The organism is Cupriavidus pampae, from assembly GCF_914271485.1.
GTDB classification, from domain to species: Bacteria; Pseudomonadota; Gammaproteobacteria; order Burkholderiales; family Burkholderiaceae; genus Cupriavidus; species Cupriavidus pampae.
Genome location: NZ_CAJZAG010000001.1, coordinates 857,940 through 973,282, shown reverse-complemented (window position 1 = coordinate 973,282; position 115,343 = coordinate 857,940). Strand labels below are relative to the sequence as shown.

Below are 115,343 nucleotides of genomic sequence, written 5' to 3'. Positions count from 1 at the left end.
CAACACGATCCTCGTGTACTCGTACTCGAAGTATTTCGGCGCGACCGGCTGGCGGCTCGGCGTGATTGCGACGCACAAATCCAATCTGCTCGACGATGCGATCGCGAAGCTGCCGAAGGCGGAAGCAGCCAGCCTGAACAAGCGCTATTCCTCTATCACCACCGCGCCCGAGAAGCTGCTGTTTATCGACCGCGTCGTCGCCGATAGCCGCACCGTGGCGCTCAATCACACCGCTGGTCTGTCCACCCCGCAGCAGGTCCAGATGGTGCTGTTCTCGTTGTTCTCGCTGATGGACACGGCCGAGACCTACAAGAAGACCATGAAGCAGCTGATCCGCAGCCGCAAGGCGGCGCTCTACCGCGGTATGGGCGCGGCGGCAGAGGCAGCGGACGCAAACGCCGTGGACTACTACACGCTGCTCGACGTGGAGCAACTCAGCCGCGAAGTGGGACCCGAGTTCGTGAAGTGGCTGCTCGATACGATCCAGCCGCACGAGCTGCTGTTCCGACTGGCCGAGGAAGCGGGCGTGGTGCTGCTGCCCGGCGGCGGCTTTGGGACGCGTCATCCGTCGGGGCGCGTGTCGCTGGCCAATCTCAACGAGGAGGATTACGTCAAGATCGGCCGCTCGGTCCGCAAGCTGCGCGACGAATACCTGGAACGCTATCACGCATCGCATGGCAAGGGCTCCAAGTCGAAGAAATGAAGACCGCCTGAGCCACGCCTGAAGCGATCAGATATAACAACACCGAGGTGAGATCATGACCTGGTTCGTCAACACGCTGCGCGCCTACCCCGAGATTTCGATTTTTCTTGCCTTGGGCATTGGCTATTGGGTGGGCGGCAAGAGCTTCAAGGGTTTCAGCCTGGGCGCGGTGACGGCGACGTTGCTCGTGGCCATCGTCATCGGTATTCTCGGCGTGAAGATCTCCGCGAACGTGAAATCGGTCTTCTTCCTGATGTTCCTGTTCGCGGTGGGCTATGGCGTGGGGCCACAGTTCGTGCGCGGCATTGCGAAGGATGGCGTGCCGCAGGCCATCTTCGCGGTGGTCATGGCGCTGCTGTCGCTGGGGGCCGCCGTTGCAGCCGCAATGCTCGCCGGTTATGACCTTGGATCGGCAGCCGGTCTGTTTGCCGGCTCGCAGACCATCTCCGCGTCGATGGGGCTTGCCACGGACGCCATCAACCGGCTGGGTCTGCCGCCAGACGAAGCCAAGGTACTGCTGGACGGGATGCCGATCGCCTATGCAGTGACCTATATCTTCGGCACGGTCGGTTCGGCCATCATCCTCGCGCAGATCGGGCCCAAGCTGCTGGGCATCGATCTGCCGGCAGCATGCAGGGATTACGAGAAGATGCTTGGCGCCGGCGGCGGTGCTGACGGCGCGACCGAGTGGCACGATTTCGAAGTACGGGCCTATTCGGTGGCGCCCAACAGCCCATTCATCGGCAGGCCGATCGGCGAGATCGAGGCGGGTACGCACGACGGCGTGCGGGCGTTCGTCGAGCGCATTCGCCGCAACGGCAAGATCATGGAGGTGGAACTGGATACACGCATCGAGGCGAACGACATCGTGGCAATCGGGGGCAAGCGTGACCAGATGATCCTGCGGCTGGGACCCAGCGGCCGCGAGGTACAGGATGCGGAACTGCTCGACATTCCCACGGAAGGCGTCGACATCTACATCACCAACAAGGAGGTCGACGACAAGCCGCTCGACGAGCTCGCGCGCTGGCCTGGCGCACGCGGTGTCTTTCTCAGGAAGATCAAGCGGGGACCGACCGAGACCGTGATCCCGGTGCTACCGAAGACCAAGCTGTATCGCGGTGATGTGATCACGGTGGTGGGTCGCACGCAGGACATCAATGCCGCGGCACGGCACATCGGATATGTCGATCGCCCCACGACGGTGACCGACGTCGCCTTCGTATCGTTGGCCATCTTTGTTGGCGCGATGATCGGCGCCGTGGTGATCAACGTGTCAGGTATCCCGTTGACGATCTCGACTGCCGGGGGCGCGCTGATCGCCGGCATCGTGTTCGGCTGGTTTCGCGCGATCCACCCGACCTTTGGGCGCATTCCGGAACCGACCTTGTGGTTCATGAACTCGGTTGGGCTCAATATGTTTATCGCGGTGGTCGGTATTTCCGCGGGGCCAGGCTTTGTGGCCGGTTTGCAGAAGCTCGGTATCAGCCTGTTCCTGTGGGGCATCTTCGCCACCGCCGTGCCGCTACTTATCGGCATGTTGCTTGCGAAATTCGTGTTCCGTTTTCATCCGGCGCTGATCCTCGGCATCTGCGCGGGTGCGCGCACGACGACGGCTGCGCTCGGGATGGTGTGCGAAGCGGCGAAGAGTCAGGTACCGGGTCTTGGCTACACCGTGACCTATGCGGTGGGCAACACGCTGCTGACGATCTGGGGCATGGTGATCATCATGATTCTCTCGTAGTCCGCCGCCAGCGCGCCGCGACGACGAGCGCGGCGCCAGCCAGCGCGATCACGATGCAGCCCAGCAGCCATTCGCTCGCCGGCACGGTCACCAGATAGCGCGTGGGCGAGTCCGACACCTTGAACATCTGCACTTCCAGACCGAGCGCCACTCTGATCAGATTGATCTTCTCGGGCATCTTGCCGCTGGGGTCGCTGAAGAACAGGCCCAACGCGGCCAGCGCGAGCGCCCCACCCATCAACCACACGCCGATTCTGTACATGGTGTGTCTGCCCCCCTCGTTACCGGTGCGGTCGGGTCAGTCCTTGAGCATGGTTTTTTTCCAACTGAGATCCGGCTGCTGGCAATACCAGCCCTTCCAGCGTTCCGATTTCCGCCCCTCCTGCCGAAACTCCGTCTGCACCTGCCGGCAGCGCTGCCCCGCCTCGGTGCGGGTCTTGAGCGGCGTGATCGTGCCCTCCGTTACCTTGCCGGCGTTGTTGGGCGGCAGCTTGATCGGCACGGTGGTCCCGTCCTCCGATTCGCTCATGACACGCCCAAACGTACTGACCAGTTCGTCGGTGCCGGCCTTGCCCAGCGTGCCGACGATGGTTTGGTTAAGAAAATGATCGAAGTAGGCATGCGCCGGCCATGAGATCGTCATTGCCGCGACGGCGGTCACGGCCCACCCTTTCACAAACTGCTTCACGTTGCGCTCCCCCTCAAACTCCCGCTACTTGGCGGTGCCCGGCTCCACCGAGATGGCGACAGCCTCCGTGTAGACGGCCTGTACGCGGTCGCCACGCTTCACGTCCTGCATCTGTGCAGGGTCCTCGACGTGCAGATCCAAGACCTGTCCGCGCGGGCCCTTCACCGTCACGATTTGCGCATCCTTGTTGACGGAGACCACCTCCGCTACCACCGTCACTTCGCGGCCCATCGTGCCGCCGGGCTTGGCGCCCGGCTGCGCCCGATCCGCAATCTCACGCTCCTTCATGCTCAGTTCGCCCTTGCCCTTCTTCAGGCTGACCGTCAATGCTTCCTGGTAGGTCACGGTCACCTTGTCGCCCACGCGAAGTTGTTCGAAGTTGCGGGCTTCCGGGCCGACGGTCATGTCCGTCACGCGCCCCTGCGGTGTTTTGAGTGTGATCCTGCGATTCGGGGCGTCGATCGCGGTAATGGTGGCCGTGCCTGTCGCGGTCGCTTTGGCGGTGGTCTGCCCTGGCGTCCGCGTCACGTCGGCTTTGACATCGGGCTGCGCCGTCGCCACGCCGGGCACCGCGAACCAGATGGCCACGGCCAGTGCTGGCCCGATATAGCGGCGTACATAACCGCGTACATAGCGCGATGTGGGTTGTGAACATTGTTCGCTCGGCATACGACCTCCTTGACGTGATTTATTCCTTGACCGCGGTTGGCGCTGCAGGATCGCCGCCGGTGGGCCTGGCCGCCTGCTGCGCCATCTTCTTGCTGGAGGCGCGTTCGAGGCCCCAGAAAAACATCGGGATAAAGAACACGGCAATGACGGTGGCACCGAGCATCCCGCCAATCACGCCAGTGCCCAGCGACTGGCGGCTGGCCGCCGAAGCGCCGCTGGCGATGGCAAGCGGAATACATCCGAGGATGAACGCCAGCGACGTCATGATGATCGGGCGTAGCCGGAGCTTGGCGGACTTGACCGCCGCATCGTACGGACTCAGTCCCTCCTTCACGCGCATCTCCACCGCGAACTCGAAGATCAGAATCGCGTTCTTGGCCGCGAGCGCGATCAGCACCGTCAAGCCAATCTGGAAGTAGACGTCGTTCTCCATGCCGCGCATCAGAATGCCCAGCAGCGCGCCGAACAGTGCAAACGGCACGGCCATCAGCACCCCGAACGGCAGTGACCATTTCTCATACTGCGCGGCCAGAATCAGGAACACCATGAGCAATGCAAACGCGAACACCAGCGCCGCGGTGGAACCGGCCTTTTTCTCTTCGTAGGCCTGCCCGCTCCACGCGTAGGCGTAGCCCGGGCCGAGCACCTGCGTGGCCACCTCCTCCATGGCCTGCAACGCCTGACCGGAGCTGTAGCCGGGTGCCGCGTCGCCGGTGATCTTGGCCGCCGGGAAATTGTTGAAGCGCGTCACGAGGTCCGCACCCGCCACGTAGCGCGCATTGGTCACGGCCTTGATCGGCACCATCTCGCCACGCGCATTGCGCACGTAGACCCGATCGAGATCTTCCGGACGCGACCGATACTCGGGCTCGGCCTGCAGGATGACCTGGAACAGCCGGCTATTCTTCGGAAACTGACTGACGTAGAGCGAGCCGAACATCGTCTGCAACGCCGAGTAAACCTGCTCCACGGGCACACCCTGTGTTTCCGCGCGCTCCCGGTCGAGGTCCACCAGCAGTTGCCGCGATCTCGTGTTGATGGTCGTGCTGATCCCGCGCAGCTCCGGCCGTTGCCGCGCCGCCGCGATAAACGCACGCGCGCGCTCCTCCAGTTGCTGATAGCTGCCATCGCCGGTGCTCTGCAACCAGAACTCGAAGCCGCCGGTGGTACCTAGGCCGGGAATGGACGGTGGATTGACGGGGATGACCAGCCCGTCGCGATACGTGGAGAATTCGCGGGTAGCGTTGGCGATCAAATTTGCGGCGCTTTCGTCCGGGCCGCGCTCATGGAACCCTTTCAGCGTGACGAACAGCGTGCCGGCATTGGCCTTGTTCTGCGAGTCGATCAGGCTATAGCCATCGGGTGCGGCAACGGACTTGACGCCGGGCTGCTTGGCGAACCATTCCTCCGCGCGCTTCGAGAGCGCGCCGGTGCGGTCCAGACTGGCCGCGTCGGGCAGGATCACCGCGCCAAGCAGATAGCCCTGATCTTCCACCGGCAGGAACGACGATGGGATGCGCGCAAACATCAATACGCTGGCCGCAACCAGCGCAACCACCAGCGCCAGCGAGATCACCGCGCGCCGGATCAGTGTTTCCACCGCGCTACCGTAGCCCTCTACGAGGCGATCGAAGCTGCGATTGAACCAGCGGAAGAAGCGGTTCTTCTCGTGGCTACCCGGCTTGAGCAGGATGGCCGCGAGCGCCGGCGACAGTGTCAGCGCGACCACGCCCGACAGCAGCACCGAGACCGCGAGCGTAATCGCGAACTGCTTGTAGAGCTGCCCGGTAATGCCCGACAAGAATGCCACCGGAATAAACACGGCCAGCAGCACCAGCACGATGGCGATCACCGGCCCGCCCACCTCGTCCATGGCGGCCTTGGCCGCCTCTCGCGGCGGCATGTGAAACTCCATCATATTGCGCTCGACGTTCTCGATCACGACGATCGCATCGTCCACCACGATACCGATGGCCAGCACCATGCCGAACAGCGTGAGCATATTGACCGAGAAGCCAAACGCCGACATGGCCATAAACGTGCCGATGATCGACACCGGCACGGCGAGAATCGGCACCAGCGTGGCGCGGAAACTCTGCAGAAAGATGTATACGACGAGGATGACGAGAATCACCGCGTCGCGCAGCGTGTGCACCACCTCGTTGATCGATTCGTGCACAAACTCGGTGGTATCGAGCGCGATCTCGTATTCCATCCCGGGCGGAAAGTTCTTGCGCGCTTCCGCCAGGCTGGCCCGCACCTGCTCGGCCACCGCCAGCGCGTTGGCGCCCGGCTGCTGGTACACGGCCAGTAACGTGGCGGTCTTGCCTTTGAAGCGGCTGCGCAGCGAATAGTCTTTCGAGCCGAGTTCGGCGCGGCCAATGTCCTTGAGCCTGACCAGCGCCGCATCCCCGGACGCCGCGCGAAGGATGATGTTCTCGAACTCCTTCGGCTCCGTCATCCGGCCCTTGGTCGTAATCGGAAAGGTCTGCTTGACGGGCTCGGAGGTAGGCGACTGTCCGATGCGCCCGGCGGAGAACTGCTCGTTCTGATTGGACACGGCACTCTTGACGTCTTCCGCCGTGATCCCGAGCTGGGCCATGCGATCGGGCCGCAGCCAGATGCGCATCGCATAGTCCGGCGTGCCAAAGATGGCCGACTGATTGGCACCCGGAATGCGCTTGAGCGCATCGAGGATATAGATACTGGTGTAGTTATCGACGAACGTCTGCGGATAGCTGTTGTCGGGAGAGTAGACCGCGATGACCATCATAAAGGCCTGAGACCGCTTCTCCACGGTCACGCCTTGCCGCGTCACGGCATCGGGCAGCGTCGGCAGTGCGAGATTGACGCGATTCTGCACATCCACCTGCGCGAGCGAGGGGTCCGTGCCGATCTCGAAGTAGACCGTCAGGGTCATGTTCCCCGTGGACGAGCTCGTCGAGGACATATACAGCATGTTGTCCGCGCCGTTGACCTGCTGCTCGATCGGTGCCGCCACGTTCTGCGCCACCACTTCGGAGCTGGCGCCCGGATAGGTGGTGGACACCGTGATGCTCGGTGGCGTGATATCCGGGAACTGTGCGATCGGAAGATTGAACACGGCCACCAGGCCGCCCACCACGATGATGATGGACAGCACCGATGCGAAGATCGGCCGGTCGATAAAGAAGTGGGACAACTTCATGATGCTGGCGCTTTCTCAGCCACCGCGGCTGGGGACGATGCCGGCGCCCCACCGGCCTTGGTGGCGCCGGCGGGCACGTCCACCGGCTTGACCGTCGCCCCAGGCGCCAGGCGCACCGAGCCGTCAACCACCACGATGTCCCCTTCGCGCAGACCGGCGCGCACGACCCAGTTACCTTGCGTCCATTCGCCAACATCGATCACGCGCGATTCGACCTTGTTGTCCTTGCCAACCGTCCACACCGACTGCCCACGTGCGCCCTGTACCACGGCCTCCTGCGGCACCGTGATGGCCCGCGTGCGCGTGGCGCCAAACACGAACACACGCACGAATTGTCCCGGACGCAGGGCCCCTTCCGGGTTCGGCAACTCGGCTCGAATCAGATAGGTGCCGGTCTCCGAACTGAACGATGCATCGGAGAATGCAATGCGGCCGCGACGTTTGTACTTCGTGCCGTCCGCCAGCATGACCTCCACTTCCATATTGCCCCGCTCCGGCATTTTCAGCTCGCCGGACGCCTGCTGCGCCTGATTCTTCAGGACCTCGTTCTCGGACAGACTGAAGTTGACCCAGATCGGGTCGAGCTTGGCCACATAGGTCAGCAGGCTGTTGCTGGCGTCGATATAGGAGCCGACCTGCTTCTTTGCGTAACTCGACAGGCCGGCCACCGGCGAAGCGATGGTGGTATAGCCGAGGTTCAGCTTCGCATTCGTGACATTCGCCTTGGCCTGCTCCACCGCGGCGGCGGCGGCCTGTTCGTTGCCGGTGGCGTCGTCGAGGTCCTTCTGACTTAATGCGTTGCGCGCCGCCAGCGGCCGCACCCGCGCGAGATTGGAGCGCGCGGTGGTCAGGCGTGCCTGCTGCTGTGCGAGTTCGGCCTGCGCGGCGTCGAGCGCGGCCTTGAACGGCTTCTGGTCCATGCGAAACAGCAGCTGCCCGGCCTTGACCAACGCCCCTTCGGTGTACAGCCGCTCCTCCAGGAAACCATTGACGCGCGCCCGAATCTCCACCTGTTGCGAGCTTTGCGTCTCTCCCACGAACTCGTAGGTCAACGGCACGTCCTTCAGCGCGACACGGACCACACCCACCTCGGCGATCGGTGCCGATGGGGGCGCCTTGGCCTCCTGCTTGTGACAGGCCACCAGCAGCACTGCGGCAAATACCACGACGATGCGCGAGCTGCCCGCCAGTCCGGAACCCCGTCCAATGTTCATCGTCAGTCCTTCGCTCGCAATCGCTGCTATGAGTGTGCCCTCTGCTATCCATTTGGCAATTGGACCAAGGACCATACCGTTGCGCCGTGCTACATGAGCGTGCCGCGGACCAGTTCGATCAGCTGCCGGCCATTGAACGGTTTGCGGAGGTATCCGATGGCACCGGATGCGAGCGCCTTGTCCCGTGTTTCCGGCAGATCATGGGCGGTAATGAAAATAACGGCGCCTGCGCGGCCCGCGAGGCGCCGTTGCACCTCCAGCCCATCCATCTCGGGCATGGAGATATCGAGGATCACACACGCCGGCAGATAGGAAGGCTGCGCTTCCATTCGCGCCAGCAGCGCGGTGCCGGTGGTGAAAGTGTCGACGGTGATGTTGGCGGAGCGAAGCAGCCGCGCGATGGCCCGCGCCACCGACGCGTCATCGTCCACCACTACCGCGAAACGACCGATTGGACCCATACGTCCACAGGAAACCCGTTGCCAGAGTCAGATAACCTCAAGGCTAAGTAACGTGGTTGCACTGCGATATTGGCCCATGGTCCATCGATCAGCCGGCGCGCTGCCGGGCATCGTCGTCGCGGCGCGATACGCATAGCCCCATCCGGTCCGCAATGCGCACCAGTGCTGGCAACGAATCCACCTCGAGCTTCTGCATGACGTGCGCACGATGAACCTTGATGGTTTTCTCCACCGTGCCAAGCTCGCTTGCCACCTGCTTGTTCCGAATGCCGGTGACCACCCAGGTCAACACCTCGCGTTCGCGCGGCGTCAGCCGTTGCAGCTTCTGCCGGAGTGTCTGCAGTTCGCGCTCCAGTGCGAAGTGCTCCGCGGCACAGGCGCAGCCCTTCTCCACCGCCGCAAGCAACTGCGTATCCGACACCGGCTTCTCGAGGAACTCGATCGCTCCCGCCTGCATGGCCTGAACGACCCTCGCCACGTCGCCATGTCCGCTCAGGAAGATAACGGGCATCCGGCGCGGCAGGCCGTGCTGCAGCGCCAGGCCATCCATGGCGGGCATCAGCAAGTCCAGTATTACGCAGGCTGGTCCGGCCTCGAAGTCGGCTTCATCGAGGAATGCCTGCGCCGAGTCGAAGGTCGTCACCGGGTAGCCGTGGGCCATCAGCAATCGGCTCAATGCACGCCGCACGCTGTCATCGTCATCCACGATATAAACGGTAGCTCTTGCCTGCATAAGCTCACCTCCAGCCAATCGTTGCGGACCGGGAGGTGTCGGCGCTGTCGGCCGCCTCCTCCCGTAGCGTTTCCGCTTCTCGGGGCAGGACGCATTCGAACGTCATGCCTTGACCGCTGTTGCTTATGGCCTCGATATGGCCGCCATTGCGCTCCATCAGGGCACGGCAAAGCGACAGGCCGAGTCCCATACCCTTTGGCTTCGAGGAATAGAAGGGGCGGAATATCTTGTCGAGATCCTCGGGGGCGACGCCCGCGCCGTTGTCCTGCACCGCCATGCGGACGGTGGTGCCGTCGGTCCGCACGCGCACCCAGATCAGGCGGTCGCCGCTCGGCCGTCCCGCCGCTACCGCGTCAAGCGCGTTGACGAGCAGGTTCAACAGCACGAGCCGGATTTCCACGGGGTCGCCTACCGTGCGCGGTAGCGTGTCCGCCAGTTCTCGACGGATGATGACGCCGCGGGCTCTGGCATTCGGCCGCGCCAGATCCAGCGCCTGGTCCACCACGTCCGCGATGCTGAATGCCACCATCCGCGGGGCTTCACCGAGCACCAGCGCGCGCACGCCTCGCACGATATCGCTGGCGCGAGAGGCGTCGTTGATCATGTCGTCGAGGATTTCGCTCAGCAGTTCCTGATTGAACGTATTCGAGGCGAGGAATTCGCGCGCGGCATGCGCGTTGCTGGTAATTGCCGTCAGTGGTTGATTGAGTTCATGCGCGAGGGAGCCTGCAAGCTCGGCAATGCCGGACTGCGGCGGGATGTCCGCCAGCGGGCCTCTCAACGTCATGCGGATTGGCCTGCGCGCATCGCGCCGTGCCAATTGCGGCTGGCGTGTCGCGACCACGTAGCCGAAGCCGATGACTGCGCTCAGACACAGCAGCCATGCCGACGATCGTCGCATCATCGATTTCCGCCGTCAGACACTCAGCGTCCCGACCCTGGCACCTTCCAACGAAAACAAGAGCAGCTTTCGATCCATGATGCCTCCCGTGAGCACAGAAACGCGACGACAAACAAGGGCAGGCAATCTCGTACGGGGGCGTCGAGCCTGCCTTCTGTTCTTTTTGTTTTAATTTGGTGTTTGTGTCATACAACCTAGGTCGACGTCAGAAGCAATGCAAACTTTGCCTGTGCCGATGATTGGCAGCATGATTATTGCTGCGGGGCCAAAGCCTGTGCCGAAACTTCGGTCCATTGCCGATCGGGATCGAATGATTCGATCGATGCGGCGCGCGCCGCGGTGTCTGGCCCCATATCGCGCTCGTAGACTTTTCCTTCGTGGTTGATCATGAAACTCTTGATACCGGTCTCGCCATAACGAACCGGCCATGCGAGTACCGCGAACCCGCCAAAGAGCTGTCCATTGACGACATAGGTATAAGTGTTGCCGTTGACTGAGGATCTCTGAGAAGTCAGAAGCTTGTATCGATATCCGTGATAGCCCTCGCCACCTTTGAGTTTTGTGGCAGCTTCGATAAATGCCGGCCCTAGTGGACTTTCTGGCTCACCGGGTGGCGTTGGCCAGTACAGGCCATCTTTCTTGCCCTGCGAGCTCACGAGCTTGCGCGCATACACCGACATGCCGTTCGGGCCATGATTGCCGTCCGCGTACTCGCGCTGGGCGTCATAGATCGCCAGCATGGTCTGGATCGTGTTCAATTCGTTGCGGCCGATCCGTCTGAAGCGAATCTCGTCCAGGCCCGCTCGCATATCGAAATACCACTTCCCGTTGGACTGCACCAGAGGGATGGGTAGGGTCCACCCGTCCTGTCCCACCGATACGCGGGCGAGACGCTCGCCATCCATCTTGATGCCGTGGGCCTGACTCCATGCTGCAAGGAAGCGATATCGCAAGTCCGCGCCCAGTGGCGGTATGACGTTACGCGAAGTGGGACCGAGCATGGCCTGCACGGCGGTGTCATTGCTGGTGGCAATGGCGTCGCCGAACGCATTCATCGCCGCCTCGGGCGTATCGAATGCGCGCTGCGCATAGCCGGGGGCGGAGCCAGCGGCGAGCATCGCGAACAGGAACAATGCGCGGGCGATGCGCTGCCGCGCGAGACACGTTAGCGCGTACATAGGTATCACCTAAAGACCAAACCGCCGATCACAGCATCAGGTTGCATGTCGGTCGCATGTCGGTTGCACATTGGCTGCGCTCAGCGCCGGCCCCCTCTGCCGCCGCCACCGCCGCCACGACCTCCGCCAAAGCCGCCTCCGCCTCCGCCCTGGAAGCCACCCCCGCCGTGGAAGCCTCCTCCACCACCTCCGCCACCGCGTTGAGCGGCATGCCCGCCTCCGGAGCTTGCGCGACCACGGTCGAAGTCACGCTGGGCCGCATTGCCGCCGCCGACGCCCTGGAACGCGTTATCGCGCCCGCCAGCGCTACGATTGCCACGGTCGGCGCCCCCCGCGCCACGGTCGGCGGTGCTGACGCGATTGCCGCGGTCCGCGTCGCCGCGTTGCCCCCCTCCAGCTCTGTCCGCCACCCCGGCTTCACGGTTGCCGGCACGATCACCACCGCGGTTGCCGTCGCGCTGACCACCACGATCGCCGCCTTGGTCACGCCCCCGTTCCCCTTGTCGATTGGCGGCGCGGTCCGTGCCGCCCCCAGCGCCGTCGCGCCCGCGAAAATCATTTCGCCGGTCGGCGCCGCCCACGTTGTTGCCGTAGCGCTCGCGCGTGGCACCGTCCCGATAGGCCACGCCCTTGCGGTGACTGGAGTCATGCTTCCACTTGCCGCCCTCCACGTTCGCCCGATTGAAGCTGCGATCGATATTGGTGGCGCGGTTGACGTCGATGTTCACATCGCCACCGCCCCAGTTGCAGTTCGAGAACAAGGCACCGGCCGCGGCAAGGCCCACCCCCCACGCAAAGCCGGTCATCAATGCGCCACCGGGGTAGTACGCGGGATATGGCGGCCAGTAATACGGCGGATAGGCCGGTGAAGTCCATCCGCCATAGACGACGGTGGGGTTGTACGCCGGTACATAAATGACCTGCGGATTGGTAGGCTCGACCTTGATGATGGTCTGTGGCGCGTCGGCCTGTGTCCCGCCTGATGCGGCACTGGCCGGCGGCGCGGTCTCGACGATCACCTTCTGCTGCTCATTCGACTGGAGGCTGCCGGCCTGTTTGGCTTTCGCGCGCAGGCGCTGCACTGCGGCAAGCACGTCCTTTTCCTGAGCCAGGAACGCATCGCCAAGCTTCTGCGTCCAGTCCAGCTTGTCGTTCATCGGCTCCAGCACTTGCGGAAACGCGACCAGCGATTTGACGCTGACATCCCAGGTCTGGTTCTCCACCGCCTTCACGGCGGCGTCGCCCTTCACGTTCGGATTGGCTTTCAGCCAGCGTGCCGCCTGCACGATCTCGAGCGGATAGGTCGACGCCATCAGCGCCTGGGACAGCACGGCGTCCGGATACAGGGCGATCGGCGCAACCAGCGCTTCCAGCTCCTCTGGCTTGAAGGGCTGTGCAGGGGCATCCGCGCTCTGGGCACACACGGTGCCGATCGTGGCAAGAATGCAGCCGAGCACCCACCTTCGCACCCACCCCATCGCGCACGACCCCTTCAGATATGTCCATGTCTGGCATGTGCGTGGACATCACCTGATTACGTTAGGTTTTCGGTTCGACATGGGCAATGGAACCTTGGTCCAATAGCGTTCTTCTCCGCGCCAACCGGGGCAATTGGAAATCCCGCCAATTCGACGGCGGTTACCGTGTGCGCATCGTCGTCCCCAATCCAAATCCAACGTTATGAGCAACGTTATGAACGGCAGCCGCCAGGATCTTACCTGCCACCTCGTACAACCCGGCGCCGAATTCGTCGGCAAGCAAGGTCTTCACTATGCCGTCGGTATCTCGGCGGAAACCGTTGGCGCCCGCCACATCCACATGCAGCTCGCAACCATCCCCCCCGGCGCACGTGCCAAGGCACATATGCACGCCGAGCATGAAACGGCGATCTATGGCATGAGCGGGGTTTCAGGATGCTGGTATGGTGAACGCCTGGAACATCACGCCGTGGTTCGCGCGGGCGACTTCTTTTACATTCCGGCCGGGGTGCCGCACCTTCCGTACAACCCGAGCCCCGATGTACCCTGTGTGGCGCTGATTTCCCGCACCGATCCTAACGAACAGGAGAGCGTCACGCTTCGGCCCGATCTGGACGAACTTCCCGATTGGGCGAGCGTACAGACGTAAAACATGACCACGCTATCGAACCACCGCATTGCTGCATGGATGCTCATGACAGCAGTCGCACTTGGGACAATGACCGCCATGTCTGCACAAGCTCAGGAAAAGCCCTACCCCGCTCGCACGATCTCGCTGACGAGTCAACATGGTTTTGCGACCACGGTCGATCGGCTCAAGAGTACGTTGGCTTCCCGCGGGCTGACGCTGTTTGCCGATATCGATCAGAGCGCGGCGGCGACTCAGGCTGGCACGTCGCTGCGGCCGACGCGGTTGTTTCTCTTTGGTAACCCCAAGGGGGGCACGCCAGCCATGCAGATGAATCCGCATGCCGCGGTGGAGTTGCCGCTAAGGGCGGTGGTCTGGCAGGACGAGCGCGGGACAACCCATATCGACTACCAGGACCTCAGCGGCGTGCTGGCTGCCGATTATGGTCTGTCGGCGGACATGGTCGCGCCGTTGGCTGCCGTGCGACCGCTGTTGGAAAGCGTCGCCTCTTCGAAGTAAGGCAGAACAAGCGGAACGGCGGGCACCCTCGCCCGCCGTTCCGCGCGTACCTTACGATCCCACCGTCACAAAAATCGGGTTCGAGTAGAACCACAGATCGTTGTAGTTACGCGCGTTGATCGCGTTGAAGCGCGCGGTGTCTTCCGTCACGGTCGTCTGCGGATCGGCCAGCGGGTCGCCGTTCAGTGTTTCACCCGCCACGTTCATGCCGAGGTTGGTGCCCCGCAGGCGGAAGTACTGGCTCTTGGCCGCCTTGTACGTGAACGTCATCGTGTTGTAGCCGTCCGCGTCCAGCTTCCAGTCGGTCGACGTGAACGTTGCGATCACCTTCGTCGAGTCGTTGGTTTCCTTGCTGTACTCTGGCGTGCCGGCCGCAGCGCGCGGCGTCACGTCGCCAGCGATCAGGTCGACGTGGTTGACCGTGGGACGTGCGTTGACGTTGACACCGCTGTCCAGCGGGTACTCGTAGTTATTGCGATCGGGGCTCTTGAAGCGGATCGTCACCGTGACGGTCTCGCCGGCCTTGACCTTGAGTTCGCCGCCCATCTCGCTCTTGGTCGTGCCATTCGCGATATTGAAGTCGAGCGCGTTGATCAGGTCACCGAACACCGAGAACATCTTGCCCGAACGCATGCCTTCGATAATCGCCTTCACGCCGGTGTACTTGTTCTCCAGCCACACGTACGTCTTGGCGTATTCGCCCGGGAAATAGCCGCTGCTGTTGGCGCCGATCACCTTGAAGTGGTGGTCCGAGTCGGCCACGTTCCAGAAGCGACGGCCGTCGCCGAGCATGGCATCCCAGATACCGCCGACCTGTGCGACCACATAGTCCACGCCACCGTAGACGCGCGACTTGACGTTCGCTGCGGTGTACGCGCTGGTGTAGCCACCGCGGTTCGGTTCCATCTGGTTGCCGACCATGCCTTCCACGCCAAACGCAATGTTCGGTGCGGTGTCATTGAACTCGCGATAGTTGGCCGCCGTGTACAGGCCCGGGTTACGCGACGGATGGTTGATCAGCGCGTAGCTGGTGTCGGGGAAGTTGTCGCGCAGCCAGGCGAACGCCTTGACCGAATCGGCATGCGTCGTGAACGCGCGCGGACCCTTGGCGCTCCAGGCGGTGACGTCCACCGGATCGAACTGCGCCACGTTGCGATTGGTAAAGAAGTACTCGAACTCGTTCGCAGCCTTGGTGGCCGTGGCAAGCGGCGCGCCGGTGAAGATGCCGACGTTGACGTGATCGTGCGTCGGCATGTCCCATTCGAACCCCGAGAAGATCAGCTTCTTGGCGTAGCGGCCGCTGTCCTGCAGTTGCTTGACCGCGGGAATCTCGTACGTGGCCATGGCCTGCGAGTACGGGATGGAACCACCGGGAATCGCGGTGCCATTCTGGTCGCGTGTGGAGGCGCGCAGGTGATTGGTAATCGCGGTCCAGTCTAGGCCGAACTTGTCGAAGGACTGGTCGAGCACCGTCGTCAGCGTATTCTGCGCGTCGTCGGACTCGGTCGTATGCGTATGCAGATCGCCCGTGGTCCAGCGTCCGGTGACTTCCGCCGGCTTGGTCGGCGTGACTGGATCGGTCGGATTGGTCGGATTGGTCGGCGTCGTGGGAGTGTTCGGCTGTGCCGGTGCCGACGGTGTGGTAGTCGTGGCATCGTCGCCGCCGCAACCGTAGAAGCCAAATGCCACGACCAGACCGGCCGCGAGTGCGGTAATGGTTTTGCTGTAACGCATGATTCCCTGTTGAACCTGATTTCTCGATGACCCAATGGTGCCGATGCATCATCGATCGGTGCGAGGCGCGCACCGGCTCCCGACGCTCTGGCTATTTGTATGGGCGCCGATGATGCCGGGGGTTCATGACAAGGGAGTGATGCGAGCGATATTTGGGGGCTACAACGCGAATGACATCAGCACCAACGCCGCGGTGGAGGGACGCACGCGCTTGCGAGGCTCGCGGCTTTCCTGACGCGCCGCACGCATCGCGCGCAGGCGTCGCAATACGCGCCCGTCGAGGTCGAGGCGCGTCAGTAGGCGTGTGACAAATCGGAGTCCGAATGGCACCTCACGTCGCAGGAAGGCCACCTTGCGCACGTAGTGATCGACCTCCCATAACCACCTGGTGTGCGCGGGAAAATAGCCGATCGATCCCGCGTTCAGCGTGTGGGTCTGTCCGAGCGCGTCAGTCACGCGCACGCTGCCTTCGACGATATAGATGGTTTCATCCGAATCGAAGTGCCAGTCGAACGTGCTGCGCGTGCAATCCCACACCACCGTGTAGGCAAAGGTGTCGAGGGCATCCGAATGATCGGCACACCGCGTCACCGGGCGACCGCTACGTATCCACGCTGGATCGATAGGACTCGGCCGCATGGGCATGGCATCGAGCCGGTTGAACACCCCCGCGTCACGCATGTTCTGCTGTCGGTCAAAGGCGGGGCCGGCCAACACGTGGTCGTCGCTCATCGACGTTGCTCCTGTCTAGAGTGCTGAACCGGGAGGATAGTGACAACTAACGTTCGGCTCCGTGCGGAAGCAAACCAACGCCACTGTTGCAGACACGCCGCAGCGTGCTTGCAAATAAGAATCACTATCATTTATACTCCGCGCGGTTCTCTCCTCTTGCTGTCTCTCGCCCCCTCGCCGTGCTGCGCGACTCTTCTCACCCTCCGCTGTTTGCCGCGCTACTGCGTCATTACGACGAGCTGGTCGACCACGTGCGGCGGCGTTTTGGAGATCGGCATTTCGCGCGCGACGTGCTGCAAGACGTCTGCGTGCAGCTGCTCGAGCGCCCGCCAGCGGGCGAGGTCGTGCAGCCGCTCGCGTTTCTCCGGCATGTCTCCACGCATCGCGCGATTGATCGGTTTCGTGCCGAGTCGACACGGCAATCCCATGCCGATGCGTGGCACGCCGACACCAGCGCCATGGCGGGTGCTACGCCGGACGTCGCCGATGCCATTGCCCATCGGCAGGCCGTCGATCGCCTCGAGCAATGCATTGCCGCGCTGCCACCGCGTTGTCAGGAGGTCTTTATCCTGCATCGGCTTCATGAGCTGCCGCAGCAGGAAGTTGCATTAAGATTGGGCATCTCGCGGGGAATGGTGACGCGGCATATGGCGCGTGCCATGGCGTTGCTGGCACCGGAACTGGATGCACTGGGCACGCCGCAGGCGTCTGTCGCCACCCCGCAGGAACTGTCGTTGTGAGACCCCCTGCCCTGTCGATGTCCGATTCCCCCACGCCCTCGCGCGATCCGCTCTCGCCTTATCAGGAGGCTTTGCGCGAACGCTTTCCCTCGGTGGAAGCCATTACGGCCGCCGCGGGGGCGCGTCGCCGCAAGCAGCGTCGTACGCAAGCGACCGCGGCTATTGCCATGGTGACGTTGATTGCCGGCACGTGGCTCGCCGATCCTGCGTATCGCACCGAGCAGTTCTCGGCCGAGTCCGCCCCGCGCACCGTGCAGCTTGCCGATGGCAGCAGTACCATGCTCGACCAGAACACCCGACTGACGGTCCAATGGGGGTTGCGCACGCGCACGCTCGTGCTGGAACAGGGCGAAGCGGTGTTCACGGTCGCCCATGGTCCGCGCGCGTTTATTGTCACGGCGGGATCGACTCGCGTGCGTGACATTGGCACGGTGTTCGATGTCCAGCGGCTGCCCCAGCGCACGCGCGTCGTCGTGTTGGAGGGCGCGGTGGAAGTCGAGGCCGGCGGTCAGATCCGTCAACTACGCGCCAGCGAACGCGTCGATGTGCCGGCCGATGGCCAGCCGGGTCGCACCGTGATCGTGGACACCGAACGCGCCCTTGCCTGGCAGCGCGACAAGTTCTCGTTCGATGGCGCCACGCTTGCCGATGCCATCGCCGAGATGCAGCCGCACGCGCGCGTCCCCATCGTCATCGACGATCCGCGCGTGGCGCAGTTGCGGCTCTCCGGGGAGTTCGATCGCGATCAGGTACCCGCCATTCTGAAGCTGCTGCCCGGCATCCTGCCGGTGACGGTACGCGGCGAGGCTGACGGCAGCATTCATCTGGCTGCACGGCCACGATAAATTTTTTCATAGCAGGTGTACAACCGGGCAACGACGCACGGCAACTCCGTGAACAGGCCGAATGGTTCGGCCCCGCCATCAGGAGTTTTCGTGAAGTCCACCGTTTGCCGCCGGCGCGCTGCCCGCGCTTCCCGCCTTGCAGTCCGCCCGCTTGCCGCGCTGGTACCCGTGATAGCGGCCATGCTTGCCGCCGGTGCGATTGCCCAGGGCGTGGCCCGCGCCATCGACATTCCCGCCCAGCCGCTCGCCCAGTCATTGGCGACACTGGCGCGCCAGTCCGATACGCAGATCCTGTTTGCCACGGCACTGGCCGACGGCCTGCGCGCGCCCGCGATTCGCGGCACGCTGACGGTGGAAGATGCCCTCGCCCGCATGCTGGCAGGGTCGGGACTGCGCGTGGTGAGCAACGGGCCCCGTACCTACACGGTGGTGCAGGCGCCGGTGGACACCAGTGCCGCCACGCTGCCGCTGGTGACCGTGCGCGCGGATGCGGCGGACCTGTCCGGCAATGCAAACGGCGTGGTGCCGCTGCGGGCCGGCGGCTCCAAGACCAGCACGCCGCTGATCGATGTGCCGCAGACCATCAATATCGTCACGCGCGATCAGATGGACGAGCAGAACGTCCAGAGCGTCATGCAGGCGCTGCAATACACGCCTGGCGTGGTCAGCCAGTACGGCGAGACCGATCTGCGCTACGACTGGCTGGCCGTGCGCGGCTTTGTACCGCTGCGCTACCTCGATGGCCTGCGCCTGCCCTACGGCGCGCGTGGCTACTCGCAGCCGCGTATCGATCCGTACGCGCTGGAAAGCATCGAGGTGCTCAAGGGCCCCGCATCGGTGCTCTACGGGCAAAGCTCGCCGGGCGGACTGCTGAACATGGTCAGCAAGCTGCCGCAGGCGCAGACCTCGCGCGAGGTCGTGCTGCAGACCGGTAGCCACGATCGCGCGCAAGGCGCCTTCGACCTGACCGGCCCCATCGACGAAGAAGGCAAGCTGCTGTACCGCGTGGTGGCGCTGGCCCGCGACACCAATACCGAGATCGACTACCTCAACGAGCGCCGCGTGATGGTGGCGCCGAGCCTGACCTGGCGGCCGACGACCGATACCTCGTTGACGCTGATGGCGCAGTACCAGAAGATTCGCTCGGACGGCGGCGGCGCGCCGCCCGCCCTGCCCGCCGCCGGCACGCTGCTGCCGAACCCGAATGGCAGCATTCCGACCAGCCGGTTTATTGGCGAGCCCGCATACGACAAGTTCGAAAGCGAGCAGATGATGTTCGGCTACAAGTTCGCGCATCGCGCCAACGATACGTGGCAGTTCCGGCAGAACGCGCGCTACAGCTATATCGATACCGATTCGCAGCGCGTGCAGGGCCTGTCGATGAATCCGAATCTGCTGACGGAGAACCGTTACGGCTGGGCGTTCCCCGAGCGCAGCGGCGTGTTCTCGATCGACAACCAGGCGGAAGCCAGCTTCCGCACCGGCCCGGTTCAACACACGCTGCTGCTCGGCGTGGATTATCAGTACGAGGATGCTCGCTACGAGGAATCGCAACTGGTAGCGGTGCGTGCGCTGGACGTGTTCAATCCGGTGTACGGCGCGCCGGTTTCGCGCCCACCGCTGGGTACGCGCGTGGATCAGTCCCGCCATCAGGTGGGCGGCTATGTGCAGGACAGTCTCGCGATCGATCGGTGGACGTTTCTGCTGAGCGGCCGCTATGACTGGGCCGGCAGCAATACCGACACGCTCACGGCGCTGACCAACAACACCGTGAACACACGGCAGAGCGACAACGCCTTTACGGGGCGCACTGGTGTGACATATCAGTTCGATAGCGGCATTGCGCCGTACGCGAGCTTTGCCACGTCGTTCCAGCCGCAGGCCGGCACGGGCCGCACAGGTACGCCATTCGAACCGACGCGCGGCCGCCAGACCGAGGTGGGGGTGAAGTACCAGCCCAAGGGCGTCAACGCGTTTATCACGGCATCGGCCTTCGATCTGCGGCAGACCAATGTACTGACGCCCGATCCGCTCAACACCAACTACAACACGCAGAGCGGTGAGGCGCGCGTACGCGGCTTCGAGCTCGAGGGCAAGGCGAGCCTGACGCGCGGACTGGACGTGGTGGCCTCGTACTCGTACTCCAATACCGAGGTGCTCAAGGCCAACGCCAATGCGCGCGGCGCCACCACGCTCGGCAATGCGCTGCCGTTCGTGCCGCAGCACCAGGCTTCGCTGTGGACGTACTACACCTTCCACACCACCGCGCTGCAGGGTCTGGGTATGGGCCTCGGCGTGCGCTATATCGGCCGGTCTTATGGCGATGCCGCGAACGTCTACCGCGTCCCGGCCGCCACGGTGTTCGATGCGGCGCTCAGCTACGACCTCGGCAAGTCTGTCCTGCAACTGCGCGGCGTGCGGGTGGGCGTAAATGCGACCAACCTGTTCGATCGCCGCTATATCAACACCTGCATCTCGTCCACGGGCTGCTACTTTGGCACGCGTCGCCTGGTGCTGGGTACGGTCAGCTACAAGTTCTGACAGACAAAAGCCCGCTTGCGCGGGCTTTTGTTCTTGTGGCGCCAGGCTGAAAGACTGTTACTTCTGGCCTGAAGTTACCGTGACGCCGTTGCCGCCGGTGAGCGACGTTTTCTGCGCGGTGGTGGAGCTTTGGACGTCGACACCGACGTTGGCGACGCCGCTGCCCTTCTGCTGCGCGTACGGGTCGCGCGGCTTGGTACTCCCGGTTTTGCCGGTGTTGCCGGTATTGCCGGTGTTGCTCGTACCTCCCGTGCCGCCAGTGTTACCCGCGTTGCTGGTGCCACCGCCCGAGCCGGTGTTGCCGGTCGATCCCGTCGAGCCCGAGCCCGAGCCCGTGCCACCGCCGCCGGTGCCAGTGCCAGTCCCGCTACCGCTCGTACCGCCCTTGCTCGTGCCACCCTTCTTGGTCGGCGAGCTCAGGCTCGATCCCGCCGCCGATGCCGACACGCTCACGTCCGTCGAGCTTGACGTGCTGACCGCGTCCTTCTGCGTCACCGTGCCGCCAGCCACGACTGCAACCGAACCCTTGGCGCTGCCCTGCGTACCTTCCAGCGTGGTGTTGCCACCCGAGGTCAGCTTGATGTTGCCGCCACTGGAGATGCTCGAGGCAGTAGCGATATCGCTCTGCGAGTTCTGCACGCCCACGCCGACGCTTGCTTCGCCGCTGCGTTCGTCCATGGTCTTGCCACCGGTCTTCTGACCGTTGGAGCCCTTGGTGCCGCCGACATTTTCTTTCTTGCCGCCCGATGCCGCGGCACTGACATCCACCGTGGTGCTCTGGCTGGTCTGCTTGTCGCGCGCCGCGTTGAATGCGAGGTTGCCGCCGGCATTCACCGTGACATCGCCGCCGCTGGACAGCGACGTGCCCGTGAAGGTGGCATCGCCGCCGCTCTTGATCGACAGCGGTCCGCTGCCGCCCGAGATGCTGCCGGCCACATCGGTATTGCCGCTGCTGGACGCCTTGCCTACGCCGACCCCGACTTCCGCGCTGCCCTCGCCCTTGCCCGCGGTCACACCGACTTCCACGCCCACGCTCTGGCTGCTCGAGCTGCTGGTGTTCTTGGCCGCATCGAACGTGAGCTTGCCGCCCGTGGTCACGCTGGCGCCGTCCGCCGCCGCGATATTCGTGCCTTCCAGACGGGTGTCGCCCTTGGTGTTGATGCTCAGGTTGCCGCCGGCGTTGATACCACCCACGACCGCGGTGCTGCTGCTGTCGCTGGCCTTGTCGCCCTGGTAGCTGGCCCCGACACCGACGCTCTTGTTGACGATATCGACATCGACCTTGCCACCCGCGCTGGTGCTGTTGCTGGTGCTGCTCGACGTATTGGCGGCCGCGCGATAATCGAGCGAACCCGCGTTGAGCGAGACGTTCTTGCCCGCGTCGATGGTCGTGCCTTCCAGCGTGGTGGCATTGGTCGACGTGCTGGTCACATTTCCGCCAACCTTGATGTTCGATACCACCGCATTGCTGGTGTTCGACGTCGCCGCCGTCGCGTCGTGCTGATAGCTTGCGGTAATCCCGGCGCCGGCCGAGGTTTCCGTGCTCGACGGCTTGCCCGCACCGGCGCCGGCATTGGCGCTCACAGAAGCACTGGCGGAGGCTTCGGCGTACGCGCCAAGCTTGGCCGTATCGGTCGTGCTGCTCGACGAGCTATACGTCGTGTTGGCGGCCGCCTGGCTCGTGATGGTCTGCGCCGACTGCGTCAGGTTGCCACCCGCGCTGATCTGCGTGCCCACATCGTTGATGCTGTTGGTGGCTGTGCGCGTGATATTGCCGCCCGCCGAGATGCCCGACGTCACCGCGGTGGTCGAGCCATCGACATTGCTGGTGCGCGTGTTCGACCCATACAGGCCAACTTCGCCACGCGCCGATGCTTCGGCCGATGCTCCCGCCTGCGCGCCCAGACCCACGCCCGCGCCGGCTTTCGTTTCCGCGCTGGCATTGCCGCTAGCGTAGAGACCGGCCGTGGTCGTGCTGCTGCTCGAACGCGTTTCATGGACGTCGTTGACGGCCTTGAAGTTCATGTCCTTCGCATCGAGGTTCATATTGCCGCCGGAGGCGAGCTGCGAGCCCTCGAGCGTCAGGCCGTTGGTGGCCTTGACGTTGAGATCGCCGCCCGCGCTGATGCCCGAGCCTTGATGCGTGGTGTCGAGCGACGACGAGGTGCTCGTGCTGTGCTGCACGAAGTCGAGGTGATTCTCCGAGTTGGCCGACGCGCTGGCCGATGCATTGGCAGCCGCGTTCGGATTGCCCTTGCCCGCGGCCGCACCGGCACTGGCTTCCGCCTGCGCTTCGGCCTTGTTGTTGCTGCTGGCCATCAGGCCGACCGTGGTGGTGGTGCTGGTCGTGTTCGAGGTCTTCTTGTCCTCGGCCGCGAGCAGGTTCACGTTCTGCGCGTTGACCGTGGCATTGCCACCGGCCTTGACGTTCGACCCCTGCAGATTGACGTCCTGCGTGGCGTTGATCGTCGCATTGCCGCCGAAGCTCACGTTCGAGCCCACGTGCCGCAGGTCCGTGGTGTCGGTCTGCGTCTTGGTGGTGCTGCTGAACGCGAGGCCAGCCGAGCCGTTGCCATTGGCTTCCGCCGAGGCACCGGCTGCCGCCGCCGCGCTGCCACGGCCGGAGGCCGACGAAGCGGAAGCCTCCGCGCTGGCCGAGCGGTTGCCTGAGGCGCTGACCTGCAGAATGCCGCTACGCTCCGTGGTGGTATGCGTTTCGTCGTAGTTGCGGCCCGCCAGCACGTTCACGTTGGTGGCGTTGATCTGGCCGTTACCCTTGACGTCGACGTTCGAGCCCTGGACCGTGACATCGTTCTTCGCGGTCACGTTGGCATTGCCGCCCACCTGCAGATTGCTGCCAACGTTGCGCACCGAGGTCGAATCGGAGGTCACCTTGGTCGAACCGTACACCGAATTGTTATTGCCGAAGCCGCTCGAGATGCTGGTCGTATGCGTGGTCGTGGTGTTCTCGCGCGCCACGATATTGACGTTGTTGCCGGCATTCAGGTCGGCGTTGCCGCCGACCTTTGCATCGGTACCCGCGAGCGTGATGTCGTTGCCGGCCTGCGCGGACAGATTGCCGCCCACGGTCAGCCCCGACTTCACCTGTTCCACGGTGGTCGTCGTGGTCGTCGTGATGCCCTTGGCGCCTTCCGGCCCGCGGTTGGTGCCCGTCGTCGAAGTGTTCTTGTTCTCGATGGTGTCGAACGTGATGTTGTTGCCGGCCTTCAGCGACGCATCGGTGCCGGCCGTCATGGTGGCGCCGAGGTTCCTGATGTCCTTCTTCGCGTCGAGCGCCAGCGTGCCGGTGGACTGGATCGAGCCAGTCTGGCCGACCGTGGTCTGCTGGAACAGGTCGGTGGTGCCGTTGCTGGTGCTGAAGGTCTTGTTGACGATGCTGCCTTCGGTCGACGTCAGGCTGACGTTACCGCCCTTGATCACGCCCGACGTGTTGGTGATATCGCCGGTCGACGTCACCACCAGCGACTTGCCGCCGACGATGGTGCCGCCCGTGTTGGTCAGCGACGTCAGGTTCAGGTTGGCGTCCTGCGCGGAAATCACCGCGCCCGAGCTGACGGCCGCCTTGGTGCTCTGCGACAGGTACACCACCGGTGCGAGCACAGTCCTGCCGTCCACGACGGTCTGCACCATCCACACGATGTCCTGCTTCAGGTTGGCCTGCTGCTCGGGCATGAGTGCCTTGCCGAGTTCAAGGCCGAGGCTCTTGGTCTGCGCCGACGCATTGTCGAACAGACCCTGCATCTGCGCATCGGCGTTGCCATAGCTCGCCAGCATCACGTTACCGGTCTGGGCGATCAACTGCTGCTTGACGAGATAGTTCTCGTAGCTGGCATCGCCAAGGCGCAGGCCAATCTCGTCGGTGCTGTAGCCAAGCATCTTCGTGAGGTAGTCCGACCCATAGGTGGCGGTGCCACCCATATAGAGCGGATTGGTCTCCACGAGGTACTTGGCGCCCGGGTCCCGCGCCATCACAAAGAAGCCATTGGGGTTGGTCGGCAGCGGAATATTGATGCCGCCGAACGAGGTACCGTTGACGCCGTTGGCCACGTTGCCGGCCACAAACGATACGCCGCCCTTGACCGTAACGCCGCCGACGGTGGTTGCCGTCTTGCCCGACTGGTCGTTGACGCCCGAGGTGGTGCCATTGAGCGTGGTGCTGCCCACGCCATTGGTATTGCCCTTGATCGCGGTACCGATGGTGTTCGGCTTGGTCGTGCCTTCCTTCGCCGAGTTGACGTCAGTGGTGACGGCGCCTTTGTTGGTCAGCGCGATACCGTTGGCGGTCAGCGTGGTCGTGTAGATGCCCGCCTTGATCTGATTGTTCTCGCTGTACGCGAACGAGTCGCTATAGCCGCTGCCAAAGTGACAGCCAGAGTCGTAGTGGTCGCCCTCGCACAGTTCGTTCGAGTACTTCTTGGCCGGACCCAGTGCGATGTACTTGGTGTGCAGCGTGTAGTAGCGCGTGTAGTCCTTGGTCTGCAACGCCAGATTGTCGTTGGTGAACGTGGCATCGCCACCGAGCTTGAAACCATGGCCCGCGTCGTCGTAGATGCCGCGATCGCGCAACGCATTCGGGTTGGTCTGCGTGCCGTCCACCGAGAAGCCCTGCAGGGCCACGCTGCTGCCACCGTAGATCGTGCCACCGAGGTTGCTGCCGGTATGGAACGTCAGCTTGAGGTTGGTGGTGGCGAGGATCTGCGGCGAGTACGTGGGCGCCTGATCGTCCCGATAGCGCTGGTACTCGGTCCAGGTGGCCTTGTAATCCTGGAATTCGTCGAGATTGCCGCCGGCATCGCCGTCGTCGTACTCGCCGCCGTACTTGTTGGTCACCGTAGCCGAGGTGGTCCAGTAGCGTGTATCGCCACCGGCCACTTCGTTGCGGATCGTATTGGCGACGATATCGATGCTGCCGTCACTGACGATATCGCGGTTATTGACCACGGTGTTGGCGCGCAACGTCATGGCGCCGACCGCGTTGATCGTGCTGGAGTTGGTCAGCGTGCCGTTGGCCGTGACCGACAGGTTGCGGCCCGCATAGATCGCGCCGTTATTGACGAGGTTGCCCGCGCCCGCGTTGGGGCCGCCGGCCAGCGTCAGCGTGCCCGCGTTTGCCTTCACCGTGACGTCGCCGAGCGCTGCAATGCCGCCCGTGCCGCTGTTGGTGATGTTCGGCGCGGTCACGTTGAGCGCGTCGCGCGAGTACAGCAGCCCGTCGTTGGTCAGGTCGTTGCGCACCGTGATATTGCCGGTGCCGCCGGCGCCGCCCATGGCCGCCATTACGCGCGCGGTGCTGGTGGTGTCGCCGCCGAGCGTGAGCGTGGCCGCGTCGAGGTCGAGATTGCCGCCCGACGACAGCACCGCGTCCTTGTTCAGCGTGACCGTATTCATATCGATATCGACGGTCCCACCACTGACGGTCTTGCCCGACCCGATCGACAGCGTCGAATTGCCGGTGCCCTGTTGTACCGACAGCTTGCCGCCCGCCTGCACGGTGCCGTTTAGCGCCGCCGTGTAGTTGTTGGCCCCGCGCGCGCCGATATTGAGGGCGCCATTGCTGAGCAGGCTGCCGGTGGTGTTGAGTCCGCCCGTGCCGACTGCCAGCGACATATTGCCGACCGATTGCAGCGTGCCCTTGTTGGTAATCTGGTTGGCCGTGACCGTGCCCGCGCCGCCCGACGTGGCGGCCAGCGTGGTCACGCCACCCGTGTCGTTGAGGAACGTACCCGTCAGCGTGATCGTGCTGGCGGCGTTGGAGCCGCCCTGGATCGTGCCGGCGTTGTTGAGCGTATCGGCGGTCAACGACAGCTTGTCGCCGAGCAGCTTGCCGCCGCTGCTATTCGCGAGCGTGGCGCCATTGGCGGTGATGCCGAGCGTGCCGGCCGCGGCCTGAATCGTGCCGGCGTTGGTCAGCGCCGTGCCCGTGCCGAGCAGCAGCGTCAGGTCGCGCCCCGCGCGCAGTGCCGCGTTGGCCTGATTGACCAACCGCGCCATCTGCAGCGTGGCGTCCTGATTCGCCTGCAGCGTGCCATTGTTGGTCAGCGTGCCGGTCAGCGTGAGGCTGACGATGCTGCCCGCCTGCATCGAGAGCAACCACGTGCCGTTGTTGTCGAGCGAAGCGGCCGTGATATTGCTGCCGGCCTTGGCCTGGACCCAGCCGCTTTGCGCATCGCCGGGCGCTGGCGCATTGGTGATGGCGCCCGCTTTCAGCGCCAGCGTGCCGTCGCTCAGCAGATAGCCGCTGTTATCGACGTTCTCGCTGCCGTTGCCACTGCGGTCGGCGATATCGAGCTTGCTGCCCGCATTGACGGTACCGGTGTTGGTCACGGTGCCGTCGACGCGCAGCGTGGCGGTGCCGGTATCCGCGCTCACGATGCCACCATTGGTCAGCCCGGTGGCGGTGAGGTTGACGTTCGCCGCCTTGATGGCCGAGGTGGCATCGCGGTTCGTCAGGCTGCCCGCGGCCGTCACGCCGAGCGTCTGACCGGCTTGCAGCACGCCATTGCCGGTGTTGGCGACATTCCCCGCCGCGGTGATGCCGAGGTTGTTGCTGGCGTAAAGGGCGCCGCTGTTATTCACATCGCGCGCGGAAACCGCGGCATTGCCTTTCGATTGCAAGGCACCGCTATTAGTCAGATCGCCGCTCAGCGTGACGCTGTCGTTGGCGGTGGTCTGCTGAGACAGCAGCCACGTGGCGCGGTTGTCCAGCGAGCCGGCCTGAATCGTGGTGCCGGCGTTAGCCTGAATCCAGCCGGTCTGCGGATCGCCGCCATTGGTGGCGTTGGTGATCGATGCCGCCTGCATGGCGATGGTGCCATCGGACAGCATCACACCCGTGTTGTTGATGGCTTCGGTGGCGCCGCCGTGGGCGTCGGCGATGTCGAGCGTCTGGCTGGCCTGCAACGTGCCCGTGTTGGTCAGCGTGCCGCTGGCGCGCAGCATGGCCGCGCCGTGGTCGGCACTGATCAGGCCGTTGTTGGTCAGGCCCGTGCCCGCCGTCAGCGCTACCGTGTCCGCGCGCAAGGTGGCCGCGGCGGCGTTGGCGATGCTGTTGGCCGCCTTGATATCGACGGATTTCGCCTGCGTGATCGCATTGGCGGCGTTGGTGACACTGCCGGTGGCATGGATCGCCAACGCATTGGTGGCCAGCAGCGTGCGCGCATTGGTGACGTCGTGCGCGGACAGCGTGGCGTTGCCCTTCGATTGCAGCGTACCGCTGTTGGTCAGGTCACCGCTCAGCGTGATCGTGTCGTTGGCGGTCGATTGCTGCGACAGCAACACCGCGCCGGCATTGTCGAGGCTGCCTGCATCGATCCTGCTGCCGGCATCGGCCTGCATCCAGCCCGTCGACGTATTGCGGATGGCCGCGGCCTTGAGCGCGAGATCGCGATCCGCCAGCAGGTTGCCGCTATTGGTCAGCGACTGGGTGCCGGTGCCGTTGCGATCCGCGATATCGAGCGTGGTGGCGGCGTGGACCGTGCCGCTGTTGTCGATGGCGCCATCGACGCGCAGCGTCGCGGCGCCCTTGTCGGCGGTGATCGTGCCGGCGTTGTTCAACCCTTGCGCGGCGGTCAGTACGACATTGCCGCCAAGGCTTTCGATGCCTTGCGCCGCATCCTTCGCGACCGAGAGCTTGCCGACGGTCGTCAGCAGCAGATCGCCGCTGGCCTGCAATGCCGCCGGGCCGAGGTTCATATCGCCCGAGGTCGTGCTGGCTTCGAGCTTGCCCGACGACTGGAAGCGCGTGCCGGCACCCGTCGTGAGCGCGCCAAACACGCCCTGCCAGTTGCCGGCGGCGACCCACTGCGTGCCAGTGACATTGGCACCGCCGCCGATCGTCAGCTGGAGCGTGCCGCCCGCACTGCGGACGTTGTTGTTCTGAAGCGCGGCCGAGCTCGCGTTGTCGATCAGCGAAGCGGCGTTGACGGCGAGATTGCTCGCCGCCACGATCGCATTGCCATTCAGACTGACACCACCCGTCGCGGTCAGCGACGTGTCACGGCCCGACGACAGCGAGGCATTGCTCAGCGCCAGCGCCGTGGCTTCGTTGCTGGTGCTGGCCACCAGCACATCGCGCTGCGCGGAGATGCGATTCTGCAATTCGATGCGGCCCGCGGCCGACAGCGTGAAGTCATCGGCGGAGGCCGCGGCATCGCCGAGCATGCGCACGCCGACACCGGCTTCAGTGGCCGTCAGGCGAATGCGGTTGGCGTACATGCCGCCCAGCGCGGTACTGTCGATCGCATACGCGGGCGTGGTGCCGGCACCGGGCACGGCACCGGTGACCGAACGGCTGACGTAGTCATAGCGATTGGCGCCGGCCGTGATCGACAGATCCTGCGCGTTGATCGTGCCGTCGAGCTTCACGGTGCGCGCCACCAGATCGAGCATCTGCTGCGCCGTGGCGTTGAGACCGCTGCCGTTGATCAGGATATCGCCCTGATTGACGGTGAAGCCACCGAGCGAGCCGTTCGCGTTCAGATACGGCACACCGGTCGTCAGCGTGACGCGATCGGTGTTGATAAAGCCGCAGCCCGAACACGTGATGCCATACGGGTTGGCCAGAATCACGTCGGCGCGGCCGCCGAGCACTTCGGTAAAGCCGGCCAGCGTACTGCGGTTGTTCGACACCACTTCATTGAGAATCACCCTGGCGGCGTTCGTCATATTGAAGTTCGCGGTGACCTGCCCCGCCAGTTGCGACTGGTAGGCGATCTGCGCGGACGTGGTGTTGTTCAGCACCAGGCCCTTGTCGTTGACGTTGTAGCTGTTGTACCGGTTGTGCGAGAGCCCCGCCGCGTTGGCGGTATCGATATTGACGACGGTGGTGCCGTTGGGCGCCACGTAGGTGTTGGTCTTGCCGCTGGCAACCGCGACCGATTGAGCGAGTACGGTCTGCGGTATCGCCATGGCCGCGCCGCCCAGCAGGCCGCCTGCCAAGGATGCACGAAACAGCGCTCGCGCATACCGACGCTTGCCGTCACGCGTGCTCTTGGCCTTGCCGTGGCCGCGCGCCGTTTCCGCAACTGCCGTCCACGTGGCCGTGGCCGCGTTCCAGATGACTCGATAGAAATGGTTCATGGCGGGTGACCTCAGATCGATGCGGACAGTCGCAGGCTGAACAGCGTGCCTTCGCGAAATTGGGAGGACGGCGCGCGTACCGCGCGCGCGGCAAAGGCGTCGATGGCCACGGTCTTCCAGAACAGACCGATGCCTAGCGTGGCGCCCGACAGCGAACCCGACGGCACACCGGCCGCGCGGTTGGTGACATTGCCCCAGTCGAAACCTGCGTAGACGCGTCCGGCCAGCGTGCCCGTCGGGTTACCCAACATCGCCGTGGAGACCTGCCATGGCAGGCCCAGCTCGTTACGCACGAAGTAGCCGTTGTCGCCGGCCAGCGTGTAGTTCTGGAAGCCGCGCACGGACGACGGGCCGCCAATCAGGATCTGCTGCGTGCCGTACAGCGTGTCGTTGGCGGCCTGCCCGCTCAACTGCGTGGAGAAGGTCAGCGGTGTGCCCGCGAGTTCGAAGCGGCGGTTGTAGCCGAGGTCCAGCGTGAACTTGTTGAACTGCGCGTGCGGCAGGTCGCGCGGCAGATCGGAGGGATCGTGCAGCGAACCGAGCAGGTTCAGGCCCTGCACCATCGCCAGACGGCCGTTGAAGATGCCGCCGTAGACCTGCGTGAACGCGTTGACGCCCACATCGAGGAACGTCAGCGTGCGGCTGCTGACCTGCAGGAATTCACCGCCGAGCCAGTTCTTGCTCTGCTGCGTGGTCAGCCGCGCGGAGAACGCGACGCGGCTGGTCTGGTTGCGGAACACCACGCGATCGGCGCCCAGGCTCCACGTATCCATCTTGCCGGTGGCCTTGAGCGCAAGACCGCTCGGCAGACCCAGCGTGTTCGTGTAGTTGCTCTGGCTGTAGTCGACCGTAAAGGTGTTGTAGCCGAATGGCAGCTGGGCGTGCACGGCCGTGGAGTCGGACTTGTGGCCGCCATTGGCCGGGAACACCGACTGCCGGCGTGTCACCGCGAACAGTTCGTTCAGGCCCAGCAGACTGTCCAGCGTGACCGTGGCCGACGCGGCGTTGCGGCCGGTGGCATCGGTGCCAAGGTTGTCGTACGAACCGAACAGATGCACCGGGAACGATGCGTCGTTCTGCACCGCCACGACGCTCTGGCCCGGCGTACTGCCCGGGCGCAGGTCCAGCCGGGCGTTGTTGGAGCTCAGCAGATTGAGCTGATCGATGCCCTGCTCCAGATCGCGCAGATTCAGCGCGTCGCCAGGATTGCCGGGGAACGCGCCACTCGGCCAGATCGAGCCCTTCTTGCCGCCGGCCGGTCCGTTTTCGATCTCGTACCGTTCGATGCGGCCTTCCACTACGGTAATCACGAGCTTGCCGGTGCGCAGGTCCTGCGCTGGCAAATAGGCACGCGTGGTGATATAGCCGCGATCGATAAAGCTTTTGGTCAGCTGCGCGAGGATGGCTTCGATATCGGTGGCGGCGAGGCAGCGGCCAGCGAAATCGCGTGTGATATCGGCGCGCAGGAAATCGGGCACGCGCTGCGTGTCGCCAGTGATCTCGATCGTGCGGATATCGCGGCAGGCCACGCCGATATCGGGCACCTGCACCTGCGGCTTGACGGTATTGAGGTCCGTGCCACCTGGGGGCGGCAACGCGCGCAACGCGCGCTCCTGATCTTCGCGCAGGCGGTCACGCTGCTGACTCTCGATAATCTGATTCTGCCGATCGAACGCTGCGGCCGGATTGGCCTGCGCGATGGCATTGCCATGGCAGAGCGCCAGCACCGCCAGCGCGACGAGCGTGGCGGCCTGATCGGCGGCGTGTTTTGGACGTACAGACCCGTGGCGCAGGCGAGCGCCAGCAACGCTGCCTCCCGGCAGCGAAGTTGCTGATTGCATTCCGATTTTTCCCGTTTTCCCGTTGGAGCGCGCGCTTGTTGTGCCTGTTTTTTTACGTCCCGCTATGGGCACGCGCGTCTACTCTCGATTCGGTCGCGAATATAGCAAGACCTTTGTGACCCGCAGAATGCGTTTGAACGGAAAAAATGCGTGCCACGAGAGAACGTGGGTGGCTCGCAACAACACCGTCGAACCGGGGAAAGACGGTGTTGCGGCATTAGCGTAGTTGCGATATTGCCCCGCGTATTTGGTGCGACAAGTGAAATGGGCGCCGAGCCGCAACGGGTGGCAGCCTGTTCCGCAGAGGTAGACCGGATGTGGCCGAGGTAGTGAATGGGGACTCAGCGGGTCCTTTTTTAGTTCATCTCGAGCATATCGAGGCACGCCAGTGGCGCGTCACGATTAACCAGTGCCAATGCGAGGTTCGCCTTGGCGACCAGTTCGAGGGGCCGCAAGTTCTGGACATAGTGGCCATGCGTAATTCGATCCATTCCTGCGCCTGCCAGTTTGGCCGAAGTACGAAGGCTTGCTGACAGTGCCACGCTGTCGAGACGCCCACCATGGAGAATCAGGTTTCGCTGGCGGTAGAGGCGATGGAACGCTTCGCCAATAGCATCTCTGATCGTCTGTAGTTGTGATCCGGGGTTGGCAAAAAGTTTTCTCAGACGCATTACGGCCGCCTGATCGGTTGCTGCGGGCATCTCCGGGAGGCGGCCACTGATAATCAAGTTCGCCAGAATGCGTGCACGCTCCCGATTTATCGGCTGCGCATCGAGCGCGGCGCAGATCTGAGGATGCGCGGCTTGTGCGCGATACGAAAGCGTTGTGAGTTCTGCCCGAGGAAATGAGCAGGTCACCAACGAGGCTAGATTGTCAGCAGCGGTGGCACGATCACTCGGATCAGCCAGCAAACCTTCGATTGCAGCCCAGCCGCCGGCGATCGCAGCGGGCGGTGAGCTACCCTCCAAATGGGCGAGCAACTCGAGTGCGGCATCTACGCCATGACTCACGTCCGTGGAGAACACGCGATCCTCTCGGAACAACTCTTTTACTCCTACACCTCGTGAATCCTCCTTCATTGGCATGGCAGTTCTGCTACCTTTCACCCAAAGCAGCGGCACGCGCCTCAGGGCGTCACCTGTGGCTATGAGCGCCCGAGCCGAATAGCGATCGGACTCGTTTCTGGCTGCTCTTGCGGCACCGAATACGTCGCGCGCCTGTACCTTCAGCACCATACCGGCGGACGCTCGCACGCCCGCGACTTCAAAGTTCTGCTCCCTCAACCAAGCGATAACTTCTGCCGGGCGCAGCCACGACGATGGAAGCCCATTTGGCAGCGCCGGCATACTTGCAAAAGCAAGCAACACTTCAAACTCACGCCGCGGGCAATTCAACATCTCGGCTTGAATCTCGTCGCATAGCCGAGGCAGCGTGATGGGCTGCAATGCATTCACGCGGGACTTGATAAAGTCGTGCAGAAACTGCCCCGCAAAGCCAGCATCGAGGAGATATGCAGCAACACTCCGCGCAAAATGCTCAACAGTGAAGCGGCCTTCAGAAACCGCAATGCTCCATCTAGCGAGATAGTCCGCTGACACGCGCGCCGACAACTCCCTGATTCCGAAATGAGTCGCTCCATCGACCCTCGGCACCTGTTGCACTTGTTGGCGCAGGAATGCCTTTTCGGCATCAGTGAACGCCGGATGCGCACCAACGCGCCTCTGCAGTGACGATGCCATTCGTCTGACCGAGCCTTCGCTGAGATGGCCTTGGCGCATTGCGACGCAGGCCTCATAGAGTTCATCCATTGCCAGTACAACCCCGATGCCCCAAAGCGACCGGCACCACGGCCTTTGGTCGGAAAGGAATTCCAGCAAGCGGGCCACCGCGGCTCGTTCAAAAGGATTGACAATTGTGTGCATGCCGAATAGCATTTGGGTTCGACCAACCGTGGTTGGTACACCTCCTACGCGGGGCGCGACCTGCGCGGAAAGGGCAGCAACGCTGCACGATCCAACCGGCTTAAGCCCCCATCTATTGAAGGCCCCGCTAGCGCGGGGCCTTTTCTTTTGTTCTTGCGCGCCGTAGTCCAAGCATCGCCGCATTCTCCTAAAAACAAAATCGCCTCTGGGCGGCACATCCGGCAGTGAAGCGGGACGGCGCGCCGCCAGAGGCGCGGCAACGGGATTCTACGGAAAGTAGTGCCCGGAGTTTGGCTGAAAAGGTGCTTGGTTGCTGTAGATCAATTGCGCAGTGCCTCAACGCCTTGAACTTCGGCTCGCCCTCCTACGGTTCAATAGCCCATCAACGCCTTGCCGATTGTGTTGCGCAGGATTTCCGACGCGCCGCCGGCGATCTCGTAGGCTTTCGCGTCGCGCAGGTAGCGGCCATATGGCGAGTTTTCCATGACGCCATACGCGCCGCAGATCTGGATGGCCGTGCCGGCGACTTCGGTGGCCAGCGCGGCTGCCATGAGCTTGGCTTCGCTCGACAGGCGTGGCACGTCGGCCTCTCCCTGTGTGTCCAGCGCATCGGCAGCGCGATACGTCAGCAGTCTTGCCGCATCGATGCGCGTGAGCATGTCTGCGAAGTACCACTGGATGCCCTGCTTCTCGAACACCGTGCTGTCGAACACCTTGCGCTGCCGCGCGTGCGCGAGCGACTTGTCGAACGCGGCGCGGGCGATGCCCAGGCTGATGCCCGCCGCCATCGTCCGCGAGTAATTGAGCGTGGTGACAGCGGCACGAACGCCCTTTCCTTCGATGCCGATCAGATGATCGAGCGGAAGCCGCACATCGTCGAGCACGAGATTCACGTGTGGGCCGTTGCGCAGGCCGAATGTGGCCGAGTTCTCGCCGACATACGTCGATAGCCCCTTGGTATCACCGGGCAGCGCAAACGCCGACACCCCCGTGTCGGTCTCCGCAAGGATGATGAAGAACTCCGCGGCCGACCCCGAGGTGATAAACGACTTCTCGCCGTTCAGCACCCATTCGTCGCCTACCCGCTTCGCCTTGGTGTCGAGCGAGCGAATGTCGCTGCCGTGATTGGCCTCCGTCAGCGCATAGGCCGAGATCAGTCCGTCGGCGAACTTTGGCAGGTAACGCCGCTTCAGCGAGTCCGAGCCGAACAGATAGAGAATGGTCTGCGCCTGCAGGATCGTGATCAGACTGATGCCCACTGCCGCACTGGCGTACGAGGCTTCCTCGAATACTGCCAACGCGTGACGATAGCTGCCGCGGCCGCCATAGGCCTTCGGCAGGAAGATATGGTTGTAGCCGGCGCGCGCCAGCCGGCGGATCTCATCGACCGGATACACATCGTTGGCGTCGATCGCCGCCGCGTTGGGCTCGATATGCGCACGCACCAGCGTACGCAACTCATCGATGAACGTCGTCTCCACCATGTCCTGCCAGAGTCTTGCCACCATCATCGCCTCCATAATTCAACCAGTTGAATATATATTCTGCTGGTTGACATTATACGAGCCGGTCGTAGAATCCGTCCAAGCATTCACCTATAAGAAAATCAATCCGGAGACGACACCATGAAGTGGTACAGAGAACTGAGAAAGGACGAACGCCGCACGTTTATCGCAGCATTCGGCGGCTGGGCGCTGGACGGCGTGGACTTCATGATGTTCACGTTCGTGCTCGGCACCTTGATGTCGATCTGGCATATCGATCGCACACAGGCAGGGATGCTGGGCACCGTCACGTTGCTGGTGTCGGCCGTGGGCGGCTGGATGGCTGGGATTCTTGCCGACCGCTACGGCCGCGTACGCGTGATGCAGTGGACCATCCTGTGGTTCTCGGTGTGCACGTTGATGCTGGGTTTCGCCCAGAACTTCGAGCAGGCCTTCGTGCTGCGCGCACTACAGGGGTTGGGCTTCGGCGGCGAATGGGCCGTGGGCTCCGTGCTGATGGGCGAGATCGTGCGAGGCGAGCACCGTGGCAAGGCCGTCGGTACCGTACAGAGCGCCTGGGCGGTGGGCTGGGGTATCTCCGCGATCGCCTATACGGTGCTCTACTCGTTTGTCCCCGAGGAACTCGCGTGGCGCATCCTGTTCTGGATCGGTATCCTGCCCGCCCTGCTCGTGTTTTATATCCGCAAGAACGTGCCCGAGCCGCAGGTTTCCGCGAATGCGCGCGCAGCGGCGGCCGCGCGTGGCGAGCGCATACCGTTCACGCGTATTTTCTCGCCGCAGCTGCTGCGGATCACGCTGCTCACGTCGTTGCTCTGCACTGGCGTGCAAGGCGGCTACTATGCGATCACGATCTGGCTGCCGACGTTCCTTCGCACGAAGTATCACCTGTCCGTGCTCGATACCGGCGGCTATCTGATGGTGGTCATCGTCGGCTCGTTCACGGGCTATATCGTCGGCGCCTATCTGACCGACTGGTGGGGCCGCCGCGCCAACCTCTATGTGTTCACCGTGCTGTCCGGCATCTCGGTCTGGTTCTATAGCCAGTACGACATCAGCAACAGCCAGATGCTGCTGCTTGGCTTTCCGCTCGGATTTGCGGCGTCGGGCATCTACAGCGGTCTGGGATCGTTCCTGACCGAGCTGTTTCCGGCGTCCGTGCGTGCCAACGGACAAGGCTTCGCCTACAGCTTTGGACGCGCGGTCGGCGCGCTGTTTCCGACGCTGGTCGGACACCTCAGCGAACGAATCGGCCTCGCGGGCGCCATTGGCGCGTTTGCTGGGGGTGCCTATGTGCTGGTCCTGATCGCGGCGACGTTGCTGCCGGAAACACGCGGTAAGGATATTGGCGGCACGGACAGTGGAAGTGCGGATAGCCCAACGGACAGCCAAACCAAGCGCGAGGCTGTGCCGGCGTCCGCCGAATAAGCCAGTATCGTGCCTTCGCTCAGGCGCTGCGCGCCTCGAATGCGGAGCGCCAGTTCCGCGTGAAGGCAGTGACCATCTTCGCGTAGCGATCCAGCACGGGCTCGATACGCGAAGACGGTCCGGCGATGGCCACCGCGTAATACTCCTTGCCAATGCGCATCGCATCGGCCACCGCGCTCACATCGTCGAAGTATTCGCCCTGGCTCATGTACCAGCCCCGTGATTGGCTGTCTTCCAGATCCTTCAATAGCCCCGCACGCGTGGTGATCGACTTCTTGCCACGCTTGACGAACTTGACCCCGGCGAGCAATGCCTCACGCTCGTCCGGCGTCATCGTTCCGAGCAGCGCCTTGCCCACCGCGCTGGCATAGAGCGGGCGACTGTCGCCCACGCGCACGATAAAACGAATGCTCTGCTCGCTCTCGAGCACCTCCACATAGGTGGCGTGATCGCCGGTGAGTTTCGCGAGCACCACGGTCTCTTCGCATTTATCGCGCATCTCCGCGAGTTGCGGCACCACCCAGTCCGGCAACGGATCGAACTCTTCGATCGCACTTGCCAGATGCCCGAGCAGGCGCGTCATGTAATACCCGCCCTGAGTCTTGCTTTCCATCAGGTAGCCGCGCGCCTCGAGCGTCTTCACCAGCCCATGGCAGCTCGACAGCGGCATGCCTGTCGCCTTGGCCAGCACGGATACCGACATCGGGCGACGCTCGCGCGCGAAGATTTCGATGATGTCCAGGGTGCGGCCAGCGGCGGGTACGGTCATAAGCGTGCGGGTTGAAGTAGCGGATGGCGGAATGATAGCGGATCGACAATCAATGCCCCGCCACCCGCACGTCGACGGTGACGGCGGAGTTCTTGGGCAAGCGGAAACGTTGCACTTTCTGCGTGGGTGTCTTGGGAATCTCCACCACGAACTCGAGGTAGCGCGGAACCATATGGCGCGGCAGTGCACCACGCAGATAGGTCATGAGCGCACCGGCATCAAAGCCGTCGCGCTGCACGATCACGAGCTTGACCTCCTCCTCGAGGATGTCGTCAGCCACGCCTACCGCCGCGCAATCGGCAATGTGCGCGAACTTGAGCGCGGCCAACTCGATCTCCACCGGCGAGATCATTTCGCCGCCCCGACGGATCAGCTCTTTCTTGCGGCCTTCGAAGTACAGATAACCGTCGTCGTCGAAGCGGCCGAGGTCCCCGGTGTGGAACCACAGGTTGTCCATGGCGCCCAGCGTTTCCTCCGGTTTGCGGAAGTATCCGGTGGTCATCACGTACGGCTCTCGCGGTCGCACCGCAATTTCTCCGATTTGCCCAGGCGGCAAAATGCGATCGCCTTGACCCAGCACTACCACGTCGAAATCGTCGCGCGCCGTGCCGACCGAGCCAAAACGGTAGCGCTCCTTCGCGTTGATGGTGACCAGGCCGCCGGTCTCCGTCATGCCGTACAACTCGTGCACCTGCACCGGCAGCAGGCCATCGAGCCGTTCCCATACCGCGCGCGGCGCGCCCCCGCCCACGCACCAGCGCAAGGTGCTTTGCACCGGCGCCGACCACTCCTTGGCCAGAATACTGAGCACTGTACCCACATACGTGAAGCCAGTGGCCTGGAAATGCTCGGCCTGCCGCAGGAACTTCGATGCCGAGAACTTGGGCACGATTGCCACACTGCAGCCCACGGTCAGTGCGGACATCACCGAATACATCTGCGGATTGGCATGGTGTAGCGGCAGGAAGGTCAGGATGCGATCGTCGCGGGTGATGCCGATGGCCTGCGTCACCTTCTCGCCGGCCGCCAGATACGACCGGTTGGGAATGACCACGCCTTTTGGCAGCCCCGTGGTCCCCGACGTGTAGAGAATGGCGGCCGGCGTGTTGTCTTCCACGTCGATCGGCGTGGCGCGCGCGCAGTGCTCCACCGCATGCAGATAGGCCGTCTCATCGGCGAAGGCGCACACGTCGATATGGCTATCCCGCAGCTCGGCGGCGAAGTGCGTCTGTTCGGATTGCTCGCAAAACAGGAAACGAGATTCGCTCTGTTGCGCGATATAGCGCAGCGGATCGCCGAACGACTCGTGGCTTACCGGCACCGCCACCGCACCGCGTGCCAGCAATGCGAACCACGTGAACAGGAACAAGGGACGGTTGCCGATCGCCACCATCACATGATCGCCGCGTTGCACACCCAGTTGCTCCATCCACGTAGCGCCACGCAACGCCACGTCCGCCACTGCGGCGAACGACCAGCGCTGGTCTTCGTAGAGCAGGAATGGCGCGTCGGCATGGGTGTGGGCGATGTGCAGCAGGCGAGAAATCATGACGTCTCCAGTTTCAGTATATTGAATGTTTAATCAGCCGGTTGACATTGTAAGGTGTGAGACTAGAATTCGGAAGCGGCAGACAACACACAACAAAGGGGACAGTTCCATGGCAACACGCTGGAAGCGCCGGCCTGAGGGCTCGACGTGGGGAGACTTTGGAGAAGACGATCAACTGGGTCGGCTCAACCTGCTGACGTCCGAGAAAGTGAAAGCGGGCATTGCGGAGGTCAAGGAGGGGCTGTCGTTCTGCCTCAGCATGCCGCTCGATTTTCCCGGCGGCGCCGTGCTCAATCCACGCCGGCATCCACCGCGCGTCTCGCCGACGCTGCAGGATGGATGCCCGTGCCTGAACTTTCCGCTGGCGCGACTCGACGCGCGCAATACGGACGTGCTCAGCGACGATCAGGTCACGCTTGCGCTGCAGTACTCCACGCAATGGGATTCGTTCGCTCACGTCGGTGCGTTCTTTGACGTGGAAGACAATGGCGTCCGGCAAAAGGTCTATTACAACGGCTACCGCGCCAACGAGCATGTGGTGGGGCCACGCGATTACCGGCCCGAGGGCGATGTCGATGTCGATGGCCCGTACGGCGCGCATGCGCTTGGCGTGGCCAACATGGCACGGAAGGCCATCCAGGGCCGCGCGGTCATGATCGACCTGAAGAAGCATTTCGGGCTCGAGCGTCACTACGTCGGCTACGACAACCTCATGCGCGTGCTCGACCGGGACCGCATCGAGGTAACGCCCGGCGACATGCTGTTGTTCCGCACGGGCTTTACCGAAGTGCTGGTTGGCATGAACCGCAATCCTGACGGCGACGTACTGGCGCGCACGGCGGCCGTGCTCGATGGACGCGATGACGCGTTGCTGCAGTGGATCTCCGATAGTCAGGTTGCCGCGCTGTGCGCCGACAACTACGCCGTGGAGGGGTTGCCGGCGCTGGAGAGGACGCTGGGTCAGCGCCCCGCGCTCCCCTTGCATCAGCACTGCCTGTTCAAACTCGGCGTGCCGCTGGCGGAGCTATGGTGGCTGGCGGAACTGGCGGAGTGGATGCAGGCGCATGACCGGCATGCGTGTCTGCTGACGGCACCGCCGCTTTACCTGCCGGGCGCGGTCGGCTCGCCGGTGACACCGGTTGCGACCGTATAAGCGTCAGCGCGTACGACTACAACAAAAAACACGGAGACAACCATGCACCAGCAAGCCATTCGCGCTTGCCTGGCGGCGGCCGCCTGCGCGGCCGCGATGTTGCTGCCTCAGCAGGCGGCAGCACAGCCAGGCGACTACCCCAACAAGCCCATTCGCATGATCGTAGGATTTCCGCCCGGTGGGCCCACCGATATCGTGGCACGCGTCATCGGTCAGGCCCTCGGCGAGAAGCTCGGACAATCGATCGTGGTCGAGAACCGTCCGGGCGCGGGCGGCAATATCGCAAGCGAGGCCGTGGCCAAGGCGCCGGCCGATGGTTATACGCTGCTCTACAACACGTCGTCGATCACGATCGCGCCGTGGGTCTATGCGCGCGTGGGCTTCGATCCGCTCAAGGATTTCGCGCCGGTGGCCCTCACCGCGGAGATGCCGCTGGTGCTGATGACCAATCCGAAGGTCTCCGCGCGCACGCCGAAAGAGCTCGTGCAATTGATCAAAAGCCAGCCAGGTCAATTCAACTATGGTTCGTCAGGGACCGGAGCCATCGAGCATCTCACGTCGGCGCAGTTCACCTCCGAGTTCCAGCTCAAGGCCACGCATGTGCCCTACAAAGGCACCGCACCAGCGCTGGTCGACTTCCTTGCCGGCCAGACGCAGTTCATGATGACGACGTTGAACACCGCGCTGCCTTATATCCGCGACGGACGCCTCAAGGCGCTGGCGGTCACGTCGCACAGCCGCACCGCGACGCTGCCGGACGTACCCACGCTCGCGGAAGCGATGTCAACGAACTTCGCTTCCACCGCCTGGCAAGGCATCGTCGCCCCCGCGAACACGCCGCCTCCTGTGGTAGAAAAGCTGAACGGTGCCATCAATGCCGTACTGAAAAACCCAGGTGTACGTAAAGTCCTCGCCGAACAAGGCGTCGACGCCCTCGGCGGCTCCGCCGCGCAATATGGGGCCTTTATCCAGTCCGAGTACAAGCGATGGGAAGGCGTGGTGAAAGCCTCCGGAGCGCGCGTCGAATGAGAGAGCGACAGATCAGGCGCGAGCAGCGCCCTCACCCACACTGAGCGTCAGCATATCCGCTGAATGCCTGAACACCTTGCGTGGGCTCGATGACAGGAGTGCGTCGAGGTCGGTGTAGCCCCACGCTACCGCGCCGAACGAGACGCCGGCGCGGGCTGCTGCTACGGCGTCGCGGATTTCGTCGCCGATGTAGATGATCTGGTCCTTCGCGACCTGCGTGGTCTTGACCACGCGGCGCAGGCGGTGGGCTTTGCCGAACAGGGCGACGCCGCACTCGACTGCCGTGAGGCGCTGCATCAGCGCCGCGCCCAGCACGGCCTGCACATTGGCGCTCGAGTTGGAGGTGGTGACGGCCACGTCCACGCGCGCGTCCAGCATCTGGTGCAGGACCTCATCGATACCCGGGAACAATCGCACCTCGCCGATACGCGACTGCATGATGGCGCGGAAGTCGGCCAGCACGGCGGGCACCTTCCATAGCGGCAATTGCAGCTCGCGCAGAACGTCCTGCGCGCTCAGCCGGCGCAGGCGTGGCCGTTCGGCTTCCGCTACCTCACGGAAGCCGTGCTTGCGGGCAAGCCCGTTGAGAACTTCCGCGAACAGGGGATAGGTATCGGCGAGCGTGCCGTCGAAGTCGAAGATCGCAAGGCGGACAGACATGGATACATCGCTCCTTGAAGGGGATCGCTAGTGCCCGGGTTGCCCCGGTGAGGCTTGCGCGTCGAGCGCCATGCCCTTGGTTTCCGGTAGCAGCAGCACCATGACGAACACCACGCCGTAGGCGGCACCGGCGAAGATCGCGATGGCCGTGGCGAGGGAGGTGGAATGGCTCAGCATGCCAACGAGGCCTGGGAACAGTGCGCCGATACCGCGTCCGAAATTGTAAGTGAAGCTCTGCCCGTTCGCGCGGCAGGTGGACGGGTACAACTCGCTGAGGTACGCCCCCAGCCCGCTGAAAATGCCACATGACGAAAAACCCAGCGGAAAGCCCAGCCACAACATCTGCGCATTCGACAGCGGCAGGCTCAGGTACACCCACACCGACACCATACATAGCGCCGCGAAGAACACGAAGTTGCGCCGGCGGCCCCAAAAGTCCACCAGAAAGGCGCCGACGATATATCCGCACAGCGACCCGCCGATGATCACGAGCAGATAGCCGCTGGTGTCGAGCACCGAGAGCTGGCGCTCGAGCTTGAGGTAAGCCGGCAGCCACGTGGCCATCGCGTAATAGCCGCCTTGAATGCCGGTGCACAGCAGCGCACCGAACAGCGTCCGTCGCAACAACGGCGGTGAAAAAATGACCCATATCGACTGTGCCCCGCCGGCACGCCCACGCTCGCCCGCCCGCGCGCGCGCGGCCTTCACTGCCACCTCGGGCTCAGTGACATAACGGCGCACATACAACACGAGCAGCGCGGGCAGGATGCCGACCCAGAACAGGCAGCGCCATGCAATCGCTTCGGGTAAGAACGAGAACGCGAGGCTATAGAGGATCGCCGCAACACCCCAGCCGATCGCCCAGCCGCTCTGCACCAGCCCCACGGCCTTGCCACGATGCTTCGCGGGGACGATCTCGCCGATCAGCACGGCGCCGACCGCCCACTCGCCACCAAAGCCAAGCCCCTGCAGCGCGCGCAGCACGAAGACCTGCTCGAAGTTCTGCGCGAAGCCGATGGCCAGCGTGCACACCGAGAACCACAGGATCGTGCCTTGCAGCACGATCACACGCCCATAGCGATCCGCCAGAATGCCGGCAACCCAGCCACCGATCGACGAGAACAGCAGCGTGATGGTGCCGAGCAAGCCGGCCTGGCCGCGATCGAGATCCCACAGATGAATCAGCGTCGCAAGCACGAAGCTGAAGATCATAAAGTCGAACGCGTCGGTCGCCCAGCCCGCGAACGAGGCGGTGAACGCGCGCCGCCCCTTCTGGTCAAGTTCCTTGTACCAGCCCAATGCCGTGCTCCCCTTGACGGCGTTTTCATCCACCCGCGTTGTCGTCACAGTTCCTCGCTGTTGTGGCTTCGATTGCCGACCCGCATGGTAGTCGTTATGGACTGAACGTTCAATAATTAAAAATTGAGCGCGAGAGCGTGAGGGAGTTACCCGGGGTATCCGACGGTGCGCCCCGCCAGCGCGCGACGCACCACATCGGGCGTGGCCGGCGCCTCGTACACCCGCACGCCGATGGCATCGCGCAACGCATTGAGAATCGCCGCGGCGGTCGGCACCAGGGCCGGTTCGCCGATGCCCTTCGCGCCATAAGGCCCCAGCGCCGTCGGCGCTTCGATAAAGATCGCCTGCACCTCGGGCATGTCGTGCACGGTCGGAATCAGATAGTCGTGCAGGTTGTTGCCACCGCCGGGATGATATTTCTCCATCAGCGCCAGCCCCACCCCTTGCGCCACCGCGCCTTCAACCTGCCCTGCAAGCAGCGTCGGATTGACCATGCGGCCAACGTCATGCGCGGCCACGACCTTCTTCACGCGCACGCGGCCGGTGTCGCAGTCCACGACCACTTCCGCGAATTGCGCGCCGAATGCATACGTCGCATACGGGCTGCCCTGCCCTTCGTCATCGAGCACGGTGATCGGCGGATCGAAACTTTCCTCGGCCGCAACGGCATAACCATGCTCGTCCACCGGCAGCGTGCTGAGGTCGAGCGTGCGGCCGTTGACGGCAACGCCGTGCGCCCCCTTGCTGATCACCGCATCGCCTTCCGCGCCCGCCAATGCGAGCAACCGCGCCCGCAGTGCGGTACCTGCGAGGTATGCGGCGCGACCGGTGATAAACGTCTGCCGCGAGGCCGAAGTGCGACCGCAATCGGGTGTCAGATGCGTATCCGGTCCAACAAAATGCAAAGCGGCCACCGGCACGCCCAGCGCATCGGCCGCAATCTGCGGAATGACCGTGTTCGCGCCCTGCCCGGCGTCGACGGCGCCCTGATGCAGCACCACGGTGCCATCAGGCCGCACGCCGAAGCGCACCGTCGACGGGTTCGGCAGCGCGGTGTTGCCGCAACCGTAGAAGAACGCGGCAATGCCGACGCCGTGGCGCAGATGCGCGGGCGCTGCCGCATTGAGCGTGGCCACACGCGCCTGCGCTGCCTTCCACGCTGGCCGCAGCGCATCGAGGCAAGCCAGCAGGCCGACGCTGTCGTCGAGCACCTGCCCGGTGGGAATGCAGTCGCCGGGCCGCAACGCGTTGTGCGCACGGAATTCGAGCGGATCGAAGCCCGCGCGCCGCGCCAGCTCGTCGATCAATTGCTCCTGCGACATCGTCGTCTGCGGCACGCCAAAGCCGCGAAACGCGCCGGCCGGCGTAACGTGCGTGTGGATCGCGCGGGTGCGCGCGCGGTAATGCGGCAGCACGTAAGGCCCGCCCGCATGCACGGGCACGCGGTTCGCCACCGCGGTGCCCCACGACGCGAACGCGCCCGTATTGAAGTCGGCTTCGAAGTCCACCGCACACAGCTTGCCGTCGGCATCGGCGCCCATCGTGGAAACCATGCGGCCCGGATGACGCTTGGTCGAGGTGGCCATCGACTCCTCGCGCGTAAGCGCCATCGCGACGGGCCGGTCGACATGCCATGCGGCCAACGCAAGCAACGGTTGGACGGTCATATCGAGCTTGCCGCCAAAGCCACCGCCAACCGCCGTCGCCACCACGCGCACGCGCTCGGGCACCACGCCAAGGATGCGCGCCAGATCACCACGATGCGGATGCGGAGCCTGCGTCGATGAGTGGACCTCGATCATATCGCCGCCCATATTGCCGCCCATGTCGCCTGGACCCGCTACACGGCGCGCCCAGCCTGCTTCCGGTTCGAGGTACGCGTGTTCAACAAAGCTCGATTCGAACGTCGCGCTGACCACGTGTGTCGCGTGCTTCAGCGCGTCGGTGGTATCGCCACGGCGCACGAAGCCTTGAATCAGCAGGTTGCCGGGCCGTTCGGCGTGCAATTGCGGACTGTCGTCGCGCGTCGCCTCGGGCACCGTCAATACCGGCGTCAGCGGTTGCCATGTCACCGGAAAATCGCCGCGCTCGCTCAGGTCGAGCCCTTCCATCGCATCGCGTTCACCGACGACCAGCGCCACCGCCTCGAGAAAGTGGCGCGCCTCATCGCGGGGCAATACCGGTTGGTCCGCATAGGGCCCGGCCACGCCGTGCAGGTTGATGCCCGGCACATCGGCATGCGTGAGCACGCGATACACACCGGGATGGCGCGCGACAAACGTCTGCACCGCGGCAGCGTCGCCAAGCGTAAAGCGCGCGCGATGATACGGACTGCGGACCGCACGCACGACGAGACTGCCCACCGGATAGCCGTCGGCGCCGAAGCATTGCGAACCATCGACCTTCTCGGGGCCGTCCAGCCGCGTCAGCGGCACGCCCACCGCATGGCTGCCGGGCGTCTGGCGCGTGCACGGCCGGGCCGCGCCGCCGCAGCCGACCTCGGCCACGGCGTCGATGATCTTCTGGTAACCGGTACAACGGCACAAGACCCCATCGATCGCGGCCCGCGCGGTGGCGCGATCAGTCACGCGGCCTGCGTCGATGGCGGCGGCCGCAGTGGTCAGCATGCCGGGCGTGCAGAATCCGCACTGCACGGCTTGATGCGCAAGCAATGCCGATTGCAGGCGGCTGCCGCATTGCGTGCCGGTGGCCAGGCCTTCCACGGTGACGACGCTACGGCCGATGAGCTGGCCCGCCGGAATCAGACACGCATAACGTGGCTCGCCATCGACAAGTACCGTGCAGCTGCCGCAATCGCCCTGGCGGCAGCCTTCCTTGGTGCCGAACAGGCGCAGGTCCGAACGCAGGAAGTCGAGCGCGCGGCGCGAAAGGTCGTCAGGCAGCGGATGTTGGGTACCGTTGATCTCCACCCAATGGGCCGACGTAACCGGCTCGGGCAATCTGGACACCGTAGGCGCCGTTGCTCCGATCTCCGCTACCAGCGGATCGTCAAACGAAAGATGCGCCATGGTGGGACTCCTCCAGGCAGGATGTCAGTGCACGGGCAATGGCCACGCGCACCAGCGCAGTGCGATGCGCGGCGGTGCCACGCCCATCGTCGATCGGCGCCAGCTCTGGCAGCGGCGCGCTTGCAACGCTCTCGACGCTACCAACGATCGCAGCCAACGCATCGATGGGCCGCCCCATCAGCGCCGCCTCGATCGCATGCATGCGCCGTGCCACCGGCGACGCACCACCAACGACCACGGCGATCTCGGCAATACGACTGTTGTCGCCCACGCGCACATGGACCGCGGCGGACACCACCGCCAATGCCGAACCGTCGCGGTTCGTGCATTTGATAAACGCGGTGCGGGCGTCGTCGCGTGGCAAAGCGAACTCGATCGCCACCAGCAGTTCGTCCGGATGCAGCGCAATGTCGCGCGGTCCGGTTACGAATGCGAGCAACGGCAGGCGACGCCCCCCACGCGCGCTGGCCAACTCCACCTGCGCATCGAGCGCCAGCAACGGCGGCATGCCATCCGCCACCGGCGACGCATGGCAAAGGTTGCCGCCCAGCGTGCCCTGCACGCGGATCTGCCGCGACCCTACGCCTTGCGCGGCCTGCCGCAGCGAAGCCGGCAACCACGACGTGGCAAGAATATCTTCCCAACTGGCCGCAGCGCCGATCCTGACCGTCCGGCCATCGCGCGCGATGCGTCGCAGTGCCTCGATCCGGCTGATATCCACCCAGTCGAAAGCCGCCGGCACCAGCGCCGCCTCGGCGAAGCAATCCGTCGCGCCACAGACGATGCGTCGATGGCGCCCATCATGTGGGTTGCGTTCTGCAAGCCTGGCGAGCGCTTCGTCGCAGGTCGTGGCACGAAAATAAGTCATCGCGGCATGCTACCGAAAATGCCCTGCTTCTCCAACCAGGCCTGCCTAGATAGCAGGCCGCGCATCCGCGCGCACGGTGCGAAGCACGGAGTCGGTCACGAACGCTTCCCAGTTCTGCACGGCCTCGGGTGTGTCGAGCTCCTCGCCGAGGAACGCCGATAACGTATAGCGATTGGAGGTGTAGAAGTAAGCGGCCGAGGCAATCAGCAGGAACACATCGCGCGCCTTGAGATCGGGCCGGAACAGGCCCTGCTCGACGCCGCTCGCGAGAATCTTCGCGATGATATCGACCGCGTGCGACGAATACTCGCCCTGCCGCCCGGACTTGGAGACGTGCCGACCCTTGTGCAGATTCTCGGTGTTGAGCAGCGTGACGAAATCCGGATTGCGCCGGTAATAGTCGAGCTTGAATCGGATCACGGTCTTCAACGCCGCCACGGGCGTGGACGCATCGGGCGCGACCTTGGCCTCGGCTTCATCCATCCGCTGGTAGATCCCCTCCAGCACCGCGATGAACAGGTTCTCCTTGCTGCCGAAGTAGTAATAGATCATGCGGTCGTGCGACTTGGCGAGCTTCGAGATCTTCTCCACGCTTCCGCCGTCGTAGCCGTATCGCGCAAACACCTTGGTCGCCGCGCGAAGAATGTTCTCGCGGCCAGCCTGTGCGGCGGCTTCCCGCACGCCGGTGCCACGCACGGCTTTCTTGTCTGACTGCGTCATAGGCTTCCTGTCTGCATTCATGTAGGGAACGCTACATGTATGAACGGATGATACAGGGCTTCGGATGACGCAGCAACAATACGATACAAAGCAGAGCATTTATATTTAAAAACAATGAGATAGACTTATATCTCAATTTGCTTTCGCCGCCGCTGGATTTCGCTTGATACGGTTCTGTCTCAATTTGTCATTGCACTTTCTTCAAATCGTCTGCTACAGTTTGGTTCATGGAGCGCTCACTACATGAATGGAGAGCAGCAAGATGAATAACGATCTCAACGCGGTGGGGGCGAGCCATGCCCAGAAGCTCGAGGCATTCGATACAGAAGCGTTGCTGGTGGCGTTTGCGGAGGAAAACGCGCGACTGCACGGCCATCTGTCGCTGGAGCGTGCGCAGCGTAGCAATGCGGAGGCGCAACTCCGCGCGGCGATGATGGAACTGGCGAGCGCCAACCGGCTCCGGGCGATGGGAGAGCTGGTGGCATCGATCGTGCACGAAGTAGCGCAGCCGATCACGGCGCTCGATACCTCGGCGCGCGCCGGCCTGCGCTGGCTCGATCGCAGCGTGCCCGATATCGACAATGCCCGCGAGACCCTGCGGCATATCACCGCGTGCGCGGCGCGTGCGAGCACGATCGTAAGCGGCCTGCGCGCGAGCGCCCGTCAGGTGGAGCCGCAGATGACCCGATTCAGCGTTGCCGATGCCCTGCACGAGGCGGTGGCAATGATCGGCGCCACCTTGCAGTCGATGCAGGTGACGCTGCGGATCGCGGACGACTCGCGCGATACGCAGCTATATGCGGACCGCACGCAGTTGCAGCAGGTCATGATCAACCTGATGACGAACGGCGCGGAGGCGATGGTCGGTGTACCGGCGCAGCGGCGGCAACTAGATGTGGGATGGGAGGCAGCGCGAGGCCTGCTGCGGATTCACGTTGACGACCGTGGCGATGGCATCGATCCGCAGCTGGCGAACCGTTTGTTCGAGCCGTTGTTCAGCACCAAGCCCCATGGCATGGGCATGGGGCTGTTTGTGTGCAAGACGATCGTGGCCGCGCATGAAGGCCGGATCGAACTGCTGCCGCACGAGGGCGGCACGCGTGCCACGGTCACGCTGCCATATCAGGAGGCAAGCACGCCTGCCTGCCTCCGCGCCGAGCTTGACGCTGACATCGACGCCGAGATCGACGCTTACTCCGGCACCACGCCGGCGTCCTGAATCACCTTGCCCCACTTCTTCACTTCGGCGCGCTGAAACGCGACGAAGGCATCGGTGGTCTTGCCTTCGGGCTCCACCCCCAGCGTGCGCAGCCGCTGCTGCACCGCCGGCGATGCCACCACCGCGGCAATCTCCTTGCCCAGCCGGTCCACGATCGGACGCGGAGTTCCCGCCGGCGCGAAGACCCCCTGCCATGACTGCATTTCGAAGCCCTTGATGCCCTGCTCCGCGAGCGGCCGCACATCGGGCAGGCTCGGCAATACATGCGACGACGTCACGCCGAGCGCGCGCACACGCTTGCCGTCGAGCATCGGCTTGGCCGCGGCCACGGTCTCGAACACGAGGTCGATCTGCCCGCCGATCAGGTCCGTCATCGCGGCGGCGCCACCCTTGTACGAGATCTGTTGCAGCTGCGTGCCGGTGATGCTCTGGAACAGCTGGCCCGAGAGCTGCTGCGAGCTGCCCGGCCCCGCGGTGCCGAACGTCAGGCCGCCCGGCTTGGCCTTGAGCGCCGCGACGATCTGCTCCACCGACTGATATTTGCTGTCATTGGCGACGACCAGCACATTACTGACCGTGCCAACCAGGTTCACCGGGATGAAATCCTTGATCGGGTCGTAGCCGAGCTTCTTGTAGAAGAACGGATTGACCGCATGCGTCGTGATGGTGCCGCCCATGATCGTGTAGCCGTCCGGCTCCGCGCGCGCCACCGCCTGCGTGCCGAGGATGCCCGACACGCCGGGCTTGTTGTCGATCACCACCGGCTGGCCGAGGCGTTGCGACAACCCTTCCGCGACGATGCGCGCGGTGGCGTCCGACACGCCGCCCGGCGAGAACGGCACGACGTACTTGATGGGTTTGGATGGCCACTGGTCCGCGGGGGTCGCACTCGCCGCGGGCGCATGACACACCATGCCCACGGCCAGCCCCGCGCTGGCGAGGATGCTGCTGAACTTCTTCACTGTCGTCTCCTGATGTTCTCGTTATGGTGTGACCGCTAGTACTGCAACGCGCCCGAGGCGCGGCCGGCCGTGGCGGCCTGGCGGAAGGCGGTGGTAATCAGGCTGGTGGCCACGGTCGCGAAGTACCGCGCACCCATGGCACCGTAGCGCGCCTCGTCCTCGGCGGTCAGCGCCAGCACGCCCGGGCATTTGCCGGCACGATCGATCGCGCGCAGCGCCTGCTCGATGGCATCGGCCACCTCGGGACGCTTCCAGTCGCTGCCGAATCCCATCGCGTGGGACAGGTCATTGGGGCCGACAAAGATCGCGTCGATACCGTCGACGGCCGCGATGGCCTCGGCATTGGCCACGCCCTCGGGCGATTCGATCATCGCGATCAGCGCAATACCTTCATTGCTGCGCTCGGTATGCGCGGCGCCCGGAAATGCGCCGTAGCCGGCCGCGCGCCCGCTGAACGCGCTGCCGCGGCGGCCCTTGCCCGGATATCGCACGCGCTGCACGAGCTCGCGCGCATCGTCCGCGGTTTCGATCATTGGAATCTGCACGGCACTGGCGCCCATATCGAGCACACGTGCGATGTCCTCGATAAAGCAGCGCACCACCGGCACGATGCCGCTGGCCCGCGCGGCGCGCAGCATATGCTCGGTGGTTTCGAGGTCGGCCACGCCGTGCTCGTTGTCGATGATCACGAAGTCGAAGCCGGCATAGCCGCACATCTCGACGATCGCGGGGCTGGCCAGGGCGCTGAAGATCCCACGCAACGGTGCGCCGCTGCGCAGCATGGCCGGCAGGCGGGTATCGATCGGGTGCTGGATGGTCATGATGTCTCGTGTTCTGTAGTCCGGCTCATGGAGGGAGCGGCCGGTAGAGACATTCTCATGACGGCTGGATTATATTTCCAATATTACTTTTGTATGAGATTTATACAGGCCCTGTATATGTACAGCTCGCTCGAATTCCGCGTCCTCACCTCGTTCCTCGTGCTGGCCGACGAGCTCAGCTTCACGCGCGCCGCGCGCCGCCTGAACATGACCCAGCCACCGCTGAGCCTGCAGATCAAGCAGCTAGAGGCGCAGCTTGGCACCCCGCTGTTCGAGCGCACCAAGCGCAGCGTGCGGCTGACGCCGGCCGGCGCCGTGCTGCGCGCGCAGGCGGAGAAGCTGTTCGATATCGAGCATCGCACGCGGCAACTGGTGGTGCAGGCGGGACGCGGCGACGACGTCGGGCATCTGTCCATCGACCTCACCGCGATCTCGGCTATCGAACTCGTGCCCAATATGCTGCGGCGGTTCTCGGCCCGCATGCCGGGCGCGCTCTACTCGCTGCGCGAGGTCAGCTCGGAGGCGATGTTGCAGGCGCTGCTGCGCAATGAACTGGATGTGGCGATCCTGCGGCCACCGATCACCGATGCACGGTTGCAGGCACGGCGCCTGATGCGCGAGACGCATGTGCTGGCGGTGCCTGAGGGCCACCGGCTGGCCACGCAGCGCAGCGTGCGCGTCAACGATCTGCATGGCGAGAGCCTGGCCACGCTCGAGCGCCGGCATGGTCAGTACGCGCACGACCTGATGCTGGGCTGGCTGGCCGAACACAACGTGGTGCCGCTGCGCATCCACGATGGCGCGCGCTATCACGCGATGATGGCACTGGTCACCGCGGGCATCGCCATTGCCGTCATCCCGGCCTCGGCCGCCGCGCAACATGTGCCCGGCGTGGTGTTCCGCAGGATTTCGGGCAAAGACGTGCCAGCGCTGGAACTCTGGATCGCGTTCCACAAGGAGATCGGCAACGCCATGACGCCGCCGTTCGTCGAGGATGCGGTGGTGGCGGCCGCGCAATACAAGGTGCGGGCGCCGTCGTGATGGCCCGGAACGGCGCGTAGCGGTCGGACTAGTAGCGCTCCACCGCCTCCACCACTGCCGTGTTGCCCTCCACCTCGGCCGGATGCGATGGCTCGAAGCGGCCGCCTAAATACGTGGCGAGGAAGGTCTCGATGATCGTGTTGAAGCGGATCGAGTTGGCGGGCCGATGGAACCCGTGGCCTTCGTCGGGGAATACCACGTAGGTATAGGGAATGCGGTTGGCCCGCATGGCCTCGATCATCTGCGTCGACTCGGCTTCCTTGACGCGCGGGTCGTTGGCGCCCTGCCCGATCAGCAACGGCTTGGCGATACGCGCCGCGTGGGTCAGCGGCGAGCGTTCCTTCAGCAGCGCCTTGCCTGCTGCCGTATCGGGATTGCCGACGGCGCGGTACAGCGTGGCGCGGAAGCTCTCCCAGTACGGCGGAATGCTCGACAGCAGCGTCTCGAGGTTCGACGGGCCCACCACATCCACGCCGCACGCATAGCGCTCGGCGTGCCGCGTCATCGCCCACAGCGTGGCATAGCCGCCGTAGCTCCAGCCCATGATCGCAACGCGCGCGGCGTCGGCGATGCCTTGCGCGACGGCCCAGTCGACGGCATCGCACAGGTCGTCATCCATCTTCGCGCCCCATTCGAGGTCCGATGCCGACAGGAAGCGCTTGCCGAAGCCAGTGGAGCCGCGGAAGTTCACCGACAGCACCGCGTAGCCGCGATTGGCCAGCCATTGGACGAAGCTGTTGAAGCCGTACGAGTCGCGCGCCCAGGGGCCGCCGTGCACCAGCAGCACGGTCGGCATCGGCATGCGCGCGGTCAGCGGGGCACTGCCCTCGGCATGCACCGGGATGGTCACGTAGGTCACGAGGTCGAGGCCATCGCGCGCGCGGATGGTCGTCGATTGCATACGCGCCAGCTTGTGGTCGAGCAGCGTGGGTCGGGTCACGTAAAGCCGCTCGAGCGCGCGCGTCTGCCGATCGAACAGATAAGCGGCGCCGGGCACGCGATCCGACGCGGCACCGACGATCCAGTAACGATCGTCCTCGCTGCGGCTGGCCAGACCCCATTCACCATCGAGGCCGCCGAGTTCACGATCGAGCAGATCGACATCGGCACGCAGGCTTTCCGCAAGCACGACGAACTCGCGCCGCTCGTGCTCGAGGCTGTAGGCGAGCGGCTCATAGGTGACCGCATCGAGCAGCGCGCCGCCGATATCGGCGCGCGTATCCTGCGCAATCACGGTTGGCACGGCGGTGTCGCCAGATTCGGCTGCCAGCGGGATCGACACCAGGGCCGCGGTATCGCGCCCGCGGCTGTCGTAGAGGTACAGCGTGCGGCCGGTCACGTCCACGTGGGAAGCGTGCGTGGTGCGCGCGTCCTCGGCCGACACCGACAGCCACGGCTGCCAGCCGTCGGCGGCCGGCTTCAGATAGCGTGCGCCGCCATCGGGCAAGGTCTCCACCGCCAGCAGCACGCGGAAATCGTCGTCGGTCAGAAAGCCCGCGTAACCGGGGTTCTCCTGCACCAGCGTCAACTCGCCAGTGGCGATATCGACCAGATACAGGTCGTGATAGCGCGCATCGCGCTGGTTGATATCCAGCAGCGCCTTGCCGCGCAAGGCGGGCTGGTGGCTCAACGCGGCTACCGAGGCGCGCACCCCGGCGAACGGCGTGAGGTCGCGCGCGGGGCCGCCCTCGGGAGAAATCGCGTAGACATGATCGTTCTCGTCGCCGCCGACATCCTGCACATAAAGCAGATGCGCCCCGTCGTATGACCACCAGCAGGTGTACACGCCGCGTCCGCGATCGTGGGTCAGCACCCTCGCCTGCGCGGGATTGTCGCGTGGGGCCACCCACAGGTTCATCACGCCTTCATCAGGCGCGCTCCACGACAGATAGCGGCCGTCGGGGCTGATACGCGCGCCGGCGCGCACCGGGTTGCCGAACAGTTCGACGCGTGGAATCAATGGAATATCAGCGAGCTGGGTGTGGTCGTTGGGCATGCGGTGTTCGAGTAGGCGAAAGGCAAGCTGCAAGGGTACTCCAGCCCCGTTATCTATGCCTCTGCGCTCGCATTGCTGTCATAAAAACGTCACAATAGCCACCAGCCTCGCCGCATAGAGCGAGACAACACTCAGAGGAGCACACACCATGACGCTGTCCGGCGCCAGCCAACACCCGCCCCGCCGCAAGGCCCTTGCTACCCTTTCCGCACTGACTCTCGGCACCGTCGCCGCATTGAGCGCGCTGATGCCCGCCACGGCGCAGGCCGCGTGGCCCGACAAGCCGATCCGCATGGTCGTCGGCTTTCCGCCCGGCGGTCCGGTCGACACACACGCGCGCATCCTCGCCGAGAAACTGCAGCCGATCCTCGGCCAGACCGTCGTGCTCGACTACAAGGCGGGCGCTGCCGGCAATATCGGTTCGGACAATGTCGCCAAATCGGCGCCGGACGGTTACACGCTGCTGATCGCCAACACCGGCCAGATGTCGATCAACAACTCGCTGTATCCAAAGCTGCCCTACGGCATGCCGAAGGACTTCGCGCCGGTGGCGCGCACCGCGCTGATTCCGCTGGTCATGGTGGTCAACAACAACGTGCCCGCGAAGAACCTCAAGGAGTTCATCGCGTACGCCAAGGCCAATCCGGGCAAGCTCAACTTCGCATCGGGCGGTAACGGCGGCATTTCGCACCTGATGCCGGAGATGTTCAAGCAGGCATCGGGTACCTTCATCGTGCATATCCCGTACAAGGGCAGCGCGCCCGCGCTCACGGACGTGATGGGCGGCCAGGCGCAGATGATGGCCGACTCTATCCCGCTGTTCACGCAATACATCAAGGCCGGCAAGGTGCGCGCACTGGCGGTGACCTCGCACACGCGCTCGCCCGCGCTGCCGGACGTGCCGACCATGGCGGAAGCGGGCCTGAAGGGCTTCGAGGTGGTCGGCTTCTACGGCGTGCTCGCGCCGGCCGGCACACCGAAGGACATCGTCGACAAACTGTCGGCGGCGCTGCGCACGGTGCTGGCCGATGCCGATACCAAGGCCAAGTTCGAGCAGCAAGGCGCCGAGCCGGCATGGCAGAGTCCGGAGGCGTTCACCGCGACCATCCTGAGCGAGCAGAAGCGCTGGGGAGAGACCATCAAGCAGTCGGGCGCCAAGATCGACTAAGCGGGCGGCCGGTTACCGGCGGCTGCCGTTTCGCTACAATGCGGCGTCGGGCTGATCGGCGCCGCCGTTGCCGGGTCGAACTTACACAATCAGGCGCCCCTTCCCGACGCAAAACCAACAATAAAACCGCAGGGAGAATCATGAGGTCAACGGGATTCGGGTTGGCGGCCAGCGCGGCTGCCCCCATGCTTTTGTTCGCGTCGTCGCCGGCCCTGGCGCTCGACGCCGCGCAGATGCTCGCGAAGGTGTCGCCTAGCGTGTTTACGGTGAACACGGTCGGTCCGCAGCGGGCGCCGCTGTCGAGCGGAACCGCTGTGGTGGTTGGACCGGGCCAACTGGTCACGGCCTGCCACGTACTGGCCGGCGCGCGCGGGGTGACCGTGCAGCGTGACAACGTGAGCTATGGCGCCACGCTCGACGCGCCAGACGTCGAACGCGACATCTGTCTGCTCAAGGTTGCCAATTTCAATGCCCCCGCCGCGACGGTAGCGGCCGGCGCGCCCGCATTCGGGCAGCGCGTGTTCACGGCCGTGGCCGGCGATGACGGCCGCGTCTCGCTGAACCAGGGCGCGGTGGCCGGCATGCGCGCCGGCGCGGACGGCGGTCTCGACCGCATCCAGGCTTCGATCGCGCCCGCTGCCAACACCAGTGGCGCTGGCCTGTTCGACGACAGCGGCCGGCTGGTAGGCGTGGTCACGCGCGGCGCCGCTGGCGATACGCTGACGAGCGCGCTGCCCGCGGCCTGGATCAGTGCGGCCGCTTCGCGTGGCACGCGCGCGGTCGCGGGCTACACGCCGACGGCCACGGCAACCGCCGCCCCGGCCGCCGGGGGCCCCGCCGCGCCGTCCACGGCCACTGCCAAGACGTCCCCGAGCGTGGGCGAAGTCTGGCGCTACGAACTGGTGGACCGCCTGACCAACGTGCGGCGCGAGGTGATCTACCGGGTCGACCGCATCGAGAACGATCGCGTGATCTTCAATCAGGGCGCGCGCGTGGAATCGCTCGACGGCCAGCTGCAGAAGCTGGTGTCGCCGATCGGTGGCGAATTCGACGGCGTGAGCCCGCCCGCCGGCTGGGTGCCACCCAACGCGAAGCCCGGCATGACGTGGAGGTTCACCTATAACGCGCCTGGCAGCGGCGCGCGCACCGAGATCGAAGGCCGCGCGAATGGCACGGTGCCGATGCGCCTGGCGGGCGTCGAGTATCAGACGCTGCGCATCACCTACGAAGGCACGATGCTGCGCTCGTTCTATGGTGCAGGTGCGGTTGGCAGCCCCGTTTCCGTGCCCTATAAGGCCACCGTATGGTATGCGCCCGAGCTCAAGCGCGTGGTGCGCTTCGACGCGTCGTACACGGCGCGCTACGACCGCGGCAACGAATCGCTGACGCTGGTGGAGCATCGCTTCGATTGAGGCGGCACCAAAAAAAACGCCCGGCAGCGCCGGGCGTTTTTACATCGTGGCTGCTGATCAGTAGTCGACCGTCATCGCTACCTTGAAGGTACGCGGATTGCCGATATACAGCGTGCTGGCCGAGGTGGAAACACCTGCCCAGTAGTCCTTGTTGGCGACGTTCTCGACCAGCGCGCGCACCGTGTAACGGACCTGCGACGCCTTGAAGGTGTAACGCGCACCAAGGTCGAAGCGGTTCCACGACGGCAGCGCGATCGAGTTCGTCGTGTTCGCGTACTGGCGACCCGTCTGGATGAACCGGCCCGTCACGGTGGAGCCCTGCAGGAACGGCAGGTCGTATTCCCCGCTCACCGTCGCCGAGTAGTTCGGCACGCCTACGCCCTTCTTGCCTTCGGTCGCCGGATTGCCGGTGTTCTGATACTGCGAGTCGATATACGACACACCACCCAGCAGCCGCAGGCCGCGCAACGGCTCGCCGAAGACGCTCCACTCCACGCCACGATTACGCAGGTCTTGCAGGCCGAACGTGTTGGTGGCCGTCTGCGTGGTGCCGATCGGTTGCTCGATCTGGAAGAACGCCAGCGTGGTGCCGATCTTGCCGGCGTCGTACTTCACGCCCGCTTCATGTTGCTTCGACTTGGCCGGCGGGAACACTTCACCACGATTGACCACGGTGTTGCCGGCGGTCGGACCCTGCGCGAGGCCCTGGATGTAGTTGTAGTACACCGACAGGTTCTGCAGCGGCTTGACCACGAGGCCGAACATCGGCGAGGTGGCCGATTCACCGTACGTCGTGGTCAGCGCGCCGGTTGCCGTCGCGTAACCACGAATGTTGATCACCTGCTGACGCACACCGGCCGTCAACAGAATGCGGTCGTTCAGGAAGCCAAGCGTATCGGACACCGAGACGCCGTTGAGGTTGACCCGCTGCGTCGTGAACGGATCGGACATATTGCCCGTGGCGGGCGCGGCCGGGTATGCGACCGTCGGCGCGTTATAGAGGTTGGTCGCGAAGCTCGGCGAGAATTCGAACGCCGTGCCCTTGCGCTGCTGAAGGCCGGACCAGCTCACGTTCACCGCATGGCTGACCGGACCGGTCACGAACTTGCCGCGCACACCGACTTCGCCGGTGTAGGTGTCCTGCTCGAACGGCACGGTCAGGCGGGTCGCGGTGCCAAAGCCATTGTTGCCGACCGTCGCGCCGCTGTAGCTACCGAATTCGTCGGTATGGTGCGCGCCGAACGCGGCATAGGCGGTCCAGTTCTTGACGATGTCGTACTCGGCGCGAATCGTGCCGTAGATGTCTTCCAGCGAGGAATTGGTCCACGGCTGGGCAAAGTTCGTGGTGGCGGAAGGCACCTGCGGCAGTGCCGTTGCCGTGCCAGCCAGCGAAACCGTGCTGCGGCCCTGGTAAATGCGCTGCTTCTGATAGCCGAAGTCCGCGTTCACGCGGAACTTGTCGCCCTGGTAGTCCAGGCCGAGCGTGAACAGGCGCTGCTGGCGGCTTTCCTGGTCGATGGCGGTATCGCCGCCGCGTGCCATCGCGTTGACGCGCACACCGAACTGCTTCTTGTCGCCGAAACGACGGCCCACGTCGATATGAGCGCCGGCCTGGCCATCGCTCGTGTAGTCGATCGTGCCTTGCGTCACGGGATCCACGGTGGCGTACTTCGGCACCAGATTGATCGAGCCGCCCACCGTGCTGCCGCCCGGCGACACTCCGGTCAGGAACGCGTTGGCGCCGCGGAACACTTCCACGCGCTCGAGACCTTCGGTCGATGCTAGCTGGCGCGGAGCGATGCCGTAGAGGCCGTTATAGGCGATGTCATCGGAGGTCAGCGTGAAGCCACGCACGACGAACGTTTCCGAGAAATTGCCAAAGCCCGAGCTCACGCGGACCGCCGGATCGTCGGCCAGTACCTGGCCCACGGTGCGGGCCTGCTGGTTCTGCATCTGCTCGGCCGTATAGGACGTGACGCTGAACGGCACATCCATGAAATCCTGATTGCCCAGGACACCAATGCGCGCACCGCGTGCGACCTGGCCACCGGCATACGGAGGCGGCACCTGTTCGGGACCGACTTCACCGCGCACGGTTACGGCCGGCAGCGTCGTGGTAGCGGATTGGGCCGGTGGTGCGGCTTCCTGCGCGAAAGCCAGCGTGGGAAGCGCGCCGGCGGCAGCCAGCGCGGCAACCAGGCAACGCAGATGCAGACGCGTTACCGGGCGTGATTGATGAGCAAATGACACGGTGATACTCCCTTGGACTTCTCTTGTTTAATTTGAAATTGGCCGAACGATTCCCCATCGCAAGGCTGCGAAGGAAGCCATTCGTGGTTGGGGCTGGCGCCGCGCTGGCAGAAGAGTGCCGGCGGCGCTTCATGGAATTACGAACGCATGAGGATCCCGGCACCGAGGGCGCCAATGCTCGCCAGCGCCGCGATGCCGACCGCGCCAAGCGCGATACGACCCATCACACGCGGCGCGCAGGAGAACGTGGCAACGGCCACCCATGCGCAGACCGACAGGACGCCGATCCAGTAAACGAAACCGAGGGCCCAGCCCTGCGCCATCACGCAGGCCACCAGTGCCAGCGCGAGCGCGAGATAACCCTGCAGTCGCAGACGCACGACCTGATCGCGCGGAGGCTCCGCGCCACGGCCGTGGATATCCGCGTGATGGCGGCCGATCGTGAGACCGAGCCATGCAAAGCCACCGAGGGCAAAGCCGAGTCCGGCGATGCCGGAGGCGAGGTGCGCGGCAGTCATCGCAGGTCTCCCGCCATCTCGCTCGAGGCCGCGCGTGGCGCGGTCTTCCTGGCGGCCGCTTGCCTGGCGGGCGCGCGCTTCCGGCCCACCAGCCACGCGGCAGTACCGAAGCCAAGACCCAGCAGGAACACCACGATATCGAAGGCGATCACGGTCAGCGGCAGCCGATCGAGCGCGGCGTTCGTGGTCAGCGCATCGAGCACCGGCAACAAGGCGAACAGCGCCGCGCTCACCCACAGCAGCACACGCCACGTGCCACGCGTCGGCCGCACCTGACCGATCAGTGCCACTACCGCCCACGTGGCAAAGAACACGCGGATCTCCATCTCGGGGCGCTCGGCAAGCTCGGCCGGCAGCAGACGATTGGCCCAGAAATACGCGGCCATCGCGAGCGGCACGCCCGCGATCGCGCCGATATTCAGCGCCTCCACCAGACGCAGGCCAAACGGCGTGCGGCCGGTCTGGGCCAAACGTTTCGCATGATGCTGACGCGTCTTGACGGCCCACAGCAGCGCGCCGGTAGCCACCATCAGACAGCCGGCCAGGCCCGAGGCGAAGAACAGCCAGCGCATCGCCAGCGGTGCGAAGTTCGCGATATGCAGGCCGACCATCACACCACGCGTGGCATTGGCGGGCGGTTGCGTATCGTTGAGCACGCCGACCTGCTTGCCGGTAGTGCCATCGAACACGACCGTCGGCGCCTGCGAATTCATGCTCTGGCCCGCATCGCGCAGTAGCGCGACCTTGGCGTTGGCATCGTTGGGTCGCTCGATCGAGATACGCGCAGGCTGCGTGCCATTCCAATGCGCCATCGCCGCGCGCACCATCGGGCCGATCGGCGCCAGCGGCACCGCTTCGCCCGAGGCCTTGACCTGCCGCTCGCGGAAACCGAGATCGGCGAAGAAAGTCTTGTCACCACCATTCCTGGTGTCGTAGACCGCCTGCACGCCAAACGGCATGTACATGAACAGCAGCGTGACGATGCCGGTGTACGTGATCATCAGGTGGAACGGCAACGCCAGCACCGCGACCACGTTATGGCCGTCGAGCCACGAACGCTGCCCCTTGCGCGCGCGGAACGTAAAGAAGTCCGCGAAGATGCGACGGTGCGTGATGATGCCGCTGATGATCGCCACGAGCATGAACATCGTGCAGACGCCGACGATCCATCGCGCCCATTGCACGGGCATGTAGTGCAGGTCGAAATGGAGGCGATACAGGAACTCGCCGCCGCGCGTCTCGCGTGCGCCGGCGACCGGTTCGCCGGTGGCGGGATCGAGGTTGCGCGTTTCCAGACGGGCGCGGCCGGTCCTGGCCTTCTCGCCTTCTACCGCCTTGCGCGGCCAGAACATGGTAACGATCGGGCGGCGCTCGGTGGGCAGCTGGATAAACCAGCGCTCGGCATCCGGCGCATGCTTCTGCAGGTAGGCCACCGCGTTGGTGGCGGCCTGCTCCACCGGCACCGGTGTGGCGAGCTGCGCGTGCCAGTCCGGTTTCATCCAGACCGTGATCTCTTCCTTGAAATAGCTCGTGGTTCCGGACACATAGACGAGGAACAGCACCCAGCAGACGAGCAGGCCCGACCACGTGTGCAGCCACGACATCGATTGGCGCAGGCCCAGCCGTTTGGAAAGATCGGTCATGCCGCCCCCCGCATCGCGAACCAGCCCAGCGCGAGAACGGCGCTGGGAATGGCGAGGCCGATCCAGGCACGCCAGGCCGAACGCGTGGCAAACACCCAGATAACGGCGAGCACATACCAGACGAACGAGAGCAACGTGGCCGTCACCACCGCTTCCGAGCGTGGCATGTCGGTCCAGCGGACGAGCACCAAAGAGAAACAGCCGGCGGACAATGCCGCCAGCCCATAGCCGCCGAAGATGGCGGCCAGCGCGCGAGACGCTACCGCAAGGCGATAGCGGACCGTGATGGCCTGGGTCATGCTGGACGATTACCTATGCTTCTGTTGCAAACGCTTATGATAATAGTTCGCAACTGCATTGTCGTTAGTTTGTCTTGGATCAATCAGGGGCTTTAGGGCAGACATTTGCAGACATGTAGCAAAAAAGCCAACTAAACCCGCGCGTTCGAGACAATTGGTCGCAGATTGCCGCGTGAAACCCGTGCGATCGAGGTGACCGGTTGCCAACGGCGCCGTCAACGCACTGGTGTGGTTGCCACGCCAGTGACTGCGCGTAGAATGGCGTGGCCTCACCTCTACATAAAACAACGGTCAGCAGGTAAGCAGATCGATACGGAGACGCAGTAATGAAAGTCATGATTCAACGCGGCGCGTTCGCGCTGCTGGCGCTCGCCGCCGCCACGCTCGTCGCCTCGCCGGCAGTTCAGGCGCAGGAAGCCTGGCCCAACAAGCCGATCGTGCTGGTTTCGCCGTACGCCCCGGGGGGCACCACCGACATACTGGCCCGCCTGCTGTCGTCGCGCCTTGGCGAAAAACTGGGTCAGCCGGTGGTGGTCGAGAATCGTGCCGGTGCCGGCGGCAATATCGGCACCGCGTACGTCGGCAAGTCCAAGCCGGACGGCTACACGTTTCTGCTCGCGGCCAGTGGCCCGATCGTGATTGCCGGCGCGCTCTATCCCAAGCTCAACTACCGTCCGGAGGCCGACTTCACGGCGGTGTCGCCGCTCGCGCGCACCAGCTTCGTCGTGGCCGTCAACGCCAAGTCAGGCCTGACCTCGCTCAACGACATCATCGCCAAGGGCAAGGACGGCAAGCTCTCGTTCGGTTCGGCCGGCTCCGGCACGCCGCAGCACATCATCGGCGAGATGTTCAACGTGGCCGCCAAGACCAAGATCCAGCACATCCCCTATAAGGGATCGGGTCCGCTGCTGAACGACCTCGTGGGTGGCCAGGTACCGCTGGCGTTCGAGAATCCGCTGCCGATCATGCAGCAGGTCAAGTCGGGCAACCTCAAGGTGCTGGCCGTCACCGGCGCGCAACGCTCGCAGGCGCTGCCCGATGTGCCCACGCTGGCCGAGAGCGGCATCAAGGGTTTCGATGCGCAGCCGTGGTACGGCCTGCTCGGCCCGGCCGGACTGCCGCAGGCGATCACGGACCGCATGAACACCGAAGTCCAGGCCATTCTGGCCTCGCCCGAGGTCAAGGCCCAGTTGGCCGGCCTTGGCGTGGAGCCGATGGTCATGAAGCCGCAGCAGTTCCAGCAGTTCATCGCCACCGATATCACCAAGTGGGGCGCCGCCGTCAAAGCGTCGGGCGCGACGGTGGATTGAGAGGTATCCTCTCGGTGTTTGCCGGTTGAATGACGCCGGGGGCTCGGCCCCCGGCAGCCCCCTACACCATAATCCGCCTTGCTCGCCGCCTTGATCGCCGCCTTGATCGATTACCCCGCCCTGCTCGCGCTCGCGCGCGCGTCCGATGCCGTGACCACCGATTGCGGATGCGTGAAGTCGCTCTCCGCTGCGTGGGAAAGCCAGCCCGTGTCGTACCCCGAAGCGCAACTGACCGAAATCGGCACGCTGCGCGAGTCCGACGACGAGCCCACGTTCGACGAATATCATCCCGAGCGCACGCAATTCTGGTCGCCCGAGGCACCGATCGCGCCGCGCTACTATCCGTCCAACCGCTGCGACGTCTGGGCCTGCACCACGTGCAACCGGCACTTCCTGCGTTACGTCGAAGGCGGTGGCTACTTTGTCGACCGCCGCATTCGCAAGCTGTCGGCGGCACTGCTGGTCGACGCACCGCGCTGACGCTTGGCTGTTCAGCAGGGTTTTATTCTGACCCGGCACTGGCGCGATACCGCGGCAGGCACCGAAGTCGATATCTGGCTGGCCACCGACGATGGGCCACGCCTGGTGCGCCTGCCCAGCCAGACTTCCACCGCATTTGTTCCCGAGGCGCAGCGCGCGCTGGCCGAACCGGTATTGCGCGACGAGCGCGGTGTGGAGCTACGGCCGCTGGCATTGCGCGATTTCGAGCGGCAGCCGGTGCTGGGGCTGTATTGCACGCAGCATCGCCAGCTGATCAAGCTCGAGAAGCGCCTGCAGCAGGCCGGTGTCGATGTGTACGAGGCCGATGTCCGCCCGCCCGAGCGCTATCTGATGGAGCGCTTCATCACCGCGCCGGTCTGGTTCGATGGCCGCGATGATGGCGATGGCGTGCTGCGCGACGCGCAACTCAAACCTTCCGCCGACTATCGGCCTTCGCTGCGGCTGGTATCGCTCGATATCGAGACCACCGCGTTTGGCGAGCTGTATTCGATCGCGCTCGAGGGTTGCGGGCAGCGGCAGGTGTACGTGCTCGGGCCACCGAACGGCACGCCGGACGCGCATGCCGATTTCACGCTCGACTACTGCGACTCGCGCGCGGCGCTGCTCGAAGCGCTGAATCAATGGATCGCGCGCCACGATCCCGACGCGATCATCGGCTGGAACCTCGTGCAGTTCGACCTGCGCGTGTTGCAGGAGCATTCACGCAAACTGCAGGTGCCGCTGCGTCTGGGCCGCGGCGGCGCGGAGATGGAATGGCGCGAGCACGGCAATCGCGAGCAGCATTACTTTGCCGCCGCCGCGGGCCGGCTGATCATCGATGGCATCGAGGCACTGCGCTCGGCCACGTGGAGTTTTCCGTCGTTCGCGCTCGAGGCCGTCGCGCAGACGTTGCTGGGCGAAGGCAAGGCCATCGGCACGCCGTACGATCGCATGGACGAGATCGATCGCATGTTCGCGGAAGACAAGCCCGCGCTGGCGCGCTACAACCTGCAGGACTGCGTGCTGGTTACGCGCATCTTCGCCAAGACCGAGTTGCTGTCGTTCCTGCTCGAACGCGCGAGCGTCACCGGCCTGCCCGCCGATCGCAGCGGTGGTTCGGTGGCGGCGTTCACGCATCTGTATATGCCGCTGATGCATCGGCAGGGGTTCGTGGCGCCGAATCTCGGCGCGCGGGAGCCCGAGGCCAGTCCGGGCGGCTTTGTCATGGATTCGCGCCCGGGGCTCTATGAATCGGTACTCGTGCTCGACTACAAGAGCCTGTATCCATCCATCATCCGCACCTTCCTGATCGATCCGATCGGGCTGGTCGAGGGCATGGCCGCACCCGATCCCGCCACCGCGGTACCTGGCTATCGGGGTGCGTTCTTCTCGCGCACGACGCATTGCCTGCCGGCGATCGTCGAGCGCGTGTGGCAGGGGCGCGAGGCGGCCAAGCGCGATGGCAACAAGCCGTTGTCGCAGGCGCTCAAGATCATCATGAACGCGTTCTACGGCGTGCTGGGGTCCACCGGCTGCCGCTTCTTCGATGCGCGGCTGGCGTCGTCGATCACGCTGCGCGGGCACGAGATCATGCGGCAGACGCGCGCGTTGATCGAGGCGCAGGGCTATGACGTGATCTATGGCGATACCGATTCGACGTTCGTGTGGTTACGGCGCGCGCGTGATGAAGCCGAGGCCGCGACGATCGGCCGCGCACTGGTGGCGCACGTCAACCAGTGGTGGCGCGATCATCTGCAGCGCACGTTCGGCATTGCCAGCGCGCTGGAGCTGCAGTTCGAGACCCATTTCCGCCGTTTCCTGATGCCGACCATTCGCGGCACCGAACTCGGCAGCAAGAAGCGCTATGCCGGGCAGGTCTTGCGCGCCGATGGCACCGCCGAGGTCGTGTTCAAGGGGCTGGAGACGGTACGTACCGACTGGTCGCCGCTGGCGCAGCAGTTCCAGCAGACGCTGTATCAGCGCATCTTCGATCGCGAGCCGTATCAGGACTATGTGCGCGACATCGTACGACGCACGCTGGCGGGCGAGCTCGACGATCAGCTGGTCTTTCGCAAGCGACTGCGGCGCCAGCTCGATGAATATCAGCGCAATGTGCCGCCGCATGTACGCGCGGCGCGCATGGCCGATGCGTTCAACGAGAGCCAGGGGCGACCGCGGCAGTATCAGCATGGCGGCTGGATTCGCTATGTGATGACGGTCGCGGGGCCGGAGCCGCTGGAGACGCGCGAATCGGTGGCCAACCCGGCGCCGATCGACTATGCGCATTACGTGACGCGCCAGCTGCAACCAGTTGCCGATGCGATCCTGCCGTTCCTTGGCGACGACTTCGATACGCTGCTGACGGGGCAGCGCGATCTGTTTGGCGACTGAGTACGAACTGCGCGGTAACGAACGCCCACGCCGCTGAATGTTGCATTGCGGTGTGCGCGGGAGAGGCAAACCGCTACACTGGCGGCTCTTCCTGCCGAATGATGGCCACCCACAGCCGCCTGCCTCATGCCCTCCTCCATGTCATCCTCCCCGGATTCTTCCAAGGCCATGCGCCATGCGGCCAGCGTGCTGGTGCTGCGCGATGGCCCGCGCGGCATGGAGGTATTGCTGATGCAGCGGCCCGAACGCAGCGACGATCGCAGCAGCGGCGCGTGGGTCTTTCCGGGTGGCACGCTGGACGCGCAGGACGTCTCGCTGCATCCGTTATGCGTGGGCCTTGACGATGCGGAGGCCAGCGCGCGGCTCGAGGTAACGGACGGTGGGCTCGACTATTACCTGTGCGCGATTCGCGAGGCGTTCGAGGAAGCAGGTCTGTTGTTTGCACATCATGCCGGCGCGCCGGTGGGCGGCGCGCCGCTGATCAAGGTGGATGCGCTCGAGGATGCCACGCTCGACATGCTGCGCGATGCGGCGCGTTACGGTGGCAAGGGGCTGGCGCATGTATGCGAGACGCTGAAGCTTCGGATCGCGGTGGATCGGCTGGTGTATGTGAGCCACTGGCTCACGCCGCCCGGGTTGCCGAAGCGTTTCGATACGCGGTTCTTTCTGGCGCAATTGCCGCCGGGACAGACCGCCGCGCACGATGGCATCGAGGCGGTCGCTCATCGATGGATTCGCCCTGCCGAGGCGCTGGAGACATCGAGTGGCATGTCCTTCGTCAATGTCACGCGCAAGATGCTGCAGTCGATCTCGCATTTTCGCAGCGCGCAGGCATGCATCGATTACGCGCGCGAGCAGCGCAGCATCGTGCGGATCATGCCGCGGCTGGCGAATGGGCCGAAGGGTGTGCGGCCGGTGATGCCCGAGGAGGCGCCCTATGCCGAGATCGGTCGCATCGATCCCGATGGCGCGGGGCATGCGCGGTATGCGCTGGAGCCCGATGTGGCCGTGCAGCTGTCGGATCGCGTGATCCGCGTGACGGCCAACAACGGCAACGTGATGACGGGGCCCGGCACCAACACCTATCTGATTGCCGGCGCGAACGGGGACTGGGCCGTACTCGACCCGGGCCCTGACGATGCCGCGCATGTCGATGCCGTGCTGGCCGCGGCGCCGGGGCCCATCCGCTGGATTCTGGTCACCCACACCCACCTCGATCATTCCCCCGCCACCGTGCATCTGCGCGAAGCCACCGGTGCTACGGTACTCGGCCGCACCACGGCCGTGCAGGACCGGCAGGACCCCACCTTTGCGCCGGACCGTGCGCCGGTGCATGGCGAACGCATCGAGCTCGGGCCCGACGTGACGCTACGCGTCGTTCATACGCCCGGCCATGCGTCGAATCATCTTTGCTATCTGCTCGAGCAGGAGAAGCTGCTGTTCACCGGTGACCACGTGATGCAGGGCTCCACCGTGGTCATCAATCCGCCCGATGGCGATATGCATGCCTACCTGAAGAGCCTGCACGCGCTCCTCGACGAGGATCTCGAATGGATTGCGCCGGGGCATGGCTTTCTGATGCCGTCGCCGCATGACGCGATTCGCCTGCTGATCCGGCATCGGCAGCAGCGCGAGGCCAAGGTGGTCAACGCGTTACGCACGCTGGGGCCGGCGGCGATTGCAACGGTGCTGGCGAGCGTGTACGACGACGTGCCCGAGCGGATGCATCCGGTCGCGCAGCGGTCGTTGCTCGCGCATTTGCGCAAGCTGGTGGTGGATGGGGTGGCGGTGGAGGATGGAGGGTTGTGGGGGCTGGCTAAACCTTCAGTGGCCAATTGACACGCCGGAGACCCTCTCCCCCGGCCCCTCTCCCTGAGGGAGAGGGGAGAAAACAATAGGTAGATTTGATTTCACCCTCTCCCCCGGCCCCTCTCCCTGAGGGAGAGGGGAGAAAACCGATCGCGAGTCAATCACGCGTGTTGTGCTCCCCTCTCCCAACGAGAGAGAGGAGAAAGCCGATCGCGAGTCAATCACCGGCGTTGTGCTCCCCTCTCCCGGCGGGAGAGGGGTCGGGGGTGAGGGTAAGCGTCTAACGCAGCCACTGCTCCAATGCACCCACCACGCCCTTCGCAAACGTCGTGAAGACCGGTTCGCTGACAAAGCCCATATGCGGCGTCACCAGCAGATCGGGGCGCTGACGCAACGGATCGTTCGCCGGCACCGGTTCCACGTCGAAGACATCGAGCGCGGCCAGGCCGGGGCGGCCTTTGTCCAGTGCCTGCGGTAGCGCCGCCATATCGATCAGCGCCGAGCGCGAGGTGTTGACCAGAATCGCATCCGCGCGCATCAGTGCCAGTCGTTCAGCATTGATCAGCCGCGTGGTGGTGGCCGTCGGCACCAGATGCAGGCTCACGACGCGGGACGACGACAGCAGCGCTTCCAGACTGACCGCCGTCACGCCCTCCTCCGCCGCGCGTTCGGGGGTCATGCGCGGGCTCCACGTCACGACGTCCATGCCGAGCGCCTTGCCGACGCGCGCCACGCGCTTGCCGATCTCACCAAGGCCGATCAGCCCGAGCCGTTCGCCATGCAGCACGCCCGGCAGCGGCAGACTTTGCGCGGGACGCCAGCCGCCGTCGCGCATGGTGGCCATCTGGGTTTCCAGCTGGCGCGCCGCCGCGAGGATCAGCGACCACGTCATCTCGCACGTGCTCTCCTTCGACGGGCCCCATTCGGTGTTGGCCACCGGAATCCCGCGCGCCTGCAGCGCGTCGAGGTCGAGCGTGGTATTGCGCGTGCCCGTGAACACCACGAACTTCAACCGTTCGGCCAGCGCAAGCGTGGCGGCGTCAAGCGGCGTGCGGTCGCGCACGAGGACCAGCACCTCGGCCTCGCGCAGCACCGCCGCCAGCGCCTCGCCGCGCACGGGCTCGTGGTGGAAGACGACGTCGGCGCGTGCCTCGATCGTCGACCAGTCCGCGAGCCGCGTGAGCGCGCGCTCGTAGTCGCCCAGTACAGCAACTTTTGGGCGGCTCATGTTACGGACGCGCAAGCGCGGTCAGCGACCGCACGTCGGCCGCGTCACCGAGCTGCCAGCACGCGCCAATCAGCTCGCGCACGCGTGCCGCGCCAAGGATCGGATCGGCCAGCGCGTGGAACTTGGCATCGAGGTTGGCATCGGTCATCGGACGCTGCAGCGAACCGATCGCATGATCGACGCGCACATTGACCTCGCGGCCATCCTTGAGCACGGCCTTGACCAGCGCGGCTGCCTCGTCGACATTGCCGTCGGCCGTGGCCACCACCTTGCGGCGCAGTGCCACCACATCGTCGCGCGTGACGATATGGTCCGAGAATTCCTCCTCGGCGGCACGACCAAAAATCAACCCCGCGGCGCAACCGTGGTACACGCTGAACTTCGCCAGCAGGCCGTCGGTCGGCTCCTTCTTGCCGGTCAGCTCGAGCACCAGCGGGTGTACGGTCAGCTCGATGCGCTCGACGTTCTCGGGCGTCACGCCCTGCTCGCGCAACTGCACACAGGCATCGATGCTCGGATGGATCACGATGCCGCAGGCAAACGGCTTGTACGTGTTGAACGAGATCTCGAAACGCGTGCCGAGCTCGTCGGTGATTTCGTTCCAGTCGGACTTGGCCGAGATCACCTGCATCAGGCCGCGCGGCGCTTCCAGTGCCTTGGCGCTCGAGGTAAAGCCATGCTTGGCCAGCAGCGCCGACATCAGGCCCGCACGCGCCGCGCCGCCCGGATGGAACGGCTTGGTCATGGTGCCGAACTGCTCGCGCAGACCCACCGGTTGCGAGGCCGCGATGCCAAGCGCCATGGTGGTCTTCTCTTCGTCCAGGCCGAGCAGACGCGAGCACGCGGCTGCAGCGCCCAGCATGCCCGTGGAACCCGTGATGTGCCAGCCCTTGTCATAGTGGTCGGGGTACAGCGCGTTGCCCACACGGCAGGCCACGTCGATGCCCAGCACCACCGCGTCGATGACCGCGCGGCCGCTCGCGCCGGTATGTTCGGCCAGCGCCAGCACGGCGGACGCCACCGGTCCGGCCGGGTGGATGATGGTCTTGAGGTGCGTGTCGTCGAAGTCGAACGTATGCGAGGTGATACCGTTGACCAGCGCGGCGCTGGCGATATCCACCTTGTCCGCGCGGCCGAGCACCGTGGCCTGCGGCGCTGGCTGCAGTTCCGCCACAGCGGCCAGCGCGGCCACGGCCGACTCGTGCTGCGCGGCACCTACCGCGCAACCCAGCCAGTTCATGAACGTGCGATGGGCTTCGTGATCGACAGCATCGCTCCAGCCACGCGAAGGATGGGTAGCGACGTACTTGCCGAGAATGCGCGTGACCGGCGGAGCATTGTGGTCGGCGGCGACGTGGGTATTGCGGGCCATAAATCGTTTCCTTGAAAAGTCGGGATCAATCGGGTGTCAGGTATCTGGTAACGCTCAGGTATCCAGATGAATGCCGCGTTCGCGCGCGAGCTTGCCCCAGCGCGCCACTTCGTCGGCGATATAGCGGCGGAACTGGTCCGGAGACATCGGCTGCGGCTGCAGCGCCTCCGAGGACAGCTTTTCCGCCAGGTCCGGGCTCTTGAGCACGGTGTTCAGCGTGCTGTTCAGCTTGGCCACGATGTCCGCCGGCATGCCCGCGGGACCGACCACGCCATACCACTGCATCGCGTCGAAGCCCTTGAGGCCGGCCTGGTCGAGCGTCGGGGTGTCCTTGAGCAGCGGATGGCGCGCGCTGCCGGTGACGGCCAGCGGCTTGACGCGGCCGGAACGGATATGCGGCAGCGCGGCCGACAACCCCGGGAACATGGCCTGGGTCTGGCCGCCGATCAGGTCGTTGAACGCTGGCGCAATGCCGCGATACGCGGCGTGGGTCATCTGCACCTTGACCTGCTGCGCGAACAGTTCCATCGTCAGGTGAGTCAGCGAGCCGGGGCCGGCCGAGCCGTAAGCCACCGCGCCCGGATGCTTGCGCACGTAATCGATGAACTCGGCGATATTGGAGGCCGGCACGTTCGCACCGATCACCAGCACGTTCGGCGTGGCGCCGATCATGCCAATTGGCGTGAAGTCCTTGACCGGATCGTACGGCACCTTGCGGGTGGCCGGATTGGTGCCGTGCGTGGCCACGTAGCCCTGCATCACGGTGTAGCCGTCGGCGGTCGCCTTGGCCGTCATCTGGCAGGCAATCACGCCACCGCCGCCGGCCTGGTTCTCCACCACCATCGACTGGCCCAGCGCGCGGCCCCAGCGGTCGGCCACGGTCCGGCCGATCAGGTCGGAACCGCCGCCCGCGGACACCGGCACCACATAGCGCAAGGGCTTGTTGGGAAACGGGTCCTGGGCTTCGGCGAAGCCAGGGACGGCCAGCAGCATCGCGCTGGCCTTGAGCAAGGTCCGGCGGGTTGGGTTCATGTCACCTCCATTGCGCCTCGGCTGTCGTCACCGGGCGCTGTTTTCTTGATGGCTCCGGCACTGTTGCACCGGTAGGGTCGTATCATCGCCGCCCGGTGATAAACTGTGAATTGCAATTTTTCTCACGATTGATGCAAGGTTTGCATGAATTTCAGTCTGTCCGATTTGCGCGCATTCGTCGCGGTGGCCGAACTCAGCAGCTTTCGCGCTGCCGCGGCTGAACTGCATCTGTCGCAGCCAGCGTTATCGCGCCGTATCGAGAAGCTCGAGGACGCGCTGGGGGTGCGGTTGTTCGACCGCACCACGCGCTCGGTGGAGATGACCGCCGTGGGCCGCGAGTTTTCGCGCAAGGCGCGCGAACTGCTGAATGGGCTCGAGGAATCGCTGCTGGGGATTCGCGATGTGGCCACACGGATCACGGGCGAGGTGACGGTGGCGTGCGTGCCGTCGGCGGTGCGGTATTTTCTGCCGTCGGTGCTGCGGCAATATCACGCGCGCTATCCGCGCATCGTGGTGCGGCTGATCGATGAGGGCGCCAATGAGGTGCTCAATATGGTCGTGCGCAACGAGGCGGACTTCGGGCTTAACTACATTGGCACGCAGGAGCCCGATGTCGAGTTCGAACCGGTGCTCAAGGAGCCGTTCGTGGTGGCCTGCCCGCCCGATCATCCGCTGGCCCGCAAGCGCAAGGTCACGTGGGCGGAGCTGGGGCAGCATGACTACATGACGGTGGGCAAGGCCAGCGGCAATCGGCTGCTGCTCGATCTGGCGCTGACCGACGTGCCGGTGCGGCCTCAGTGGTATTGCGAGGTGCGGCACGTGTCGACGCTGGTGAGCCTGGTGGAGGCCGGGCTGGGCGTAGCCGCGGTGCCGCGGCTGGCGATGCCGCCGGGCAAGCATCCGAACCTCAAGAGCGTGCCGCTGGTGGAGCCTACCGTGACGCGCACGGTCGGGCTGATCCGGCGCCGGGGGCGGTCGCTGTCGCCAGCGGCGCAGGTGTTGTATGAGATGTTGCAGAAGACCAGCGCCGATAATCGGCGCGGTGAGGCAGGTTGAAGGCAGGCGTTACAATGCCGGTTTTATTTTCTGCCTCCGCACACTGCCATGACCACGCTCGGAACCCCCCTCTCCCCCTCGGCCACCAAAGTCATGCTGCTCGGCTCGGGCGAGCTCGGCAAGGAGGTGCTGATCGCGCTGCAGCGGCTGGGCGTCGAGACCATCGCCGTCGATCGCTACGAGAATGCGCCGGGTCAGCAGGTTGCGCACCATGCGCGCACGATCGCGATGACCGATGGCGACCAGCTGCGCGCGCTGATCGAGGCTGAAAAGCCGGATCTGGTGGTCCCCGAGATCGAAGCCATTGCCACCCCGACGCTCGAAGCGCTGGAAGCCGCTGGCATCGTGCGTGTGATCCCCACCGCGCGTGCGGCGCGCCTGACCATGGACCGCGAAGGCATTCGCCGTCTGGCAGCGGAAACGCTGAATCTGCCGACAAGCCCCTACAAGTTCTGCGATTCGCTCGACGAACTGCAGGCCGCGATCGACGGTGGTATTGGCTACCCGTGCGTGGTCAAGCCGGTGATGAGCAGCTCGGGCAAGGGCCAGAGCAAGATCGATGGCCCCGAGGGCGTCAAGGCCGCGTGGGACTACGCGATGGCCGGTGGCCGCGTCAGCCACGGCCGCGTGATCGTGGAGGGGTTTATCGATTTCGATTACGAGATCACGCTGCTGACCGTGCGCGCGGTGGGTACTGGCGGCGCCGTGGAAACGCATTTTTGCGAGCCGATCGGGCACGTGCAGGTCAGCGGCGATTACGTCGAAAGCTGGCAGCCGCATCCGATGCATCCGAAAGCTTTGCAGACCGCGCAGCATATTGCGCGTGAAGTCACGGCGAACCTCGGCGGTCAGGGCCTGTTTGGCGTGGAGCTGTTCGTCAAGGGCGAGCAGGTCTGGTTCAGCGAGGTCAGCCCGCGCCCGCATGACACCGGCATGGTGACCATGATCACGCAGTGGCAGAACGAGTTCGAGCTGCATGCACGGGCGATTCTGGGGTTGCCGGTGAGCACGGCGCTAAAGAGCCCGGGCGCGAGCGCGGTGATTTATGGCGGCGTGGATGCGCAGGGCGTGGTGTTCGACGGCGTGGCGGATGCGCTGACGGTACCGCAGACCGAGGTGCGACTGTTTGGCAAGCCGGAGAGCTTTACCAAGCGGCGGATGGGCGTGGCGCTGGCGTTTGCGGAAGACGTCGAGCTGGCTCGCGCGCGGGCCAAGGATGCCGCATCGCGCGTGAAGCCGCGCGTGGCTGGCTGAAGCTTTTGTGACTAGTTGAAAGGTCGGAGACCCTCTCCCCCGGCCCCTCTCCCTGAGGGAGAGGGGAGAAAACAAGAGATATTTCTAGGTCCCCCTCTCCCCCAACCCCTCTCCCCAGGGAGAGGGGAGCAAACCAGCGGCACGCGATGCGCCAACCGTGTTTCGCTCCCGCCCTGAGGGGGAAACAAAATCAGCCGTGCGGGGCGTACATCGCCATCAGCTGTTCGTCCGAATAGCCCCACTGCCGGGCATCTTCAAACGCCACCACCGTCTCGTTGCTCTGCATCAGATCGATGACCTGCGGTGGTTGTGCCATCGACTCCGACACCGAGTAGAACGCCATCACGCGCGGTCGAAGCGGTTCGTCTTCATTCTGGCCGCACACCACCGCCAGCCGGTTCGAGCGCAGGCGCAATACCGTGCCGATCGGGTAAATGCCGACCGTGCGCGTAAACGCCTTGAACACGCGCCGATCGAACAGCGTGTCCACCCGCACCGCGATATATTCCATCGCCCGCGCCGGCGACCACGCCTGGTGGCCCGGGCGCGCCGACGTCAGCGAATCGTAGGTGTCGCAGATCGCCGCGATCTTCGCGTGGACGCTGATCTCATGCTCGACCAGGCCGAACGGATACCCTCGCCCATCGACGCGCTCATGATGGTGCACGCAGACATCGAGCGGAATATTCGTGTACAGGCGCGCCTCGTTGAGAATCCGGTAACCCGCCGACGGATGGCGCCGCATGGCCTCCTCTTCCGACGGTGTCAGATCGGTCGCCTTCTGCAGGATGTACTCCGGCAGCGTGAGCTTGCCAATGTCATGCATCAGCCCGGCAATGCCCAGCTCGCGCACCTCGCCATCCGGCAGCTTGAGCGTACGGCCCACCGCGATCATCAGCACGCAGACCGAGAACGCGTGCAGGTACGAGTAGTCGTCCTTCTCCTTCAGCCGCGAGAGCGCGATAAGCGCCTGCGAATGACGGGTCAGCGAATTGGACGCCGAGTCCACGAGCAGCAGCGCGCCCTGGCTCTCCAGCGCGCGCCCCATGCGGACATCGCTGAACATCTGGCCGACCAGCTCGCGCGCGGACTTGATCAGCGCCCGCGCGCGCTCGAGCTCGTCCTCGAACCCGTTTTCGGGTTCTTCCATGACGTCCGCCTCCATCGCATCCGGCGTGGCGGGCGTCGGCAGATTGCGGCCCTTGAGGATGTCGATCCAGACGTCCTGCACATTGGCCGCCTGAATTTGATCCACCTGCTCGTCGCTCGTGACGAGGAAGCGGGAGCGCCAGAACGGATGGTTGATCCAGGGTCCGCCGAGCCTGGCAACGAACATTCCGACCTGCAGCTGCTCCGCCTTGATTCTTCTCAGCATGCACTTAGCCCTTTGAGATGGGCGCGATATCGTTTCGCGATCCCGGATAGGGCGCTCTCATGGCACCCTTGATCGACCCTGGTGAGCGCGCGGAGCCTGAGCGGCACGCCTGCCGCGACTCTCTGACTTAATGCGAACCCACGTCGCTCGCATTAACGGCAGATTCGCGCAACTCTTTAGCGCGTCCGGAATGGTTAGCGCGCCGGGCGATCCAGGCCAGCAGCCAGCCGCCCAGTGCTACCGACCATGCAATGAGGCCGGCGCCGGCCACGCGCTGGTCGCCCATCAGGTAGCTCGCGCACAGGCGGGTCTCGGCGTCGAGGAACAGCATGCCGACGGTCAGGCCCATCCAGACCATGTTGCCGCCGAAGAACAGCACCAGTGGCCAGGGGCTGACGCGGCAAGCGACATAGGCCGCCACCCCGGCCAGCAGCACGGTGGCGTACTTGGCGAGGTTCACCGCGCCGGAGAGGCGGGTCAGGTCGAGCGAGATGGGGAGCATCCACGCGCCGTAGCCGGCGGTGGCGATGACGAGCAGTGCCAGCGCGCAGGGGCGCAACGCCACGGCGAGCTGGCCACGTGCGCGGGGTGGCAGCAGCTGCGGCAGGCATACGCCCAGGCCGAACACCGCAGGCAAGAGTACGAGCATGTGCAAGGCCATGGAGCCTTCGAGCACGGCGCGCACGGGTGGGAGTGCCAGCAGGCTGGCTGCGACGAGCCAGGACAGAAGGGATAGGCCCGAATGACGGCGTGGGCGGCTCATGCGGTGGTTGCCCTCACCCCCGGCCCCTCTCCCCGAGGGAGAGGGGAGAAAACAATGGGTTAATTTGCTTTCACCCTCTCCCCCGACCCCTCTCCCTGATGGAGAGGGGAGCGAACCGTCGGCGTGCGACACGCTCCCGCTGCCGCCCCCTGAGGGAGAGGGGAGCGAACCGTCGGCGTGCGACACGCTCCCGCTGCCGCCCCCTGAGGGAGAGGGGAGCAAACCGTCGGCGTGCGACACGCTCCCGCTAGCTGTCCCCGGCGGCGGGGGCAGATCCGCGGACGGTTCACTCGCGGAGGGCAGGTCGCTTTGCATCACGGCGCCCTGCCCGGCGCGGGCGCCAGTTGCGCGCGCGCGAATGCGTAGGCGTCTTGGTACGCTTCGAGCGTGAACGTACGCAGGATGCGGCCGTGGGCGTCAACCACGTGCAGGCCACCGTTGTGCTCGAAGCCGCCGAAGCCATCAGGAATCGCGATGATTTCCGCGCTGCGCAGCAGCGCTTGCAGCGCCGCCGGATCGACGGCGGCCGCCACCGCCCAGTCCGGCAACCGTGCGCGATGCTCGCGGCCGTAGCCAGCAAGGTCCGCCACCTCATCGCGCGGATCGAACGACAGCGAACGCAGGCCGATACGGCCTGACATGCCGTCGGCCGCGATGCGCGCCTGCAATTGCGCGAACTCGGCGCCGAGCGCGCGGCACACCGACATGCAGCGCGTGTAAATAAAGTCGACGAGGTAGATCTGGTTGGCGGGCGCATCCGCACCGAACCAGCGCGCGCCACGCCCCTGCTGGTCGCGCACGTCAAGCGCCGGCATCGACATAGCACCCGCCGCGATCCGGTTCTCGCGCCGCTGGTCGAGCGTCCAGGCGGTCAGGCCGTCCGTCAGCGCGTAGAGTCCCGCCGCGCTGGCCAGCAGCGCGGCCATCAATACTGCTACCGGCCAGCGCTTGCGTGGGCCGGACCCAAAAAGCGTGGTCGTGCCGCTAGCCACCAGGGCTGCCGAGCGCCGCGTCGCCGTCGTACGGCGCCTTCATGCTGGCGGTGTCGGCCCGTGCCGCCGCCACGGTCTCGGCCGTGACCGGTGGCGAGGTATTGCCCCACTGGCTGCGGACATGGGTCAACACAGCCGCCACTTCCGCATCGCTGAGCTGATCCGCGAACGCGGGCATCGCGCCGTTGTAGGCCGTGCCCTTGACCGTCAGCTTGCCATTGACCCCACGCAGTACGATCGACGCCAGCTTGCTGTCCTTGCCATTGACCCACTCCGACTCGGCCAATGGCGGAAACACGCCCGGCAGCCCCTGCCCCGTGGCCTGATGACACGCCACGCAACGGCTCTGAAACACCGCCGCGCCATCCACCGCGCCGCCCGCGGCCTTGGGCTTGCCGACCAGATCCGCCATCGTGCGCCCGTCGCCGAGCCCCGAGGGCACGTTGATCGGTGCCATCACGATATAAATCGCGCCAAACGCAATCAGGCCCACAATCAGCCCGAGCACCGCCTTCGGAATCGGCGCACGATTCTCATGCGGGTCCTCATTCTCCCGCGCCCGCGCGGCCTCGGCCTGCCGCTGTTCCGACGCGCGCTCTGAACGATCATCCATCTGCATGGCGGCTCCTATTTAGCGGGCGCGCCGCCGTCCGGCGCCGGCAACACCGCGCCGGTCCGGTTCAGCGACTGCAGATAGGCCACGAGGTCCAGCGCGGCCGCGGTGGGCACCACCACCTTGCCCGGCGGCGCGTACCCCGGCGGCAACGTCAGCGGCTTGTCGCCGGGCTCGGCCGCGTCCTTCACGTCGAACATGAACGGATAGCTCGGCATGATGCTGCCGCTCACGTAGGCACGCGGCTGATACAGGTGGCCGAGGTGCCAGTCCGCACTCGGTTGCCGCACGCCGATGTTCATCAGATCCGGCCCGGTGCGCATGGTGCCGAGCAAATGCGGGTGATCGTAGTAGTAATCACCAGCCACGGAAGCCCGCCCCCAGCCACGCTTGGCATCCGGCGCAAAGCTGCTGTCGCGCGGCTGCTGCGAATGGCAATAGATGCAACCGTTGGCGATATACACCTCACGCCCACGCAGTTGCGCGGCCGTGTACGGCTTGACGCCTTCCGTCGGCTTGATGTCCTTGAGCTGCAGATACGGAATCACGACCAGCGCGCTCGTGGCCAGCGCCAGCATGGTCATGCCCCCTGCCAGCAGGGCACTTTCATTATTCACGGTTCAGACTCCCTGCGCGGGGTTGCCGCCCTGATTACGACCCTGATGGAACAGGGCCGGACGGTTGCGATTGGGGCCAAGCCCGAAAATCGCGCTGATGAAATTGGCGGCGAAGAACAGATGGCTGACCAGCATCATGGCGCCACCGACCGAGCGGGCCTTGAGGTACGGAATGGTCAGCGTCACCGAATCCATGAACGGCCGCGACGCGTCGAGCATGGCCAGCCCCTGGTACCAGCCACCGATCGACAGACCGACGAAGTACACGCCGATGCCACCCGCGGCGAGCCAGAAGTGGAAGTAGATCATCCAGCGGTACGGCCACTCGCGGCCGATCACGCGCGGCAGGATGAAGTAGATCGCCCCGAAGAACGCAAAGCTCACAAACGCATAGAGGCCCAGATGCGCATGCGCGACGGTGTAGTGCGTGAAGTGCGCGACGCGGTTGACCGCGCGCAGCGCCTCGAACGAACCCTGCGCGGAACTCAGCGTGTACATCATGCTGCCGAACGTCACGAAGCGCAGCGTCGGCGATTCGATCAGCATCCGGAAGTTGCCGCGCAGCGTCTGGTGGATATTGATCGAGAACGCGATGACCGGAATCAGCATCATCATGCTCTGCACGATCGACAGCGTAACCAGCCACCCGGGCACCGGACCGCCCACCAGATGGTGGCCACCGACCTGCCCGTAGAAGAACGCCAGCGCCCAGAAACCCAGCAGCGACATACCGTACGACTTGATCGGCTGACCGATGATCTTGGGCAGGCAATAGTAGATCGAGGCCAGCGCCAGCGGTGTGTAGAACAGGCCCAGCACGTTATGGCCAAACCACCAGTTCATGGTGGCCTGCTCCACGCCGAAATGCAGCCCCGGGAAATTGGCCACGAGGAACAGCACCGGAAACCAGAACAGCGCGCAGCCCATGTACCAGACCGACACATACAGATGGCTCACCGTGCGGTTGACCAGCGTGAGCACGAGCGGAATGCCGACCAGCGCGCCGCCCGCGACAAACAGGATATCGACCTGCCAGGGAATCTCGAGCCATTCGAGCCCATCCGAGATACCGGCGCCGATGCTGCCGATGCCGGCGATCAGCGCGGCATTCCAGATCGCCGCACCAAGCACGGCCCAGCGCCCGCCCACCAGCGGCGTCTTGAGCAGACGCGGCAGCAGGAACAGCGCGATGCCGAGGCCCGCCATTGGCGCCCAGCCGTAGGCCACGGCGTTGAGGTGGATGGTACGGATGCGGCCAAACGACAGCCATGGCACCGAGGCGAACAGGTCCGGCTCGTGCAGCTTGATCGAGGCCGTTAGCCCGGCTGTGGAGGCGACGACCAGCCAGACCATCGCACAGCACAGGAACAGGAATACGACCTGCGCGGACGAGCGGTCGGCGAGATCGCGCGACGAATCGACGATGCCGTGGCCGCCGTTTGGCGCCGAGGGGTCCTCGGGGTGACCGGTCTCGCCTTCGGCGAAGATCACGCGCGCAGCATCAGGCGAGGTATCGAACAGGCCGCGTTGCATGGCCCAGATAAATGCCAGCAGTGCGAACACCGACAGCAGGAAGGCCGAAAGCAGGATGGCGATGGTATTCATGGCAGTGGCAAGAATGGGCAGGCGCGTGGGGACGGACGCTTCCCCGCCGGGCGTCACGCCCGACACTTCGAAATTTACGGCAGTGACTGGACAACTACACATAGCCACTTTATTTGTTTTTGGGGTGACCACCCAAACACCTGTTTGACGCACCGCGTCAACGTCCCGTACGCTTTCGCGGCCTAGCATGCGGCGCTTATTCGTTAAGTTGCATTAGTTATACATCTTTTATAGAATCGCCGTGCAGTCAGCCGAATTCACGCCGAATTCGCGCGGATTGCGCTTGGCGGCGTAAGCCGGCGGTACCTAAAATCAACCAGCGAATTGATGCACGACGTAGCCACTGCGCACTAAAACCGGACAACAATGAACGTGCACTTGACGATTCACGGCCGCCAGGGTCTGGCGGGTCAGATCTACCGGCAGCTGCGCGCGGGCGTCATCGACGGCCGCCTGGCGCCGGGCGAACGGCTGCCCTCCACGCGCGAGCTCGCGACGCAGCTCGGCGTGTCGCGCAAGACCACGCTCGATGTTTTCGAGCGATTGATCGCCGAGGGCTATCTGCGGTCTCGCACAGGCGACGGCACGTTCGTCGCCGACGAGATGACGCGGCTCGCGCCGCGGCCGCCGCGCACGGCCATGCTGCATCCCTCGGTAGCGCTATGGGAGTCGCTCCCCGACGTGTTACCGATGACGTCCCGCGAACGCCCACCCGAGTTCGACTTTATTGGCGGTGTCACCGACAAGGCATTGTTTCCGTTCGATCAGTGGCGCCGCTGCGTGAGTCACGCATTGCGCGTGCTCGCGCGCGCGCCGGGCGGCTATCGCGACCCGGCTGGCGAGCAGGAATTGCGGCTGGCGGTGTCACGCTATCTCGCCTTCAGCCGCGCGGTGGTCAGCAACTGGCAGGACGTGATCATGACCCAGGGCGCGCAGCAGGCGATCGATCTGCTCGCACGTGTAGCGCTGCGACCGGGCGACGTGGTCGCGGTGGAAGACCCCGGCTATCCACCGGCCCGCACCAGCCTGCTGGCCGCCGGTGCCAATGTGGTGCCGGTGCCGGTGGATGACGAAGGCATCATCGTCGATCGCCTGCCGCCGGAAGCGCGCATCGTCTATGTCACGCCGTCGCACCAGTTTCCGCTCGGCATGCCGATGAGCCTGGAGCGCCGGCTGGCGTTGCTGGCATGGGCCCAGCAGCATGGCGCGCTGATCGTCGAGGACGACTACGACGGCGAGTATCGCTTCGAGGGCCGCCCCGTCGAATCGCTCAAGAGCCTCGACAAGGCGGGGGTAGTGGCCTACGTCGGTACGTTCTCCAAAACCATCTTTCCGGAACTGCGCGTCGGTTACGTGATTCCGCCCGCGCCGCTGGGCGTGGCCATGCGCAAGGCCAAGCAGATCGGCGACTGGCACAGTTGCACGATGACGCAGACCGCGCTGGCCAAGTTCATGCTCGATGGCTACTTCGCCAAGCACCTGCGGCGCATGCACAAGGAGTACGCGCTGCGCCGCGCGCTGCTGCTGCACGCGCTCCAGCACGACCTCTCGCCGTGGCTGAGGCCTCTGCCCTCCTCGGCCGGCATTCACCTGGTCGCCGAGATCCGCGCCGACGCCATGACCGGTTCGGGCGTCGAAGCCATGCTCGTCGAGCGCGCGGCCGCGGCGCGCGTCGGCGTGTACGGCATCGCGGGCATGTACGTGGCCGGACGCCCACGTCCGGGCCTGCTGCTCGGCTACGGCGGCATCGGCACGGACCGCCTCCGCGCTGGCCTCGACCGCCTGAAAGCCGCACTGGAGCGCCGCCCAAGCTGATGGGGATCCCCCCTCACCCTTCGGGAAGGGGGCGGGGATGAGGGCCACGGGCGCCGCAACGAGCGCCAGCGCACACGCCATACCTGCCGCCGTGCATCGGGCCGCATTGCCCAAAAGCGGAGCGGAGTACAGTTGGGGCCTTGAAAATTCGGCGGGCCTGCCGTTAATACGTGCGGGCCAATCCCGGTCTTGCTGCCCTCTGTTGATGCACACCCATTACGACAACCTGAAGGTTTCCCGTGACGCCCCGTTCGAGGTCATTCGCGCCGCGTACAAGTCGCTGAGCCAGAAATACCATCCGGACCGTCATGCGGACGGCGAGGAATCCAACCGCATCATGCGGTTGATCAATGCCGCCTACGAGGTGTTGAGCGACCCGGTCAGGCGCGACGAGCATGACCGCTGGATCGTGGTGCAGGAAAGGCTCGAAGCCAGTCAGCGCGGACGCCGGCCGGCTGCCGCCACCGCGCCGCGCCCCGGCGCCGGTGTGCCGCCACGCCCCACCGCGGGCGCGGCACGCGCGCGACCACAAGCCGAGGCCCAGCCCCAGACCGCCCGGCAGGAGCGCGCGCGCAAGGCCGAAGCCGAGAAAGCGGACAAAGCCCGCAAGGAGCGCGAACAGGCACAGGCACGGGAGCAGGCGCGCGCGCGCGAGCGGCAAAGGGAGCAGGAAAGCCGCGAGCAGGAGGCCAAACGCGAGGCGGACGCGCGTCGGCGCCGGGCCGAGCGCGCCGAGCAGGACCAGCGCGAGCGTCAACGCGCCGAGCGGGATAGCAAAGAGAGCGACCAGCGCCGTGGACCGCAGGCAGGCGGGCGGACGATGCGCGAAGACGGCTTCCAGCCCGCGCGGCTATCGGGCCGCTCGTGGTCGATGCTGGTCTATGCGCTGGCCGCGACGGCGATCGTCGTGCTGCTGAGCGACTGGGTGCCGGGCGCCAGCCTCGACACGCCCACCGCCAATGCGGCCACGGACACACCGAGCACCCCTGCTGCAGCCCCGGCCGCCACGGCACCCTCGCCCACGGCCATCGCCGCCAGCATCATTTCCACGCGCGAAGAAACGCGTTACCTGCGGCCCGCGCTGACGCCCAAGGGCGAGCCATGGCCCGAACGCTCGGGCTATGTGCCGGGCTACCCGGTGCTCAACACCGATGGCCTGTCGATGGTGACGATCGACAATACGCGCAGCAAGTTCGACGTCTTCCTCAAGCTCGTGTCGACCGACAGCACGCGTCCACTGCCGGTCCGTACGAGCTACGTCCGCAGCGGCACCTCGTTCACGATGGAGAACATCGCGCCGGGCAGTTATGACGTGCGTTACCGAAGCCTCGACACCGGCGAGATCTTCCGTTCGGAGCGCTTCGAGCTCAAGGAAATCCAGGAGGCCACCGGCACCAGTTTCGCCAAGAACATCCTCTCGCTCTATAGCGTGGAGGGCAAGGCGCGCAACGTGAGCATTCCGGAGCGCGAGTTTCCGTAAATCGCACGCGGAGGCAGTGGCCACCTGAAAATACGCAAAAGCGGTCATTTCGAAAAGCCACTGCCGCTCCTAATCTTGTTCCTGTCAACGCAATCTCAATGCAAAACATCAGGAGCAAGCCATGGCACCACGTCTCGATTTCTATAAAGCCAGCCCCGCCGCGATCAAGGCGATGATGGGTCTGGAAGACCGCATCGGCAACAGCGAGCTGGAACCGTCGCTGGTGGAACTGGTGCGCCTGCGCGCCTCGCAGATCAACGGCTGCGCGTACTGCATCGACCTCCATACCCGCGATGCACGTAAGGCCGGCGAGGACGATCGCCGCCTGGCCACGTTGTCGGTCTGGCACGAAACGCCGTTCTTCTCGGAACGCGAACGCGCGGCGCTTGCCTGGACCGAGGCCGTGACGCTGGTCTCGCAAGACCATGTACCCGATGCCGTATGGGAGGCCGTGCACCCCCACTTCACCGAGGCCGAGATCGTCGATCTGACGTTGCTGGTGGTCACCATCAACGCGTGGAACCGGTTTGCCATCTCGTTCCGCAAGACCCCGGTCTGAGCAAAGCGGGATAGCTTTTAGGAGAAGCTCGATGGCGGAGGCACCCGGTCGCGACCTACGGTGCAACGGTTTCCGCTCTGTCATCGACCTATGCGCCATCGCTCGCTTGTTCGCTCACCGTGTCAACCACGTCCGGCCAGCCGCGCGCTGTGCGTCATGGTCGCCGCCGCCATGCTCGTTACCATGGCGCCCAGCACCGGCACTGATATCGATGATGGTGTCGCCCAACCGGCCGCGCCGCAGCCCAAGCCCATACCAGTGCCGCGCCAATACTGCTCGCCACGCATCGCGCCCGCCGCGCTGCATATGTTTGACGTTCCGTGCGCGTCCGCATGGGAGGAATGCCCACCCGCCCCCGGAGGGCGGGTCAGCGGCAACGAGAGCCCCAGTGTCACGGCGGATACCCCAACCCGAAGCGGCGCGGCCCAGTCGCGCAAACGCCGCGATCTATCTGTCGGGCTGGCCAGTTGTACGGTGCACATCGCGCTGGCGGTTTCGCTGTTCCGCCGCCTGATCGCCTCGGTTTCACCAAGCCAGCGCTGGGACCTCATGCATTTCGATTTTGTCTACACGCAGGCGCAGCGCCACCACGACCTCGGCATGCCACGCGCGGACCCGTACGTGGCGCGCGCATTTATCGAGGCGGTCACACGCAACACACGCCCCGACAATCTATCCGGTATCAGCCCGAGGGTCTGGCCACAGAATCCGCACGCACCGCTACCCGGGCTCGATCGCATCGGTTGGCTGGACCTCGAAGCCGCGTCCGCCCGTGCCATCCCGCACGACCCGGCAGCGACTGTGCCCGCCGTCATCCGCCCGGACCACCCACCCGATGTGCGGACGCATTTGCCAGGTATGTCGTGGTTCGGGATCTATGGATGGCAACTGGGAAATCGTCCATGGACCGAGTTCAATACGCCCCTGCTCAGGCGCGGGGGCACCGGACGCTGGACGCTGGATCAGGCGAATCCGCTGACCGCGGAGCTTGTTGAGTCCGGGGCCACCGTCGTTAGCGATCAGGCACGCCAGCGCATCGCGCATATCCTGCTCGGCTGGCGTGAGCAGTACCGCAGCCGCGCGCCGGGTACCGCAGCGGAACAACGCCTCGCGAGCGCCGGCCTGAACGCCGTCGAGAGCGCCATCGCCGCCGCGCAGGTTCCTGCTTACTGGTCTACGGTGCTGCTGGTCATTCGGCATCGCAACCGTGTGGTTGCGGTCCTGCATGGCAGCCTCGGCGCATTCGGCCGCAATCTGGCGCGTATTCACGCCGTGGCGGTGCCTGCCACGACCATCCTGACGCCGTACGCCGAAGATGCCGTGCTCGGCGCGGTCCCTTATGCGCTGAGCCGCTTTGCCAACTACGCGCGCCTCATGAACGCTGCCTATCTGATTGCCATGACCAGGGACGATCCGTCGACACTGCCAAATCTGCAGGCGGCGCCCCACCGGGAGTGGGTCGAAGCTACACTCCCGCCGAGCCCGGACGAGCCCGCCGAGCCGGCCGAGGCCCCCGAACATGACGAACTTTAGGCCGGCGTGCGCCGGAACGCGATGCCGAAGCGGTTCAGGGCGTTGATGGCGTTGATCAGCAGCGTCAGATCAACCAGTTCGCGGTCCGAGAAATGCGGGCGCACCGCGTCCCACTCGGGGTCGGGTACGTGCGCCGCCAGTTGCGTCACGGCCTCGGCCCAGCCGAGTGCCGCGCGTTCGCGATCGGTATAGAACGCACTCTCGCGCCACGCGGGCAGCAGGTCGATGCGCGTGTCCATCTCGCCCGCGCGACGCGCGCGCGTCGTATGCAGGTCGATGCAGTACGGGCAGCCATTGAGCTGCGACACGCGCAGGCGCACAAGGTCGGCGAGCGAGTGTTCGAGGCGATAGCCATCGCTGCGGCGATCGAGCCGCAACAGCAACTCCATGCTGAGGCGATTGGCCTGGGAGGCGTCGAGGCGAAGGGGCATCGCAAACGATCGCGGTCGGCACGATCAAAGGTCACGGTACCGGTTACGGTAGGTCATTGGGCGGCCTCGGCCAATGACCAGTTGTGCGCGATTTCAGGTAGCCACTGGCATCACGCTTTGAGCCGGCGCCAGAGCGTGGTGGCACTGATGCCAAGCAAGTGGCACGCGGCCGCGCGGTCGCCGCCGCATTCGGCCAGCACGCGGCGGATATGCTCGGCCTGACTGGCACGCGCGACGCCCGCCAGCGACCGGTTGCCGCCAGCGGCGCTTGCATAGCCCGCCGCGCCGACCGCGCCCGGGTTTGACACGCCGGACGCGCTCTCGCTGCCATCGCCGCTATCACCGCCAAGGTCGGGCTCGGCGGGGGGCATCGCGAACAGTTCCGGCACCGCCGCCTGCAAATCGCGCAGCAGCGCGGCGCCATCGAGCTTGCGGCCCGCGATCATCACCGCGATGCGCTCGGTCACGTTCTCGAGTTCGCGGATATTGCCCGGCCACGCATAGTCGGCCAGCCGCTTGCGCACCGGCGTCGGCAGCGGCATCGGCCGCGCGATCGTCAGCCGCTCCTGTGCACGCCGATACAAAAGTTCCGCGAGGTCGGGCAGATCCTGCGCGCGCTCGCGCAGCGGCGGCATATCGATGCGCAGGATATTGAGCCGGTAGTACAGATCCTGCCGGAACGTGCCATCGCGCACGAGCGCGGACAGGTCGCGGTGGGTGGCGGCGATCACGCGCACATTGACGGGAATCGCCTCGAGCCCGCCGATCGGCAGCACCTGCTTTTCCTGCAGCACGCGCAACAGTCGCGTCTGCAATGCCGGCGGCATGTCGCCCACCTCGTCGAGGAACAGCGTGCCGTTGTGCGCGGACTCGAACAGGCCCGCGCGACCGCCACGGCGTGCGCCGGTAAACGCGCCCTCCTCGTAGCCGAACAGTTCGCTTTCCAGCAGCGTCTCGGGAAACGCCGCGCAGTTGACCGCGACAAACGGAAACGCGCGCCGCGGACTCGCGTCATGCATGCCCTGCGCGAGCACTTCCTTGCCGGTACCGCTCTCGCCTCCGATCAACACGGTGGAATCGACCATCGCATAACGGCGCGCCAGCGCGCGCAGGTCCGTCATGGCGGCGGACGCGCCCGCAAGGTCGTCGAGCGTGTAGCGCACGCCCGCGCGCCGCGCGCGGCTGCGCGAGCGCAGGTTGCGGTCCACGCGGTGAATCGCATTGGCATCCTGAATCGTCAGCACCGCGCCCGTGGTGCCGGCCTCGCCGACGATCGGAATACGGTTGACCACGACCATGCGATCGCCGAGCCGATGGATGGCCTCCAGCTCCTGCGTGCCGCTCTGCATCACGCCTTCGAGCCCGAGCCCCGGTGCCAGCGCGGCCAGCTTGCGGCCGGCCGCGGCGGGCGCGGTAATGCCGAGAAAGCGCTCCATGGCCGGGTTGAATGACTGAATGCGCCCTTCCACGTCCACCGCGGCCACGCCTTCGTTGAGGTGCGACAGGATGGTATTGACGTAATCGCGCCGCGTGGCCTCGATGCGCCGCAGGCGCGCGGCCTCGATGGCATCCTCCAGCGCCAGCCGCACCGCATTGCCCGAGTACAGGAACACGCCGACCAGCCCGAAGCGTTCGGCGAGGTCCGTCACCATGCCCGGCCCGACGATCACGCGCACGCCCTCCTCCTTGAGCGCGCGCACGCGTACCGTGGCGTCATCCTCGGTCAGGTACGTATAGGTGGGAATGGTCAGCGAGAACGCGCGCAGGAATTCGTCCACCTCGGCATAGGTCGAGGCATGCGTGACCAGCGCGACATTGGGCGAGATACGCCGCGCGGTGGCCAGCGCGCTCATCACGTCGAATCCCGTCACCTTGACCAGCACCACCGGCACGTCGATATGCTGGCGCAAATAGGCGCCATTGGAGCCGCCGGCCACCACCACGTCTACACGCCCATCACGCGCAATCGCGCTGGCGGCCGCCTCGTAGCCCTTGTCGAGGACGCGGAATTCCGCCTGCGCGGTATAGGACGGAATCAACTCCGCAAACGCACGCGTCAGCCGGCTGATGCCGACCGTCCAGATGCGCGGACGCGCGGTTGACGGCGGTGGCGGGAGCGGCGCCGCGGATGCTGAGGCAAGGGTCATGGAAGGACGCGCGTGACGGGCGTATATTGAAGCGGCCATTCTGCGCCGGATCACGCTGCATTTCAATTCTGAAATTCATATGCATTTCAATATTGAAATATTGCAGCATCACAAGTGGCATACAATGCGCGCCCATACGGAGACAACACATCAATAACCACGCACAGGCCGTTGATTTTCAACGATTATTGGCTATCGCCTCGACCCTGCCGAGGAACATGTCACGCGTTGGCACATCCCTTGCGCATTCCTTCCGTTCTTCACCCAACTCCGACCCGAACCCATGACCTTTTCCGCCGCCGATCTCGCCCGCTCCGCCGGTGCCCGCTTCCGCCAGGCACTCGCCGATGAACGCCCGCTGCAGATCCCGGGAACGATCAACGCCAATCATGCGTTGCTGGCCAAGCGGTCCGGGTATCGGGCCATCTATCTGTCCGGTGGTGGCGTCGCGGCCGGCTCGCTGGGCATGCCTGACCTCGGCATCTCGAATCTCGACGACGTGCTGACCGATATCCGCCGCATCACCGACGTCTGCGACCTGCCGCTGCTGGTCGACGTCGACACCGGCTTCGGCTCGTCCGCGTTCAATGTCGCGCGCACCACGCGCTCGCTGATCAAGTTCGGCGCGGCCGCCATGCATATCGAAGACCAGGTCGGCGCGAAGCGCTGCGGCCACCGCCCCAACAAGGAAATCGTCACGCAGGACGAGATGGTCGATCGCGTCAAGGCCGCGGTGGATGCGCGCACCGACGAGAACTTCGTGATCATGGCCCGCACCGACGCGCTGGCCGTGGAAGGCTTCGATGCCGCGCTCGCGCGCGCCGTGGCCTGCGTGGAAGCCGGCGCCGATGCAATCTTCCCCGAGGCCATGACCGACCTCGAGATGTACCGCCGCTTCGTCGACGCCGTAAAGGTGCCGGTACTGGCCAATATCACCGAGTTCGGCGCCACGCCGTATTTCACGCGCGACGAGCTGGCCTCGGTCGGCGTGTCGATGGTGCTGTACCCGCTGTCCGCGTTCCGCGCGATGAACAAGGCCGCCGAGAATGTGTTCGAGGCGATCCGCCGCGATGGCACGCAACAGAACGTCGTCGACACCATGCAGACGCGTCAGGAACTGTATGAACGCATCGGCTACCATGACTACGAACAGAAGCTGGATGCCCTGTTCGCCAAGGGCAAGGCTCGCTGATGTCCCGCCGCACACCCGCCGCCAGACAGGTCAGGACCGACGCGCCAACAGAGCGCACGACCGCCGGCACAACCCCCAGCACAACCCAGGAGACCCCTATGTCCGAAGCACAACCGCTCGCCACGCCCAAGCCCAAGAAATCCGTCGCGCTGTCCGGCGTCACGGCTGGCAACACCGCGCTCTGCACGGTGGGCCGCAGCGGCAATGACCTCCACTATCGTGGCTACGACATTCTCGATGTCGCCGATACGTGCGAGTTCGAGGAAATCGCGCATCTGCTGGTGCACGGCAAGCTCCCGAACAAGGCGGAGCTGGCCGCATACAAGGCCAAACTGAAGTCGCTAAGAGGCCTGCCCGCCAACGTCAAGGCCGCGCTCGAATGGGTACCGGCCGGCGCGCACCCGATGGACGTGATGCGTACCGGCGTGTCGGTGCTCGGCACGGTGCTACCCGAGAAGGACGACCACAACGTACCGGGCGCGCGCGACATCGCGGACCGCCTGATGGCCAGCCTCGGCTCGATGCTGGTGTACTGGTACCACTACAGCAATAACGGCCGCCGCATCGAAGTGGAAACCGACGACGACTCGATCGCCGGGCACTTCCTCACGCTGTTCCACGGCAAGACGCCGTCGAAGCTGTGGGAGCGCGCGATGCAGACCTCGCTGAACCTGTATGCCGAGCACGAGTTCAACGCCTCGACCTTTGCCGCGCGCGTGATCGCCGGCACGGGTTCGGACATGTACTCGGCGATCGCCGGCGCGATCGGCGCGCTGCGCGGCCCGAAGCATGGCGGCGCCAACGAGGTGGCGTTCGAGGTGCAGAAGCGCTACGACACGCCCGATGAAGCCGAAGCGGATATCCGCCGCCGCGTGGAGGCCAAGGAAGTGGTGATCGGCTTCGGCCACCCGGTGTACACGATTGGCGATCCGCGCAACCAGGTCATCAAGGAAGTGGCCAAGCGCCTGTCCAAGGATGCCGGCTCGATGAAAATGTTCAATATCGCCGAGCGTCTGGAAACGGTGATGTGGGACGCCAAGAAGATGTTCCCGAACCTCGACTGGTTCAGCGCGGTGAGCTACCACATGATGGGTGTGCCGACCGCGATGTTCACCCCGCTGTTCGTGATCGCGCGTACCTCGGGCTGGGCCGCGCACATCATCGAGCAACGTATCGACAACAAGATCATTCGCCCAAGCGCGAACTACACGGGTCCCGAGAACCTGAAGTTCGTGCCGATCGAGAAGCGTTAAACCACCCTCACCCCACCCCTCTCCCTCAGGTTTCCCTAGGGAGAGGGAGAACATCAAGAGGGCCCCACAGCCATGAATACCGATTACCGCAAGCGCCTTCCGGGTACCGACCTCGATTACTTCGACACGCGCGCCGCGGTCGAGGCCATCGAGCCCGGTGCCTACGACAAGCTGCCCTACACCTCGCGCGTGCTGGCCGAGAACCTCGTGCGCCGCTGCGACCCCGCCACGCTGACGGCTTCGCTGCGCCAGCTCATCGATCGCAAGCGCGATCTCGATTTCCCGTGGTTCCCCGCGCGCGTGGTCTGCCACGACATCCTCGGCCAGACCGCGCTGGTCGACCTGGCCGGCCTGCGCGACGCGATTGCCGACGCCGGTGGCGACCCTTCCCTGGTCAACCCCGTGGTGCCGACGCAGCTGATCGTCGACCATTCGCTGGCCGTCGAGTGCGGCGGCTTCGACCCCGATGCGTTCACCAAGAACCGCGCCATCGAGGATCGCCGCAACGAGGACCGCTTCCACTTTATCGACTGGACCAAGAAGGCGTTTCGCAACGTCGACGTGATCCCGCCCGGCAACGGCATCATGCACCAGATCAATCTGGAGAAGATGTCGCCCGTGATCCACGCCGACAACGGCGTGGCCTACCCCGACACCTGCGTCGGCACCGACAGCCATACGCCGCACGTCGACGCGCTCGGCGTGATCGCCATCGGCGTGGGCGGTCTGGAAGCCGAAAACGTGATGCTCGGCCGCGCCTCGTGGATCCGCCTGCCCGATATCGTCGGCGTGGAACTGAGCGGCCGCCGCCAGCCCGGCATCACCGCCACCGACATCGTGCTCGCGCTGACCGAATTCCTGCGCAAGGAAAAGGTGGTTGGCGCCTATCTCGAGTTCCGCGGCGAAGGCGCCGCGAGCCTCACGCTGGGCGACCGCGCGACCATCTCGAACATGGCACCCGAGTATGGCGCCACCGCGGCAATGTTCTTTATCGACACGCAGACCATCGACTACCTGAAGCTCACGGGCCGCACCGACGAGCAGGTGGCGCTGGTCGAGACCTACGCGAAGACCGCCGGCCTGTGGGCCGACAGCCTGGTGAATGCCGAGTACGAGCGCACGCTGCATTTCGATCTGTCGACGGTGGTCCGCAATATGGCCGGCCCGTCCAATCCGCACAAGCGCCTGCCGACGTCAGACCTGGCCGCGCGCGGTATCGCGGGCAAGTGGGAGGAAGTGCCGGGCCAGATGCCCGACGGCGCGGTGATCATCGCGGCCATTACCAGCTGCACGAATACCAGCAACCCGCGCAACGTGATCGCGGCCGCGCTGCTGGCGCGCAACGCCAACGCGCGTGGCCTCACGCGCAAGCCGTGGGTCAAGTCGTCGCTGGCGCCGGGCTCGAAGGCGGTGGAGTTGTACCTCGAAGCGTCGAACCTGCTGCCCGAACTCGAGAAACTCGGTTTCGGCATCGTCGCGTTTGCCTGCACCACGTGCAATGGCATGTCCGGCGCGCTCGATCCGGTCATCCAGAAAGAGATCATCGATCGCGACCTGTATGCGACCGCCGTGCTCTCCGGCAACCGCAACTTCGACGGCCGCATCCACCCGTACGCCAAGCAGGCCTTTCTGGCCTCGCCGCCGCTGGTGGTGGCCTACGCGATTGCCGGCACCATCCGCTTCGATATCGAGCGCGATGTGCTGGGCCACGACGCCGACGGCAAGCCCGTGACGCTCAAGGATATCTGGCCGAGCGACGAGGAGATCGATGCGATCGTCGCGCAAAGCGTCAAGCCGTCGCAGTTCCGTCAGGTCTACGATCCGATGTTCGCGCTGACCGTGGATAACGGTGAGATGGCCCCGCCGCTGTACGACTGGCGCCCGCAGAGCACGTATATCCGTCGTCCGCCGTACTGGGAAGGCGCGCTCGCGGGGGAACGCGCGCTGCAAGGCATGCGGCCGCTCGCGGTGCTCGGTGACAACATCACCACCGACCACCTGTCGCCGTCGAACGCGATTCTGCTCGACAGCGCGGCGGGCGAATACCTCGCGAAGATGGGCCTGCCCGAGGAAGACTTCAACTCGTACGCGACCCACCGTGGCGATCACCTGACCGCGCAACGCGCGACCTTTGCCAACCCGACGTTGAAGAACGAGATGGTGGTGGTCGACGGTCAGGTCAAGGCCGGCTCGCTCGCGCGGATCGAACCGGAAGGCAAGATCGCCCGCATGTGGGAAGCGATCGAGACCTATATGGAACGCAAGCAGCCGCTGATCATCATTGCCGGCGCCGACTACGGTCAGGGTTCGTCGCGCGACTGGGCGGCCAAGGGCGTGCGGCTGGCGGGCGTGGAAGCCATCGTCGCCGAAGGCTTCGAGCGCATCCACCGCACCAACCTCGTTGGGATGGGCGTGCTGCCGCTCGAGTTCAAACCGGGCACCAACCGCACCACGCTTGGCATCGACGGCACCGAGACGTTCGACGTGATCGGCGCGCGCAAGCCGGGCGCCGAGCTGACGCTGGTCATCAATCGGCGCGATGGTGACCGTGTGGAAGTGCCAGTGCAATGCCGGCTGGACACCGCCGAGGAAGTCTCGATCTACGAGGCCGGCGGCGTGCTGCAGCGCTTTGCGCAGGACTTCCTCGAATCGGCGCAGACCGCCTGAGCGGCACATACACAAGGACGCAACATGGCTCACGCACCGCAAATCAAGATCCCCGCCACGTACCTGCGTGGCGGCACCAGCAAGGGTGTGTTCTTTCGCCTGCAGGACCTGCCGGAACGCGCGCAGGTGCCCGGCGCCGCACGCGATGCATTGCTGCTGCGCGTGATCGGCAGCCCCGACCCCTATGCCAAGCAGATCGACGGCATGGGTGGCGCCACGTCGAGCACGAGCAAGACCGTGATCATCTCGCAAAGCACGCGGCCCGGTCACGACGTCGATTACCTGTTCGGTCAGGTATCGATCGACTCGCCATTTGTCGACTGGAGCGGCAATTGCGGCAACCTGTCCGCCGCGGTGGGACCGTTCGCGATCAGCAACGGCTTTATCGAGGCCAGCCGCATTCCGCGCAACGGCACGGTCACCGTGCGGATCTGGCAGGCCAACATCGGCAAGACCATCGTCTCGCATGTGCCGATCACCGATGGTCAGGTACAGGAAACCGGCGACTTCGAACTGGACGGGGTCACCTTCCCTGCCGCCGAGGTTCAGCTCGAGTTCATGGACCCGGCCGCCGATGAGCCCGACGCGGGTGGCGGTTCGATGTTCCCGACCGGCAACGTGGTCGACGACCTCGTGGTACCGGGCGTCGGTACGCTCAAGGCGACGATGATCAACGCGGGCATTCCGACGATCTTTATCAATGCGGAGGCGATCGGCTACACCGGCACCGAGTTGCAGCGCGACATCAACAGCGACGCCAAGGCGCTGGCGATGTTCGAGACCATTCGCACGGCCGGCGCGCTGCGCATGGGACTGATCAAGGACGCGTCCGAAGCCAAGACGCGCCAGCACACGCCCAAGGTTGCGTTCGTGGCCAGGCCCGCCAGCTACGCGGCCTCGAGCGGCAAGCAGGTCGAAGCCGGCGACGTCGATCTGCTGGTGCGCGCGCTGTCCATGGGTGTGCTGCATCACGCGATGATGGGCACCGCGGCGGTGGCCATCGGCACCGCGGCCAGTATCCCGGGCACGCTGGTGAACCTGGCCGCCGGCGGCGGCGAGCGTGAGGCGGTGCGCTTCGGCCACCCGTCGGGCACGCTGCGTGTCGGTGCCGAGGCAAAACGCGTGGACGGCGAATGGGTGGTGACCAAGGCCATCATGAGCCGCAGCGCGCGCGTGCTGATGGAAGGCTGGATCCGCGTGCCGGGCGACGCGTTCTGAATCTTCCGATAGCGCGGGATTGCGGGTAGTCATACGGGTAAATGGCGCCTTGGAAAGGGCGCCGCCTGCCGATATAGTGCTCCCTCCAAGATCCGGTGGCACCGCTTCACGAGAGTCGGCGCCTCCGCTAACAAGGAGGGGAACATGAACCGCAAGACCCGCAGTATTCATCTCTCGCTGCTGTCGGCAGCACTGCTGTCCGCAAGCCTGCTGACCACATCCGCCCAGGCGCAACTCGCGCCGTCCGCGCAGCCAGCGGCCCAGCCGGGCGCCACCACCGAAGCGCGCAAGGCCAATATCGTGATCATCGGCACCGGGGGTACGATTGCCGGTGCCGGCGCATCCGCTACCAACACCGCCGCGTATCAATCGGCAGTGGTACCGGTCGACAAGATCATCGCCTCGGTGCCCGAGATCTCCAAGGTCGCCAACGTCAAGGGCGAGCAGATCTTCCAGATCGGTTCGGAGAGCTTCAACAACGAACGCCTGCTCAAGCTCGGCAAGCGTGTCTCGGAGTTGCTCAAGCAGCCCGACGTCGATGGCATCGTCATCACGCACGGCACCGACACCATCGAGGAGACCTCGTACTTCCTGAACCTCACGCTCAAGAGCGACAAGCCGGTGGTCGTGGTGGGCTCGATGCGCCCGGGCACCGCGCTCGGCGCCGATGGCGCGCTCAACCTCTACGATGCGGTGCTGGTCGCATCTAACCCGGCCTCGCGCGGCAAGGGCACGCTGGTCGTGCTCAACGACGAGATCCAGACCGGCCGCGACGTGACCAAGAGCAACACGTTCAAGACCGAGACGTTCCGCTCGCCGTTCGGCCCGCTCGGCTATGTGGTGGAAGGCCGCACGCTGTACTACCGCCTGCCCGCGCGGCCGCACACCGTGCAGACCGAGTTCGACATCGACCGTATCGACAGCCTGCCCGAGGTGGCCGTGGTGTACGCGTACGGCAACGTCAATCCGGCCAGCATCGATGCCGCCGTGAAGAATGGCGCGAAGGCCATCGTCTACGCGGCCACCGGCAACGGCAGCGTCGGCGACTATATGGTGGAGCCGCTCAAGGCCGCGCGTGCCAAGGGCGTGCAGATCGTGCGCGCGTCGCGCACCGGCAGCGGCGTGGTGATCCGCAATGGCGAACAACCCGATGACAAGTACGACTGGATCGTGACCGACGATCAACTGCCGCAGAAGGCGCGCATCCTGATGGCACTGGCGCTCACGCGCACCAACGATCCGAAGGCGCTGCAACAGATCTTCTGGAAGTACTGATCCGCAATTTCGCGCATCGGCCATTTCGCATGGCTCGTCTTGCCGCTAGCTTGGATGCATCGCAACTCGCTAGTGAGCAAGACGACGATGACCCGCGCACTGCCCCGCGTACTGCCCCGCGTACTAACCCGCTTACTAACCCGCTTACTGCCCCTCACGCTTTGCCTGGCCTGTAGCGCGCCAGTGCTGGCGAACCACGACGAACCGCAGCGCAGCAGCTGCCTGATCGCCAGCGACAACGGCTACTACGGTGCAGGCGGCGCGATGCCGGCACGCATCTGCCTGGGTCCGGACGAGGACGTCGATCTCACGATGGGGCAACCGGACGCGTCGCGGCATTATCCCGTCAACCGTGTCGAGGTGGCCCCCGGCCAGGAACTGATCGTGTCCGATCGTCCTGGCTTCGGTGGACGCATATGGCGTCTGCGACGATCGTTGCACGGCGCCGAACTGCGGGCGCAGGGCATCCCGCGGCATGCGCTGGCCTCGGCCCGCGTGGTCGCGACCGCCTGCTTCTACGAACACGATGCATTCGACGGCAAGGCGCAATGCCTCGGGCCCGGCCCCATGCACAAGCGACTGGCGCGACTCGACTCGTCGGTGTCGTCGATCCGCGTGCCGCCGGGCTTCAGTGTGGCCGTGTTCCGGCGTGTCAGCGGCCTCGGCAAGGCGGCGCTATACCACACCGACGTCGACGCGGAAACGCTGCGGCGCGATGGCCTGCATGACGCCATTCGCGCCGTGCAGGTCCTGCGCATCCACCCGGCCTGCACGAAACAATGCCCCGTGGCCGGCAGCGATGCGTGGGATCTCGATGCCATGCACGACACCACACCGGACGGCGCCACGGGACACACGAGCGTGACGTTCGATCTGGCCGCGGGCCGCAGTTTTGTGGTCGACTACGGTGGCATGCTGCGGCTCGACGTGCGCAACAGTCGCATGATCGTGTCGACGGGCCGCCCCCGCCGTGACGAATACCAGCGCTTCGACGCGCGCACCCGCTATCTGACGCTCCAGATCACCGCTATGCCCGGCAGCACCGATCTGCTCGCTCAACTGATCCAGACGGACGCACACGACGTGCCGGTCGCGACGCACATCGTACAGGAGCCGCACTCGGCGCCGACCCACACCCTGCTATCGGTACGCAATACCGCAAAGGGCGTGCTGGCGCTGGCGCCGCTGATTCAGCGCCTTGAATGGACCATGCCACAACCGCAGCCGTCAGCCCGGCATTGATGCCATGCGCCGCATTCCGCAGGTTGCCACCGCGGTCCTCTCTCTTCTGGTCCTTGGCATGGCCCCGCGGGCGAGCCATGCCGAAGCCTGCCTGTTCGATTCCGAAACCGCCACCGAGCCCTATCTGTGCGTGCCCGACGACAGTATGCTGCGCGCTCGCCACGCACGACTCTGGCTGTCTTCGGATCATTTTCCGCTGCGCAAGATCGAGGTGGCGCCAGGCTCAGTCGCCTACCTTTCCGATCAGGAGGAGTTCGACGGGACGACCTGGGCGGTAACCGGCACGCTCGGCGAGTCAGCGCTGCAGGCGCGCGGCATTACGGCGAAGTCGGCCACCGTGGTAGCGGTGAGCCCCGCCGCCTGCTTTTATCGAGGCACCCGGTTCACAAGCAAGCGACTGTGTTTCCCTCCGGGGCCACTGCGCACCTACACGCCGGATCTGTTCGCTTTCGCGTCGTCGGTTCGCGTTCCGGCCACCCTGAGCGCCACTGCCTTTACGGATTTTCGCGGGCGCGGCAGTATGGCCACGTTCCGCGGCAGTCTCGACGGCAGGGCCCTCGAGACCGCCGACATGTTCCAGCGCATCCGTTCCGTCCATATCGCGCGTCAGAAGCCGCCGCCTGTACTTGGGCCGCTGGTTATTCCAGGCGGCGACGCCTACGACCTGTCTTCGATCTTCCGCGGGCACATGCTGCCGGGCGCGGGCAATCCGTATGTGGGCATGGTCTTCGATGCGGATCCTGGGCGCGATATCGAGGTCACCTACGGGGCGCGCGTGACGGTCCGCCTGCGCAAGCAGTCGGCGCTGGTACGCATGCTCGACCCCATTTCCGACGAAGCGACACTGCTGCCCGACAAGCGCACCCGATACTACGTGGTCGCTATCGAGCTGCGTCCCGATAAATCGGCTTCCATGGTGGTCATGCAGGTTGCCGACGACCATGACCTGATCCAGGCCACGCCGTGGCTCGATATCCCGTGGGACGTGCCCGTCGACACGGTGCTCTCGGTCCGCAATGCGTCGTCCAGTATGGCGGTACGGGCGGTGAGCATGCTGTTCGAGGTTGGACCGTCACACGACCGAAGCGTCCGCGCTGCCCATTGCGAGCGCATTGCCCTCAAAAATTGCCGCGCCGTGCCGCCACGGCTCACCACGCCGACGCCGCAGCCGTTGGCACCGCTGTCCGGACCGCCCAGCCAGACACCGCTTCCGCACACGCCGATACCGCTTGCATCGCCGCCGTCGGACACTGTTCTGCTGACCAACATCGGCGTGAGCGGCAATCCGATGGCAGTCGCCGCCGCACAGCGGGCGTGCGCCATACCGCTGATGTGGGGGCGACGCCCACTCGGGCTGCCGGACAAGGACTACTGCGTGAGCCGTGCCATCACGATCGTCACGATGTATCAGACCCTGTTCAACGACCTATGGCGCCTCGACGCCTTCACCGCGGTGATCGACAACATCCTCGCGCGTGGCACCACCGGACTTCGGGCGACGGACGCAAGCTCCGAACAGGCGTTGGTAGACGCCGTACGCTGGCAAACGGGTGCCAACGACACGCGGCGCGCGGATGCCCTCGCGGCCTTTCATCACGCGAACCTCGTTCGCGCCTATTCGGTGGTGCGCACCATGAACCTGGAGGGTGCCACCGCGATCGGGCACGCCGCGCAGTCATCCACGTCCGGCATCTGCGGTGGCGTCAAACGTTCGATCGCTACCATGCGTACGGCGGCGCTAGGCCGATACGACCTCGACCTGCAGCAATACACGCCGCTGGACGTCCGGCCGCGCGTGTGGCGCAACGGGCAATGGGTCGATGCCAGCGATGCCTTCGAAATCACCCGGGTGCAGGCGGGACAGCTCGGACGCCAGCGCCAGGCCGTGGACACGGCGCACGCGTGGCAGCGCGATTATCTGCTGGCCATGCGCCCTGCCGCCTTGCGCACAGCGCTCGGCGACGATTGTCCCGAGGGCAGCGGCTACACGGTGCGCGACTTTCTCGCCTCGACCGGTCTCTCCGCCGCGATGGGCATCGAGGCAGCGGTACGCGATAACGACGAAGATAACGAGATCCTGTTGGTGCGGTATCGTGGCGCGCCGGTGGCCATGCTGCTCGGCACGATTCCGAGGCACGGTTCGCTGGAGGCCGAAATCACGCTGATGGTCAGCGCGCCGGCCAATGTCCTGCCGCCGCACGGTGATGGCACGGTGCGCGGTGCCGCCAGCGCAGCCCTGCAGGAATTCCTGAAGTACTGCAAGGAGCGCGGCATGACCGCGGTGCGCGTGGAGGCGGTGACCGAGCCAAGCGCCGCCATTCACCAGCGGGCGGGCTTTCGACTATTAGACGATCTGACCACGGTGACAACGACGCCGCCAGGCTGAGGGCGCTGGCCCATTTGCATGCATTTGACCGCTACCGGCGTATGGCCGTCGGCGGGCCGCGCGGGTCGAGCCCGTATAATGCGGGCTTGTTGCTACACGATAACCCGCATGCCCGCCGATTCGTCCAATCCTCTGATCTCCACCACCGCCGCCGCAGCTGCCGCCAGCGTGGCCGAGGACAAACGTTCGGGACTGTCACCTGATCGGCCCGATAGCCCGTGCATTGGCATCTGTTCGACGCTGTTCGACGAGATTTGCCAGGGTTGTGGCCGCACCGCGACCGAGGTCAGCAACTGGGTGTTCTTCAGCGAAGAGGAAAAGCGCGTGATCTGGGCGCGCATCACCGCCGAGGGCACCGCGCGCCGGTTTCGCTAGGCAACGCGGGGAATCCGGGGCGGCCGAGCCCTTCGCCGTTACCGTCGTCGTTATAGTCGCCGCTATAGTCCCGCCCGCTCCAGCCAGCGCGCAAACGCCTGCGCCCCGGCCGCCGCCACCGACGCTCCAACTTCCTGCGTGCGCGCGCGTATCGTGCGCGGATCGATGCCGGCCTTGCCGAGTTCAACGGTATGTCCGATCAACCAGGTCTCGATATCGCCTGCACGCACCTCGGGGTGGAACTGCAACGCCAGCACGCGCTCGCCAATCGCATACGCCTGATGTTTGACCGCATCGGTCGAAGCCAGCAGCGTCGCGCCCTCCGGCAGATCGAACGTATCGCCATGCCAGTGCAGCACCTGCCAATCCGCTTCCGCGAGCGAGGCCAGCGGCGAGTCCTTGCCCGCCTCCGTCGGTGTGATCGGTGCCCAGCCGATTTCACGCGTACCCGGATACACCCTGGCGCCCGATGCCCGCGCGATCAGCTGCGCGCCAAGGCACACACCGATGACCGCTCCGCCGGCACGTAGTCGCTGCCCGATGATGTCCACTTCGCCATCGAGCCACGGATAGACCTCCGATTCATACACGCCGATCGGGCCGCCCAGCACCAGCAGCAGATCGGCGGGATCCCGCACGATCGTCGACAGATCGTCCACGCCCGCCTGGAACACGCGCAGCGTGTGGCCGCGCGCCTGCAGGACGTCGCCAATGACGCCCGGGTGTTCGAATGCAACATGCTGAATGACATCAGTGCGTAAGGGACGCCCGATCTGGCTCATGAGAACGACTCCGATTTCGTACTAGCGCATGGTGCCACAGCTTTGTATCCGTGCTGTATCCGGGGTCAATCCACTTATCGTAAAGACGCCATAGATCCGCGGATGGGGACTCCATATATTGGGGCAGCCTCAACGAACGAGACCTTGCATGAAACCACTCGCGCGACTCCGTCCTTTCATTCGTGGCATGTCGGCCTGGCTGGCGGCCGCCGGTCTGTTGGCGCCCCCCGTCACGGCAGGCGCCGCCTCGAGCGAGCCCGACCGATGGATCGCTCCGCCGCCATCGTTCATAGCGCGTACCGGTGTGGCATGTTTCTACGCGCAGCCAAAGCATGCGGGGCACTTCCAATGCCTGCACCCCGGCCCCCAGTTGAGCACGCTTCCCGAGCGCATGGACAACGCTATCTCCTCGATGTGGATTCCGCCCAATATGCGCGCGTGGGTGTTCGACGAACAATGGGGCGATGGCCGTGCGGCCGTATTTACCGGCGACGTCGACATCGACGCGTTGCGCGCCCAAGGTATGCAGGGCCGCATCCGGTCACTGCAACTGGCGTGGGCAACGCCGAACTGCCTTGAGGGCTGCAAGATCCAGTCGGGCGAGGCCTATGATCTGCCCGCGCTTTTTGGCCCGGCATGGACAACCCGGCAGCCGAAACAAGTCCTCCTGGCCTTCGACCTCAACGCAGGCAAGGTCTTCCGCGTCGACCATGGAGACAACGTCCAGCTTGTGTTCAACGAACGGCACGCGAGCCTGATCTCCGGAGCGCCGAAAAGAATCCTGACGCACCTCCGCTATTCGCCGGAAACACGGTACGTGATTCTGGCCATGAGCCTGACCCCCGATCATTCCAATGAAGTGCAGCTCATCGAAAGCGACGTCCAGCGACGCTACCTCCGATCCTCGCCGATCGTCAGCCTGCCGTGGCCGGAAAAATTCGGGGCACTGATGTCGAACAAGGTACCGGACGTTGTTGCCAATCGAACGTCTCCGCGGCTGACGAGTGCCATCTTCCGTCTGGGCGATTCCGGCGTGTCGCCGCGGCGTTCCCGACGCAGCCTCGGCTGCGATTCGGCGCCCGAACTGATTAGCGTCGTGAATTTTTTCCTCGGCCTGTGCGCAAGTTCGTCGCACCCGGCGTTGGCGCCGGCGCCGTCGGAAGCGCCCGCACCATTCAGACTCGTGAGGGTGTACGGTGCCGGTCGCAATCCGATGGCGATGATGGGCGCCGCGCGCGCATGCCGAATTCCGCTGGACTACGCCCTCGCGCCCCGCATGAAGCGCGATACGGTGCCCTCTCTCGCTTGCCTGTCCCGGGCGACGTTGATCATCACGCTGTATCAGGCGTTGTTTCCGCGCCAGTGGGATCTGGCGCGTTTTACGCGCATCATCGATCGTGTCCTGACCGATGGCAACCTCGGCGAGCCTGTGGCAAATACGCGGGACGCGGCGACATTCGTCAGCGCGGTCAGACAGCAGACCAGTACCATCGACACGCGACGCGCCGACGCCATCAACGCGTTTCACGGGGCCAATGCCGCGCTCGGAACATTGGGTATGTGGTCGCCTGCAACGTCATCGGCGCGCTGTACGGCCGCCGACATGGCCGGAGGCGTATCCGCGGCCGCACACGCTCGCACGGCAGCTACCGGCCTGTATGAGCTGGATCTCGCGGACCACGTTCCACAAGCGGCCGTTGCCCGCGTGCGGCACGGCGGTACGTGGATCGCATCCGAGACGCCTTTCACGCATACGATTGTCGACACAGACGATGTCGATGCGCTACGACAGATCATCGACACCACGGCACGCTGGCACGCCAGCTATCTGGCACACGAGCAGATGCTGCCATTGACGGCGGCCACTGATTGCGCTGAACGAGAGCGGCGAAGGCTGGCATTCACAGCAACATCGATCGCCCACAACATCCACGGCGACGCGCACGGCGGAACCAGCGACGGCACGATCTTTATAGTCGTCCGGCACGGGGACACCATCGTATCGATCCTGCAGGCACAGCGTCAGGACCATACCATGCGGATCGTCGACACGCTGAGCGCGCCGGACAACGTGCTTGTCCCGGAGGCGGAAGGCGCGTTACGCGGGGCCGGCGCCTACGCGCTGCAGCAACTGTTCGCGTACAGCCAGGCGCGCGGCGTGCAAACCGTGACATCGGAAGCGGTCACGGAGCCTTCTGCGCTGCTGAAGGTGCAGGCCGGCTTTCGCCGCACAGGCGATCTATGATGCCAGGCGCGATCCGCGCAGCCATCATATCCTGCAACCATCATTTGGCAGCCGCCTGCCGGGCGGGCTGGAGCACGAGTGTCTCGAACGCCGTGCCGCGGGGTGGGCGCGCGCCGATTGCAATCGACTGCACCGCGGCCCACTTGTCGGTCCAGTCCCGATAGTGCGGCGAAAGCGCATTGCCCGACTGCCCCGTGGAGCTCATAAAGCGCGACGCCGGCAGGTCGGACAAATCGTAGAGCGCGCGCAGGCTCGCCGCATGTGTGCTCTCGAAGGGCGCGCGCTCGTCGCGCAGGCTGTGCCGGCCGACATCGATCGTAAAGGTATCGCCACCGGTCGGCACGCGGATATTGAACAGGCTCGACAGATACGGCACCTTGCCGAATGGCTTGTGCTCGGCGCGCGCGGTATGGGCCTGGCCCCAGTTCCACTTTTCAGGGTCGCTGCCATAGCGGGCATCGAGATCGGCGAGCGCGCGCGTCCAGGCGAGGCCGATCATGTCGGCACAGGTTTCCTTGTCGGGGGTACGTGTGTCGTCGCACCAGTACGCGCCGAGCCTATCGGGGTCACGCAGCGCGTTCATCATCGGCTGCTGCACGTTGCGCTGCTCCCACAGGCGCTGGAATTGCGCATCGCCCACCTTGTCGAGGAACATCAGCCGCGATAGCTCACGCAGCCATGCGGTGACCACGAGCGGTTCGCTGCGATTGGCCTGCATATTGCCGTCCCACTTGCGCAGCGCGTCCAGCAGCGCCCGCTCACGCGCTGGCGTCTTCGCATCGCTCGCCACTGGCGCGGCCAGCAGCAACGGCAGCGCCTCACGCACGGCCAGCGACACGGTATCCCGCTGGATCGCGGCAAAGCTGTCGAGCGTATGACGCGGCGTGGCGGCCAGCAGCGTGCGAATGCGGTCGTAGCGATATGGCACGGTCCATTCGCTCGTCAGGAAGTATGGATAGTCGTTGCCAACGATCTTCTGATTGGCGGTGACGATCATGCCTTCGGGCGGATTGAAGCTGCGCGGCAACGCGTCGAACGGCACAAAGCCATCCCAGTCGTAGCGCGCGTCCCAGCCCGGCGCGGGGGCCAGTCCCTTGAGGTCGTTGTCGGCGCGGCGCAGCGGCACCCTGCCCGGCGCGATAAAGCCGATATTGCCATCGACGTCCGCGTACACCATGTTCTGCTGCGGCGCGTGGAAGTCGCGCAGCGCCGCGACGAACGTGTCCCAGTTCGAAGCCTGACCAAGCTTCAGGCTGGCCTCGAAGGTCTTGTCGTCGGCCCGCAGCGCGGTCCATTGAAAGGCCACCACATACTGCGCGCCGAGCGGCTGGGCCGCCGCCGCGATCGGCGCCGCCACATCGGACAGCACCGGCCCGTGACGCGTCGCGCGAATCGTCAGCGTGACGTCGGGCGCGTCCTTGACGCGGATGGTCTCGGTGCGCGTCTCGAACGCGGCCCATCCGTCCGGCGTCTGGTAACGATCGGGATGACCGGGCCGAACGCGCTCGATATAGAGATCCTGCACATCGGGCGCGGTATTGGTAAAGCCCCAGGCAATGCGTTGGTTGTGGCCCAGCACGACGAGTGGCGCGCCCGGTAGCGTGGCCCCCGCGACGTCGAGGCCCGGAGCCTGCAGCCGCGCGAAATACCATAGCGCCGGCGCCTGCAGCCCCAGATGCGGATCGTTGGCGAGCAACGGTTTGCCAGACGCCGTATGCGCGCCCGACACGACCCAGTTGTTCGAGCCCATGCCCTCGACATAGCCCGGCGGCGCCTGCTCGACGACGCGCGCCAGCGCGGTGGAGAGCGGCGCCAGCCGGCGATAGAACGCCGCATAGTCCATCGTGCGCAGCGGCGCGTCGCCGGGATACGGCGCGAGAATCTCGGCGATGCGCGCGGTCGGCAATTGCTGCGCCAGGCCCATGCGCAGCACCTCCTGCGTCCAGTTGCCGCCGAGGTCCCACGCCATCATGGTCTGCCAGCCGATGGTGTCGGCCGCCTCCCAATGCTCGGGCCGCGCGCGCAGGATCAGGAATTCAGGTGGCAGCGGTCCCTTGCGGGTATCGATATACGCGTTGACGCCGTCGGCATACGCCTGCAACACGGCGCGCACCTCGGGCGAAGCCTGCGCGACGATGGCCTCGGCATTGCGCCGCACGCCCAGCGTGCGCAGGAAGCGATCGGTCTCGAGGCCCTTCTCGCCCACCATTTCGGCCACGCGCCCCGCCACGATGCGCTTGTTCATCTGCATCTGCCAGAGGCGGTCCTGCGCATGCACGAAGCCCAGCGCGTAATACGCATCGAGCGCGTTGGCGGCCGCGATACGCGGCACCGCGTTGCGATCGCGCACGATCGTCACGCGGTCGCGCAAGCCGGTCAGCTGCAACGTGCCGGCCGTACTGGGCTGCGAGGCCTGCCGGTACCACACATAGCCACCAATCACCGCGGTGGTCGCGATCACCAGCAGCGATATCAGCAGCCAGGCCAGCCTCTTGATCCAGCGCATGCGGTCAGCTCTGCTTTTTCAGTTGCAGCGACTTGTATTCGAGGAATTCCTCGAGCCCGTACACGCCGCCCTCGCGGCCATTGCCGGATTGCTTGAAGCCGCCGAACGGCGCATTCATATTGAACGGACCACCGTTGATATCGACCTGCCCGGTGCGCAACCGCCGCGCCACGCGCAACGCGCGGGCCTCGTCGCCCGACCACACGCCGCCGCCCAGCCCATACAGGCTGTCGTTGGCGATGCGCACGGCGTCATCCTCGCTGTCGTAGCAAATGATCGATAGCACCGGGCCGAAGATCTCTTCCTGCGCGACCGTGGCTTTCGGGTCGACATTGCCGAGCACGGTCGGTCGCACGTAGAAGCCTCGATCGAGCCCGTCGGGATTCTCGGTGCCACCGGCCACGAGCTCGGCGCCTTCGTCGAGCCCACGCTGGATATAGCTGACCACGCGTTGCTTCTGCGAGCCCGAGACCAGCGGCCCGAGCCGGCCCGCATCGGTCAGCGGATCGCCGACCGTGAAGCCCGCCACGACCTTGCGCGCGATCTCGCGCACCGCGTCATACCGCGCGCGCGGCACCAGCATGCGCGTATGCGCGGAACAGGTCTGTCCGGAGTTGAGATAGCACGCATTGATCGTGCCTTTCACCGCTTGCTCAAAGTCTGCATCGTCAAGGATCACCGAGGCCGACTTGCCACCCAGTTCCAGCGCGACGCGCTTGACCGATTGCGCGGCCAGCTCGGAGACGCGCTTGCCCGCGCGCGTCGAGCCCGTGAACGACACCATATCGACTTCGGGATGGCTCGCCAGCACCTCGCCGACCACCGGCCCATAGCCGGTCACGAGGTTGAACACGCCTGGCGGCAGACCCGCGGCCTCGATCACTTCGGCCAGCACGAACGCGTTGAGCGGTGCCACTTCGGACGGCTTGAGCACTACGGTGCAGCCCGCCGCCAGCGCGGGCGCGACTTTCAGCGTGATCTGGTTGAGCGGGAAATTCCACGGCGTGATGGCAGCCACCACCCCCACCGGTTCGCGCACCACCAGCGAGTTGCCGAGTTGCTCCTCGAACTTGAACTGCTCCAGCAGCGTCGCGGCCTGGCCCCAGTTGTAGACCGGCCCGCCCACCTGAATCGCACGTGCGAGCTTGAGTGGCATGCCAACCTCGCTGGCGATCAGGCGCGCCAGCTCTTCGGTACGATCCTTGAGACCTTCGGCGATCTTGCGCAGATAGCCGGCGCGCACGTCCACGGGCGTCGCCGCCCAGCCCTCGAAGGCGGCGCGCGCGGCCGCGATCGCGTCCTCGGCATCGCGCGCATGGCCCTCGGGAATCCTGGCAAGCACCGATTCGTCGTTGGACTGAATCACGTCGATCCATCCCGTGCCATGCGGGCTGACCCATGTGCCGTTGATATAAAGCTTGTCTCGTTGCTGCATGGCCACAGTTCTCCCAGCGGTGAATTGGCGTTGCAATGCTTTTTTGTTCGATTTGCGTCGTGCACGCCATTGTAGAGCGGATTGGGACATCCTACTTTCGGGGGGGCGGGCAAACCGGGAGGGCGGCCGGTGCCTGCACGGTGCGATCATGCGAACAAACAAAATAGAGGAGCGGGAAATGGTCAACCCGGTTTTTCACAAAACGGAAGCGGGACAGGAGGAGATTCGCACGCGCGCACGCAAGCTCGATCACAAGCTGCGGGCGCTGCTGCTGATCGTCAACGGGGAGCGGGACCAGTCGGCCCTGCTGGAGCAGGTGGGGGGCATGGGCGTGGGGCAGGACGCCGTCGATACCCTCCTTTCACTGGGGCTGATCGAAACGTCGGACCTGGCCGCGCCAGCGTCCGCGAGTCCCGTGGGCAGCGCGGCTACGGCATCCGTGCCCGCCGCCGATCGCACTGACGCAGGCGCCGCCGCTGCCGCTGCCGAAGTGGCAGGCGGCGATGGCTATCGCGAGCTCTATCACTTCTACACCGAGGTCATCGGTCACCATCTGGGCCTGCGAGGTTATGTGCTGCAGGTGAAGGTGGAAAAAGCGGCGACGCTGGTGGAGCTGGCCGCGCTACGCGATACATTCGGTGTGGCGCTGCTGAAGGCCAAGGGCGACGTGACGGCGCACGCGATCATCGGCGAACTCGATCAATTGCTCGCGCAGCATGGCGTGTTGGGCGTCGTGCGTTAGCCCCGGCGAAGCGCGCGTTTCTCCAGTTTCGCGGCATTACGATAGCGGGCGGACGCGGGCATGACTACCGTTGGCAGATGCTTGCCCGTCTGCTCCTGCTGCTCGCCACCACGGCCTTCACGGTAAACCACGCGCACGCCGACGCATCGGTACGCTGCATGCCGCGGCAGCGCGTGGCTGCGCAACTATTCCTGGGTATCCCCTGTGCGGCGCACGCCGACACCACGCCTGACGTGTCATCCGCGTGCATGCCCGAAGGCGCCCCCCCGAACGAACACCCCCGTCACGCGCGCGGGACCGACCTGCCGCTCACCCGTTGCGCGCGACGCGTGGCATGGGTACTGGCGCTGTTCGGACAGATGATGCGGCCGCACTGGAACACGGCGGACTACACGTGGATGCCGCGCACATTCGATTATTCCGTGCGCCGGGCCCGGCTCAACGACGTTCCCTATGCGGACCTGGCACCAGAATTGCGGCAGGCCTTTATCGATGCCGTCCATGGCGCTCTAGGGCCTGACGATGGCCCGGTGCCGTATGTCACCATCACATCCGCCAGTGACCCACGCATGCGGCAACCCATCTCCGCCGTGGCCGCGCTCGATCTCGAGACCACCGCCGGCCGGTATTTCGATCATGTCCCGGCCGCCGACCTGCCGCTGCCCTACGGTCCCACCCCCGGCGTTCGCATGGACGTCGATAGTCCGGCATCCATCGGTGTCTATGGCTGGGATATCCGTGCACGATGGCCCACCCCGGGCGCCCCACTGCGCTGGCGCGTCGCGCCGGAAGGCCCCCGCTGGCAAACCGATGGCGTGCATCGATTCACGCATGACATCGTTGACAGGCGCGCCACCGGCGCCGAACAACTCGATGTTCTGGAACCGGAGGCCGTGAACCCCGATACCATTCAAGCTGGGCTGCGCGAGATCGTGGAAGTTCTGGATGGATGGCGGCTCTTACCTTTTACACCCTACCGGGATGGCGCCCTGCCGGGAAACGTCCGCCTGCTGGCAGCGACTGCCAAGCAGGCCATCACGACCGTGCGAGAGGCCGCGCGCGCGCCGCCGGTGCTCGGTTCGGTGCGCCATGTGTTCGTGGTCATTCGTCTCGCGGGTGCCGTTCAGGCTGTGCTATACGGCTCCATTGGCCGCTTCGCCCTCGGGGTCGCCGAGATCCACGCGATTGCGACGCCGGCGCGAAACATGTTCCCGCATCTGCCGCTGACGCCCGTCACGTACCGGCGCGAGGCGGTACGTGGCGCCGCCGCCCATGCGATCCACAGTTTTGTCACCTATGCACAAGACCGTGGTGCAACGATGTTGCTCTATATCGGGCAGGACCTGCCGGCGGCACCGCAGATCCAACGGGTACCGCCGCACGACGAACTGTGAGGCGGCAGTGGATCAGTGATCGATGCCCTGCGACTGCAGATACTCGTCGTACGTGCCGAGGTAGTCCGTGAGCGTACCGTCGGTGCGCACCTCGATCACGCGCGTGGCCAGGCCACTGACGAACTCGCGATCGTGCGAGACGAAGATCAGCGTGCCCGTGTACTTGTCCAGCGCGATCTGCAGCGACTCGATCGACTCCATGTCCATGTGGTTGGTCGGCTCGTCGAGCGCCATCACGTTATGGCGGCCCAGCATCAGCTTGCCCCAGATCATGCGGCCCTTCTCGCCACCGGACAGCACCTTGACCGACTTCTTGATGTCGTCGGCCGAGAACAGCAGGCGGCCCAGCGTGCCGCGCAGCGACTGATCGTCGTCGCCGGCTTGCGTCCACTGGCTCATCCAGTCCATCAGGTCGCGATCTTCCGGGAATTCCTCGTACGTGTCCTGCGGCATATAGCCGACGTTCGCGTTCTCGGCCCACTTGATCGTGCCGCGTTCCGCCGGCACGCCACCCTTGACCGCGCCATTCAGCAGCGTACGCAGCAGCGTGCTCTTGCCCGCGCCGTTCTCGCCGATGATCGCCACGCGCTCGCCGGCCTGGATCGCCATCGACAGGTCGTTGAGGATGCGGCGCTCGTACGACTTGGTCACGCCCTCGGCTTCCACGGCCAGATTGTGCAGCTTCTTCTCGAACTCGAAGCGGATAAACGGGTTCTGACGCGACGACGGCTTGATGTCCTCGACCTTGATCTTGTCGATCTGCTTCAGACGCGAGGTCGCCTGACGGGCCTTGGACTTGTTGGCCGAGAAGCGGCGCACGAAGTCCTGCAGTTCCGTGATGCGGTCCTTGGCCCGCGCGTTGGCCGCTACCTGACGCTCACGCGCCTGCATGGAGGCTTCCATGTAGTCGTCGTAGTTGCCCGGGTAGACCTTGAGCGTGCCGTAGTCCATGTCCGCCATGTGCGTGCACACGGAGTTCAGGAAATGTCGATCGTGGGAGATGATGACCATCGTCGAGTTGCGCTCGTTGAGCACATCCTCGAGCCAGCGAATCGTGTTGATGTCGAGGTTGTTGGTCGGCTCGTCGAGCAGCAGCACGTCCGGATTCGAGAACAGCGCCTGCGCCAGCAGCACGCGCAGCTTCCAGCCCGGCGCGATCTCGCTCATCGGGCCCTGATGCTGATCGGTCGGAATGCCCACGCCCAGCAGCAGCTCGCCCGCGCGCGCCTCGGCGGTGTAACCGTCGTACTCGGCGTACTTGGCCTCGAGGTCGGCGGCTTTCATGTAGTCGTCGTCGGTCGCTTCCGGATTGGCGTAGATCGCATCGCGCTCCGCCGCGGCGGCCCACATCTCGGTGTGGCCCATCATCACGACGTCCAGCACGCGCGAATCCTCGTAGGCGAACTGATCCTGACTCAGCTTGCCCAGGCGCACACCGGGCTCGAGCATCACGGTGCCGGCCGACGACTCGAGATCGCCGCCGAGAATTTTCATGAACGTGGACTTGCCACAGCCATTCGCGCCGATCAGGCCGTAGCGGTTGCCTTCGCCGAACTTGACCGAGATGTTCTCGAACAATGGCTTGGGGCCGAACTGCATGGTGATGTTTGCGGTAGAAAGCACGTCAGGAACCTTGTATGGATATGCCGCGGCAACGCGTGCGCGCGCCGGGAAGAATAAACGACGATTTTACCACTCGCGCGGCCAATCGCCCTGTAAGCGTAGTGGTGACTAGCGCACCGGATACCCGGAGAACGCCAGCGTGAAGCCATCGGCACGCGCGGCAAGGCGCGCCTGCGCGCCCACCGGCAGCGTGAGCTTGCGCGCGCAGTGACCAAACGGCAGGCCCGTGATCAGCGGAATCGGCAGGCGATCCTGCAGATAGGCGAACACGGTGTCCATGTCGTAACCGTTGTCGTACTCGGTGGTGCGATAGTTCGAGAAATCGCCGAGCACGATCGCGCGCTGCGACGCCAGCACGCCGGCCTGCTGCAGTTGCAGCAGGAGCCGTTCCACGCGATACGGCGGCTCGTTGATGTCCTCCAGGAACAGGATGCCACCTTCGATCCTTGGCAGGTACGGCGTGCCGAGCAGCGTGCCCAGCATCGCGAGGTTGCCACCCCACAGCGTGCCTTCGATCGTGCCCGAGAACGGCTGGCCATGCGCCTGCGGCGCGGCTACTTCGACCTCATAGCCCGGATCGCGCAGCACGCCCTCGAAATGGCGCCACATATAGGCATCGACGGTGTCCGGGCCGAAGTCCGCGAGCAGCATCGGCCCGGCAAACGTCACACCGCCGGTGGCCGCCAGATACGCGAGCTGGAATGCCGTGAAGTCGCTATGGCCCACGATCACCGGCTGCGTGGCCCGCGCCTGCTCGGCAATGCGTGCGAAATCGATACGATCGAGCAGCCGCGCCATGCCATAGCCCCCGCGCACCGCCAGCACCAGTTCCCCCTGGCCACCAGTGCCGATGCCATGGAGGTCGGCGAGACGTTCGTCGTCGGTGCCCGCAAACCGATAATGCCGGCGCGCCAGGACCTCGGGGTTGGCCACGCGATAGCCATGGTCCGCGAGCCACGCGCAGCCGCGCGCCGCGGTGGCGTCGTCATGCGGGTAGCCCGAGGGGGCGATCAGGCGAACAACGGTCTCGTGCGTGCTCATGCGTCGGATTCCGGATCGGGGGTCGTGGCGGCAGAGGTTACCGCGCGTTGCGCCGCCTTCTGAGCGCGGCGCTTCGCGCCAAAGAAATCGCGCAGCATCTGCCCGCACTCGTCGGCCATCACGCCGCGCGTGACCGTGGTCTGATGATTGAGGCTGGCCTGCGCGAACAGGTCGACCACGCTGCCGGCCGCGCCGGTCTTGGGATCGGTGGCGCCGAACACGACGTGGCGCAACCGCGCGTGCAGAATCGCACCGCTACACATCGCGCACGGCTCCAGCGTGACATACAGCTCGCACTCGGGCATGCGGTAGTTGCCAAGCACGCGCGCCGCGGCGCGCAGCGCCTGCATTTCCGCATGCGCGGACGGGTCCACCGAGCGAATCGGCAGATTGTGTCCGCGCGCGATGATCTCGTCGTTCCACACCACCACCGCGCCCACCGGCACTTCACCGGCCGCCTCGGCCAGGCGCGCTTCCTCGAGCGCCGCCGCCATGTAACGGCGGTCGCGTGCCTGTTCGTCAGCGAAGGGCGTGCTGGCTTCCGTTGTCATCAGTCCTGCGCGGGCAACATCACGGGCGCGCTCACCTCAGCCCAGCAGTTCGGGGTCTCGAACAGCACCAGGCGCGTCAGTTGCAGCTGATGGCCGAAGCAGTCCTTGAACACCGGCGAGAGGATATCGAACGCTTCCTGCGCGAGGTTCTCGACGGTCGGGATCGACTCGATGACGACCGTCTTGTGGTTGTCCATCGTCTGCAGGAAATTCAGCAGCGCGGTGTCGCCGCGATAGATCAGGAACGCGTGATCCCACTTGTTGACCAGATGCTCGTTGGCGAGCGCCTTGATGTCGCCGAAGTCGAGGATCATGCCGTCGTCGGACGCGCCTTCCAGATGCAGCACCTCGCCCGACAGCGTCAGGTCCAGGCGATAGCGATGGCCATGGATGTTGCGGCACTGGCCGCCATGGCTCGGAATGCGGTGGCCGGCATCGAATTCGAGCCGGCGGGTAATGGAGACTTGTTTCGTCATGGATCAGCGAATGCCCAGCAGCTTGTGCGTCTGCAGCGACAGGCGCCAGCGCGGATGGCGCTGGCAGAAATCGACCGCCGCGGCCGTATTCTGCCGTGCCAGCGGGCCATCCATGGCCTGCACCATGAAATAGCGGAAATCCAGTTGCTCGTATGCCGCGAAGTCCTGGCCAGCCTGCGGCATGACCACCTTCAGTTCGTCACCCTTGGTGACGATCAGCTCCGCGCCCATCTTCGGGCTCACGCAGATCCAGTCGATGCCATCGGGCACCGCGATCGTGCCGTTGGTCTCGATAGCGATCTCGAAGCCGCGCGCATGCAGTGCGGCGATCAGCGGTGCATCGAGTTGCAGCAGCGGCTCGCCGCCGGTGCACACCACCAGCGGCTTGCTGCCCGCGGCGGCCGCGCCCTGCGGCCATTCGGAGGCCACGACCTCGGCCAGTTCCTCGGCCGTGCGGTACTTGCCGCCGCGCGTACCGTCGGTGCCGACGAAGTCGGTATCGCAGAACTGACAGACCGCGCGCGCACGATCTTCTTCGCGGCCGGTCCAGAGGTTGCAGCCCGCAAAACGGCAGAATACCGCCGCGCGGCCCGCGTTAGCGCCCTCGCCCTGCAACGTGTAGAAGATTTCCTTGACGGCGTAAGTCATTGAAGTGAGTCAGTCCCGGCCCGCAGAAAAACAGGAAAGTATACCAGTCGCTCAGGGTTTACGCTTGGCGCCCGTGGTTGGCACCGCCTTGAGCGTGCGGCTCGGTAACCCGACCACGCCAGGAATTCCCGCCACCGCATACTCATTCGCCTCCGGTCCACTGCCGAGATGCCGCGACAGAAAGTCCAGGAACACCGAGATGCGCGCGGACAGCTGCGTATTGAGATAGTAGACCGCGTGGATCGATTGCCGCACCTCGATATGCTCGCGCATCAGCACCTGCACGAGGTCTCCGGCCCGGCGATCGGTCTCGGTCATGAAATCGGACAGGCAGGCAATGCCCTGCCCGGCCAGCGCCAGATGCCGCACCGTTTCGCCGCTCGATGCCGAGATATTCGGAGTGATCTGCACGCCATCGCCGTCCTCGTTGCGTAACGGCCACGTGTTCAGGTGATCGGGCTGGTTGAAGCCGAGCAGCCAGTGATTGGCCAGATCCGCCACCGATTTGGGCCGGCCATGCTTCTTGAGGTAGGCCGGGCTCGCGAGCACGCGTAACTGGCTGGTCCCGAGCGCCCGCGCGTGGAGCGTGGAGTCGCGCAGCACGCCGATGCGGATGGCCACGTCGGTGCGATGTTCGAGCAGATCGATGATCTGGTCGTTGGTGTTGAGTTCGAGTTCGATCTCGGGATAGCAGCCGCGAAACGCTTCCACCAGCGGCACGATCACGTGGATCATGAACGGCGACGCCGCATTCACACGCAGGCGGCCGGCGGGTTTCTGCCGGCGCAGCGCCATCTGTTCCTCGGCCAGTTCGGCCGCGGCAAGGATTTCGCGGGCGTGGGCCAGCATCGTCTGGCCCTCCTCGGTCAGTTCCAGCCGGCGTGTGGTCCGGCGCAGCAAGGTGGTGTCGAGCTTCTCTTCGAGCCGCGATAACGCGCGGCTGATGCCCGAAACCGTCTGGTCCAGCGAGTCGGCGGCGGCGGTGATCGAACCGCGATCGACCACGGTCACGAATGCGGCGAGTTCTTCGAGAGTGAGTTTCATGCGGGCGTCGGCGTCATTCTTGAATAATAGTCAAATATCTTATTCGAATCACACGGTTTTTCCGAGGATCGATTGGGGCGACAGTGGCGGCAGTGGTTTTGATTCCCCTTTTTTGGAGTGCTACATGCGCATGCCCCAGTTCGGTCTCGGCACGTTCCGCCTCAAGGACCAGCAAGTCATCGACTCGGTCGTTACGGGTGTGGAAGTCGGTTATCGCCATATCGATACGGCGCAGATCTATGGCAACGAGGCCGAAGTCGGCCAGGCCATCGCGGAGAGCAGCGTGCCGCGCGAACAGATCTACGTGACCACCAAAATCTGGATCGAGAATCTCCAGCGCGATGCATTGCGCGCGAGCCTCGAGACCAGTCTGCAGAAGCTGCGCACGGACAAGGTCGATCTCACGCTGATTCACTGGCCGTCGCCGAAGCAGGCGGTGCCGTTGCCTGAGTACATGGAAGCGCTGGTCGCGGTGCGCGAAGCCGGGTTGACGCGCGAGATCGGGGTGTCGAACTTTCCGATCGCGCTGCTGAAGCAGGCCATCGATGTGGTGGGCGCCGAGGCGATTGCCACCAATCAGGTGGAAGTGCATCCGTTCCTGCAGAACCGCAAGCTTGCCGCGTTTATGCGCGAGCAAGGGATTCATCTGACCGCGTATATGCCGCTGGCCTATGGCAAGGTGATGGACGACATCCTGCTCAAGCGCATCGCGGCCGATCATCAGGCCTCACCGGCGCAAGTTGCGCTGGCCTGGCTGATGCAACAGGGGTATGCGGTGATTCCGTCGTCGACGAAGCGCGCGAATCTCGAGGCTAACCTCGCGGCCGCGCGGTTGACGCTGACACCGGCGGAGATGGACGCCATCGCCACGCTCGATCGTGGCGAGCGGCTGGCCAATCCGGATAGCCTGAACCCGGGCTGGGACTGATTGTCGGCTAGCGCCAGACGTTATCGCACCGGCGTTACCTCACCACCACCGCGCGCGCGAACCATTCGTCGAGCATCGCCTTTTCGTAGCGCAGCGGATCGTTGTAGCCGTACACGTTGACGCCCCACGCGAAGCTCATGCTGTTGATGCGCTGGGCGTTGGCGCTCGCCACCACGTCGTCGCCATGCCGCAGCACGTAGCTGAGCGTCATGCGCGGCCACGTGGCGTCGCGGATCACGCGCAGATTGCCGTTGGCATGGCGCCAGTCGATATAGCCTGCCAGGTCGATGTCCAGCACGTCGATGGCGAGCGTGTAGCCGGGCGGTAGTTGTCGCGCGGCGAGCTTTTCCAGATGGCGGCGGATATCGCTCAGCACGTACGGGTCGCTGCCATAGTTATCGGTCCGGGACGCGTCGGTGAAGGCTTCCGGATGGACGAACGTGACGGTGAGAGCACTGTCGGCGCCTGCTGGCGCGTCGGGGGCGGGACTGCCAGTGGCGGCGGCGACCACAGGGGATGTCGCCAGCGCGAGCAGCGTGGCGGCGGTAATCAATAAGGTCTTGAACATGGCATGCCCTTCATGCAGACGAGGCAAGCGCAATTTTAGACCAGTAACCTTTCAACGATCCACGATTCCGACGAGATTGCCGCGTACCCGCTGCAGCATCGCCATCAACTGGTCCGACTCCTGCGCGGTAAAGCCGCGCAGGGCCTCTTCCGCAATCACATCGCCGACGCGACGCGCGCGCTCGAGCGCCTGTGCGGCTTTTTCCGTCATCCGCACCATGCGTTCGCGGCGGTCGTGCGGATTGGGCCGCCGCGCGATCCAGTCGCCCTCCTCCATGCGGTCGAGCAGGCGACCGGCCGAGATTGGCGCCACCTCCATCAAATCCGCCAGCCGCACCTGATTGATCTCGCCGTAGTGCGCGAGGTACGCCAGCGCGCGGCACTGCGCGCGCGTGAGGTCGAGCGAGGACCGGGCGAGGTCGTCGAACCGCTTGCCGGTCAACCGCCCGACATCGGCCACGAGGAAGCCAAAGCGCTTTTCAAGGTTCGTCTCCATGCGAGCGATTATAGGGAATGCGCGTGGGATGCCGCGTGCGGCCGAGAATGTCGTGTCTTGCCGAAATCGCCATGGCGAAATCGACAAGCGGGGGCCAGACTGATTTAAGCTATCAGCCTGTTACCCAACACCCCCTTCGCTCGGACGAGCCATGCCCACTTACGACTATCGTTGCGCCCAATGCGGCGACTTCGCGCGTATGCGACCGATGGCGGAACGCGATCGGTTGTGTGAATGCCCGGTCTGTGGGGCGGCTTCCCCACGGGCGCTCGTGGCTGCGCCGTCGCTGGCGGGGACTGCCGCGGGTTCGCTCGATGCGGGCGCGCATATGCATAGCGCGACGTGCGGCTGCGGATCGTCGGGGTTGAAGCTGGCCGGGCGGCCGGATTGACGCGCCGGAGACCCTCACCCCCGGCCCCTCTCCCTCAAGGGAGAGGGGAGCAAACCATCAGTGATTGAGTCCCCGGCCTCCCGAGGCGATCGCCGCAGGGGCGGTTTTACTC

89 protein-coding genes (1 of these 89 only partly in view) are annotated in these 115,343 nt (G+C 65.0%); 37 read left to right on the top strand and 52 right to left on the bottom strand.

Going from position 1 to position 115,343, the window contains the following annotated elements; genetic code table 11:
- Positions 1–703, top strand: partial view of a bifunctional aspartate transaminase/aspartate 4-decarboxylase gene (locus tag LDO41_RS04210; protein ID WP_223982241.1) — the 3' portion only. The gene continues 911 nt to the left of window position 1, outside the view; the window shows 703 of its 1,614 coding nt (coding positions 912–1,614); its start codon lies off the left edge, out of view; the stop codon is at positions 701–703.
- Between the two features lie 55 nt (positions 704–758).
- The gene (gene aspT, locus LDO41_RS04205) at positions 759–2,447 is read left to right on the top strand and encodes an aspartate-alanine antiporter (RefSeq protein WP_223982239.1); all 1,689 of its coding nucleotides are present in this window, start codon (positions 759–761) and stop codon (positions 2,445–2,447) included.
- Here the strand turns inward: aspT and LDO41_RS04200 are convergent.
- From LDO41_RS04200 to LDO41_RS04155, 10 genes are all read right to left on the bottom strand, one after another.
- Positions 2,431–2,709 carry a hypothetical protein gene (locus LDO41_RS04200; RefSeq protein WP_223982237.1) on the bottom strand — a complete coding sequence of 93 codons (279 nt, stop codon included), beginning with the start codon at positions 2,707–2,709 and terminating at the stop codon, positions 2,431–2,433. The two genes, aspT and LDO41_RS04200, sit on opposite strands and share 17 nt — an antisense overlap.
- Positions 2,710–2,745: 36 nt before the next feature.
- Positions 2,746–3,135, bottom strand: coding sequence for a hypothetical protein (locus LDO41_RS04195; RefSeq protein ID WP_223982235.1), 390 nt, complete (start codon positions 3,133–3,135; stop codon positions 2,746–2,748).
- Between the two features lie 24 nt (positions 3,136–3,159).
- Positions 3,160–3,804, bottom strand: coding sequence for a hypothetical protein (locus LDO41_RS04190; protein ID WP_223982232.1), 645 nt, complete (start codon positions 3,802–3,804; stop codon positions 3,160–3,162).
- Positions 3,805–3,823: 19 nt separating this feature from the next.
- Positions 3,824–6,991 carry an efflux RND transporter permease subunit gene (locus LDO41_RS04185; protein ID WP_223982229.1) on the bottom strand — a complete coding sequence of 1,056 codons (3,168 nt, stop codon included), beginning with the start codon at positions 6,989–6,991 and terminating at the stop codon, positions 3,824–3,826.
- Positions 6,988–8,205 carry an efflux RND transporter periplasmic adaptor subunit gene (locus LDO41_RS04180; protein WP_223982226.1) on the bottom strand — a complete coding sequence of 406 codons (1,218 nt, stop codon included), beginning with the start codon at positions 8,203–8,205 and terminating at the stop codon, positions 6,988–6,990. Before LDO41_RS04180 ends, LDO41_RS04185 begins: the two co-directional genes overlap by 4 nt.
- Before the next feature lie 89 nt (positions 8,206–8,294).
- Positions 8,295–8,636: a response regulator transcription factor gene (locus LDO41_RS04175; RefSeq protein WP_377745412.1), complete on the bottom strand. Its 342-nt coding sequence runs from the start codon at positions 8,634–8,636 to the stop codon at positions 8,295–8,297.
- Positions 8,637–8,754: 118 nt separating this feature from the next.
- Positions 8,755–9,399 carry a response regulator transcription factor gene (locus LDO41_RS04170; protein ID WP_223982220.1) on the bottom strand — a complete coding sequence of 215 codons (645 nt, stop codon included), beginning with the start codon at positions 9,397–9,399 and terminating at the stop codon, positions 8,755–8,757.
- A gap of 4 nt (positions 9,400–9,403) precedes the next feature.
- On the bottom strand, positions 9,404–10,303 hold the full coding sequence (locus LDO41_RS04165; protein ID WP_223982217.1) for a sensor histidine kinase: 900 nt from the start codon (positions 10,301–10,303) through the stop codon (positions 9,404–9,406).
- A gap of 248 nt (positions 10,304–10,551) precedes the next feature.
- Complete coding sequence (locus LDO41_RS04160) at positions 10,552–11,478, bottom strand: DUF2950 domain-containing protein (protein ID WP_377745408.1); 927 nt, start codon at positions 11,476–11,478, stop codon at positions 10,552–10,554.
- Between the two features lie 80 nt (positions 11,479–11,558).
- On the bottom strand, positions 11,559–12,956 hold the full coding sequence (locus LDO41_RS04155; protein ID WP_223982215.1) for a DUF3300 domain-containing protein: 1,398 nt from the start codon (positions 12,954–12,956) through the stop codon (positions 11,559–11,561).
- A gap of 214 nt (positions 12,957–13,170) precedes the next feature.
- Here LDO41_RS04155 and LDO41_RS04150 point away from each other — a divergent pair, with 214 nt between their 5' ends.
- A complete protein-coding gene (locus tag LDO41_RS04150; protein ID WP_223982213.1) occupies positions 13,171–13,605 on the top strand; it encodes a cupin domain-containing protein in 435 nt (144 codons plus the stop codon).
- Between the two features lie 78 nt (positions 13,606–13,683).
- Complete coding sequence (locus LDO41_RS04145; RefSeq protein WP_223982211.1) at positions 13,684–14,103, top strand: DUF302 domain-containing protein; 420 nt, start codon at positions 13,684–13,686, stop codon at positions 14,101–14,103.
- A 51-nt stretch (positions 14,104–14,154) separates the two neighbouring features.
- Here the strand turns inward: LDO41_RS04145 and LDO41_RS04140 are convergent, their stop codons facing one another.
- Together LDO41_RS04140 and LDO41_RS04135 are read right to left on the bottom strand one after the other, a co-directional pair.
- Positions 14,155–15,837, bottom strand: coding sequence for an S-layer protein (locus tag LDO41_RS04140; protein ID WP_223982210.1), 1,683 nt, complete (start codon positions 15,835–15,837; stop codon positions 14,155–14,157).
- 159 nt (positions 15,838–15,996) lie between these two features.
- Entirely contained in the window at positions 15,997–16,569 is a 573-nt protein-coding gene (locus LDO41_RS04135) for a cupin domain-containing protein (RefSeq protein WP_223982208.1), read from the bottom strand.
- A 179-nt stretch (positions 16,570–16,748) separates the two neighbouring features.
- On the opposite strand from LDO41_RS04135, the gene LDO41_RS04130 reads away from it, so the two are divergent.
- From LDO41_RS04130 to LDO41_RS04120, 3 genes are all read left to right on the top strand, one after another.
- Positions 16,749–17,309, top strand: a complete 561-nt coding sequence (locus LDO41_RS04130) for an RNA polymerase sigma factor (RefSeq protein WP_223982206.1) — start codon at positions 16,749–16,751, stop codon at positions 17,307–17,309.
- On the top strand, positions 17,306–18,154 hold the full coding sequence (locus LDO41_RS04125; protein ID WP_223982202.1) for a FecR family protein: 849 nt from the start codon (positions 17,306–17,308) through the stop codon (positions 18,152–18,154). Before LDO41_RS04130 ends, LDO41_RS04125 begins: the two co-directional genes overlap by 4 nt.
- Before the next feature lie 90 nt (positions 18,155–18,244).
- A complete protein-coding gene (locus tag LDO41_RS04120) occupies positions 18,245–20,695 on the top strand; it encodes a TonB-dependent siderophore receptor (protein WP_223982199.1) in 2,451 nt (816 codons plus the stop codon).
- Between the two features lie 57 nt (positions 20,696–20,752).
- Here LDO41_RS04120 and LDO41_RS04115 read toward each other — a convergent pair whose 3' ends face one another.
- The 4 genes from LDO41_RS04115 to LDO41_RS04100 all read right to left on the bottom strand — a co-directional run bounded on the left by LDO41_RS04115 (position 20,753) and on the right by LDO41_RS04100 (position 35,065).
- Complete coding sequence (locus tag LDO41_RS04115; protein ID WP_223982195.1) at positions 20,753–29,794, bottom strand: hemagglutinin repeat-containing protein; 9,042 nt, start codon at positions 29,792–29,794, stop codon at positions 20,753–20,755.
- Positions 29,795–29,805: 11 nt separating this feature from the next.
- A complete protein-coding gene (locus LDO41_RS04110; protein WP_223982193.1) occupies positions 29,806–31,635 on the bottom strand; it encodes a ShlB/FhaC/HecB family hemolysin secretion/activation protein in 1,830 nt (609 codons plus the stop codon).
- A gap of 356 nt (positions 31,636–31,991) precedes the next feature.
- Complete coding sequence (locus tag LDO41_RS04105) at positions 31,992–33,569, bottom strand: integrase (RefSeq protein WP_223982189.1); 1,578 nt, start codon at positions 33,567–33,569, stop codon at positions 31,992–31,994.
- 359 nt (positions 33,570–33,928) lie between these two features.
- The gene (locus LDO41_RS04100) at positions 33,929–35,065 is read right to left on the bottom strand and encodes an acyl-CoA dehydrogenase family protein (RefSeq protein WP_223982187.1); all 1,137 of its coding nucleotides are present in this window, start codon (positions 35,063–35,065) and stop codon (positions 33,929–33,931) included.
- A 117-nt stretch (positions 35,066–35,182) separates the two neighbouring features.
- Between LDO41_RS04100 and LDO41_RS04095 the strand changes: the two genes are divergently transcribed.
- Positions 35,183–36,487 carry an MFS transporter gene (locus LDO41_RS04095; protein ID WP_223982185.1) on the top strand — a complete coding sequence of 435 codons (1,305 nt, stop codon included), beginning with the start codon at positions 35,183–35,185 and terminating at the stop codon, positions 36,485–36,487.
- 19 nt (positions 36,488–36,506) lie between these two features.
- Here LDO41_RS04095 and LDO41_RS04090 read toward each other — a convergent pair whose 3' ends face one another.
- Together LDO41_RS04090 and LDO41_RS04085 are read right to left on the bottom strand one after the other, a co-directional pair.
- Positions 36,507–37,256, bottom strand: coding sequence for an IclR family transcriptional regulator (locus tag LDO41_RS04090; protein ID WP_223982183.1), 750 nt, complete (start codon positions 37,254–37,256; stop codon positions 36,507–36,509).
- Between the two features lie 49 nt (positions 37,257–37,305).
- Positions 37,306–38,805 (bottom strand): class I adenylate-forming enzyme family protein, encoded by a 1,500-nt coding sequence (locus LDO41_RS04085; RefSeq protein ID WP_223982181.1) that lies wholly within the window; start codon positions 38,803–38,805, stop codon positions 37,306–37,308.
- A 109-nt stretch (positions 38,806–38,914) separates the two neighbouring features.
- On the opposite strand from LDO41_RS04085, the gene LDO41_RS04080 reads away from it, so the two are divergent.
- On the top strand, positions 38,915–39,958 hold the full coding sequence (locus LDO41_RS04080; protein ID WP_223982179.1) for a cyclase family protein: 1,044 nt from the start codon (positions 38,915–38,917) through the stop codon (positions 39,956–39,958).
- 42 nt (positions 39,959–40,000) lie between these two features.
- Positions 40,001–40,987, top strand: coding sequence for a Bug family tripartite tricarboxylate transporter substrate binding protein (locus tag LDO41_RS04075; RefSeq protein WP_223982177.1), 987 nt, complete (start codon positions 40,001–40,003; stop codon positions 40,985–40,987).
- A gap of 12 nt (positions 40,988–40,999) precedes the next feature.
- Here the strand turns inward: LDO41_RS04075 and LDO41_RS04070 are convergent, their stop codons facing one another.
- From LDO41_RS04070 to LDO41_RS04050, 5 genes are all read right to left on the bottom strand, one after another.
- A complete protein-coding gene (locus LDO41_RS04070) occupies positions 41,000–41,647 on the bottom strand; it encodes an HAD hydrolase-like protein (protein ID WP_223982175.1) in 648 nt (215 codons plus the stop codon).
- Between the two features lie 27 nt (positions 41,648–41,674).
- Positions 41,675–42,994, bottom strand: a complete 1,320-nt coding sequence (locus LDO41_RS04065; RefSeq protein ID WP_377740596.1) for an MFS transporter — start codon at positions 42,992–42,994, stop codon at positions 41,675–41,677.
- 98 nt (positions 42,995–43,092) lie between these two features.
- Positions 43,093–45,975, bottom strand: coding sequence for a molybdopterin-dependent oxidoreductase (locus LDO41_RS04060; RefSeq protein ID WP_223982173.1), 2,883 nt, complete (start codon positions 45,973–45,975; stop codon positions 43,093–43,095).
- Positions 45,956–46,843 carry an FAD binding domain-containing protein gene (locus tag LDO41_RS04055; protein ID WP_223982170.1) on the bottom strand — a complete coding sequence of 296 codons (888 nt, stop codon included), beginning with the start codon at positions 46,841–46,843 and terminating at the stop codon, positions 45,956–45,958. Before LDO41_RS04055 ends, LDO41_RS04060 begins: the two co-directional genes overlap by 20 nt.
- 45 nt (positions 46,844–46,888) lie before the next feature.
- Entirely contained in the window at positions 46,889–47,563 is a 675-nt protein-coding gene (locus tag LDO41_RS04050) for a TetR family transcriptional regulator (protein WP_223982167.1), read from the bottom strand.
- A gap of 262 nt (positions 47,564–47,825) precedes the next feature.
- Here LDO41_RS04050 and LDO41_RS04045 point away from each other — a divergent pair, with 262 nt between their 5' ends.
- On the top strand, positions 47,826–48,782 hold the full coding sequence (locus LDO41_RS04045; RefSeq protein ID WP_223982163.1) for a sensor histidine kinase: 957 nt from the start codon (positions 47,826–47,828) through the stop codon (positions 48,780–48,782).
- On the opposite strand, the gene LDO41_RS04040 is transcribed toward LDO41_RS04045, so the two are convergent.
- Positions 48,755–49,744: a Bug family tripartite tricarboxylate transporter substrate binding protein gene (locus LDO41_RS04040; RefSeq protein ID WP_223982160.1), complete on the bottom strand. Its 990-nt coding sequence runs from the start codon at positions 49,742–49,744 to the stop codon at positions 48,755–48,757. The genes LDO41_RS04045 and LDO41_RS04040 overlap by 28 nt on opposite strands.
- Positions 49,745–49,779: 35 nt before the next feature.
- The gene (locus tag LDO41_RS04035) at positions 49,780–50,565 is read right to left on the bottom strand and encodes an HpcH/HpaI aldolase family protein (protein WP_223982157.1); all 786 of its coding nucleotides are present in this window, start codon (positions 50,563–50,565) and stop codon (positions 49,780–49,782) included.
- A gap of 117 nt (positions 50,566–50,682) precedes the next feature.
- Here LDO41_RS04035 and LDO41_RS04030 point away from each other — a divergent pair, with 117 nt between their 5' ends.
- Entirely contained in the window at positions 50,683–51,606 is a 924-nt protein-coding gene (locus tag LDO41_RS04030; protein ID WP_223982154.1) for a LysR substrate-binding domain-containing protein, read from the top strand.
- Positions 51,607–51,634: 28 nt separating this feature from the next.
- Here LDO41_RS04030 and LDO41_RS04025 read toward each other — a convergent pair whose 3' ends face one another.
- Positions 51,635–53,602 carry a S9 family peptidase gene (locus LDO41_RS04025; protein WP_223982151.1) on the bottom strand — a complete coding sequence of 656 codons (1,968 nt, stop codon included), beginning with the start codon at positions 53,600–53,602 and terminating at the stop codon, positions 51,635–51,637.
- A 148-nt stretch (positions 53,603–53,750) separates the two neighbouring features.
- On the opposite strand from LDO41_RS04025, the gene LDO41_RS04020 reads away from it, so the two are divergent.
- Both LDO41_RS04020 and LDO41_RS04015 read left to right on the top strand, forming a co-directional pair.
- Entirely contained in the window at positions 53,751–54,770 is a 1,020-nt protein-coding gene (locus tag LDO41_RS04020; RefSeq protein ID WP_377740601.1) for a Bug family tripartite tricarboxylate transporter substrate binding protein, read from the top strand.
- 185 nt (positions 54,771–54,955) lie between these two features.
- Positions 54,956–56,182 (top strand): S1 family peptidase, encoded by a 1,227-nt coding sequence (locus LDO41_RS04015; RefSeq protein ID WP_223982148.1) that lies wholly within the window; start codon positions 54,956–54,958, stop codon positions 56,180–56,182.
- A gap of 57 nt (positions 56,183–56,239) precedes the next feature.
- Here LDO41_RS04015 and LDO41_RS04010 read toward each other — a convergent pair whose 3' ends face one another.
- The 4 genes from LDO41_RS04010 to LDO41_RS03995 form a co-directional block, all read right to left on the bottom strand.
- On the bottom strand, positions 56,240–58,432 hold the full coding sequence (locus LDO41_RS04010; RefSeq protein WP_223982144.1) for a TonB-dependent receptor: 2,193 nt from the start codon (positions 58,430–58,432) through the stop codon (positions 56,240–56,242).
- Positions 58,433–58,569: 137 nt separating this feature from the next.
- Positions 58,570–58,950 carry a DUF3325 domain-containing protein gene (locus LDO41_RS04005; protein ID WP_223982141.1) on the bottom strand — a complete coding sequence of 127 codons (381 nt, stop codon included), beginning with the start codon at positions 58,948–58,950 and terminating at the stop codon, positions 58,570–58,572.
- Positions 58,947–60,593 carry a PepSY-associated TM helix domain-containing protein gene (locus LDO41_RS04000; RefSeq protein WP_223982139.1) on the bottom strand — a complete coding sequence of 549 codons (1,647 nt, stop codon included), beginning with the start codon at positions 60,591–60,593 and terminating at the stop codon, positions 58,947–58,949. The genes LDO41_RS04005 and LDO41_RS04000 overlap by 4 nt, the downstream gene beginning before the upstream one ends.
- Positions 60,590–60,892, bottom strand: coding sequence for a DUF3649 domain-containing protein (locus LDO41_RS03995; RefSeq protein ID WP_223982137.1), 303 nt, complete (start codon positions 60,890–60,892; stop codon positions 60,590–60,592). Before LDO41_RS03995 ends, LDO41_RS04000 begins: the two co-directional genes overlap by 4 nt.
- A gap of 326 nt (positions 60,893–61,218) precedes the next feature.
- Here LDO41_RS03995 and LDO41_RS03990 point away from each other — a divergent pair, with 326 nt between their 5' ends.
- The 4 genes from LDO41_RS03990 (at position 61,219) to LDO41_RS03975 (ending at position 66,912) form a co-directional block, all read left to right on the top strand.
- Positions 61,219–62,202, top strand: a complete 984-nt coding sequence (locus LDO41_RS03990) for a Bug family tripartite tricarboxylate transporter substrate binding protein (RefSeq protein ID WP_223982135.1) — start codon at positions 61,219–61,221, stop codon at positions 62,200–62,202.
- Between the two features lie 78 nt (positions 62,203–62,280).
- Complete coding sequence (locus LDO41_RS03985; RefSeq protein ID WP_377740606.1) at positions 62,281–62,682, top strand: hypothetical protein; 402 nt, start codon at positions 62,281–62,283, stop codon at positions 62,680–62,682.
- Positions 62,683–62,685: 3 nt separating this feature from the next.
- Positions 62,686–65,073, top strand: coding sequence for a DNA polymerase II (locus LDO41_RS03980; protein ID WP_223982133.1), 2,388 nt, complete (start codon positions 62,686–62,688; stop codon positions 65,071–65,073).
- A gap of 138 nt (positions 65,074–65,211) precedes the next feature.
- Positions 65,212–66,912 carry an MBL fold metallo-hydrolase gene (locus LDO41_RS03975; protein ID WP_223982131.1) on the top strand — a complete coding sequence of 567 codons (1,701 nt, stop codon included), beginning with the start codon at positions 65,212–65,214 and terminating at the stop codon, positions 66,910–66,912.
- Positions 66,913–67,162: 250 nt separating this feature from the next.
- Here LDO41_RS03975 and LDO41_RS03970 read toward each other — a convergent pair whose 3' ends face one another.
- The 3 genes from LDO41_RS03970 to LDO41_RS03960 are packed head-to-tail and all read right to left on the bottom strand — an operon-like array spanning position 67,163 to position 70,514.
- The gene (locus tag LDO41_RS03970; protein ID WP_223982129.1) at positions 67,163–68,110 is read right to left on the bottom strand and encodes a D-2-hydroxyacid dehydrogenase family protein; all 948 of its coding nucleotides are present in this window, start codon (positions 68,108–68,110) and stop codon (positions 67,163–67,165) included.
- A gap of 1 nt (position 68,111) precedes the next feature.
- On the bottom strand, positions 68,112–69,482 hold the full coding sequence (locus tag LDO41_RS03965; RefSeq protein WP_223982127.1) for an MmgE/PrpD family protein: 1,371 nt from the start codon (positions 69,480–69,482) through the stop codon (positions 68,112–68,114).
- A gap of 54 nt (positions 69,483–69,536) precedes the next feature.
- The gene (locus LDO41_RS03960; protein WP_223982124.1) at positions 69,537–70,514 is read right to left on the bottom strand and encodes a Bug family tripartite tricarboxylate transporter substrate binding protein; all 978 of its coding nucleotides are present in this window, start codon (positions 70,512–70,514) and stop codon (positions 69,537–69,539) included.
- 144 nt (positions 70,515–70,658) lie between these two features.
- Here LDO41_RS03960 and LDO41_RS03955 point away from each other — a divergent pair, with 144 nt between their 5' ends.
- Both LDO41_RS03955 and purT read left to right on the top strand, forming a co-directional pair.
- On the top strand, positions 70,659–71,570 hold the full coding sequence (locus tag LDO41_RS03955) for a LysR family transcriptional regulator (protein ID WP_223982121.1): 912 nt from the start codon (positions 70,659–70,661) through the stop codon (positions 71,568–71,570).
- Between the two features lie 48 nt (positions 71,571–71,618).
- Positions 71,619–72,824, top strand: a complete 1,206-nt coding sequence (gene purT / locus LDO41_RS03950; protein WP_223982118.1) for a formate-dependent phosphoribosylglycinamide formyltransferase — start codon at positions 71,619–71,621, stop codon at positions 72,822–72,824.
- 190 nt (positions 72,825–73,014) lie between these two features.
- Here the strand turns inward: purT and LDO41_RS03945 are convergent, their stop codons facing one another.
- The 6 genes from LDO41_RS03945 to LDO41_RS03920 form a co-directional block, all read right to left on the bottom strand.
- Positions 73,015–74,199, bottom strand: coding sequence for an HD-GYP domain-containing protein (locus LDO41_RS03945; protein WP_223982115.1), 1,185 nt, complete (start codon positions 74,197–74,199; stop codon positions 73,015–73,017).
- 127 nt (positions 74,200–74,326) lie between these two features.
- A complete protein-coding gene (locus tag LDO41_RS03940) occupies positions 74,327–74,848 on the bottom strand; it encodes a hypothetical protein (protein ID WP_223982111.1) in 522 nt (173 codons plus the stop codon).
- A 428-nt stretch (positions 74,849–75,276) separates the two neighbouring features.
- Positions 75,277–75,888 (bottom strand): SCO family protein, encoded by a 612-nt coding sequence (locus LDO41_RS03935; RefSeq protein WP_223982109.1) that lies wholly within the window; start codon positions 75,886–75,888, stop codon positions 75,277–75,279.
- A 58-nt stretch (positions 75,889–75,946) separates the two neighbouring features.
- Positions 75,947–76,567, bottom strand: a complete 621-nt coding sequence (locus LDO41_RS03930) for a c-type cytochrome (RefSeq protein ID WP_223982106.1) — start codon at positions 76,565–76,567, stop codon at positions 75,947–75,949.
- Between the two features lie 14 nt (positions 76,568–76,581).
- Positions 76,582–77,184 (bottom strand): cbb3-type cytochrome c oxidase subunit II, encoded by a 603-nt coding sequence (locus LDO41_RS03925; protein WP_223982104.1) that lies wholly within the window; start codon positions 77,182–77,184, stop codon positions 76,582–76,584.
- 3 nt (positions 77,185–77,187) lie between these two features.
- On the bottom strand, positions 77,188–78,789 hold the full coding sequence (locus tag LDO41_RS03920; protein WP_223982102.1) for a cbb3-type cytochrome c oxidase subunit I: 1,602 nt from the start codon (positions 78,787–78,789) through the stop codon (positions 77,188–77,190).
- 366 nt (positions 78,790–79,155) lie between these two features.
- Between LDO41_RS03920 and pdxR the strand changes: the two genes are divergently transcribed.
- The 4 genes from pdxR (at position 79,156) to LDO41_RS03900 (ending at position 84,176) form a co-directional block, all read left to right on the top strand.
- The gene (gene pdxR, locus LDO41_RS03915) at positions 79,156–80,604 is read left to right on the top strand and encodes a MocR-like pyridoxine biosynthesis transcription factor PdxR (RefSeq protein ID WP_223982099.1); all 1,449 of its coding nucleotides are present in this window, start codon (positions 79,156–79,158) and stop codon (positions 80,602–80,604) included.
- A gap of 205 nt (positions 80,605–80,809) precedes the next feature.
- A complete protein-coding gene (locus LDO41_RS03910; RefSeq protein WP_223982375.1) occupies positions 80,810–82,084 on the top strand; it encodes a J domain-containing protein in 1,275 nt (424 codons plus the stop codon).
- Between the two features lie 121 nt (positions 82,085–82,205).
- Positions 82,206–82,643 (top strand): carboxymuconolactone decarboxylase family protein, encoded by a 438-nt coding sequence (locus LDO41_RS03905; protein ID WP_223982097.1) that lies wholly within the window; start codon positions 82,206–82,208, stop codon positions 82,641–82,643.
- A gap of 156 nt (positions 82,644–82,799) precedes the next feature.
- Complete coding sequence (locus tag LDO41_RS03900; protein WP_223982094.1) at positions 82,800–84,176, top strand: hypothetical protein; 1,377 nt, start codon at positions 82,800–82,802, stop codon at positions 84,174–84,176.
- On the opposite strand, the gene LDO41_RS03895 is transcribed toward LDO41_RS03900, so the two are convergent.
- Both LDO41_RS03895 and prpR read right to left on the bottom strand, forming a co-directional pair.
- Complete coding sequence (locus LDO41_RS03895; protein WP_223982091.1) at positions 84,173–84,607, bottom strand: carboxymuconolactone decarboxylase family protein; 435 nt, start codon at positions 84,605–84,607, stop codon at positions 84,173–84,175. The two genes, LDO41_RS03900 and LDO41_RS03895, sit on opposite strands and share 4 nt — an antisense overlap.
- A 110-nt stretch (positions 84,608–84,717) precedes the next feature.
- Positions 84,718–86,754, bottom strand: coding sequence for a propionate catabolism operon regulatory protein PrpR (gene prpR, locus LDO41_RS03890; RefSeq protein WP_223982088.1), 2,037 nt, complete (start codon positions 86,752–86,754; stop codon positions 84,718–84,720).
- 283 nt (positions 86,755–87,037) lie between these two features.
- Between prpR and prpB the strand changes: the two genes are divergently transcribed.
- The 8 genes from prpB (at position 87,038) to LDO41_RS03850 (ending at position 98,362) form a co-directional block, all read left to right on the top strand.
- Positions 87,038–87,946, top strand: coding sequence for a methylisocitrate lyase (gene prpB, locus LDO41_RS03885; protein WP_223982085.1), 909 nt, complete (start codon positions 87,038–87,040; stop codon positions 87,944–87,946).
- 98 nt (positions 87,947–88,044) lie between these two features.
- Positions 88,045–89,199, top strand: coding sequence for a bifunctional 2-methylcitrate synthase/citrate synthase (gene prpC / locus LDO41_RS03880; RefSeq protein WP_223982082.1), 1,155 nt, complete (start codon positions 88,045–88,047; stop codon positions 89,197–89,199).
- Between the two features lie 72 nt (positions 89,200–89,271).
- On the top strand, positions 89,272–91,866 hold the full coding sequence (acnD, locus tag LDO41_RS03875; RefSeq protein ID WP_223982079.1) for a Fe/S-dependent 2-methylisocitrate dehydratase AcnD: 2,595 nt from the start codon (positions 89,272–89,274) through the stop codon (positions 91,864–91,866).
- 24 nt (positions 91,867–91,890) lie between these two features.
- Positions 91,891–93,084, top strand: a complete 1,194-nt coding sequence (prpF, locus tag LDO41_RS03870) for a 2-methylaconitate cis-trans isomerase PrpF (RefSeq protein ID WP_223982076.1) — start codon at positions 91,891–91,893, stop codon at positions 93,082–93,084.
- A 144-nt stretch (positions 93,085–93,228) separates the two neighbouring features.
- On the top strand, positions 93,229–94,359 hold the full coding sequence (locus LDO41_RS03865) for an asparaginase (RefSeq protein ID WP_223982073.1): 1,131 nt from the start codon (positions 93,229–93,231) through the stop codon (positions 94,357–94,359).
- A 183-nt stretch (positions 94,360–94,542) separates the two neighbouring features.
- Positions 94,543–95,601 carry a hypothetical protein gene (locus LDO41_RS03860; RefSeq protein ID WP_223982071.1) on the top strand — a complete coding sequence of 353 codons (1,059 nt, stop codon included), beginning with the start codon at positions 94,543–94,545 and terminating at the stop codon, positions 95,599–95,601.
- A gap of 4 nt (positions 95,602–95,605) precedes the next feature.
- Positions 95,606–97,987, top strand: coding sequence for a GNAT family N-acetyltransferase (locus LDO41_RS03855; protein WP_223982069.1), 2,382 nt, complete (start codon positions 95,606–95,608; stop codon positions 97,985–97,987).
- A 108-nt stretch (positions 97,988–98,095) separates the two neighbouring features.
- On the top strand, positions 98,096–98,362 hold the full coding sequence (locus tag LDO41_RS03850) for a DUF1289 domain-containing protein (protein WP_223982067.1): 267 nt from the start codon (positions 98,096–98,098) through the stop codon (positions 98,360–98,362).
- A gap of 62 nt (positions 98,363–98,424) precedes the next feature.
- Here LDO41_RS03850 and LDO41_RS03845 read toward each other — a convergent pair whose 3' ends face one another.
- Positions 98,425–99,144 carry a glutamine amidotransferase gene (locus LDO41_RS03845; protein WP_223982065.1) on the bottom strand — a complete coding sequence of 240 codons (720 nt, stop codon included), beginning with the start codon at positions 99,142–99,144 and terminating at the stop codon, positions 98,425–98,427.
- Positions 99,145–99,535: 391 nt separating this feature from the next.
- Here LDO41_RS03845 and LDO41_RS03840 point away from each other — a divergent pair, with 391 nt between their 5' ends.
- Entirely contained in the window at positions 99,536–101,389 is a 1,854-nt protein-coding gene (locus LDO41_RS03840) for a hypothetical protein (protein WP_223982062.1), read from the top strand.
- Positions 101,390–101,429: 40 nt separating this feature from the next.
- Here the strand turns inward: LDO41_RS03840 and LDO41_RS03835 are convergent, their stop codons facing one another.
- Together LDO41_RS03835 and LDO41_RS03830 are read right to left on the bottom strand one after the other, a co-directional pair.
- Entirely contained in the window at positions 101,430–103,895 is a 2,466-nt protein-coding gene (locus LDO41_RS03835; RefSeq protein ID WP_223982060.1) for a penicillin acylase family protein, read from the bottom strand.
- 4 nt (positions 103,896–103,899) lie between these two features.
- On the bottom strand, positions 103,900–105,330 hold the full coding sequence (locus tag LDO41_RS03830; RefSeq protein ID WP_223982058.1) for an aldehyde dehydrogenase family protein: 1,431 nt from the start codon (positions 105,328–105,330) through the stop codon (positions 103,900–103,902).
- 178 nt (positions 105,331–105,508) lie between these two features.
- On the opposite strand from LDO41_RS03830, the gene LDO41_RS03825 reads away from it, so the two are divergent.
- Positions 105,509–106,072, top strand: a complete 564-nt coding sequence (locus tag LDO41_RS03825) for a hypothetical protein (RefSeq protein WP_223982056.1) — start codon at positions 105,509–105,511, stop codon at positions 106,070–106,072.
- 77 nt (positions 106,073–106,149) lie between these two features.
- On the top strand, positions 106,150–107,466 hold the full coding sequence (locus tag LDO41_RS03820; RefSeq protein WP_223982054.1) for a hypothetical protein: 1,317 nt from the start codon (positions 106,150–106,152) through the stop codon (positions 107,464–107,466).
- A 12-nt stretch (positions 107,467–107,478) separates the two neighbouring features.
- Here LDO41_RS03820 and LDO41_RS03815 read toward each other — a convergent pair whose 3' ends face one another.
- The 6 genes from LDO41_RS03815 to LDO41_RS03790 all read right to left on the bottom strand — a co-directional run bounded on the left by LDO41_RS03815 (position 107,479) and on the right by LDO41_RS03790 (position 112,849).
- Positions 107,479–109,089 (bottom strand): ABC-F family ATPase, encoded by a 1,611-nt coding sequence (locus tag LDO41_RS03815; protein WP_223982052.1) that lies wholly within the window; start codon positions 109,087–109,089, stop codon positions 107,479–107,481.
- Between the two features lie 108 nt (positions 109,090–109,197).
- The gene (gene ldcA, locus LDO41_RS03810) at positions 109,198–110,130 is read right to left on the bottom strand and encodes a muramoyltetrapeptide carboxypeptidase (protein WP_223982049.1); all 933 of its coding nucleotides are present in this window, start codon (positions 110,128–110,130) and stop codon (positions 109,198–109,200) included.
- On the bottom strand, positions 110,127–110,681 hold the full coding sequence (gene tadA, locus LDO41_RS03805) for a tRNA adenosine(34) deaminase TadA (protein ID WP_223982047.1): 555 nt from the start codon (positions 110,679–110,681) through the stop codon (positions 110,127–110,129). Before tadA ends, ldcA begins: the two co-directional genes overlap by 4 nt.
- Positions 110,681–111,157, bottom strand: coding sequence for a 6-pyruvoyl trahydropterin synthase family protein (locus LDO41_RS03800; RefSeq protein ID WP_223982045.1), 477 nt, complete (start codon positions 111,155–111,157; stop codon positions 110,681–110,683). The genes tadA and LDO41_RS03800 overlap by 1 nt, the downstream gene beginning before the upstream one ends.
- Before the next feature lie 3 nt (positions 111,158–111,160).
- Entirely contained in the window at positions 111,161–111,805 is a 645-nt protein-coding gene (queE, locus tag LDO41_RS03795; protein ID WP_223982042.1) for a 7-carboxy-7-deazaguanine synthase, read from the bottom strand.
- 51 nt (positions 111,806–111,856) lie between these two features.
- On the bottom strand, positions 111,857–112,849 hold the full coding sequence (locus tag LDO41_RS03790; RefSeq protein WP_223982039.1) for a LysR family transcriptional regulator: 993 nt from the start codon (positions 112,847–112,849) through the stop codon (positions 111,857–111,859).
- 124 nt (positions 112,850–112,973) lie between these two features.
- Between LDO41_RS03790 and dkgB the strand changes: the two genes are divergently transcribed.
- On the top strand, positions 112,974–113,777 hold the full coding sequence (gene dkgB, locus LDO41_RS03785; protein WP_223982036.1) for a 2,5-didehydrogluconate reductase DkgB: 804 nt from the start codon (positions 112,974–112,976) through the stop codon (positions 113,775–113,777).
- 34 nt (positions 113,778–113,811) lie between these two features.
- Here dkgB and LDO41_RS03780 read toward each other — a convergent pair whose 3' ends face one another.
- Together LDO41_RS03780 and LDO41_RS03775 are read right to left on the bottom strand one after the other, a co-directional pair.
- Positions 113,812–114,345 (bottom strand): DUF3016 domain-containing protein, encoded by a 534-nt coding sequence (locus tag LDO41_RS03780; RefSeq protein WP_223982034.1) that lies wholly within the window; start codon positions 114,343–114,345, stop codon positions 113,812–113,814.
- 51 nt (positions 114,346–114,396) lie between these two features.
- Positions 114,397–114,840 carry a MarR family winged helix-turn-helix transcriptional regulator gene (locus LDO41_RS03775; protein ID WP_223982032.1) on the bottom strand — a complete coding sequence of 148 codons (444 nt, stop codon included), beginning with the start codon at positions 114,838–114,840 and terminating at the stop codon, positions 114,397–114,399.
- A gap of 151 nt (positions 114,841–114,991) precedes the next feature.
- On the opposite strand from LDO41_RS03775, the gene LDO41_RS03770 reads away from it, so the two are divergent.
- The gene (locus LDO41_RS03770; protein ID WP_223982030.1) at positions 114,992–115,231 is read left to right on the top strand and encodes an FmdB family zinc ribbon protein; all 240 of its coding nucleotides are present in this window, start codon (positions 114,992–114,994) and stop codon (positions 115,229–115,231) included.
- Positions 115,232–115,343: the final 112 nt, after the last annotated feature.

Excerpts from the sequence above, each read along its gene's own strand:
- aspT (WP_223982239.1), top strand. The coding sequence starts at position 759 with ATGACCTGGTTCGTCAACACGCTGCGCGCCTACCCCGAGATTTCGATT.
- LDO41_RS04200 (WP_223982237.1), bottom strand. The coding sequence starts at position 2,709 with ATGTACAGAATCGGCGTGTGGTTGATGGGTGGGGCGCTCGCGCTGGCC.
- LDO41_RS04190 (WP_223982232.1), bottom strand. The coding sequence starts at position 3,804 with ATGCCGAGCGAACAATGTTCACAACCCACATCGCGCTATGTACGCGGT.
- LDO41_RS04185 (WP_223982229.1), bottom strand. The coding sequence starts at position 6,991 with ATGAAGTTGTCCCACTTCTTTATCGACCGGCCGATCTTCGCATCGGTG.
- LDO41_RS04180 (WP_223982226.1), bottom strand. The coding sequence starts at position 8,205 with ATGAACATTGGACGGGGTTCCGGACTGGCGGGCAGCTCGCGCATCGTC.
- LDO41_RS04170 (WP_223982220.1), bottom strand. The coding sequence starts at position 9,399 with ATGCAGGCAAGAGCTACCGTTTATATCGTGGATGACGATGACAGCGTG.
- LDO41_RS04165 (WP_223982217.1), bottom strand. The coding sequence starts at position 10,303 with ATGATGCGACGATCGTCGGCATGGCTGCTGTGTCTGAGCGCAGTCATC.
- LDO41_RS04160 (WP_377745408.1), bottom strand. The coding sequence starts at position 11,478 with ATGTACGCGCTAACGTGTCTCGCGCGGCAGCGCATCGCCCGCGCATTG.
- LDO41_RS04155 (WP_223982215.1), bottom strand. The coding sequence starts at position 12,956 with ATGGGGTGGGTGCGAAGGTGGGTGCTCGGCTGCATTCTTGCCACGATC.
- LDO41_RS04150 (WP_223982213.1), top strand. The coding sequence starts at position 13,171 with ATGAACGGCAGCCGCCAGGATCTTACCTGCCACCTCGTACAACCCGGC.
- LDO41_RS04145 (WP_223982211.1), top strand. The coding sequence starts at position 13,684 with ATGTCTGCACAAGCTCAGGAAAAGCCCTACCCCGCTCGCACGATCTCG.
- LDO41_RS04140 (WP_223982210.1), bottom strand. The coding sequence starts at position 15,837 with ATGCGTTACAGCAAAACCATTACCGCACTCGCGGCCGGTCTGGTCGTG.
- LDO41_RS04135 (WP_223982208.1), bottom strand. The coding sequence starts at position 16,569 with ATGAGCGACGACCACGTGTTGGCCGGCCCCGCCTTTGACCGACAGCAG.
- LDO41_RS04115 (WP_223982195.1), bottom strand. The coding sequence starts at position 29,794 with ATGAACCATTTCTATCGAGTCATCTGGAACGCGGCCACGGCCACGTGG.
- LDO41_RS04110 (WP_223982193.1), bottom strand. The coding sequence starts at position 31,635 with ATGCAATCAGCAACTTCGCTGCCGGGAGGCAGCGTTGCTGGCGCTCGC.
- LDO41_RS04105 (WP_223982189.1), bottom strand. The coding sequence starts at position 33,569 with ATGCTATTCGGCATGCACACAATTGTCAATCCTTTTGAACGAGCCGCG.
- LDO41_RS04100 (WP_223982187.1), bottom strand. The coding sequence starts at position 35,065 with ATGGTGGCAAGACTCTGGCAGGACATGGTGGAGACGACGTTCATCGAT.
- LDO41_RS04095 (WP_223982185.1), top strand. The coding sequence starts at position 35,183 with ATGAAGTGGTACAGAGAACTGAGAAAGGACGAACGCCGCACGTTTATC.
- LDO41_RS04090 (WP_223982183.1), bottom strand. The coding sequence starts at position 37,256 with ATGACCGTACCCGCCGCTGGCCGCACCCTGGACATCATCGAAATCTTC.
- LDO41_RS04085 (WP_223982181.1), bottom strand. The coding sequence starts at position 38,805 with ATGATTTCTCGCCTGCTGCACATCGCCCACACCCATGCCGACGCGCCA.
- LDO41_RS04080 (WP_223982179.1), top strand. The coding sequence starts at position 38,915 with ATGGCAACACGCTGGAAGCGCCGGCCTGAGGGCTCGACGTGGGGAGAC.
- LDO41_RS04075 (WP_223982177.1), top strand. The coding sequence starts at position 40,001 with ATGCACCAGCAAGCCATTCGCGCTTGCCTGGCGGCGGCCGCCTGCGCG.
- LDO41_RS04070 (WP_223982175.1), bottom strand. The coding sequence starts at position 41,647 with ATGTCTGTCCGCCTTGCGATCTTCGACTTCGACGGCACGCTCGCCGAT.
- LDO41_RS04060 (WP_223982173.1), bottom strand. The coding sequence starts at position 45,975 with ATGGCGCATCTTTCGTTTGACGATCCGCTGGTAGCGGAGATCGGAGCA.
- LDO41_RS04055 (WP_223982170.1), bottom strand. The coding sequence starts at position 46,843 with ATGACTTATTTTCGTGCCACGACCTGCGACGAAGCGCTCGCCAGGCTT.
- LDO41_RS04050 (WP_223982167.1), bottom strand. The coding sequence starts at position 47,563 with ATGACGCAGTCAGACAAGAAAGCCGTGCGTGGCACCGGCGTGCGGGAA.
- LDO41_RS04045 (WP_223982163.1), top strand. The coding sequence starts at position 47,826 with ATGAATAACGATCTCAACGCGGTGGGGGCGAGCCATGCCCAGAAGCTC.
- LDO41_RS04035 (WP_223982157.1), bottom strand. The coding sequence starts at position 50,565 with ATGACCATCCAGCACCCGATCGATACCCGCCTGCCGGCCATGCTGCGC.
- LDO41_RS04030 (WP_223982154.1), top strand. The coding sequence starts at position 50,683 with ATGTACAGCTCGCTCGAATTCCGCGTCCTCACCTCGTTCCTCGTGCTG.
- LDO41_RS04025 (WP_223982151.1), bottom strand. The coding sequence starts at position 53,602 with ATGCCCAACGACCACACCCAGCTCGCTGATATTCCATTGATTCCACGC.
- LDO41_RS04020 (WP_377740601.1), top strand. The coding sequence starts at position 53,751 with ATGACGCTGTCCGGCGCCAGCCAACACCCGCCCCGCCGCAAGGCCCTT.
- LDO41_RS04015 (WP_223982148.1), top strand. The coding sequence starts at position 54,956 with ATGCTTTTGTTCGCGTCGTCGCCGGCCCTGGCGCTCGACGCCGCGCAG.
- LDO41_RS04005 (WP_223982141.1), bottom strand. The coding sequence starts at position 58,950 with ATGACTGCCGCGCACCTCGCCTCCGGCATCGCCGGACTCGGCTTTGCC.
- LDO41_RS04000 (WP_223982139.1), bottom strand. The coding sequence starts at position 60,593 with ATGACCGATCTTTCCAAACGGCTGGGCCTGCGCCAATCGATGTCGTGG.
- LDO41_RS03995 (WP_223982137.1), bottom strand. The coding sequence starts at position 60,892 with ATGACCCAGGCCATCACGGTCCGCTATCGCCTTGCGGTAGCGTCTCGC.
- LDO41_RS03990 (WP_223982135.1), top strand. The coding sequence starts at position 61,219 with ATGAAAGTCATGATTCAACGCGGCGCGTTCGCGCTGCTGGCGCTCGCC.
- LDO41_RS03975 (WP_223982131.1), top strand. The coding sequence starts at position 65,212 with ATGTCATCCTCCCCGGATTCTTCCAAGGCCATGCGCCATGCGGCCAGC.
- LDO41_RS03970 (WP_223982129.1), bottom strand. The coding sequence starts at position 68,110 with ATGAGCCGCCCAAAAGTTGCTGTACTGGGCGACTACGAGCGCGCGCTC.
- LDO41_RS03965 (WP_223982127.1), bottom strand. The coding sequence starts at position 69,482 with ATGGCCCGCAATACCCACGTCGCCGCCGACCACAATGCTCCGCCGGTC.
- LDO41_RS03960 (WP_223982124.1), bottom strand. The coding sequence starts at position 70,514 with ATGAACCCAACCCGCCGGACCTTGCTCAAGGCCAGCGCGATGCTGCTG.
- LDO41_RS03955 (WP_223982121.1), top strand. The coding sequence starts at position 70,659 with ATGAATTTCAGTCTGTCCGATTTGCGCGCATTCGTCGCGGTGGCCGAA.
- purT (WP_223982118.1), top strand. The coding sequence starts at position 71,619 with ATGACCACGCTCGGAACCCCCCTCTCCCCCTCGGCCACCAAAGTCATG.
- LDO41_RS03945 (WP_223982115.1), bottom strand. The coding sequence starts at position 74,199 with ATGCTGAGAAGAATCAAGGCGGAGCAGCTGCAGGTCGGAATGTTCGTT.
- LDO41_RS03940 (WP_223982111.1), bottom strand. The coding sequence starts at position 74,848 with ATGCTCGTACTCTTGCCTGCGGTGTTCGGCCTGGGCGTATGCCTGCCG.
- LDO41_RS03935 (WP_223982109.1), bottom strand. The coding sequence starts at position 75,888 with ATGGCCGCGCTGCTGGCCAGCGCGGCGGGACTCTACGCGCTGACGGAC.
- LDO41_RS03930 (WP_223982106.1), bottom strand. The coding sequence starts at position 76,567 with ATGGATGATCGTTCAGAGCGCGCGTCGGAACAGCGGCAGGCCGAGGCC.
- LDO41_RS03920 (WP_223982102.1), bottom strand. The coding sequence starts at position 78,789 with ATGAATACCATCGCCATCCTGCTTTCGGCCTTCCTGCTGTCGGTGTTC.
- pdxR (WP_223982099.1), top strand. The coding sequence starts at position 79,156 with ATGAACGTGCACTTGACGATTCACGGCCGCCAGGGTCTGGCGGGTCAG.
- LDO41_RS03910 (WP_223982375.1), top strand. The coding sequence starts at position 80,810 with ATGCACACCCATTACGACAACCTGAAGGTTTCCCGTGACGCCCCGTTC.
- LDO41_RS03905 (WP_223982097.1), top strand. The coding sequence starts at position 82,206 with ATGGCACCACGTCTCGATTTCTATAAAGCCAGCCCCGCCGCGATCAAG.
- LDO41_RS03900 (WP_223982094.1), top strand. The coding sequence starts at position 82,800 with ATGGTCGCCGCCGCCATGCTCGTTACCATGGCGCCCAGCACCGGCACT.
- LDO41_RS03895 (WP_223982091.1), bottom strand. The coding sequence starts at position 84,607 with ATGCCCCTTCGCCTCGACGCCTCCCAGGCCAATCGCCTCAGCATGGAG.
- prpR (WP_223982088.1), bottom strand. The coding sequence starts at position 86,754 with ATGACCCTTGCCTCAGCATCCGCGGCGCCGCTCCCGCCACCGCCGTCA.
- prpB (WP_223982085.1), top strand. The coding sequence starts at position 87,038 with ATGACCTTTTCCGCCGCCGATCTCGCCCGCTCCGCCGGTGCCCGCTTC.
- prpC (WP_223982082.1), top strand. The coding sequence starts at position 88,045 with ATGTCCGAAGCACAACCGCTCGCCACGCCCAAGCCCAAGAAATCCGTC.
- acnD (WP_223982079.1), top strand. The coding sequence starts at position 89,272 with ATGAATACCGATTACCGCAAGCGCCTTCCGGGTACCGACCTCGATTAC.
- prpF (WP_223982076.1), top strand. The coding sequence starts at position 91,891 with ATGGCTCACGCACCGCAAATCAAGATCCCCGCCACGTACCTGCGTGGC.
- LDO41_RS03865 (WP_223982073.1), top strand. The coding sequence starts at position 93,229 with ATGAACCGCAAGACCCGCAGTATTCATCTCTCGCTGCTGTCGGCAGCA.
- LDO41_RS03855 (WP_223982069.1), top strand. The coding sequence starts at position 95,606 with ATGCGCCGCATTCCGCAGGTTGCCACCGCGGTCCTCTCTCTTCTGGTC.
- LDO41_RS03850 (WP_223982067.1), top strand. The coding sequence starts at position 98,096 with ATGCCCGCCGATTCGTCCAATCCTCTGATCTCCACCACCGCCGCCGCA.
- LDO41_RS03845 (WP_223982065.1), bottom strand. The coding sequence starts at position 99,144 with ATGAGCCAGATCGGGCGTCCCTTACGCACTGATGTCATTCAGCATGTT.
- LDO41_RS03840 (WP_223982062.1), top strand. The coding sequence starts at position 99,536 with ATGGACAACGCTATCTCCTCGATGTGGATTCCGCCCAATATGCGCGCG.
- LDO41_RS03835 (WP_223982060.1), bottom strand. The coding sequence starts at position 103,895 with ATGCGCTGGATCAAGAGGCTGGCCTGGCTGCTGATATCGCTGCTGGTG.
- LDO41_RS03830 (WP_223982058.1), bottom strand. The coding sequence starts at position 105,330 with ATGCAGCAACGAGACAAGCTTTATATCAACGGCACATGGGTCAGCCCG.
- LDO41_RS03825 (WP_223982056.1), top strand. The coding sequence starts at position 105,509 with ATGGTCAACCCGGTTTTTCACAAAACGGAAGCGGGACAGGAGGAGATT.
- LDO41_RS03820 (WP_223982054.1), top strand. The coding sequence starts at position 106,150 with ATGCTTGCCCGTCTGCTCCTGCTGCTCGCCACCACGGCCTTCACGGTA.
- ldcA (WP_223982049.1), bottom strand. The coding sequence starts at position 110,130 with ATGAGCACGCACGAGACCGTTGTTCGCCTGATCGCCCCCTCGGGCTAC.
- tadA (WP_223982047.1), bottom strand. The coding sequence starts at position 110,681 with ATGACAACGGAAGCCAGCACGCCCTTCGCTGACGAACAGGCACGCGAC.
- LDO41_RS03800 (WP_223982045.1), bottom strand. The coding sequence starts at position 111,157 with ATGACGAAACAAGTCTCCATTACCCGCCGGCTCGAATTCGATGCCGGC.
- queE (WP_223982042.1), bottom strand. The coding sequence starts at position 111,805 with ATGACTTACGCCGTCAAGGAAATCTTCTACACGTTGCAGGGCGAGGGC.
- LDO41_RS03790 (WP_223982039.1), bottom strand. The coding sequence starts at position 112,849 with ATGAAACTCACTCTCGAAGAACTCGCCGCATTCGTGACCGTGGTCGAT.
- dkgB (WP_223982036.1), top strand. The coding sequence starts at position 112,974 with ATGCGCATGCCCCAGTTCGGTCTCGGCACGTTCCGCCTCAAGGACCAG.
- LDO41_RS03780 (WP_223982034.1), bottom strand. The coding sequence starts at position 114,345 with ATGTTCAAGACCTTATTGATTACCGCCGCCACGCTGCTCGCGCTGGCG.
- LDO41_RS03775 (WP_223982032.1), bottom strand. The coding sequence starts at position 114,840 with ATGGAGACGAACCTTGAAAAGCGCTTTGGCTTCCTCGTGGCCGATGTC.
- LDO41_RS03770 (WP_223982030.1), top strand. The coding sequence starts at position 114,992 with ATGCCCACTTACGACTATCGTTGCGCCCAATGCGGCGACTTCGCGCGT.